At 43.6% G+C, this 115343-nt stretch carries 79 protein-coding genes and 1 riboswitch (1 of these 80 running past the window's edge); of the genes, 59 read left to right on the forward strand and 20 right to left on the reverse strand.

All coding sequences use genetic code 11. The annotated features are described in order from the left end of the window. Nucleotides 1-148: 148 nt before the first annotated feature. Together C6Y02_RS14190 and C6Y02_RS14195 are read right to left on the reverse strand one after the other, a co-directional pair. Nucleotides 149-1576 (reverse strand): alanine/glycine:cation symporter family protein, encoded by a 1428-nt coding sequence (locus tag C6Y02_RS14190; RefSeq protein WP_034664280.1) that lies wholly within the window; start codon nt 1574-1576, stop codon nt 149-151. 33 nt (nt 1577-1609) lie between these two features. Further along, nucleotides 1610-2590, reverse strand: coding sequence for a glutaminase (locus C6Y02_RS14195; protein WP_106031545.1), 981 nt, complete (start codon nt 2588-2590; stop codon nt 1610-1612). Nucleotides 2591-3107: 517 nt separating this feature from the next. Between C6Y02_RS14195 and C6Y02_RS14200 the strand changes: the two genes are divergently transcribed. The 3 genes from C6Y02_RS14200 to C6Y02_RS14210 all read left to right on the forward strand — a co-directional run bounded on the left by C6Y02_RS14200 (nt 3108) and on the right by C6Y02_RS14210 (nt 6617). Beyond that, nucleotides 3108-4394, forward strand: a complete 1287-nt coding sequence (locus C6Y02_RS14200) for an ATP-binding protein (protein WP_095285924.1) — start codon at nt 3108-3110, stop codon at nt 4392-4394. Between the two features lie 4 nt (nt 4395-4398). Beyond that, nucleotides 4399-5340, forward strand: a complete 942-nt coding sequence (locus tag C6Y02_RS14205) for a response regulator (protein ID WP_095285925.1) — start codon at nt 4399-4401, stop codon at nt 5338-5340. Nucleotides 5341-5531: 191 nt separating this feature from the next. Beyond that, nucleotides 5532-6617 carry an SEC-C metal-binding domain-containing protein gene (locus C6Y02_RS14210; protein WP_034664274.1) on the forward strand — a complete coding sequence of 362 codons (1086 nt, stop codon included), beginning with the start codon at nt 5532-5534 and terminating at the stop codon, nt 6615-6617. A gap of 53 nt (nt 6618-6670) precedes the next feature. Here the strand turns inward: C6Y02_RS14210 and C6Y02_RS14215 are convergent, their stop codons facing one another. Then, nucleotides 6671-7711 carry a DUF4352 domain-containing protein gene (locus C6Y02_RS14215; protein WP_034664272.1) on the reverse strand — a complete coding sequence of 347 codons (1041 nt, stop codon included), beginning with the start codon at nt 7709-7711 and terminating at the stop codon, nt 6671-6673. Nucleotides 7712-8165: 454 nt separating this feature from the next. Between C6Y02_RS14215 and C6Y02_RS14220 the strand changes: the two genes are divergently transcribed. Then, nucleotides 8166-9095 (forward strand): aldo/keto reductase, encoded by a 930-nt coding sequence (locus C6Y02_RS14220; RefSeq protein ID WP_060595468.1) that lies wholly within the window; start codon nt 8166-8168, stop codon nt 9093-9095. 32 nt (nt 9096-9127) lie between these two features. Here C6Y02_RS14220 and C6Y02_RS14225 read toward each other — a convergent pair whose 3' ends face one another. Beyond that, nucleotides 9128-10093 (reverse strand): sensor histidine kinase, encoded by a 966-nt coding sequence (locus C6Y02_RS14225; protein ID WP_095285929.1) that lies wholly within the window; start codon nt 10091-10093, stop codon nt 9128-9130. Nucleotides 10094-10104: 11 nt separating this feature from the next. Next, nucleotides 10105-10806: a LytR/AlgR family response regulator transcription factor gene (locus C6Y02_RS14230; RefSeq protein ID WP_106031546.1), complete on the reverse strand. Its 702-nt coding sequence runs from the start codon at nt 10804-10806 to the stop codon at nt 10105-10107. A gap of 161 nt (nt 10807-10967) precedes the next feature. Between C6Y02_RS14230 and C6Y02_RS14235 the strand changes: the two genes are divergently transcribed. The 3 genes from C6Y02_RS14235 to C6Y02_RS14245 all read left to right on the forward strand — a co-directional run bounded on the left by C6Y02_RS14235 (nt 10968) and on the right by C6Y02_RS14245 (nt 13364). Next, nucleotides 10968-11708 (forward strand): ATP-binding cassette domain-containing protein, encoded by a 741-nt coding sequence (locus C6Y02_RS14235; protein ID WP_024427223.1) that lies wholly within the window; start codon nt 10968-10970, stop codon nt 11706-11708. Further along, nucleotides 11708-12883 (forward strand): ABC transporter permease, encoded by a 1176-nt coding sequence (locus C6Y02_RS14240; RefSeq protein WP_106031547.1) that lies wholly within the window; start codon nt 11708-11710, stop codon nt 12881-12883. Before C6Y02_RS14235 ends, C6Y02_RS14240 begins: the two co-directional genes overlap by 1 nt. 145 nt (nt 12884-13028) lie before the next feature. Further along, nucleotides 13029-13364 carry a hypothetical protein gene (locus tag C6Y02_RS14245; protein WP_106031548.1) on the forward strand — a complete coding sequence of 112 codons (336 nt, stop codon included), beginning with the start codon at nt 13029-13031 and terminating at the stop codon, nt 13362-13364. Between the two features lie 100 nt (nt 13365-13464). On the opposite strand, the gene C6Y02_RS14250 is transcribed toward C6Y02_RS14245, so the two are convergent. Then, the gene (locus C6Y02_RS14250; RefSeq protein ID WP_106031549.1) at nt 13465-14523 is read right to left on the reverse strand and encodes a DUF4352 domain-containing protein; all 1059 of its coding nucleotides are present in this window, start codon (nt 14521-14523) and stop codon (nt 13465-13467) included. A gap of 538 nt (nt 14524-15061) precedes the next feature. On the opposite strand from C6Y02_RS14250, the gene C6Y02_RS14255 reads away from it, so the two are divergent. Continuing rightward, on the forward strand, nt 15062-15490 hold the full coding sequence (locus C6Y02_RS14255) for a cell wall hydrolase (RefSeq protein ID WP_034664257.1): 429 nt from the start codon (nt 15062-15064) through the stop codon (nt 15488-15490). A 119-nt stretch (nt 15491-15609) separates the two neighbouring features. After that, nucleotides 15610-16389, forward strand: coding sequence for a glucose 1-dehydrogenase (locus C6Y02_RS14260; RefSeq protein WP_106031550.1), 780 nt, complete (start codon nt 15610-15612; stop codon nt 16387-16389). A gap of 20 nt (nt 16390-16409) precedes the next feature. Here the strand turns inward: C6Y02_RS14260 and C6Y02_RS14265 are convergent, their stop codons facing one another. Next, complete coding sequence (locus C6Y02_RS14265; protein ID WP_106031551.1) at nt 16410-17450, reverse strand: acyltransferase family protein; 1041 nt, start codon at nt 17448-17450, stop codon at nt 16410-16412. A gap of 210 nt (nt 17451-17660) precedes the next feature. After that, complete coding sequence (locus tag C6Y02_RS14270) at nt 17661-18653, reverse strand: LLM class flavin-dependent oxidoreductase (RefSeq protein ID WP_034664251.1); 993 nt, start codon at nt 18651-18653, stop codon at nt 17661-17663. Between the two features lie 435 nt (nt 18654-19088). Between C6Y02_RS14270 and C6Y02_RS14275 the strand changes: the two genes are divergently transcribed. From C6Y02_RS14275 to C6Y02_RS14345, 15 genes are all read left to right on the forward strand, one after another. Next, nucleotides 19089-19691, forward strand: coding sequence for a TerD family protein (locus tag C6Y02_RS14275; protein ID WP_034664249.1), 603 nt, complete (start codon nt 19089-19091; stop codon nt 19689-19691). A 20-nt stretch (nt 19692-19711) separates the two neighbouring features. Next, nucleotides 19712-20293, forward strand: a complete 582-nt coding sequence (locus tag C6Y02_RS14280; RefSeq protein ID WP_034664247.1) for a TerD family protein — start codon at nt 19712-19714, stop codon at nt 20291-20293. Nucleotides 20294-20333: 40 nt separating this feature from the next. Beyond that, entirely contained in the window at nt 20334-20912 is a 579-nt protein-coding gene (locus tag C6Y02_RS14285; protein ID WP_034664245.1) for a TerD family protein, read from the forward strand. Between the two features lie 140 nt (nt 20913-21052). Next, entirely contained in the window at nt 21053-21832 is a 780-nt protein-coding gene (locus C6Y02_RS14290) for a TerC family protein (protein ID WP_034664243.1), read from the forward strand. 94 nt (nt 21833-21926) lie between these two features. Next, nucleotides 21927-23117, forward strand: a complete 1191-nt coding sequence (locus C6Y02_RS14295) for an HpcH/HpaI aldolase/citrate lyase family protein (protein ID WP_106031552.1) — start codon at nt 21927-21929, stop codon at nt 23115-23117. Next, entirely contained in the window at nt 23107-24438 is a 1332-nt protein-coding gene (locus C6Y02_RS14300) for a phosphoribosyltransferase family protein (protein WP_106031553.1), read from the forward strand. The genes C6Y02_RS14295 and C6Y02_RS14300 overlap by 11 nt, the downstream gene beginning before the upstream one ends. Then, the gene (locus C6Y02_RS14305) at nt 24431-25540 is read left to right on the forward strand and encodes a cysteine protease StiP family protein (RefSeq protein ID WP_106031554.1); all 1110 of its coding nucleotides are present in this window, start codon (nt 24431-24433) and stop codon (nt 25538-25540) included. The genes C6Y02_RS14300 and C6Y02_RS14305 overlap by 8 nt, the downstream gene beginning before the upstream one ends. Then, the gene (locus tag C6Y02_RS14310) at nt 25537-26352 is read left to right on the forward strand and encodes an HAD family hydrolase (RefSeq protein WP_106031555.1); all 816 of its coding nucleotides are present in this window, start codon (nt 25537-25539) and stop codon (nt 26350-26352) included. Before C6Y02_RS14305 ends, C6Y02_RS14310 begins: the two co-directional genes overlap by 4 nt. A 70-nt stretch (nt 26353-26422) precedes the next feature. Then, nucleotides 26423-28039 carry a YceG family protein gene (locus tag C6Y02_RS14315; RefSeq protein WP_106031556.1) on the forward strand — a complete coding sequence of 539 codons (1617 nt, stop codon included), beginning with the start codon at nt 26423-26425 and terminating at the stop codon, nt 28037-28039. Nucleotides 28040-28053: 14 nt separating this feature from the next. Then, nucleotides 28054-29148: a toxic anion resistance protein gene (locus C6Y02_RS14320; protein WP_003217200.1), complete on the forward strand. Its 1095-nt coding sequence runs from the start codon at nt 28054-28056 to the stop codon at nt 29146-29148. A gap of 399 nt (nt 29149-29547) precedes the next feature. After that, nucleotides 29548-30816 (forward strand): glycine/proline betaine ABC transporter ATP-binding protein OpuAA, encoded by a 1269-nt coding sequence (opuAA, locus tag C6Y02_RS14325; protein WP_034664221.1) that lies wholly within the window; start codon nt 29548-29550, stop codon nt 30814-30816. 10 nt (nt 30817-30826) lie between these two features. Beyond that, on the forward strand, nt 30827-31672 hold the full coding sequence (gene opuAB, locus C6Y02_RS14330; RefSeq protein WP_034664471.1) for a glycine/proline betaine ABC transporter permease subunit OpuAB: 846 nt from the start codon (nt 30827-30829) through the stop codon (nt 31670-31672). Then, complete coding sequence (locus C6Y02_RS14335; protein WP_034664219.1) at nt 31672-32553, forward strand: glycine betaine ABC transporter substrate-binding protein; 882 nt, start codon at nt 31672-31674, stop codon at nt 32551-32553. The genes opuAB and C6Y02_RS14335 overlap by 1 nt, the downstream gene beginning before the upstream one ends. A 106-nt stretch (nt 32554-32659) precedes the next feature. Then, nucleotides 32660-33415 (forward strand): alpha/beta fold hydrolase, encoded by a 756-nt coding sequence (locus tag C6Y02_RS14340; RefSeq protein WP_223256585.1) that lies wholly within the window; start codon nt 32660-32662, stop codon nt 33413-33415. Between the two features lie 123 nt (nt 33416-33538). Further along, nucleotides 33539-34261: an SDR family oxidoreductase gene (locus C6Y02_RS14345; protein WP_106031557.1), complete on the forward strand. Its 723-nt coding sequence runs from the start codon at nt 33539-33541 to the stop codon at nt 34259-34261. Nucleotides 34262-34309: 48 nt separating this feature from the next. Here the strand turns inward: C6Y02_RS14345 and C6Y02_RS14350 are convergent, their stop codons facing one another. Further along, on the reverse strand, nt 34310-35437 hold the full coding sequence (locus C6Y02_RS14350) for a M20 peptidase aminoacylase family protein (protein ID WP_066031361.1): 1128 nt from the start codon (nt 35435-35437) through the stop codon (nt 34310-34312). Between the two features lie 153 nt (nt 35438-35590). On the opposite strand from C6Y02_RS14350, the gene C6Y02_RS14355 reads away from it, so the two are divergent. The 3 genes from C6Y02_RS14355 (at nt 35591) to C6Y02_RS14365 (ending at nt 39848) form a co-directional block, all read left to right on the forward strand. Continuing rightward, a complete protein-coding gene (locus tag C6Y02_RS14355; protein WP_060595483.1) occupies nt 35591-37021 on the forward strand; it encodes a YfcC family protein in 1431 nt (476 codons plus the stop codon). A 217-nt stretch (nt 37022-37238) separates the two neighbouring features. After that, nucleotides 37239-38186 carry an L-lactate dehydrogenase gene (locus C6Y02_RS14360; RefSeq protein ID WP_106031558.1) on the forward strand — a complete coding sequence of 316 codons (948 nt, stop codon included), beginning with the start codon at nt 37239-37241 and terminating at the stop codon, nt 38184-38186. Nucleotides 38187-38225: 39 nt separating this feature from the next. Further along, complete coding sequence (locus C6Y02_RS14365) at nt 38226-39848, forward strand: L-lactate permease (RefSeq protein ID WP_106031559.1); 1623 nt, start codon at nt 38226-38228, stop codon at nt 39846-39848. Between the two features lie 39 nt (nt 39849-39887). Here the strand turns inward: C6Y02_RS14365 and C6Y02_RS14370 are convergent, their stop codons facing one another. Then, the gene (locus tag C6Y02_RS14370) at nt 39888-40877 is read right to left on the reverse strand and encodes a LacI family DNA-binding transcriptional regulator (RefSeq protein ID WP_060595486.1); all 990 of its coding nucleotides are present in this window, start codon (nt 40875-40877) and stop codon (nt 39888-39890) included. A 109-nt stretch (nt 40878-40986) separates the two neighbouring features. Between C6Y02_RS14370 and C6Y02_RS14375 the strand changes: the two genes are divergently transcribed. The 6 genes from C6Y02_RS14375 (at nt 40987) to C6Y02_RS14405 (ending at nt 47554) form a co-directional block, all read left to right on the forward strand. Then, entirely contained in the window at nt 40987-42312 is a 1326-nt protein-coding gene (locus C6Y02_RS14375; RefSeq protein ID WP_106031560.1) for a DegT/DnrJ/EryC1/StrS family aminotransferase, read from the forward strand. Next, nucleotides 42287-43153: an HAD-IIB family hydrolase gene (locus tag C6Y02_RS14380; RefSeq protein ID WP_106031561.1), complete on the forward strand. Its 867-nt coding sequence runs from the start codon at nt 42287-42289 to the stop codon at nt 43151-43153. The genes C6Y02_RS14375 and C6Y02_RS14380 overlap by 26 nt, the downstream gene beginning before the upstream one ends. Next, nucleotides 43150-44196, forward strand: a complete 1047-nt coding sequence (locus C6Y02_RS14385; protein ID WP_034664201.1) for a Gfo/Idh/MocA family protein — start codon at nt 43150-43152, stop codon at nt 44194-44196. Before C6Y02_RS14380 ends, C6Y02_RS14385 begins: the two co-directional genes overlap by 4 nt. A gap of 54 nt (nt 44197-44250) precedes the next feature. Then, a complete protein-coding gene (locus C6Y02_RS14390) occupies nt 44251-45444 on the forward strand; it encodes an MFS transporter (protein WP_106031562.1) in 1194 nt (397 codons plus the stop codon). A gap of 112 nt (nt 45445-45556) precedes the next feature. Further along, complete coding sequence (locus C6Y02_RS14395) at nt 45557-46186, forward strand: LysE family translocator (RefSeq protein WP_034664197.1); 630 nt, start codon at nt 45557-45559, stop codon at nt 46184-46186. A 609-nt stretch (nt 46187-46795) separates the two neighbouring features. Next, the gene (locus tag C6Y02_RS14405; RefSeq protein ID WP_106031563.1) at nt 46796-47554 is read left to right on the forward strand and encodes a YqcI/YcgG family protein; all 759 of its coding nucleotides are present in this window, start codon (nt 46796-46798) and stop codon (nt 47552-47554) included. Here C6Y02_RS14405 and C6Y02_RS14410 read toward each other — a convergent pair. Further along, nucleotides 47549-48901, reverse strand: coding sequence for an amino acid permease (locus tag C6Y02_RS14410; RefSeq protein WP_106031564.1), 1353 nt, complete (start codon nt 48899-48901; stop codon nt 47549-47551). The two genes, C6Y02_RS14405 and C6Y02_RS14410, sit on opposite strands and share 6 nt — an antisense overlap. 79 nt (nt 48902-48980) lie before the next feature. Between C6Y02_RS14410 and C6Y02_RS14415 the strand changes: the two genes are divergently transcribed. The 6 genes from C6Y02_RS14415 (at nt 48981) to C6Y02_RS14440 (ending at nt 55177) form a co-directional block, all read left to right on the forward strand. Beyond that, nucleotides 48981-49577 (forward strand): DUF1989 domain-containing protein, encoded by a 597-nt coding sequence (locus C6Y02_RS14415; RefSeq protein WP_106031565.1) that lies wholly within the window; start codon nt 48981-48983, stop codon nt 49575-49577. A 198-nt stretch (nt 49578-49775) separates the two neighbouring features. Further along, nucleotides 49776-50597: an ammonia-dependent NAD(+) synthetase gene (gene nadE, locus C6Y02_RS14420; protein WP_034664190.1), complete on the forward strand. Its 822-nt coding sequence runs from the start codon at nt 49776-49778 to the stop codon at nt 50595-50597. Between the two features lie 328 nt (nt 50598-50925). Then, nucleotides 50926-51873, forward strand: coding sequence for a dihydrodipicolinate synthase family protein (locus C6Y02_RS14425; protein ID WP_060595495.1), 948 nt, complete (start codon nt 50926-50928; stop codon nt 51871-51873). Nucleotides 51874-51950: 77 nt separating this feature from the next. After that, nucleotides 51951-52958: a LacI family DNA-binding transcriptional regulator gene (locus C6Y02_RS14430; protein ID WP_066031354.1), complete on the forward strand. Its 1008-nt coding sequence runs from the start codon at nt 51951-51953 to the stop codon at nt 52956-52958. Nucleotides 52959-53078: 120 nt separating this feature from the next. Further along, entirely contained in the window at nt 53079-54455 is a 1377-nt protein-coding gene (locus C6Y02_RS14435; protein WP_066031353.1) for an MFS transporter, read from the forward strand. A 164-nt stretch (nt 54456-54619) separates the two neighbouring features. Then, nucleotides 54620-55177 (forward strand): shikimate kinase, encoded by a 558-nt coding sequence (locus C6Y02_RS14440; protein WP_106031566.1) that lies wholly within the window; start codon nt 54620-54622, stop codon nt 55175-55177. Nucleotides 55178-55214: 37 nt separating this feature from the next. On the opposite strand, the gene C6Y02_RS14445 is transcribed toward C6Y02_RS14440, so the two are convergent. After that, nucleotides 55215-55988, reverse strand: a complete 774-nt coding sequence (locus tag C6Y02_RS14445; RefSeq protein WP_106031567.1) for a class I SAM-dependent methyltransferase — start codon at nt 55986-55988, stop codon at nt 55215-55217. Between the two features lie 116 nt (nt 55989-56104). Between C6Y02_RS14445 and C6Y02_RS14450 the strand changes: the two genes are divergently transcribed. After that, nucleotides 56105-57004, forward strand: coding sequence for a LysR family transcriptional regulator (locus C6Y02_RS14450; protein WP_106031568.1), 900 nt, complete (start codon nt 56105-56107; stop codon nt 57002-57004). A 45-nt stretch (nt 57005-57049) separates the two neighbouring features. Here C6Y02_RS14450 and C6Y02_RS14455 read toward each other — a convergent pair whose 3' ends face one another. Then, nucleotides 57050-57835 carry a carbon-nitrogen family hydrolase gene (locus tag C6Y02_RS14455; protein WP_106031569.1) on the reverse strand — a complete coding sequence of 262 codons (786 nt, stop codon included), beginning with the start codon at nt 57833-57835 and terminating at the stop codon, nt 57050-57052. Between the two features lie 234 nt (nt 57836-58069). On the opposite strand from C6Y02_RS14455, the gene C6Y02_RS14460 reads away from it, so the two are divergent. Then, a complete protein-coding gene (locus C6Y02_RS14460; protein WP_106031570.1) occupies nt 58070-59026 on the forward strand; it encodes an acetylxylan esterase in 957 nt (318 codons plus the stop codon). Nucleotides 59027-59059: 33 nt separating this feature from the next. On the opposite strand, the gene C6Y02_RS14465 is transcribed toward C6Y02_RS14460, so the two are convergent. Next, nucleotides 59060-59374 (reverse strand): hypothetical protein, encoded by a 315-nt coding sequence (locus C6Y02_RS14465; RefSeq protein WP_012008865.1) that lies wholly within the window; start codon nt 59372-59374, stop codon nt 59060-59062. A 90-nt stretch (nt 59375-59464) separates the two neighbouring features. Between C6Y02_RS14465 and C6Y02_RS14470 the strand changes: the two genes are divergently transcribed. The 5 genes from C6Y02_RS14470 (at nt 59465) to C6Y02_RS14490 (ending at nt 65654) form a co-directional block, all read left to right on the forward strand. Continuing rightward, nucleotides 59465-60235 carry a nucleotidyltransferase domain-containing protein gene (locus C6Y02_RS14470; protein ID WP_106031599.1) on the forward strand — a complete coding sequence of 257 codons (771 nt, stop codon included), beginning with the start codon at nt 59465-59467 and terminating at the stop codon, nt 60233-60235. 160 nt (nt 60236-60395) lie between these two features. Further along, nucleotides 60396-61313, forward strand: coding sequence for a proline dehydrogenase family protein (locus C6Y02_RS14475; protein WP_034664177.1), 918 nt, complete (start codon nt 60396-60398; stop codon nt 61311-61313). A gap of 23 nt (nt 61314-61336) precedes the next feature. Then, nucleotides 61337-62884 carry an L-glutamate gamma-semialdehyde dehydrogenase gene (gene pruA, locus C6Y02_RS14480; protein ID WP_060595502.1) on the forward strand — a complete coding sequence of 516 codons (1548 nt, stop codon included), beginning with the start codon at nt 61337-61339 and terminating at the stop codon, nt 62882-62884. A 125-nt stretch (nt 62885-63009) separates the two neighbouring features. Continuing rightward, entirely contained in the window at nt 63010-64242 is a 1233-nt protein-coding gene (locus tag C6Y02_RS14485; protein ID WP_106031571.1) for a PucR family transcriptional regulator, read from the forward strand. Nucleotides 64243-64355: 113 nt separating this feature from the next. Further along, nucleotides 64356-65654, forward strand: coding sequence for an arsenic transporter (locus C6Y02_RS14490; RefSeq protein ID WP_060595504.1), 1299 nt, complete (start codon nt 64356-64358; stop codon nt 65652-65654). A 46-nt stretch (nt 65655-65700) separates the two neighbouring features. On the opposite strand, the gene C6Y02_RS14495 is transcribed toward C6Y02_RS14490, so the two are convergent. Both C6Y02_RS14495 and C6Y02_RS14500 read right to left on the reverse strand, forming a co-directional pair. Beyond that, complete coding sequence (locus C6Y02_RS14495) at nt 65701-66378, reverse strand: amino acid ABC transporter permease (protein ID WP_034664171.1); 678 nt, start codon at nt 66376-66378, stop codon at nt 65701-65703. 12 nt (nt 66379-66390) lie between these two features. Continuing rightward, nucleotides 66391-67263 carry a transporter substrate-binding domain-containing protein gene (locus tag C6Y02_RS14500; RefSeq protein ID WP_106031572.1) on the reverse strand — a complete coding sequence of 291 codons (873 nt, stop codon included), beginning with the start codon at nt 67261-67263 and terminating at the stop codon, nt 66391-66393. A gap of 181 nt (nt 67264-67444) precedes the next feature. On the opposite strand from C6Y02_RS14500, the gene C6Y02_RS14505 reads away from it, so the two are divergent. Beyond that, complete coding sequence (locus tag C6Y02_RS14505; RefSeq protein ID WP_106031600.1) at nt 67445-67774, forward strand: YckD family protein; 330 nt, start codon at nt 67445-67447, stop codon at nt 67772-67774. Between the two features lie 49 nt (nt 67775-67823). Here C6Y02_RS14505 and C6Y02_RS14510 read toward each other — a convergent pair whose 3' ends face one another. Continuing rightward, nucleotides 67824-68588 (reverse strand): MBL fold metallo-hydrolase, encoded by a 765-nt coding sequence (locus C6Y02_RS14510; protein ID WP_106031573.1) that lies wholly within the window; start codon nt 68586-68588, stop codon nt 67824-67826. Between the two features lie 115 nt (nt 68589-68703). Here C6Y02_RS14510 and C6Y02_RS14515 point away from each other — a divergent pair, with 115 nt between their 5' ends. Continuing rightward, nucleotides 68704-69120, forward strand: a complete 417-nt coding sequence (locus tag C6Y02_RS14515) for an Lrp/AsnC family transcriptional regulator (RefSeq protein ID WP_034664465.1) — start codon at nt 68704-68706, stop codon at nt 69118-69120. Nucleotides 69121-69148: 28 nt separating this feature from the next. Then, a complete protein-coding gene (locus C6Y02_RS14520) occupies nt 69149-69955 on the forward strand; it encodes an AAC(3) family N-acetyltransferase (protein WP_066031346.1) in 807 nt (268 codons plus the stop codon). A gap of 1 nt (nt 69956) precedes the next feature. On the opposite strand, the gene C6Y02_RS14525 is transcribed toward C6Y02_RS14520, so the two are convergent. The 3 genes from C6Y02_RS14525 to C6Y02_RS14535 all read right to left on the reverse strand — a co-directional run bounded on the left by C6Y02_RS14525 (nt 69957) and on the right by C6Y02_RS14535 (nt 72716). Beyond that, a complete protein-coding gene (locus tag C6Y02_RS14525; RefSeq protein ID WP_106031574.1) occupies nt 69957-70343 on the reverse strand; it encodes a competence protein ComJ in 387 nt (128 codons plus the stop codon). A gap of 120 nt (nt 70344-70463) precedes the next feature. Beyond that, a complete protein-coding gene (locus C6Y02_RS14530) occupies nt 70464-72161 on the reverse strand; it encodes a methyl-accepting chemotaxis protein (RefSeq protein ID WP_106031575.1) in 1698 nt (565 codons plus the stop codon). A 126-nt stretch (nt 72162-72287) separates the two neighbouring features. Further along, a complete protein-coding gene (locus C6Y02_RS14535) occupies nt 72288-72716 on the reverse strand; it encodes a NucA/NucB deoxyribonuclease domain-containing protein (protein ID WP_034664156.1) in 429 nt (142 codons plus the stop codon). Nucleotides 72717-73083: 367 nt separating this feature from the next. Between C6Y02_RS14535 and C6Y02_RS14545 the strand changes: the two genes are divergently transcribed. From C6Y02_RS14545 to C6Y02_RS14590, 10 genes are all read left to right on the forward strand, one after another. Further along, entirely contained in the window at nt 73084-75153 is a 2070-nt protein-coding gene (locus C6Y02_RS14545) for a hydantoinase/oxoprolinase family protein (RefSeq protein ID WP_106031576.1), read from the forward strand. Further along, entirely contained in the window at nt 75143-77128 is a 1986-nt protein-coding gene (locus tag C6Y02_RS14550; RefSeq protein ID WP_060595511.1) for a hydantoinase B/oxoprolinase family protein, read from the forward strand. Before C6Y02_RS14545 ends, C6Y02_RS14550 begins: the two co-directional genes overlap by 11 nt. Further along, nucleotides 77125-78210 carry an ABC transporter substrate-binding protein gene (locus tag C6Y02_RS14555; RefSeq protein WP_034664150.1) on the forward strand — a complete coding sequence of 362 codons (1086 nt, stop codon included), beginning with the start codon at nt 77125-77127 and terminating at the stop codon, nt 78208-78210. The genes C6Y02_RS14550 and C6Y02_RS14555 overlap by 4 nt, the downstream gene beginning before the upstream one ends. Nucleotides 78211-78218: 8 nt before the next feature. Next, nucleotides 78219-79310, forward strand: a complete 1092-nt coding sequence (locus C6Y02_RS14560) for an ABC transporter ATP-binding protein (protein ID WP_106031577.1) — start codon at nt 78219-78221, stop codon at nt 79308-79310. Further along, nucleotides 79310-80179 carry an ABC transporter permease gene (locus tag C6Y02_RS14565; protein WP_060595513.1) on the forward strand — a complete coding sequence of 290 codons (870 nt, stop codon included), beginning with the start codon at nt 79310-79312 and terminating at the stop codon, nt 80177-80179. Before C6Y02_RS14560 ends, C6Y02_RS14565 begins: the two co-directional genes overlap by 1 nt. Beyond that, nucleotides 80172-80975 (forward strand): ABC transporter permease, encoded by an 804-nt coding sequence (locus C6Y02_RS14570; protein WP_106031578.1) that lies wholly within the window; start codon nt 80172-80174, stop codon nt 80973-80975. The genes C6Y02_RS14565 and C6Y02_RS14570 overlap by 8 nt, the downstream gene beginning before the upstream one ends. Before the next feature lie 369 nt (nt 80976-81344). After that, nucleotides 81345-81437, forward strand: a riboswitch (cyclic di-GMP riboswitch). A 144-nt stretch (nt 81438-81581) separates the two neighbouring features. Next, the gene (locus C6Y02_RS14575; protein WP_189318269.1) at nt 81582-92288 is read left to right on the forward strand and encodes a non-ribosomal peptide synthetase; all 10707 of its coding nucleotides are present in this window, start codon (nt 81582-81584) and stop codon (nt 92286-92288) included. A gap of 20 nt (nt 92289-92308) precedes the next feature. Continuing rightward, nucleotides 92309-103003: a non-ribosomal peptide synthetase gene (locus C6Y02_RS14580; RefSeq protein ID WP_106031580.1), complete on the forward strand. Its 10695-nt coding sequence runs from the start codon at nt 92309-92311 to the stop codon at nt 103001-103003. A 44-nt stretch (nt 103004-103047) separates the two neighbouring features. Next, complete coding sequence (locus tag C6Y02_RS14585) at nt 103048-106881, forward strand: non-ribosomal peptide synthetase (protein WP_106031581.1); 3834 nt, start codon at nt 103048-103050, stop codon at nt 106879-106881. A 63-nt stretch (nt 106882-106944) separates the two neighbouring features. Beyond that, nucleotides 106945-115343, forward strand: partial view of a non-ribosomal peptide synthetase gene (locus tag C6Y02_RS14590; RefSeq protein WP_106031582.1) — the 5' portion only. 1732 nt of this gene lie beyond the right edge of the window; the window shows 8399 of its 10131 coding nt (coding positions 1-8399); it begins with the start codon at nt 106945-106947; the stop codon falls past the right edge of the window.

Raw genomic sequence — 115343 nt, forward strand, 5'->3', positions numbered from 1 at the left:
ACTTCAACCGGATAACTCACTCTTGTCCCCATAGAAAAAACACCTCCATGTTTTATTTCGGATCACAACGATCCATTTTCAAACTTGAAGGTGTTTTTTATTTGTCTCATCTTATGGGGTCAGTCCCGAGGACCAGAGCTTTTTTTATTTATCCGATTTGATTCTTTTTCAACGAAGCAGGTTCGTCGTCCCAGCATTCAATTTTCTCATTGTTTGGAACGGCATTTTTATAGAAGACAGGGTCCTTGCCTTCTTTTTTCTGTCTCGTATAATCCTTCAATGCTGCAAAGGCGACCTTAGACAGCATGGTAATGGCGATGAGGTTGACGATGACCATGAGTCCCATGAAGAGATCGGCTAGACCCCAAACGAGAGGAACAGTTGCAACTGCACCGAAAAGAACCATTCCAATAACGGCAATTCGATAGATGTTAAGCCAAATTTTGTTGGCACCAAGGAATTCAATGTTCGTTTCACCATAGTAATAGTTACCGATCAATGTACTAAAGGCGAATAGGAAAATCATGATAGCAAGGAATCCAGAGGCCCATGGCCCAATGTGCTGACTGAGTGAAGCCTGTGTTAATTCAATTCCTTGCAGGTTCGTTGTTTTGTACGCATCAGAGAATAGGACAAGGAAGGCTGTGCTCGTACAAATAATTAACGTATCTGTTAATACGCCAAATGCCTGGATTAACCCTTGTTTTACAGGGTGACTTGTCACGGCTGTTGCTGCTGCGTTAGGTGCACTACCCATACCAGCCTCATTCGAGAAGAGACCGCGTTTAATCCCTTGTAATAATGCCCCGCCTAGTGTTCCGCCAGCGAACTGTTCAAACCCGAAGGCATGTTTCACAATCGTACTGATGACACCAGGAAGTTCAGTGATATTTGTCACAATAACAAAGAATGCAATTCCGATATAAGCTAGAGCCAGTACAACGACAATGTATTCAGAAGCTTTTGCAATGGCTTGGATTCCCTTGAAAATGATTGCTGCAAAAATAACTGCCATTACAATACCGACTGTTAAACGGTCTAATCCAAAGGAGTTTTCAAAAGCGACGGTGATCGTATTTGATTGAACCGCATTAAAGACGATTCCAAAAGAAATTGTAATTAGGATCGCAAATAAAATTCCCATCCAGCGCTTGTTTAACCCTTTTTCCATGTAATAAGCAGGTCCACCGCGGAATCCTGTTTTATCTTTCACTTTATACACTTGGGCTAATGTACTTTCAACAAAGCTTGAGGCAGAACCGATAATGGCTACGATCCACATCCAAAAAATTGCCCCAGGTCCACCAATTGCAATGGCGATAGCAATCCCTGTGATATTCCCTGTTCCTACACGTGCCGCCATACTGATGGCAAATGCTTGGAACGGTGATATCCCCTCTTTTTCTTTTCTTCCTTCTTTCAGGACACGCACCATTTCTTTAATCATTCTCACTTGCAGGAAGCGAGTTCTATATGTGAAGTAGACCCCTACTCCAAGTAACAGAGCAATCACAATATAAGTCCAAATAAAATCATTTGTATTTGTTAAATAAGATAGCAAAGCTTTTTCGTTCATAACATCACCTCTTCGAATTCATGACTGTTCATTTTAAAAAATACTGAGATCCCACTCTTTGGCGAGCTTTTTCAGCATCATGACACCGGTAATACTATTTCCGCAATCGTCAATGGCGGGACCATAAATACCGATTCCGCAGCCTGTTTGAAATGGGAATTCTCTTCTTGCGCTTGGCGGAACGCAAGCCATAATTCCTCCAGACACACCACTTTTGGCTGGAACGCCTACGAAAGCAGCAAAATTACCAGATGCATTATACATGCCGCATGTCAGCATCAATGCCTTTGTTAGTCTTGCGATATCCTTTGGTATGACTTGGACCTGTTTAAAGGGATGGTAGCCATCACTTGAAATAATCAGTCCAATCAAGGCGATGTCCTCTGTTGTGACCTCGATGGAACATTGCTTTAAATACACTTCTAATGTCTCTTCGACATCTGATTCTAAGTAATTGGTTTCTTTTAAGTAATAAGCAAGAGCACGGTTGCGGTGCGCAGTTGCCCATTCTGATTGAAAAACCTCTTCATTAACAGATGGACGCTTTCCTATTAAGTTTTCGATTAAATCGAAAATATATGCTAGCTTTTCTGTAGAAGTCTTTCCGGGAAGGATGGAGGATACGGTAATAGCTCCAGCATTAATCATTGGATTAAAGGGCTTCCCCGGTTTATGCATCTCAAGGCGGTAGATGGAATTAAATGCATCACCAGTTGGCTCTACATCTACCCGGTCCAAGACGTAAGGAACGCCTCTTCCTAAACAGGCAGCTATAAAGCTGATGACTTTTGAGATACTTTGCAGGGTAAAGGGAACGTCCCAATCACCATATCGTACAGATGATCCATCTGGGCCTATCACGCTGATACCAAGTTGAGAGGAATTCACTTTTCCGAGTGCTGGAATGTAGCCAGCATTCTGCCCGTTTTTGTAATACGGACGTATTTCTTCTGCCCATTGATCAACAGAAGACTGGCATGCGTGTTGTGTATTATTAGAAATTGCTGTTTTCATACGATTCCTCCAATCAAAAATCAAAAAGTACCCTATTGAATTGGCGGATGACAAAAAATGCGATCAAATAGGCACGAAAACATGTTACACATCTTCAAAGAACTTGTCATGCGCTGCTTGTACCACTCCTTTACACCTAAATATATGTTCAATTGAAGGCTTTGGCGGCGAAAAAACAAAAAGGGTTTTTAGTGAAAATTCAGAAAACGCTTACATATAGTTTCACTAAAATTGTTCATTTAATTTATCTTGGAAACTACACAATCTGACGAAAATCTACAGAAAAACTTACAAATAAAAATCGGTTTGTCGATGATTGTCTAAACAATTCCCATTATTGTAGACAATCACCAAAACGCTGAATAGCTGAAAGGTCACCATGCCGTCTCGGAGAATAGTCATAAAAAAGGATTTTGGGGAAAGAAGGAGCCGTGAAAATTATTTTTTTGCACATTGTGAAGAAAAGAGTCTCCTTGTATACTGTGGCTATGCAAAAAGGGGAAGGGATGTCAGTCATTTGAGTTTAAACCAGCTTGTCAAAAAAGACGCATTCATTTTAATTTTTATGGTGGTTATTGTGCCGCTTGCAGGAGAACTGAAGTTTTATCCTGTGAATGAGACGTTCCGGATCAGCTTTGGCGCACCTGCGTTTTTCTTTTGTTTATTACTCTTAAGGAAATCTAGACCGTTTTTGCCTGGGTTTTTAACAGGCGCAGCCATTGTGCTTTTTCGAGTAGGCTTAGATCTGATTCAGCATAATGCTGGACTGGCTGCATCATTTTATCAGCAATTCCCAAGTTTCTTCTTCTATTTTACATATGCTTTCCTGTTTTTTGCCGTCCGTACGGGACGTTTTAAACAGCGCTCTATTTTTATTGGGATCATTGGTCTCATGATCGAATTAGTAGCTGATTTTGTTGAGCTGTTTGTACAATTTTTAGTGTTTGATACGACGATGACATTATCAAAGCTGAGTGATATGTTTCTCATTGCGTTTGCTCACAGCTTTGTGGTGATCAGCTTTTTTAATATGATGAAGCTGTACGAGGCACAATCAAGAGAGAAGCAGATCATGAAACAAAATGAGCATATGATGATGGTCATTTCAAATTTATATGAAGAAACGGTTCATTTAAAGAAAACGTTAAAACATACAGAGCATATTACGCAAGAATCATACAGACTTTATCGTCTGCTGCATGAACACGAAGCAGGCAAGAAAGTGAGTCAGGAGCTGTTGAAGCTCGCAGGAGAAATCCATGAAGTGAAAAAGGACAATCAGCGTATTTATGCTGGTCTTTCGAAGCTGATTTCTAAGGAAAATATGCAAGACTATATGAAGGCTGAAGAGCTGGTTCAGATTGTCATCCGCATTCAAGAGAAATATGCGTTATCTCTAGGGAAAAACATCTCTTTTACATCTGATATAAGGGGCATTCATTTGCATGATTACCATGTGTTCATTTTCTTATCGCTCATTAATAATTTAATGGCAAATGCGGTTGAAGCCATAAAGGATACTGGAATGATCTCACTCGTATTAAAAGGAAGTCATGATAAAATAGAGATTCGGATTGAAGATGATGGCCCGGGGATTCCTGAAAAAATGAGAGAAATTGTATTTGATCCAGGCTATACTTCTAAATTTGATGCATATGGAACACCATCAACTGGGATTGGATTATCCTATGTGAAAGAGTTGGTTAAAGAGCTTGGCGGTCAAATTAAAATCGAACAAAGAGAAACAAAGGGAACAGCTTTTCAGCTAATCCTTCCTATACAAAATTTAATACAGAGAGGGTGAGTGTATGCGGTTTTTCATTGCAGATGATGATCGTGCAATACGCTCGATTTTAGGACAAATCATTGAGGATGAAGATTTAGGAGAGGTCGTGGATGAAGCCGATGACGGAGTTGGATTAGAAGCACATTCATTGAACCTAAAAAAAATAGACATCCTTCTGATTGACCTTTTAATGCCTGCTAGAGACGGCATTCAAACGATTCGTCATATTCACCCTGAATTCAAAGGTAAAATCATGATGATTTCCCAAGTAGAGGCGAAAGAGATGATGGCAGAAGCCTATGAATTAGGGATCGAATATTATATTCATAAACCTGTCAATCGAATTGAGATCGTCAGTGTGATTCGAAAAGTCATGGAGCGTATTAAGCTGGAGAAATCGATATATGATATTCAAGCTTCCCTTCGCCATGTGCTGCCGTTAGAGCCTGTAATTTCTCATGATACGACGGGTGCTGGGGCGAAAAAAAGGACAATGAAAGAGGCAGGGGAATTTCTCTTATCCGAACTGGGAATTGTCGGAGAGAGCGGATCTAAGGATTTACTAGAGATCCTGATCTACTTACATGAAACACAGTCAGCCAATTCTCATGAGGTCAATTTCCCGCCGCTAAAGCAACTCTTTATCAAAACAGCGGAGAGGAAGCTGGATGATGGGGCAACCGATGTCGAAGTGATGAGAGAAGTGAAAGCAGCAGAGCAGCGGATTAGACGCGCTATTCATCATTCCTTGAATCATTTTGCTTCACTAGGATTAACAGATTTCTCGAATCCTAAGTTTGAGCACTATGCGTCGAAGTTTTTTGACTTTACCGATGTCAGCCAAAGAATGAAAGAAATGCAGAAGACCTCTTCATCCGCAGGATCGACAGGCAGAGTCAATACGAAGAAGTTTGTTCAAATCTTTTATTTTGAAGCAAAGCAGTTATTTGAAGGAATGAGCTGAAGAAAAACTGTTGGAATGATTGGAGAAAATAAACAGAAAAAGACTGCTATTCCTATGATCTGTCGTGATCTTCATGTACCTTTGTTATTTAACTGATCATTCTGATTTTTCTTTTTTCTTGAAAATAAAACTCTCCTGTGCAATCGTTTGTTAAAATAGTGAGGTTAGACTAGAATGTCGGAGGTTTTATTTTGGGAAAAATTAAACGAAATGCGCTCTGCCCATGCGGAAGCGGAAAAAAATATAAACATTGCTGTGGTCAAAAGTCAGGCGGAGAACAAACGTCTGAGCTTGTGTTTAAGGAAGCTGTACAAGTTCAAAAGGATTTAATGAACTATGCTTTCTCTAAGCATCAGAGAGCCATTAATCAATTCATTAATGAGTTTTCTTTCCTTGCAGATATGGATAAAGAAACGCAACAAATTTCAGTTTTCCATTTAAGTGTATGGGGCATTTTCTTCCGTCCATTAACGGATCAGAAAGAAACCATCTTCCAAGAATTCCTGACAAAGAAAGCAGAGGATATTACCCGTCCGAAAACAAAACAAGTGGTTCAATCATGGACAGACATGGAACCATCTTTGCTTTTATTAAATGAAAAAACGGACGAGTCTCTTTACTTTGAGAATATGGTGACAGCTGAGAAGGTTGAAGTAGATGTAAAACCTGATCAAACAGTGCTTCCTGAAAAAGGAAGTCTCGTGCTTGGATTCCCTGTTCAATTTGAAGAAAAAGCAGAGTTTTTCATTCAATATACGATGTTTGCAAAAGAGTTTACAGATACGCTTCTTCTTCAAGTTCGTCAGCTTGTTGAAGCATATGAGGCAAATGGAGGAACGCGCAGCACATTTATGAGAGAATCATTCCCTGACGTGCTGAAGTGCATGTTTGCGAAGCAAGAAGTAGAAGAATCAGAAACATCTGCTCAAACAGAAGGCGATACAGGTCTAACAGCAGATCGCATGGACTGGGCAAGTGATGTTCAGCTGGAAACAGCTAAGCTGATTGAAGACGGAATGAAGGAACACGGGGACCAAAGCCTGACTGATGGCGCTTTAACTGTGTGGAAAGCCTATTGTGATCAGAAATCACCTGTAATCCGTAAAGCGGCATCATTTGCTGCGGGAATCGAATATTACATTCATTCACTTGCAAGCGATGCACCGCTTTCTCAAGCGCAAATAGCGAAAAAGTATGGCATTAGTGCGTCTACTGTATCGAGCCGTTTTAAAGATATTGAAAAAGCGGTGAAAGAAGAGCAAGAGGCGACTGTATAGCATAAGAAAAGACGCGGCACCTTCATGGGCCAGCGTCTTTTTTTAGTTCATGATTATCTTGTTTTAATAAAACCGCTCATGTACTGCGATGTATTATAATCGTTGAGGTCAATTTTCCACTGACCATCCCCATTACGTTTCATTTTCACTTCGTATTCAGCTGGGCTGGAGACTGGAGGAAGCTTTTCGAATTCAGATGCGTACATGTTTAAGCTTTTCTTATACAATTCTTCTTTAGAGCGGATCTTGCCGTTGTAAAACTCGTCTCTTTGCTTGTCTAGCTTGTCTTTTAAGTTAGAAGCATCAAGGCCTGTTACTTTAGCGACAACCTTCGCCTCGTCATCAGAGATGGTTTTTACACTTGTTTCTACTTTGGCTTTATCCTTCATGGTGTTTTGAATACGTTTGTACATAGACAGAATATCACGGTCACTTACTTCATTTCCGTAAATGCCGGCACTTCTTTTGAAGTCTTTCACAAACATGTCGTGGTATTTATTGACGACATCTGACTGGTTGTCACCCGTTAAATCTGCAAACTGATCGTTCTTTTTGTCAAAGACAATCATATCGGTATAAGCGGATAGCGCCTTTGCAGGGTTATCCAGCTTTTTCGCTGTATCCAGTATTTTGTTTCCATCTAGGTTGATTTCAATCGAATCACTGTTTTTCTTGATGCTGTCTTGGTACACGAACTGATATTTTTTCCCTTTGTCTACTAGGAAATAAAGAGCACCTGATTGTGATTTGCCTTTGTTCAATGAACCGAGGTCAAGACGGTCTTTACTGCCGTAAAATTTTAAATCAGTTACTTTGGCATCGTCCTGATAAAGGGAGAAGTCAGAGCTATATAATGAAAGAGCCTTGTCACCTTTGTTTGTAATCGTCAGGTTGACTTTTAGTACCAATTCATTGTCTCTTAGCGTAGTTGTTGAGTCTTCTGGTAACGTATATTCGTAGCTGTTGACTTTTACCTCTGCTGTTTTTGTTGATTTTTGATCAGTGTTGCTTGATTTTGCTGAGCTCTGGCAGGCTGCAGAGATGATCATCACGAATGAAATCATGAGGAGTGCACTTATTTTTTTTAGATTCACAGTTGATGCTCCTTTGCTTTTCTTTCGTCATTTCATTCCCGCTATCTGACTATGAAAAAAGAAACAGATAGGATGGTATATTCGGGTGTTACAGGGGAAAATCTCCTTATGACGATTTGCACTTTTCATTCTATCGAAATTCGATCATGATGAGGAATAGGTTTTAGTCCCTATCTTTGAAAAAAATTTACACAAACATCTTTAATAAAAGGAATTTTGTAAGTCTAATATACTAGTTAATAAGAATTAATTTATAGATTTATCATGGGTTTTAAATGTTTTTTAGGTAAAAATTTTGAAGTGGAGGTGTTAATGCTTTCAGAGAGATGACTATATGTCCATTTATTTTCTCACCGTCCACCTCCCAGTTAATTTTCAGAGAGCAGGATACTTGAATGTTGAAAAGGATTCATGGGAAAATAAGGATGATTAAGCGGATAAGGGAGATGAGCTTTTGAAAAAGGTAACGCTTGGACGAACTGATTTACAGGTGAATCCGATAGGGCTTGGTACGAATGCGGTAGGTGGACATAATTTGTTCCCGAACCTGAGTGAAGATGCCGGACGAGAGCTTGTGGAGACGGCTCTTGATCAAGGTGTCAATTTCTTAGATTCTGCTTTTATTTATGGGCTGGGCCGTTCAGAGGAATTGATCGGTGAGATCATTGCCAAAAGAGGCGGCAGAGAAAACCTTGTCCTTGCGACAAAGGGGGCTCATAAAGAAGTAAACGGACAAATTGAACTGGATAACAGCCGGGACTTTTTAAGAGAGCAGGTCGAAAATAGCCTGAAACGACTGCAAACAGATTATATTGATTTATACTATATGCATTTCCCGGACGGCCGGACGCCGCTGGAAGAAGTAGCAGGCACATTAAAGGAATTGAAGGATGAAGGAAAAATCAGGGCAATTGGTGCATCAAACCTTGATTTCGAACAGCTTCAAGCCTTTAATCGAGATGGCTACTTAGACGTGCTTCAGTCGGAGTATTCTCTGCTGAAACGTGAGGCAGAGCAGGATCTTCTCCCATACTGTGTCGAGCATCGTATTTCCTTTATTCCGTATTTCCCGTTGGCGTCAGGCCTGTTGACTGGGAAATTTACGAAGGATGCGACATTTGATGATATTCGAGCAAAAGACCCGCTTTTCCAAGGCGAGGCGTTCCTTCAAAACCTCGAAAAAGTAGACAAGCTGAAGGCAATTGCACAATCAAAGAACGCTGAAACGGCACACGTCGCACTGGCTTGGCTTTTAGCGCAGGACGGCATCGACGCCATCATTCCAGGTGCAAAACGAGCTGAGCAAGTTCTGCAAAACTTAAAAACAAACGATGTTCAATTAACAAAAGAGGAAATCAATCAAATTGATCACATTTTCTCTTAACATAAAAAAGGTGCCTAGCTGCACCTTTTTTTTTATGACATCGTGAGGGGGATTTTGATGACGAGCCGCAAATTTGGAGAACGGTAAGTGAAATCAAGTGTACCGTCTGCCTTTTCAACAAGCTGATGAATGATATACGTCCCCATTCCTTGATGATCGCCGCCTTTTGTCGAGCGGCCATAGGTTTTGAACAAATGGTCTAACACGTGTTTTTCCATTCCTTTTGTGCTGTTCTCACAATGGATTAAAAAGAGCCCGCTCCGAATAGAGGTCGTGATTGAGATGCTTCCCTCGTTCCCGGCTTGCTTCGCTTCAATCGCCGCATCTAGGGCATTATCAAGAAGGTTGCCAGTAAAACTAACCTGATCCGCCTTAGAAAAGGGAAGCGATGAAAATGGTGCTTGAAGGTCTAGTGAAAGGGCAATGTCCTCTTTTTCAGCCCGCTCAAAAAAGGGGTGCAAGGTTGAGGCCAAATAAGCATTTTCTCCTTTAATCCATGGGAAATGTTTCACGTATTGCTGAATCAAATCCTTGATCTCATGTTCGTCGTTCGACGTGGAAAAGGCATTTAAATGTCTAGCTGTTTCATGATGTTTACTGCGCAGCTCAAGCAGCAATTCATTGGTTCTTGATTCTGCGTTGATCAGCTCTTGAAGCCGTCCATTTAACCGTCTCTCCGTCTGCATCATCTTCAATGAAAGGATATCTGCTGTCATGATGATCATCAAAGCCAAAAGAGAGCTCAGCCCATTTCCTTGCGTCAGAAAAAGGGAAAGACCTGCACAGGTGAAGAGCACAAAAGCGCCCAGCATCACATAATCACTCACATGAGGCAAAAACCTTTTGTATATGAAGAATGTATAAAGACAAATCACACAAAAGGTGAGGAGCCACAGCACTCCTGATGATAGCGGCAGAAAAGCTTCAGCAGCTGCAAGAAACGCAAGACCTAGCCATATGAGAATATAAATGCGGAATCCAAGATAGAAAGCGTTCACGTTCGTTCTCCTTAAAAATAGTATTTCTTAAAGTATTCTAATTGCTGCTTGGTCATCATGGCTTTTTTATCCGTACCTTCAAAAGACACGATAAACGAATTTTTGGCATACGCCGAGAAGTTCTTAATGTAATGAATATTGATGATAAACGATCGGTGGGAGCGGATAAAATCTTTTTCAGCCAGATCGCCCTTTAACTCGTTTAATGTCTGATATGTCTGGATATCTCCTGTTGTTGTGACAATGGTGGTTGACCGGCCTGTTCGCTCAACAAAAATGACATCCTTCTTTTGCAGCACATGAATATCTGACTGCTGCTTAATGAGAAGCCGTCCATGAATGCTTTTCTCCTGCTTGGTGGACAGATAGCGATCTAAGGATTTGGCAATTCGATCGGCTTGGTAGGGCTTCATAATATAATCATGAACATTTAAATCAAACGCATGGACCGCATATCCACTATTTCCTGTCACAAATACAACATCGACATTCAGTGCGTGAGAGTGAATGAGATCCGCTAATTCATAACCGGACATTCCGGGCATTTCAATGTCTGCGAACAACAGATCAATGTCTCCCTGTTTGACCTTCTTATATGCATCCTCTGCTGACTGCGTGACAAAGACAATGTCTACAGCCTCCATTCTGCCTACAATGGCATGCAGCTTTTCTAAATCTATTCGGTAATCATCAACGAGACCTACTTTTATCATAAAAATCACCTGTGACTCTTCTTATTATTTGTCTATTTTACCATTTGTTTTTTTAAAATAGATCATTTCAAGACAGAAAAAGGACGTTTCGCGACATTTTTATGTCAGGGAAGCGTTATTTTTTCTATCATAGACTTAGAAAGTTGAAAGGGGCGAACCAAATGATTACTCTCAGCGATTGCAGCTGCTGGTTTAAAGATAAGAAAAAAGTCGTGAAAGCAATGAAACACATGACGTTCTCCGTGAAGGAAGGGGAAGTCGTTGGCATCTTAGGAGAAAATGGTGCAGGAAAAACCACATTATTGCGCGCCGTAGCCACATTATTAGAGCCTACGCACGGAACAGTCACTGTCGCAGGCTTTGATACGGTGAAAGAAGCAACTGAAGTGAAAAAGCGAATTGGTGTTTTGTTTGGCGGTGAGACAGGGCTTTACGATCGTTTGACGGCACGAGAAAATCTTGAATACTTTGGCAAATTATATGGCTTAGATCAGCATGAAATCAAAGCAAGAATAGAGGATCTGGCAAAGCGTTTTGGGATGAGACAATATATGGATCGCAAGGTGAAAGGATTCTCAAGAGGAATGAAACAAAAGGTGGCAATTGCCAGAACCTTGATTCATGATCCTGACATTATCTTATTTGATGAGCCGACAACAGGCTTGGATATCACATCAAGTAATATTTTCAGAGACTTTATTCATCAGCTCAAGCAGCAAAATAAAACCATCCTTTTTTCAAGCCACATCATGGAAGAAGTCAGCCAGCTTTGTGACAGTGTCATGATGATTCATCAAGGAGAGCTTGTGTACAAAGGGACACTTCCAGAATTATATACACAGGAACAAAGTGATGACTTGAACTATATCTTTATGTCGAAGCTCGCTAGGGGGATTTCATAATGTGGAAAACCGTATTTTTAAAAGAAATGACAGATGCACTCAGGGACCGAAAAACCTTACTCTTAACAGTGCTGATTCCTCTTTTGACGATGCTTGGACTGGTGTTCTTTTATGAAAGCATGATTGCAGATCCAGGGGATGAAACCTATACGGTCGCAATCAATGAAAAGCTTCCAACTGAAATGAATCAAATGATCAAAGAGGTCAAAAACCTCACGCTTGAAACATTTGATGACCCGCAGCAAGCTGTCAAAGAAGGGAAGGCGAATGCTTACCTGGAAATGCCGAAAGAGGCTGACGACATGCTTCAGCATCAAAAATCATTTGAGATTAAAATTCATGGGTACACAACAGATGATGATTCTGTCATAACGGTTCAAATGCTGCAATCCTTACTGGAGCTGTATCAAAACCAAGTCGTAGAAAAGCGTTTAGCAGCTGATCAAATTAATACGTCTGTTATTCATCCATTTCAGGTGCAGGCCGTTGATGTAGAAGAAGGCGATGAAGGGGAAAATGGAATGACCGCTATGCTTTTGTCGATTCTCCTTCCGATGATTTTGGTGACCTCCGTTATCTCAGGAGCTTTGCCAGCTGCGCTTGATATTGTAGCGGGTGAAAAAGACCGGAAATCCATTGAAGCGTTGTTCCTGACACCTGCCAGCAGACTTCATATTCTCATAGGAAAATGGCTTGCTGTCTCTATGTTTGGTATTTTAAGTGGAATTGTAGCAATCGGTATGCTGCTTCTATCCACGCTGCTCTTTACAGAAAAGCTAAAACAAGCACTGAACTTTGGTGATCAAATGTGGAGCATTATCGCCGTCATGTTTGCGGCACTTATCATCTTCTCATTCATGGTATCGATGATTGAACTGCTACTCAGTGTCATTTCAGGCTCAGTCAAAGAAGCGCAGTCGTACATGTCCATGATCATTACATTAGGTGTGATCCCAATGTTCTTTACCATGAGAGCAGGTGCTACGCAGCTAGATACGTACTACTTTGCTGTCCCATTCCTTAATATTCATGCATTGTGTAAGCAATTGATGTTTGGCATCATCGATCCGATGTCCATCACTCTGACACTCGGCTCCTCAGCCCTCGCAGTCGTCATCTTGTTTGTCATCGTGAGAAGCTTGTTTATGAAAGAGAAATGGATGCTTGCGAAATAAAGAAAGTAAAACTTGTAGATTATTCTACAAGTTTTTTTATATCCAGAGATTCATATAAAAGAGGTTCACGATCGGGTTAAAGAAATGGCATAATAGAAGAGAACTTACATTATTATCCTAATTTGATTAAAGAGGTGATTGGTGTATGTCTTATCAAACAGATGACGATGATGTGCTAGAGTTATGTAATATATATGCTCAACAAACACACCATTTTGAAGCGTTTATTTTGGGGAACAGGAAAGGGTTATTGGAATTAAGAAAAGCAATAGATGAAGCGTTAGAAACGGGCAGTTCCGTTGCACATTTATATCCATCTGATTTTGAAGGATACGAAACTTATATTGCTTTAGTAGACGATGAGCAAAGGTTTGAGAAATTAACCACTCCTTATGTAGAGGAATACGCACAAGAGGAGGATGCTGTTGATCCGGTTGAGGTGATAAAAGAGTATGAAGCGGCAAAAGAAAATCCTTCGTAATAGACCGTATCTTACTTTCTTGGCTGTATTTCGGAATCAAATATAGGAATCAACCGAAAAAACGATAAATGAAAAACCCCCGTTTTCCGGGGGTTTTTCTTTAGTTCTTGATGAACTTTTCAACTAATGAGCTTGTTTTGTAATCGTTCAAATCAAGTTTCCATTGGTCGATGTCATTTTTCTTCATGTTGACTTCTACTGTTTCTTCAGAAGAGGATGGTCCTAATTTTTTGAACTCTTCTGGGTAGATCGAGAGTAAATATTTTTGTGCTTCATCATAAGACGCTGTACGGTTTTTGCTGTAGAACTCAGTCGCCTTTTCTTTTAAACGATCGACAAGCGGGCTTGCATCAATTGGTGTAAGGGTCACAGTCACAACGGCTTTATCGCCACTGATGGCTTTTGTTTTTGTTGATACTTTTGATTTTTCAGCTAATGTTTCTTTTACAGCTTTTAGAAGCTTATCAAGGTTTTCGTCCTTCGCTGAGCTAGAAGAAATACCTGATGACGTGATGTAGCCTTGTTTGAATGATTTATCAAATTCGTTGATAACGGTTGATTTGTTATCACCTGTTAGTTTTTCGAACTCGTCGTTATTCTTACCAAAAATCATCACATCAATATAAGAAGAAAGAGCTTTTGCAGATGCTTGAAGTGTATCTGCTTTTTTCATTAAGTCTTTCCCTTTAATATCGAACTCTAGTGTTTTGTCATCTTTTTTAGAACCACTGCCTGGCTCATTGTACACAAGCTGATAGTCTTTGTCTTTGTCAACAACAAAGAAAAGACCGCCTTTTGATACTTTGTCTGCATTTAGAGAGCTTGAAGATAATACTTCGTTGTAGTCATCTGGAGAGATCGTAGACACCTGTGCGTCATCTTGGTAAAGCGTGAAGTTGCTTTTATCAACATTTAGAGGCTCTTTGCTGATATTTTTTACAGATACATTCACTTTTAGAACATACTGATCATCCTGTACAGATGTATCGTATTGAGGTGGCAATGTGTATTCAGCACTTTCTACCTTTACCTCTGCTGCATCAAGGGATTTTGTATCTTTTTCCTTTGCAGCTGACTTTTCTTTTCCACCACTACAAGCAGCAGCGACAACAGTGACACACAAGATCAGAAGAAACAGGGATAATTTCTTTTTAAACATGACGTGTTTTCCTCCTCGGGTTTATGATGAATTTCATTGGAAAGCTTTAGTTCATATCGTTCTTTTTGCACAAAAAGAAAAATACTGTATGTTTTTTACTGTAGAATGAAGCGAAAGTACTGTCAATACTTCAGTGCGTTTCAAAGGTCGCACAGCTTCAAGTAGTAAAAATGACACTAAGTTGAGAGGAGAAACTTGTAATTTATGATGTGATATCTCCTGTAAAAACTCAACATTTTATATTTTAAGGTTTTGAGTCGGATTATTGAATAGGTTCAAATGACTGTTTTTGACGAAGGTGTAGCAATTAGAAGGATTTTTATGACTTGTAAATGAGTCTATAGTAATGAATATTTTTTCCTGTTATGTGTATGATCACTTGGTTTGTGTGTTGTTGGCAGAGAGACACATGTCCAGCAAAATGTTGAGGTGTTTAGACAGGCTCTCGACACTGAATGTGTCTTTTCCCGTCAAAATGGCAGTCATCTACACAGAAAGACCACATAAAATAAAAGAGAAACGAAATGGAGGTGGATGTATGGCAGTGGTAAGAGCGACAAGCTCTGATATTGATCTAATGGCCAGACTGCTGAGAGCGGAGGCAGAAGGTGAAGGGAAGCAAGGGATGCTGCTCGTAGGAAATGTGGGCATCAACCGGTTGCGTGCCAACTGCTCTGACTTTAAAGGGCTGCGTACGATTCCACAAATGATTTATCAGGAGCATGCATTTGAAGCGGTCACGCATGGTTACTTTTATCAGCGAGCAAGAGAAACGGAAAAAGCACTAGCGCGGAGGAATATTAACGGAGAACGATTTTGGCCGGCAAAATTCAGCCTTTGGTATTTTAAACCGCCTGGAAATTGTCCACCGACTTGGTACAATCAGCCGTTTGTGGCAAGGTATAAGTCGCATTGCTTTTATCAGCCAACCGGTGAAACATGTGAAAATGTCTATAACACCTTTTAGCTTGATGAACAGCACAATCCTCTTAGTCAACGATTGCAGAGGGTTGTGTTTTTCTTTTTTTCAAAATGGGTAACCATTGTGTATCAACAAGATGAAGCACGTGATTGGGGGAAATGAAGATGTATCAAGATTTAAAAGGAAAAACAGCCATTGTCACAGGTTCTTCAAAAGGAATCGGACAAGCCATCGCATTACGATTTGGACAAGAGCAAATGAATGTGGTTGTGAACTATAAAGGCGATGAAGAGGGTGCTGAAGAAACGGTACAAGCCATTCAGCAGCGCGGAGGTCAAGCGGTGAAAGTACACGCAGATGTCTCCGAAGAGGAAGGAATTCAAGCCATCATGGATACAGCACTGGAGCATTTCGGTACAGTAGATGTGTTCGTTAATAATTCAGGCTTTAATGGCGAAGAAGCGATGCCGCATGAGATGACGCTTGAACAATGGCAAAAAGTCATTGATGTCAATATCACAGGCGCCTTTTTAGGAGCAAAGGCTGCGATCGCCTATATGATGGAGCATGACATCAAAGGGTCCATTTTAAATATATCCAGTGTCCATCAGGAAATACCGCGCCCGTTCAATGTTCACTATTCCACTTCCAAAGGTGGAATGAATATGATGACGAAGACGCTGGCTCTTGATTATGCGGAAGCAGGGATTCGGATCAATGCGATTGCACCAGGTACAATGGGAACCGAATCGAATGATGATTTGCAGGATGAACAGAAAAAACAAAAGCAGCTTGAAAAGATTCCGATGAGAGCCTTTGGCGAACCGAAGGAGATTGGGTCCGCCGCTGCATTCCTCGTATCTAAGGAAGCTTCGTATATCACAGGCACCACCTTATTTGTGGATGGAGGAATGACGCTTTATCCTTCTCAAATCAATGATTAATACAAAAAGCATCCGCCCGATCAGCCGGCGGATGTTTTTTGTTCGTAGCGGTGTGCTGTTTTGGCTGGTTTGCCGAGCAGCATCGGATACTTGCTCAGGAAGGAGATACACGGCACCATAAGCAGCAAAGTCCCGATCGTATAAAAGAGTGTCCAAGAGAGCTGCGCTGTATCCGCAATATTGATGCCAAGTCCATAATAAACAAATGCTTTCATAATATCGATGCCGGCAAACTGCAAGACAAGAATAACAATAGAATTTCGTCCGAGATACGTCAAAATAGGGGACGTTTTGAATTTAAAGCTTAAATAAATCACGGCAGCTGAACCGAGCAGTGCACATGCATAGAAAAGAAAGAGATCGCCATAGTCGTTAACGCGCATATCGACCCGTGAATTCAAGCTTTGCATGTAAGCCGTCAGTACAAGCAGACCTGTACATAGAAGAAGGGTTGGATCTGTTTTTAATTCCACAAACCATTGCTTTGCCAAAAATCCAATTGAATAAAACACAACAGCCGTCAAGGCGACATTGGCATTCCAAGGAAGACTTTGGTCTAAAAGCAATGTAGAGGCATATCCAGCACCTCCGCAAAAAACGGTCAGTAAGATCAGGACAGCAGGTTTCCCTTTTGTCAGACGGTGCATAAAGAAAAATATAATTTCCACTAAAAAGAGCGTCGTTAAAAACCAGATGGCTGGGTTATGCGTGAGTCTAGCTTCATCTGCATTGGATATAAAAATACCTGTAAACGGAACGAAAGGGTCAATATCCGTTTGTCCCTTAAAGGCAAAAAAACGAGTAACGGAGAACCAGAAAACATACGTAATGATGGAGAAATAGAGATAGGGTAAGAGTAAGCTCTTGGCTTTCTTCTGAATAAATGACAGAGCAGGGTGTGAGGATGATCGAAACATCATGCCTGATAGTAAAAAGAAAAGCGGCATATGAAAAGAGTAAATGAATTGCTTTAACGAATCTGGAATGGGCACATGCGCCATGACCACGAGCAAAATGCCAATTCCTTTAGCCGCATCGACCCAATCGAGTCTCTTTTTCATGGTCTGTCATCTCCTTCCTTCAAGCGTCGTAAACGATTCTTTAATGTGTACCTCTACTATATAAAAGGTACACCCCTTATGCGTTTACAGTTCGCTAACGATTAGAAGACACATTTGCGATCAGATGACAGACGGAAGGATTTTGACATCTTGATGTTACATTTCCCATTTTTTATGACAATGTAAAAAAAGAAGCCAAGGGGATTGGCTTCAAAATAATTCTGCGATTCGTTTGAAGGAGCGCTGTTTTTCTATCGGATCAAAAGAATTGTTTAGAATCATGATGTCATCCGTTTGATAGCGATCCATCAAGCTAAGTAATTGCTCTTTCACCGTTGCTTTTGAGCCGACAATCATCCGCTGGCGGTTTTGTAACACTTTTTTCTTTTCCTGCGTGGTGTAGTGATAGGCACTGGCTTCTTCTATAGAAGGTACGCGGCTGTCCAGTCCTTTTTCAACACGCAGCAGCCATAAATCTGTACTGCTGGCGATCCGGTCGGCCTCTTCATCTGTTTCACCACAGATGACAAAAACGGCAAACATAGCGTGCGGCTGCGTGGAAAAGACAGATGGAGAAAAGTGAGACCGATACGTCTCAAATGCTTGTTTGCCGCGTGCAGGGTGGATAAAGTGACCAAAAATATAGTTGATCCCAAGCTCCGCCGCCTGCATGGCACTATTTTCTCCTAGACCAAGCAGCCAAACCGGCGGATGAGCATCGACAAGCGGAGAAGCTTTGACTCCTGCATGCGGGTGCCCAGAAGGCAGGCTGTCTGATAAGTAATATAGAAGATCCTTCAGCTGGCGGTCAAACTGAGACAGGTCTTTATGCACGCCGTCCGTCAAAGCCAGTCTCGTCCTTTCAATCCCGCCCGGAGATTTGCCGACACCGATTTCAATTCGTCCAGGATAAAGAGCCTCAAGCTGCCGCGTGACCTCTGCTACTTTAAAGGGGCTGTACTGCGGGAGTAAAATGCCGCCAGACCCGGTACGTAAGGTCGATGTATGAGCGGCAATATGAGCCATTAATATTTCAGGTGCTGTACTAGCGAGCCCTCTTGTGCTGTGGTGTTCAGCAAACCAATAACGCTCATAACCAAGAGTTTCCGCAAGCTGAGCCAGCTGCGTTGTGTGAATCAATGTCTCTTGGGCTGTCTGACCTTTAGGAATAGCGACTTGATCTAATATGTGAAGTGATGGCATCATCAACATCCTTTCATCGACACGGTCAATGTTCTTCATCTCAAGTATAAAGAAATCCATGAATAGAAGGAAACGAAAGGGTTTATCTCTCGATCGCAAGCTTTTATATTTTCTATATCAACATATAAAACTAAGTGAAATGCCGCCTACACTTCGTTCATTCAGCTAGAGCTGCTTACCGGGAACATTCGACAATGTTTCACATGAAACACTTCATTTACGACATGAACCATTTTCAACATGGATCTTTCGTTAAAAAAATATCATCTGTTTGAAACCTATCTTGAACATAGATCGTATATACTAGTAAATAGAAAAAAGAGTAAGAGGCTCCAATGTCATATCATGAATTTTGTCGAATTTTCATGTATGATAATTTTAATAGGGTCCATCGCTTAATAAATAGATTTTTATTATGCTGGAGGAGTGATTGATTTGGCGATTACATTAGAAAAAGGTCAACGTATTGATTTAACAAAAGGCAAAGCAGGGCTAACGAATATTCTTGTTGGACTTGGCTGGGACCCTGTATCACAAGGCGGCGGATTTTTAGGAAAGCTGTTTGGCGGCGGAGGCGGCGCTGATGTTGATTGTGATGCTTCAGTGCTCATGCTGAAAAATGATAAGTTTACGGAAAATAAAGATTTGATTTATTTTGGCAACTTGAAAAGCAAATGCGGCAGTGTCGAGCATACAGGTGACAACCTAACTGGTGAAGGAGACGGAGATGATGAACAAGTCCTCGTCAACTTGAGCAAGGTGCCAGGCAATGTGAATAAATTGGTGTTTGTTGTGAACATCTATGATGCACTAAGAAGAAATCAACATTTTGGTATGATTCAAAATGCGTACATTCGCATCGTGGATCGTTCAAACAATCAAGAATTAGTGAAATATAATTTAAAAGATGAGTATGCAGGGAAAACATCGTTAATCGTTGGAGAGCTTTATCGTCATGAGAATGATTGGAAGTTTGCGGCTGTTGGAAACGGTACAAATGATGCGAAGCTTGCCGATATTACGAGAAACTATATTTAATCAGAAGGGAGAGATTCCTAGTGGGAATTTCTTTAGCGAAAGGTCAAAAAATTGATTTAACAAAAACGAATCCAGGTTTAACAAAAGTGGTCGTCGGTCTTGGCTGGGACGTCAATAAGTATGACGGCGGACATGACTTTGATCTAGACGCAAGTGTATTTCTTTTAGATGCAGCAGGTAAGGCAAGCTCTCCATCGGATTTTGTCTTTTACAATCAAACAACTGGCGGTGGCGGCAGTGTCGTACATACAGGCGATAACCGCACTGGTGAAGGAGACGGAGATGACGAGCAAGTCAATATCGACTTATCAGCTGTACCAGCGAGTATTGAGAAGATTTCATTTGTCATTACGATTCATGATGCGGAAGCGCGCAGTCAAAATTTCGGACAAGTAACGAACGCATATGTGCGTATTTTAAATGCGGCATCAAATGAAGAACTCATTCGCTACGATTTGGCAGAGGACTTCTCCATCGAGACAGCGATTATTGTAGGTGAATTATACCGTCATGGCGGGGAATGGAAATTCTCAGCTGTCGGATCGGGCTATCAAGGCGGACTTGCCCGCATTGCAACGGACTTCGGTTTAGATATCGGGTAACGGCTAGTTTCATATTTTCAAAGACAGGAGAGGTACGAATATGGCGATTCAGCTTTCAAAAGGACAACGTGTCGATTTAACAAAAACCAACCCAGGGCTGACGAAAGTGATGATCGGTCTTGGCTGGGATACGAATAAATATTCTGGTGGAGCCGAATTTGATTTGGACGCTTCGGCTTTCTTAGTCGATGCAAACAATCGTTGTCAGCAAGACACAGATTTTGTCTTCTATAATAACCTTCAGCACCCAAGCGGCAGTGTCACTCATACAGGTGATAACCGGACGGGCGAAGGAGATGGAGATGATGAGCAAATTCTCGTTGATTTCTCAAAAATTCCTGCTAACATTGATCGTATCGGAATTACAGTTACGATTCATGATGCAGAGACGCGCAGCCAGAATTTTGGACAAGTCTCTAATGCGTTTGTTCGTGTTGTAAATGAAGAGGGCGGGGAAGAATTGATTCGCTTTGATTTAGGGGAAGACTTCTCAATTGAAACAGCTGTTGTGGTATGTGAGTTGTACCGCCACGGAAGCGATTGGAAGTTTAACGCCATCGGAAGCGGATTCTCTGGCGGACTTGCAGCTCTTTGTCAAAATTATGGGTTAGAAGTGTAAACGATAGAAACAAATCGATTCAAGTGGCGCTGCCAATGACTCATATGAGGGCCTTTTCCAAAGTGAGAAAGAAACAGCGGTCAAGAATAACAGCAGGCGAAAGCCTGCTGATGCTTCTACACTTATAGGAGGAAAACCAGTTGGATATTTTGAAACATATGTTGGACACGTATGCCTCGTTTTTTGATTGGCATATGTGGGCAGAGGTATTAACAAACCCTGTCTCTTGGGGGCTCATTGGGACCCTTGTTGTGCTTGAAGGATTGTTATCAGCAGATAACGCGCTTGTATTAGCTGTCATGGTGAAACATTTACCAGAAAAGCAGCGTAAAAAGGCATTAACCTACGGATTAATTGGCGCTTATTTCTTCCGTTTTCTATTCATTGGCGTAGGGATGCTGCTTATTAAGTTCTGGTGGATTAAGGTCCTCGGAGCTGCATATTTAGCATGGCTTGTCATTAAGCACTTCTGGTTAGGTGACGGCGATGACGAAGCGAAGGAATTGAAAAAAGAAGGCTGGATGGTTCGTGTATTTGGCGTGTTCTGGGCAACCGTTATTTCTGTGGAAATTATGGACCTTGCCTTCTCGGTGGACAGTATTCTTGCGGCATTCGCTGTATCTGAGGAAGTATGGATTCTGCTATTAGGCGGAATGCTTGGAATTCTCATGATGCGTACAGTGGCACAGTTATTCCTTGTCCTCATTGACCGTATTCCAGAGCTTGAGAATACAGCGTTTATTCTCATTGGAATTATTGCCATCAAAATGGGCTTAAGTGCTGCTCATATTGAAATTCCGCATGTCGCATTCTTTGCAATTATTATCCTAGCATTTATCGGGACGTTTATTGTTCATAAAATCAATAAGAAGAAACATCAAGATGTGACAAACGAAGCTGCGGCTTCAAAAGAAGAATAGGACGATCAAAAAGGAATGGAGTTGACCAGCGGCTCCATCCTTTTTTGAATCATCAGGTCATTTATTTTCTCTAAACAACAGGAGGTGGCACAGCATGCGGTATTTTCGATTTTTATCAGAGGCGAGGCAGCACGATCTTTTTTTCAAGCGGCCAGGGGCGATGCATTCACTGACACCGAGGCATGTACTTGCGCATGCATTAGGTGCTACTTTGTATATGCCTGCTACAAGACAAGATATAGCAGATATGCTGCTGTCGCAGAAATATGAAGCGCTTTGCTCTGTTGTATTTTGCTTGGAGGATGCCATCGGTGATCAAGAAGTGGACATGGCCGAACAGAATCTAGTGACACAATTGGCCAGTCTCAAAGAGAAAGTAACGCATGCTCCTGAAACGGCTGAACAATTGCCTCTTTTATTTATTCGAATTCGTTCGCCGAAACAGCTGCTTAAAATGGCAGACTTGCTCGGTTCCTCTCTTCAATTACTTACCGGTTTTGTGTTCCCGAAGTGTTCAGTTCATAATGCGAAGGATTTTTTGGACAGTCTGAAACAGGCATCGTCCCAAACGCGGACAACACTTTATGGGATGCCCATTTTGGAAACACCCGATTTATTAGAAAAAGAAATAAGATATACGGTGTTGTCTGAGTTAAAGCAGATCTTGCTGAATGATGAAGAATATATTTTGAATATTCGCATTGGGGCAACGGATCTTTGCGGTTTGTACGGTATTCGCCGTGATCGTGACACGACCATCTATGAGATCAAATTGATTGCAGATTTAATCACAGATATCATCAATTATTTTGGGCGTTCCTTTGTAATTTCTGGGGCTGTGTGGGAGCATTTTGGCCCTGCTCGAAAGGAACAAAAGCCATTCATCCGTGCGCTTTCTCATAGGAGCGGTGAACCGTCTTTATCTGAATTTGATGACGTACAAGGTTTACTCAAGGAGACAAAACTCGATGTCGCTAACGGCATTCATGGAAAGACGGTCATTCATCCAACACATCTTAAGCCGGTGCAAAGCATGTATGTTGTGACGAAGGAAGAGTATATGGATGCATTAAGCATTCTTGAACATGCAGACGGCACAGTTGGCGTAATGAAGAGTACCTTCTCTAATAAAATGAATGAAACGAAGCCGCATTACCGGTGGGCAGAGCACATTTTAATTAAGTCAGATATTTACGGGGTGTTTCATGAAAATAGAAGCTATATCGACATACTCAAAGAAGCAGAAGCCGCATACGCTGAGCATCTTGGAACATATGGAAGTTGAGCTTGATCTCAAAGAAGGTGCGCTTCAGCTGGAAAAAGAGCATCTTTTTGACATGGCAGCAAGAGTGAACAAAAAAAGAGCCTTTTTATTCGTTAGTAAGGTGCTCGGTAAGCACATTCCTGTTCATCCAGTAAAACCGCTTCTTGTCTCGGGTCTTTTAGCCATGGCATATGCCCAAGAGCAAACAGGCAAGACATCTCCGCATCAAGACCTTTTAGTAGAAGCACTCAAGACGGATGACCACACGGCATTAACTAAAGCCTACGAAGCACTCAAAAAAGAGAACCTTTCATCAGGAAAACAGCCGATCGTGATCGGCTTTGCAGAAACAGCAACAGCACTGGGTCATGGTGTGTATGACGTAATAGAAGGAGCATCTTACATCCATACGACACGTGAACAGCTGCTGGATCTTGATCCTTCATTGGTATTTGAAGAAGAGCATTCGCATGCAACGGATCAGCTTTGTTATGCAGACGAAGCATTACTTCGCACAGACCGTCCCATCGTGCTAGTAGATGATGAAGTCACGACAGGCCGTACGAATATCAATATCATTCGGGACCTTCATGCAAAGCATCCGCGGCATTCTTACACGATTCTTTCTATTTTGGACTGGCGGACTGAGGAGCACGAGAAAGCCATGTGTGAGCTTGAAGAGGAGCTTGGTATTCACATCACATCATTGTCTTTATTAAAAGGGCAAATGGTCTTTCGGGGCAAAACGCTGGATAAGCCAGCTTATTCGTATGAGATTGCTGAGCAAAAGGATCTGCCAAGTCTCTCTGTTCACTCTCTTCAATCTTTCTTTAAGCACGAGCCGTATGCACTTTCTCATGCAGCAAATTCGGCAGGTCATTCGCCATATATACATGAAACGGGCCGTTTTGGTTTAAACGCAGCAGATACGGCAGCCATCGACCAAGCAGCTGCAGAGGCTGGGCTGAAACTGAAGAAGGAACGCAAAGGAAAGCAGACACTTTGTTTAGGAACAGGTGAGCTGATGTATGTGCCGATGAGACTGGCTGCACATATGGGAGAAGGCGTTCTCTTTCATTCAACGACGAGAAGCCCAATTCACCCTGTTGAAAAGGATGGATACGCTGTTCAAAATGGGTTTACCTTTGTGAGTCCAGAGGATGCCCGAATTCAGCACTACGTGTACAACATACCAAAAGATCAATACGATGATGTATTTCTCTTTTTTGAGAAAAAGGTCTCTCAGGAGGCATTGCGTCCGCTTGTTCACTTATTTGCCGAGCGGCATGTGAAGCATGTGCATATTGTGACTTTATCAGACGAGGTGAAGGTGAATGGCTAATGTGTATACAAAGATGGGAAGCTATCCAGAGCAGGATGTAACCTTCTTACTCAAAGATTTATCATCCATTGAGATGGAGAAAAGTACAGAAGAGCGGGAGCGTTCGATTCAGAGCGGTGCGCATTATTCAGAAATGCTGCCGATTGAGTATAAACCAACGGAATCTTATATGGATTTATTCTATCAATCTCTGAAAGAAAGTAAGGAAAAGGTAGCAGAAGCAGTAGCTGTGGTAGCAGAACAGATTGTGAAAAAGCGAGGCTTCCAAACGGTTCTTTGCAGTTTGGCTAGGGCGGGAACGCCGATCGGGGTGCTCATCAAACGATATATTCGAAAGACATATGGTCTTGAACTGCCTCATTACAGCATCTCTATTATTCGTGACCGAGGAATAGATGAGAATGCGCTGCATTATATGCTCAAAGAACATCCGGGCTTTGAGATTGCCTTTATTGATGGATGGACCGGAAAAGGTGCGATTTCGAGAGAGCTCCAAAAAGCTGTGATTGATTTTGAAAGAAAGTATGATATTCGTCTTTCTAGTGAACTGGCTGTACTAGCTGATCCAGGCTATTGTACAAATGTCTACGGAACGAGAGAGGACTTTCTCATTCCAAGTGCCTGCTTGAATTCGACGGTATCTGGACTTGTCAGTCGAACGGTACTAAACAACCGCTGGATCAGTGCCGATGATTTCCATGGGGCGAAGTATTATGAAGAGCTGCTTGATGAGGATGTGTCCAATCTGTATGTGGATACAATTGAAGAAGCATTTTCTAGCCTCGAACCAAATGTACGAGAGAAAGCAGAGACCATCCTCACACAGGGAATGCCTGCGGACTGGCGGGGGATGGCGTCCATTGAAGCGATCGGTCAGGAGTTTCACATTGAAAATACCCATTTGATTAAGCCAGGTGTTGGTGAGACGACCCGTGTGCTGCTTAGAAGAATCCCTTGGAAAATCCTGATTCAGCCGGGGTCTCAGGAGAAGCTGAAGCATATTTTGCTTCTGGCAGAGGACAGAGGCGTTCCTGTCATTGAATATGCCAATATGTCCTATACGTGCTGTGGACTTATTCGTCCGATGGAACAGACGTCATGAAGACATGTGCGTTTGCCAGTGATTTAGACCGGACACTGATTTACTCACATCGAGTGCTGGACCAGTATGAGTATGAAGGAGATTATGATTTAGTTGAGGTGCTGGACGAACGACCGCTTTCCTATATGTCGGTTGAAACGAAAACATCCTTGCAGACAATCCATCAATTGGGCTGGTTCATTCCAGTGACGACAAGAACGACTGCTCAGTATGAACGGATCACCTTCTTTCAGCAAAAGCTCCAACCGGAGTATGCCGTCACGACAAATGGGGGCTGTATCCTTCATCACGGCAAGCCGCTTGAGGATTGGCAGGCCATCGTTGATGAGAGGCTCAAAGCGTGTATGTCAGTCAGAGAGATGCTAAGAGCCATCTCCGACCTTCCAGTTGCGGCATGGGTGAAGCGTACCCGGACAGCAGAGGGGAAATTTCTTTATTTGATTATGAAAGATGAGTATTTGTCTCACATTCCACTTGCTGAATTGAAGCTGTGGGGCGAGGAGAGAGGCTGGCAGGTTTCTCTTCAAGGACGGAAGCTTTATTTTATTCCGGAGCCGCTCAATAAGTGGGATGCTGTTGCTTTTTTAAAGGAACGGCTGGAGCTTGAATATGTATATGGTGCAGGCGATTCCCTTTTAGATGCAGGTCTTATTCGTCAGGCGGATATGGGCTTTGCCCCGAGGCATGGGGAAGTGCTTGACTTTGACCCATTACTTGAGCCGACAGCAGCATCTGGCATGGCAGCAGCAGATGAAATCACCGCTTGTGTCATGAAGCAGATGACGACCGTAAAAAAGCCTTCGATTCGATAGCAGAAGTAGAAGGGTGAATGATATGATAGTAGTAGCTTTCGAGAAAATATAGGAGAAAGGAAGGAGCGGCGTGAGTTATAAAGAAATCGATGTCAACCATACACGGGCGGAGCAGGAAGCCTGGAAAAACGTGCTGAAAAAGCCGCTCCCTGAAAGAGACGGTTATGTAAAGGACGAGCATACATTGTCCTTGCCGCGTCTCGCCGCCCGGGTCCTTGGAACTCCGCATGATGCAACCGATTATTTTATTTATTTACATGAATTATATGAAACAGATGGCGTTCATATTTTAAGTGAAACGCTCAATCGTCATATTGAGCCGGAGCATTTTCAAGCGCTTCAACGCATTCATTTGATTAACCAAGAAGAAAAGGGATTGTCCGTGAATCGCTTTGTGGCTTTTTTAGATGGTGAACAGCTGATTGTACGCCATCCAAACCCTGTGATGAACCGGCATATCCGCCTTTCATTGATCAAGGTGTTTGAGCATTTCAAACAGATGCATGAGGGTGGATTTCAGCATCCCGATTTCCGCCGGGTTCTGCTGGATGTAGTGAAGTTTTCAAATAATCATCTAGGTCCATGGCTGAAGGAAGTCAATATAGAAGAAAAAATGCCGGCTGTCATTTGGTATGGAGAGGCGAATAAAAGTCAGCTTTATTTTCTTTACTATGTCATGCTGATTGGCTGTGATGTTGTGCTATTTCATCCAGAGGGCGAGGATTCGTTCCGCGAATTAGATCCAGAAGAAAAGCTGACTTTTATTGATCAGTATCCGGGAAATTCAAAGCTTGAACCGTTCCCTACTGAAAAGCCTGAGAGGAAATCAACGGTGGCGTACCGCTCGACAAGAGAGCTTGAAGAGGTGCTCCACACGGAAGATTCAATGCTGTATAAGCCGTGGCAATTCAGAGATCATACCCCTCATTCCATTACGCTGAAGACAACGTATGATGAGCTGTTTTTAATTGCAAAGGAACGTTCCTTTATTCGCCCTAATTTTCAAGCAGACCGGGACACGATACAGATTCCGAATCTCTTTGCGAAAATGATGGGGATCACACGAGACAAGCGTGAATACTGGGATCGTATCCATACGTTAATGGAAGGGAAAGAGACGAAGACCATTCGCCATTTTCCTTTTACGAAAGAAGTGTCTTCGAATTATCAATTTCATTATCAGCATGCCCTTTCTTCTGCTGGAGAGATTGATCCTGAATTATTAATGAAAAGCAATGTATGGCAGTTTTCTCATCTATATGAGGGCGCGCAGCGTGCGATAGCAGAGGCGATATCTCGAATCTGTCAGAATCCAAAGCTATTAAAAGAAGGCAATGAGACCGAATTAGATGTCCGTATTTATTTATTCAAACAGATACTGCATATCGGCCAGGAGCTCATTGAACTCATTCAAACCTTTGATTATGCACAAACCGTACCGAAAGTGATTTTATACCATACGGAATATAATGGTGAGCTGACTCGTTCTGATGCGGCTGCCCTCATTTTCCTAAACGAAATGGGGGTGGATCTCTTCGTGTATCATCCGGCGGGATACCAGTGTATCGAGCGGTATATAGATGACCAATTATTTGATACCCATTGGCTTGATGAGATGGTCATGAATCAGGAGTTTAAAGAGCCATCCATCGTCAGAAAGTTATTTCAATCCATTAAAAATCGATAAGGAGATCAAAACTTATGACAAATACAAACGGAAATGACATCATTTCAATTGATAAAGAGGAAATCTCCATTGAGAAGGCAGACGATATCCGCGTTCAGCTTCGAAATGAACCAGAAGTGCAAAATATTGCGAGACAGATCGATGCGAAAAATCAGCTGGAGCTGCTTGAATACGGAAAGCAGCCGGCCGTTGAAATCTCTAAGTTCTCTGATCGTATTCTTTCGATGATGCGTTCAACAAGTGTCACTGACTCAGGAACGATGCTGACGCAGCTTGGAAAAATTATGGATCGTTTTGATAAAAATGATTTTGACGAGCCAAAGGGTGGTTTGTTATCAAAAATCTTTAAACGCGGCGGCAGCATGATTGAAAAGATTTTCAGTAAATATCAAACGCTAGGTGCAGAGATTGAAAAAATTAATGTAGAAATCAGTAAATATAAAGACGAAATGACCAAATCGACTGTGACGCTTGAAGAAATGTATGAGCATAACATTCAATACTATATGGAGCTTGAAAAGTATGTTGTTGCAGGTCAAATGAAAATCGAAGAATTAAAGCAATTGGTTCCTTCTTATGAAGAAAAAGCGGCTAGTGGAAACCAGCTGGCACAAATGGAGCTTGATACACTTCGTAACGGCATTCAAGCATTGGAAGAGCGTGTATATGACCTTGATATGGCACGGATGGTGGCTCTTCAAACGGCACCGCAAATTCGTTTGCTGCAGCGTGGGAATACGAAATTAATCGGTAAAATCAACTCAGCGTTCATCATCACCATTCCAATTTTTAAAAATGGGATCATTCAAGCTGTTACAGCGAAAAGACAAAAGCTTGTGGCTGATTCAATGAGTGAGCTGGATAGAAGAACAAATGAAATGCTGAAACGAAATGCTGAAAACATCTCAAGTCAAAGTGTGGAGATTGCCAAATTGTCTGGACGTCCAAGTATCGACATTGAAACGATCGAATCTTCCTTTAATACGATTGTACAAGGGATGAAAGAGACGAAACAGATCGAAGAAGAAAACAAACGATTACGCGAAGATGGAACAAAACGTATGCTTGAATTGCAAGATAATATTAAGCGGGCTGCCCTAGAGTCCTAAAAAATAAGCTGTCTGTAACTAAAGTTGCAGGCAGTTACTCATGAATTTTATTGAAATTTGAAGAAAAAAGGTTTTTATGTGACCATTTTCGGGTAAATCCTGTTCAGGGGAATGGTTCGCCCATGTTTGAAAAAGTCCGCTATGGTGAGGATTCGAGTTATTTTTTAGCACAATTAGGAATTTCCAGTAAAATATTGTCTGATGAGAGGAAATACCCCGTAAAATATGTAGTTTATGAAGCATTCTATAGGATTTACGAGTAATACGGCGTATAAACTCTAATCACCAGACCTCTATATGGAATTCATACATATTGTGCGGAAATAAGCGAATTCTAAAGATTGTTCGCATCATAACGCTTATGTTACGGTTATAAAGATGCTAATTTGGAGGGAAAATATGAATTCTGAAGAGAGAACTATCAAAATCAAGATAAATAATGTATCTAAAATTTTCGGTAAAAATGCTAAAAAAGCATCTCAAATGCTTGGAAAAGGGAAAACAAAAAGAGAGATCCTAAAAGAGACCGGCGCAACAGTTGGTGTCAATCGAGCAAATTTTGATGTGTATGACGGCGAGATATTTGTCATCATGGGGCTATCAGGGAGCGGAAAGTCCACACTTGTGCGGCTGCTAAATAGGTTAATCGAACCAACCTCCGGAGAAATATTTATTGATGGGGATATGATAACAAATATGTCAAAGGATCAATTGCGTGAAGTCAGACGGAAAAAGATCAGCATGGTCTTCCAAAACTTCGCATTGTTCCCCCACCGTACGATTCTTGAGAACACAGAGTACGGTCTTGAATTACAAGGTGTAGACAAAGAAGAACGCCGCTCAAAAGCGCTTGAATCCTTAAAGCTTGTTGGACTTGAAGGCTTTGAAGAACAGTACCCAAACCAATTAAGTGGCGGGATGCAGCAGCGTGTTGGATTGGCACGTGCATTAGCAAATGACCCTGACATTTTATTAATGGATGAAGCTTTCAGCGCACTCGATCCATTAATTCGTAAAGATATGCAGGATGAATTGCTTGAGCTTCATACATCTGTAGGAAAAACGATCATTTTCATTACCCATGATTTAGATGAGGCGCTTCGGATTGGCGACCGCATTGTGCTCATGAAGGACGGAAATATCGTTCAAATCGGAACACCAGAAGAAATCCTGATGAACCCATCGAATGAATATGTTGAACGTTTCGTTGAAGATGTCGACCTTTCTAAAGTATTAACCGCTGGTCATATTATGAAACGTGCAGAAACAATTCAGATCGACAAAGGGGCACGTGTTGCGCTCACGCTCATGAAAAACCTTGGGATTTCGTCTATCTATGCAGTAGATAAGAAAAAGCATTTATTAGGTGTTATTTCTGCACAAGCAGCGAAAAAGGCGGCAGAAATGGGAGCGTCGCTTGAAACAGTTCTCGATAAAGAATTCACGACAGTATTGGAATCTACGTATTTGACAGAAATCTTTGACGCAGTATCTGATGCAGCAAACATTCCGATTGCCGTTGTCGATGAGAAAAACAGAATGAAGGGTATTGTGGTCAGAGGTGCATTAATTGGTGCGTTATCAGGTAATGATGAGTATATCAACATGTCTTCTAACAAACTTGAGGAAATTAAAACACAAGAGCCTTCTGCACAGGAGGTAGAATAAGATGTTTAGTATGAGTGATTTACCTAGAATTCAGTTCGCGGATTACATTGATCGATTTGTTGACTGGTTAACATTAACGTTTGGTGGTTTCTTTGATGGCATCACAAATGGATTAGCAGGCACAGTAAATGGAATTGTGGCAGCACTTGGTGTGATTCCATCTATTATTTTAACCCTTATTTTTGCCGGCATTGCCTGGTGGATCAGTACAAGAGGAGTTGCTCTTTTCACACTTATTGGATTTTTGCTGATCGACTATTTAGGCTACTGGCATCCAATGCTACAAACACTTGCGCTCGTTTTGACAGCTGTGGTCATTTCCATCGTGATCGGGGTTCCGATCGGTATTTGGGCATCACAGAAGGAAACTGTGCGTAAGATTGTAACACCTATTTTAGATTTAATGCAGACAATGCCTGCATTCGTTTATCTTTTACCAGCAATCTTCTTCTTTAACATTGGCGTTGTGCCTGGGGTTGTGGCATCAGTTATTTTCTCCATGCCGCCAACGATTCGTATGACGATTCTCGGTATTAAACAAGTACCAGCTGATTTAATTGAAGCAACAGAAGCATTTGGTTCAACGACATTCCAGCGTTTATTCAAAGTTCAGCTTCCACTTGCAACAAAAACCATCCTAGCTGGTATTAACCAAAGTATCATGCTTGCTCTATCAATGGTCGTCATTGCGGCAATGGTAGGTGCTCCAGGACTTGGTTCGGAAGTATATAGTGCGGTAACGCAGCTGAAAACAGGAATTGGTTTTGAAGCAGGTATTGCCATTGTGATTGTGGCGATTACACTCGACCGTATTACACAAAACATTAAAACGAAAAAAACCAGGGGGAATGCTTAATGTGGAAAAAGTCTCTCTACATTGGGATGACCGCCCTGCTTGTCTTTTTACTAGCCGCTTGTGGCGTGAAGTCAGATTCAAATGCGAGTGCAGCACAGCAGGTGAATAAAACCATTATCGGCATTGATCCGGGTTCAGGGATTATGGCGCTAACGGATCAAGCGAAAAAGGATTACGGCTTAGAGGATTGGACGGTTGTGTCTGCATCAAGTGCAGCTATGACCGCAACGCTCAAGAAATCTTACGACCGTAAAAAGCCAATTATTATCACTGGCTGGAATCCACACTGGATGTTTACTCGCTATGATTTAAAATATTTAGAGGATCCAAAGAAATCTTACGGTGAAGCGGAAGAGATTCATACGATTTCACGTAAAGGTTTTGCAAAAGATCAGCCGGAAGCAGCCAAAATGCTTAGTCAATTTAAATGGTCTCAAGATGACATGGGCGAAGTCATGATGGATATCCAAGATGGTATCAATCCAAAGGATGCCGCCGTTAAATATGTGAAAAAACATAAAGACCAAGTAGCGAAATGGACAAAAGGCGTGAAAAAGTCGAATGGTGACAAAGTCAATCTTGCCTACGTTGCGTGGGATAGTGAGATTGCAAGTACCAATGTCGCTGCAGAAGTACTGCGTGAGCTCGGATTTGAAGTGACCTTGACTCAGGTGGAAGCAGGTCCGATGTGGACAGCAATTGCAACTGGAAGTGCAGATGCATCGTTATCTGCTTGGCTGCCAAATACGCATAAAACGTATGCAGCGAAGTTTAAAGGGAAATATGATGATCTAGGCACAAGTATGAAAGGTCTTCGCATGGGGCTAGTTGTTCCGACATATATGAAGAACGTCAACTCGATTGAGGATTTGAAAAAATAGCCTATAGTGATGAGGTTCCCTTATAATAGAAGGGAGCATATGAAAAAGCAGTCTGCTCAAAAAGCGGCTGCTTTTTTCTTATATAAGGATGGTGGACGAGTTGTCGATGATGGATAAGCCAATCATGATTTTCCTGCATGGCGGAGGAGTCAGCAGCTGGATGTGGCAGGAGCAGATGGAAACATTCAAGGAAGCGTATGAATGCTATACGCCTGATCTGATTGGTCACGGGACAAGAGCAAATGAACAGTCATTTTCCATGCGAGAAAGCGCTCTTGAAGTCATCTCGTGGTTCAAGCAGCATGCGCACGGCCGTAAAGTGATACTCATTGGATTCTCTCTAGGTGCCCAGGTTGCCGTTGAAGTGTTATCGAATGAGCCTGATATCGTAGACATAGCCGTCATCAACAGCGCTCTTGTGATGCCGCTGCCATGGCTTTACTTGATGGTGAGACCTCTTTTACCTCTTACGTATCCATTATTAAAGAAAGATTGGTTTATCCAGCTCCAAGCTGAAAAGATGGGGCTTCCAAACGATGTACTGAATGACTATGCGGCGGATTCGAAGAGTTTGCAGAAGAAAACCCTTCTGACGATGTTTCAAGAAAATCTCCATTACAAGCTCCCAGACACGTTTCAACAAGCGAAGGCACGGATTCTTGTCACAGTGGGAGAAAAGGAAAAAGGTATCATGAAACGGTCAGCAAAGAAAATAACGACATCACATCCGAAGGCAACAGGTGTCGTCGTTCCTGATATTGGACATACATTTACGTTTGAAAAGAAAGAACTGTTTATTGATATGATTCAATCCTTTATAGAAGAGCGTGCGTTACCAGTGGAATTAAAGGAAATCAAGTAGCCGAAAGTGAAGACAGGCATAAAAGAGGCAGTTAGATCTTAGAACCTATATGATATAGGCATAAAACGCTTACAGATGAGCTGCAGTCTGACTGAAAGCTCATGAGCCGTAGAAGGAGGAGCTATGAGTAAAAACTATATCATATTCGGTGCGAGTCAAGGCTTAGGGGATGCTTTTGTAAAAGGTCTTCCTTCAAGTGGAGATACAGTTTGGATTGTGTCGCGAAGTGAACCGAGCAGTTTGAACATAGATGACGGTGTACATAGAATTTGGCTGAAAATTGATTTATCAAGCCAAACCCACATCCCTTTTATGCTCGAAGCATTGGAGAATAAAACCATTGATGTTCTCATCTATAACATTGGTTTATGGGAAAAACGAGGCTTTGAAGATGATTATTCATTCGATCACGATCAGCCAGAGGATATCGCTCATTTAATCAATGTGAATGTCACCTCTACGATTACTTACATCCAAGCACTGCTTCCGCACGTAAGGAAATCGGAGAATGGAAAAATCATCGTGATTGGCTCAACGACGGGACTAGATCATACAAACCTGCCGCAGGTTTCTTTTGTCGCTTCTAAATTTGGCCTGCGCGGAATTGTGAATGCACTGAGAGAACATGTGAGAAAAGATAAAATATCCGTCACCTGTATCAATCCAGGAGAGCTGGCGGCAGAGGTTCCATATGAAGATGGAGCCGAAAAAGCCATCACTCTATATGGTGAAACGAGAATCCCTGTACAGGATATTGTAGAGCTTGCGAGATGTGTGATTCATTTATCAAGGGTATCCTGTGTAAAAGAAATCAACGTCCCAGCCATGACAGATTTGAATGCATAATATAAAGCATACCACCCGTTTAAAGAAAAAACGGGTGGTTTTTTGATTTTATGATGAATGCTGCTGAAGGGTTTGATAGACAGCTTCCGTCAAGATCTCAATGCCGGTAAAGATAGCAGAGCGGTCGAATGTCATATATGGATGATGTAGACCGGGCTCTAGATCACAGCCTAAACCAAGCATCGTGGATTTGATATGCGGAACCTTTGCTGCATAAAAGTGAAAATCCTCTCCGCCTGTCGTGACGATCGGGGGATCGAGCTGCTCTTTGCCTAAAATCTGTTCAATGGCATTAGACATGATCTGGACAGCTTCCTCATTTAAGGTTGCGGCAGGCAGACGGTGATCGGTTGAAAGTGTAATGGAAGCGCCAAAGGCATCCGCTACAGCATGTACGGCTCTTTCAATTTCTTTTTCTAGTTCATCCATCACATCATTTGTTTGTGCCCTGACATCTAATGTAAAAGAAGCTTTGCCAGGGATGATGTTTGAACTGCCCCCGCCAGCATGTAGGTTGGTCATTTTTACAGAATGTGCAACTCTTGGGTCGACATGGATATGCGCGAGTCTCTGCACGAGGGTAGAAGCCACTTCAATGACGTTGACCCCAAGATGCGGGCGTGCACCGTGGGCTTCCTCTCCAATAATTGTGCCGATGTAATGATTACTCGATCCATGCAAAATTGCAGGTGCACAGCGTCCGTTTAATGTTTCTTGAATTGGGCGCACATGCACTCCGTATAAGTAATCAACGTCTGCTAACATACCTTTTTCAATCATTTTCAGCGCGCCGCCGCCTTTTTCCTCAGCAGGCTGAAAAATGAAGCGGATGGTGCCGTTCGGGAGCTCCTTTTCCTTTAATGCCATGAAGGCGCCGAGAGCCATTGTCATGTGTGCATCGTGACCACATGAATGATTGGGTTGAAACTCACCATCTACTTCCTGCCAAAGTGCATCAATATCGGCTCTCACAGCGACCACTGGTGCGCCTTCTCCAATTTCACCAATCACTCCTGTACAGTCGTCAAATGTTCGAGTCTTGCAGCCCATTTTTTTTAATATGCCTTCAAGATAAGCCGTCGTATTCGTTTCTTCCCAGCTTATTTCTGGGTGGGCGTGCAGGTGTTCAAAGATGTCTGTCACGGTCTGTTGCATTTCGTTTGTCAAAGTTGTCATGAGTAGCCTCCTTGCTGACAGAAAATCTGCCAAAACATTCTTTTAGTGAAATAATATTGATCTTAAATATCATCAGTGTTTATAATATAACACATCATTTGATTATTCTGAAAATTAAGTGAAATTCCGATCGGGACAAAGGGGTTTTGACACATGAAAACAGCGGCAGTATCAGCACCAGAGAAACAAAAACGAAAACTTCAAATGCCGGATGCGTATGTTCTCTTATTTATCATTGCGCTCATTTGTACCATTGCAACGTATTTTGTACCAGCGGGTGAGTTTGACCGAAAGACATCAGGGGAAATCACAACAGCTGTTCCTGGTAGCTATCACCGCATTGATCAATCACCCGTAAGTCCCGTTGGCTTTTTTACAGCCATTCAGGAAGGGATGGTAGGGTCCTCTTCTATTATTTTTCTCATTCTATTTACTGGCGGAACCATTGCCATTTTGGAGAAAACAGGTGCCATTAACGGAATGATTCACCATGTCATCAGCAGGTTTCAAACGAAGCAATTATTGTTTATTTGTATTGTTGGAGGATTATTTTCGGTGCTTGGAACGACCGGCATTGTCGTGAATTCTGTTATAGGATTTATTCCAATCGGGATTATTGTGGCAAGGTCCTTGAAATGGGACGCTGTGGCAGGAGCAGCGGTCATTTACATCGGCTGTTATGCTGGATTTAACGCAACCATTTTGTCTCCATCTCCACTAGGTTTATCTCAAACGATTGCAGAGCTGCCGATCTTTTCTGGCATTGGCCTGCGTGTCATTATTTATCTTTGCTTTCTTATATCTAGTATTGTGTACATCTATTTATATACAAGACGCCTGAAGAATAAAGAAAAGGGAAGCCTTCTTGGTGATCAATGGTTTCCTGCGAAGGGGCTTGGCGGATCTGATGCAGAATCTGTGGACAAGCCTGCATTTACCGGCAGACATAAGCTGATTTTAGCGGTGTGCGGATTGTCTCTTGGGGGCTTCTTATATGGCGCGCTTCAGCTTGGCTGGACCGATAAGGAAATGGCAGGTGTGTTCATTTTTATGGCCATTGCTGCTGGATTGCTTGGCGGATTAGCAGCCAATGATATTGCGAAAACATTTATTGTCGGCTGTCAAAGCCTTGTGTACGGCGCACTCATTGTCGGAATGGCACGCTGCATTTCTGTCATTTTAGAAAACGGTAAGCTGCTTGATACAGTGGTCAATGGCTTGGCGAGTATGCTGACAGGATTTAGTCCAATTGCTGGTGCGATTGGGATGTATATTGCGAGTGCACTTCTTCACTTTTTGATTTCATCAGGATCAGGAGAAGCGGTTGTCTTTATTCCAATTCTTGCGCCACTGGCTGATTTAATGGGCATCACAAGACAGGTAGCTGTTGAAGCGGTTATGCTTGGCGAAGGGGTGGTCAACTGTATCAATCCGACGTCAGGTGTGTTGATGGCTGTGCTTGCTGCAAGTGGTATTCCTTATGTGAAGTGGCTGCGTTTTATGGTGCCGCTCGCGCTCATTTGGTTTGTCATTGGTCTTGTCTTTATTTGTATCGGCGTTATGATCAACTGGGGACCTTATTAAACATGTATAAAGCTGCTGACAATTGTTTGGCAGCTTTTTTCTTGTGGAAATATGCATGGAGACAGCGCTTTGAAAGCACAATAAGTGTGTTCACAAATTCGCTACATATTTTTTTTGAGCAACCCCCTTGCAAAAGTTTGTGAAGTGTTGCACAATAAGAATGTGAAATACTTCACATACGAAAAACAACCTAGTTTTACTCAGGAGGATGAGATAAATGACAAACGAAAAAGTAAACAAAGTAGCACTTATTGGAGCAGGTTTTGTAGGCAGCAGTTATGCCTTTACATTAATAAATCAAGCGATCACAGATGAATTGGTTGTCATCGATTTAAATCAAGATAAAGCAATGGGTGACGTCATGGATTTGAACCACGGGAAAGCATTTGCTCCGCATCCTGTGAATACATGGTATGGAGATTATGAGGATTGTAAGGATGCAGACATTGTATGTATCTGTGCTGGTGCGAACCAAAAGCCAGGTGAAACGAGACTTGACCTTGTTGAGAAAAATTTAAATATATTTAAAGGCATTGTAGACAATGTGATGAAAAGTGGATTCGATGGTATTTTCTTAGTCGCCACGAACCCTGTTGATATTTTGACATATGCCACTTGGAAATTCAGTGGCCTGCCAAAAGAGCGAGTGATTGGCAGTGGAACCACACTTGATACTGCAAGATTTAGATACATGCTCAGTGAGTACTTTGAAGCAGCGGCACACAATGTGCATGCGTACATCATTGGAGAGCATGGGGATACAGAGCTTGCTGTGTGGAGTCATGCGAATATCGGAAGTGTACCCATTACAGAATTAATGAAGAGAAATGATCAATACAAACAAGAAGATTTAGATGAGATGATGGAAAATGTCCGCCATGCCGCTTACCAAATCATTGAGAAAAAAGGCGCCACTTACTACGGCGTAGCGATGAGTTTGGCCCGCATTACAAGAGCGATCCTGCACAATGAAAACAGTATTTTGACCGTCAGCACTTACTTAGATGGAGAGTATGGAGCAGAAGATGTCTACATTGGTGTACCTTCCCTTGTGAATCGAAATGGCGCAACAGAAGTGATGGAGCTTGCACTTAATGATACAGAAAAAGAACAATTCGCACACAGTGTGAATGTGTTAAAAGAGATTTTGGCTCCTCATTTTTAATCAAAAGCAACCTATCTGAGCAGAAAAGGATGAATCACTATGTGGCAGCAAATATATAATCCGTTTGGTAATGAGTTCGTGAGTGCATTGGTAGCAATGCTCCCAATTTTGTTTTTCCTACTTGCATTAACTGTATTTAAGTTAAAAGGTGTTTTAGCCGCTTGTTTTACCTTAATCGTCAGCTTTGTAACAGCTGTTTTCTTCTTTCATATGCCAATTGAAAAGGCATTATCTGCTGTTCTGCTCGGTATATCTAATGGGCTGTGGCCGATTGGATATATCGTCATCATGGCGGTATGGCTCTATAAAATTGCTGTGAAATCTGGTAAATTCGATGTCATTCGTTCTAGTATTGCAGGAATCTCTCAAGATCAACGTCTTCAGCTCTTATTAATTGGTTTTAGTTTTAACGCATTTTTAGAGGGAGCCGCTGGGTTTGGTGTACCGATTGCGATCAGTGCCGCTCTCTTAACAGAGCTTGGGTTTAAACCGCTGAAAGCTGCGATGCTCTGCTTAATTGCCAATGCTGCGTCTGGCGCATTTGGTGCTGTGGGTATCCCAGTCATTACAGGGGCGCAAATGGGCAATATGACGCCGCTTGCGTTATCTCAAACCCTTGTGTATACGATTCCGTTTATTTCATTCTGTATTCCGTTCCTGCTCATTCTCATTGTGGACGGATTCAAAGGGATTAAAGAAACGCTCCCTGCCTTGCTTGTTGTAAGTGGAAGTTATGCCATTTTACAAGCTGTCACAATGGTGACAATGGGTCCTGAGCTTGCCAATATTATTTCAGCCATAGCAAGCATGGGCATTTTGGCTTTATTTCTTCGAAAATGGCAGCCGAAACACATTTATCGTGAAGAAGGAGCACCAGCCATTGAACAGAAACAAACGTATCGCGGCATTGAAGTGCTGAAAGCATGGTCTCCGTTCTATATTTTAACCGCCGTTATTACGGTATGGAGTCTGCCAGCATTTAAAGCATTGTTTGCTGCAGGAGGCCCGCTCAACTGGACGACGATTTTAGTGAAGATGCCGTTTTTGCATCAGCAAATTGTGAAATTACCACCAATTGCACAAACAGAAACACCCATTGATGCAATCTTTAAAATTGATGTCATCAGTGCAACGGGTACTGCCATTCTGATTGCGGTGATGCTGACAGGGTTGTTTAGCAGACATATTACATTAACAGAAGGCGCTGCCTGCTTAAAAGCATCAGTGAAAGAGCTTTGGGTACCTGTTCTTACCATTTGTTTTGTCATGGGCTTTGCCAACTTGGCGAACTTCGCTGGACTAAGTTCAGCCATTGGGCTTGCACTTGCCAAAACAGGCGATTTGTTCCCGCTTGTCAGCCCGGTGCTTGGCTGGATCGGGGTGTTTATTACAGGATCTGTCGTGAGTAACAACGCCTTATTCGGCAACCTTCAAGCGGTCACTGCTTCTCAAATCGGCTCACAGGCAGGTTTGTTAATCGGGGCAAATACAACTGGCGGGGTCATGGCAAAATTAATTTCTCCACAATCCATCGCCATAGCTACAGCAGCTGTTGGAGAAACAGGTAAAGAATCTGAGCTCTTCCAAAAGACCGTGAAGTACAGCTTTATCCTGCTCGGCATTGTGTGTATATGGACATTCATTCTTGCTCAATTTGTATAGGTTTAAAAAAAGACTGAGACAGCTCTCAGTCTTTTTTGTTTATGTCGATTCCCTTGTCACAAGCCGGGTAGGCAGATGGATATGTTCACGCTGTAATGGTTTTTGGTCTTGCAGGATCTCGATTATTTGCTGCACAGACCGCTGGCCAAGCTCTACGATCGGGATGTCAATTGTGGTGATTGTTGGAGCTGTCACCTCGCAAATGTCTTGATTGTCATAGCCGATCACCGCTAGATCCTTAGGGATTTGATAACCGTATGAAATGGCCTGTTTAATGAGCCCTGCTGCGACTTGATCATTACCCGTGAAAATGGCATCAGGTGCATTCTTCATGTCATGGATGACATCCATTAAGCGAAAACCGTCTTCAATGGTGAAGGCCTCCCCAAAAAGCCAATCGTCATGCAGCGGCAAGCCGTGTGCAGAAAGTGCATCAAGATAGCCCTGTTTCCTTTGTTTTTGTGCTTCACTGCTTTCAGTATCAAAGCAAAACCCAATCGATCTTCGCCCTGACTGAATCAAGTAGTCAACCGCTTTATAGGCGGCTTCCCGCTCATCGTATCCAATAATCGGGATGTCTGCTGTTTGATGATATTCGTTCGCCATGACAATAGGGCCGTTCGTTAAAAATGGCTCGATCTTTTCCCACGGATTTTCTAATGCCCCTAATATGACCCCATCTACTTCTCTTTTTTTTAATAATTGAAGCCCTTCAAGCTCTAACGATTCCTGATAAAACGTCTGAAGCACGATGGCTTTATAACCTTGATCCAGTACTTCCTTTGATATGCCTTTAATCAATTGTGCAAAAAAAGGATGGTCCACAGCCGGGACAGACACAGCAATGGTTTTTGTCTGATGTGAACGAAGAGTGCGAGCCGCTGAACTTGGTGTATATTCCATTTCTTTCATCACCTGTAAAATAAGCTGACGCTTTTCCTCTGACACATATGGATGATGATTCAGCACTCTGGAAACGGTGGTGGTTGAAACCCCGCAGCGTTTGGCAATTTCATAAATTGTACACATATTAACAAATCCTTTACACAAAGTTATTGTTCTGAAATCGATAACATCATTTACAATGTGAAACAAGTTAAATATTAACAAATGGAATTGATTAATTGGAGGGAATGGAATGCAAATATTGACGAAGATATCAGGTAAAAGCAAGGATTATCTTCCTTTGCTGGATATGATCAATCAAGGTGTTCAAGTAAAGTCTGATTCAGTTGAGAAGCACCTAGCAAATGAAAAGCTGGTGACGTTCCTTGAGCAAGATATAGGGCGCACAGGCTTGGAAAAAATTCTCTTCCATTATAAACAAAATAAGGAAAAAAAGATACCATTTCTGCCAGTTGATAAACTGATTTCAGAGGATGAGATCGATGATATCATGCAGGTGTTGAAAGAAGTATTGAGTTCTGGCCGTTTTACTTCAGGGCCATATATTCCGGCGTTTGAAAAGCAGCTCGCTGAGTACTTAGGGAAGAAATATGTCATTGCCACGTCAAGTGGAACAGATGCCCTAATGATCAGCCTCATATCAGCAGGCGTCCATCCGGGAGACGAGGTCATTTTGCCAGCGAATAGCTTTGCTGCAACAGAAAATGCAGTGCTTGCGATTGGGGCTGTTCCGGTCTATGCCGATATTGATCCAGATACTTACTGCTTGGCACCGAGTGAAATTGAGAAGCATATCACAGATCAAACGGCATGCATTCTTCCGGTTCATTTATATGGAAAGCAAGCGGATATGAAGGCCATTTCGGCGATTGCGAAACAGCATGGGTTGAAAATCATTGAAGATGGCTGTCAGGCGATCGGCAGCAGCAGCCTTGGTGCATATGGAGATGGACTTGTTCTCAGCTTTAATCCATACAAAAACCTTGGCGTCTGCGGTAAGGCAGGGGCTATCGCCACAAATGATGAAGCCTTAGCGGAAAAATGCATGGAGATCAGCTATCACGGCTTTGAAGTAGGAAAGAAAAATGTCAAACGCAGTGACTATGGATTTAATTCTAAAATTGATAATTTGCAGGCAGCGATCGGACTCGAACGCATGAAGTATTTAGGGTTACAAAACTTTAAACGCTTTTACTTAGCAAAGCGATACATTGACCAGCTGCAAACGCTTGAGGAAGAAGGATACTTGAAGCTTCCGAAGCTGACGGATGATCATGTCTGGCATCTGTTCCCGATCAGAGTGCTAAAGGGCGAACGAGATGAGCTTGCAGCGAAATTGCTGGAAATGGGCATAGAAACAGATGTTTATTACCCGATTCTATCGCATCAGCATCAAACAAATCTTGTTTCTCAAAAGTATAAACGTACGACACTTCCACACACGGAAAAAGCAGCACAGCAATTACTTCACTTGCCGCTGTATCCAGGCATGCCGCTGCAAGATCAGGAGAAGGTCATCGAGGGGGTTCATCATGTTATCAAGTCTTCCATTCAATAAAAAGCTGCTGAATCAGCCGGAAAATCCGAAGTGGATCGTCTTCTGTGACTTTGATGAAACCTATTATTCTCACGGAATGACCGATGAGCAGAGAGAGGATGTAAAGCGGCTGGAAGCCTTTGTGGCAGAAAAGAGCGAAGCAGGACAGCTCATGCTTGGCTGGGTCACGGGAAGCAGCCTCGATTCTGTCACAAGTAAAATGGAAAAAGGAGGTTTTCATCAATTCCCGCATTTCATTGCGTCGAACTTAGGAACTGAAATTGTGTATACATCGGAAGCCCGTTTTGGACAGCCAGATGCGGAATGGATGAAGCGGCTGGATGCGCAGGGCTTTTCAGATGAAAAAATTGAAGACATCCTGGAAACCGTACGTGAAAAGGGAATTCATCTCAGACCGCAAACGCAGCTGGGCAGCTCAGGGTATAAGAAGAATTTCTATTATCAGGAGCAGGATGAACGGACAGATCTTCATCATCTATCATTCATCCAAACACTTGCCAAAGAGCGCGGGGTGGCGGTCAACATTAACAAATGCAATCCGCTCGCAGGAGACCCTGCGGATTGCTATGATGTCGATTTTTTACCCGTCGGAACAGGGAAGGATGAAATTGTCCGCTTTATGCTGAACCAATATGATCTATCAAAAGATCAAGGCTTTGCCTTTGGAGATAGTGGGAACGATTTGCGGATGCTTCAATCCGTCACGCATGGTTTCCTCGTCCAAAATGCGACGGCCGAAGCCAAGCGGCACCATCATCAGATTTGTCATCATGGGTATGCAAAAGGAATCTATGAAACACTGAAAACAGTGATGTATAAACATGAGGAGGCACATTCATGAAGAAAATTGGAATTGTTGGAGCAGGGAATATTGCAAAAGCTCATGCAAGAGCATTATCAACAATCAAAGGTGCAGAGTTATCCGGTGTCTATGATTTGCACGAGTCAGTTGCACAGGGATTCATTAAACAGTACGGCGGACGTGTGTATTCAAGTATTGAAACACTAGCAGATGCATCTGATGGGTTGATCATTGCCTCCCCTAATTTTTGTCACAAAGACCATGCCCTTCAGGCACTAAGAGCAGGACAGCCCATTTTATGTGAAAAGCCGATGGCTGTGTCGCTGAAGGAAGCGAAGGAAATGGTGGAGACAGCCAAACAGTTCCAGGTTCAAGCCAGTATGGGCTTTAACTATCGTTACTTATCCTTTGTGAATATTTTGAAGAACTTGATTGCCAATGGTGAATTAGGCCGCATTTTGACCGTCAGGACTCATTTTAAGAAAAACAGTGCCCTCAGAAGAAAGACATTTTCATGGAGAGACGGCGGTGAGAGTCTGCGCACGAGCGGTGCATTAGGGGATCTTGGTATTCATTTAATTGATATGCTGTGGTACTTATTTGGCAGTGACATGAAGAAAGAATCACTTAATACCAAGATGCTGACACATGTAAAGGAAAAAGAAGAGAAAAAGGTGCAGGTGGATGATCATACCGAAATTTTCGGTCAGATGGAGAATCAAGTGTTCTTTCACTTGGTCACATCCAAAAGCACGCAGCCTGAGGAATGCGGATTTAGTGTAGAAGTCGTTGGTCATGACAAGGTATTCAAATACCATACGAACATGAAAAACGAATATGAGATCAGTGATGGATTGTGTGTGGAGCGTCATCAAATGCCGCAAACCCTGCTGACAGATCCGCCAAATGAATTTTACGGATGGTCTGATACGTTCCGTGATCAGCTGATGCACTGGGTGAATACAGATTCATATCCATCTCATATGAAAGTGGCTGATTTTGTAGATGGGTATCGCGCACAGGCTGCGCTCAATACATGCTTCGAGAGGGAAGAGGCTGTCAAGTCTGCCCGGACATATTAAAGAGGTGGAGCGGAGGATGTCATGACTCCGCTCCTTTTTAGAGGAAGTGAAAAGATGAAAAAAGTATTTTATTTTGGCTGTGTCTTTTATTTTTTTATTGGGACCATTCATGTGTTTTTTGGCAGCTTAACTCCTTATTTACTGTCAAGTTACGATAAGGGTCCCGGGGAATTATCTTCTTTAATCTTTTTTCAGTTTATTGGTTTTTTGACAGGTGTTCTGTTATCCCCCATTCTTGTGAGGAAAAAAGGCTATGGCGCTGTTCTGACCATGGGTCTTTTGCTGATGATCGGGTCACTTCTCCTTGGGCTTTTGATGCCGGGCTGGACAACACTTGTGCTGGCAGGTTTTTTTCTTGGGAGCGGTGCAGGCAGTCTTGAGACCACAGCCGGAGCGTATGTGATTTCGATGGCAAACAGTGCGAAGCGAATCAGCATCATGGAGGTCTTTTTTGGGTTAGGAGCGCTGTTATTTCCACTTGTGATTCTGCTCACTGTCACTGAACAGACGTGGCACTATGTGTTTTTATTTCAAGTCGGTGCACTGACTTTCTTTCTTATGCTCTGGCTTGCCTTTATGAACAAATTGCCTCGTGGACAGATGGCTTCTTCTTCCAATTCCAATGGGATGAGAAAACCGTCCTTACTTGTTGATCGAAACAATCGAATGATTGTGGTGCTCATGATCTGTTTTGCTTTTTTCTACGCAGGGATTGAAACGAACTTTGCGAACTTTTTGCCGTCGATCATGCTGGATAAAGGGGGAGACAACTGGAGTCTTTTTGCGGTTTCTACCTTTTGGACAGCGATCGTCATTGGCAGAACTGTCATTGCGAGAAAAGCTGATCAGCTGCATCCGCTGCGTTTTTTAAAGCTAAGCGCAGCACTCATGATTCTGCTGCTCGTTGTATTTGCCCTGACAACCCACATCGCCGCGCAGCTGCTTCTCATCTTTTTCATCGGCCTGTGCGCAGCTGGCATGTTCCCAATCGCACTGACTGCATCTGCATTAATGATTGAAAATGCCATCGACGAGGCAACGAGTTACTTTATTGCAGCCGCAAGTTTAGGCGGAGCCTGCTTGTCCTTCTTGATTGGCTTTAGTCTTGAATGGGCAGGAGCAGCAAGTGCCGTCTTTGTTTTCGCCTTCTTAGCTGTTCTTCTGTTTGCAGCTGCGATTCAAATGAATCGTGCTAAGAAAAAGGATACGGTCCTGTCGCAGCAATCGGCGCTGAAAGCCGATCGGTAAGCAATATCCAATGTCTCCTTGAGTCCACCTGAAAAGATGACAAAGGACTTGTACTAAAACACAGAACGTTTGAATAATATGTACAAGTCAGCATCAAAAGGAGGACGTCTATGTGGCGGTGTTTTTTGGTTATATCTTTTTAGGGTTGTCACTTTCAGCGCCTGTTGGGCCAGTCAATGCAGCCCAAATCGACAGAGGGATTAAAAGTGGATTTTGGCACGCGTGGATTTTTGGTGTGGGGGCGATGGCCGCGGATATTGTCTATATGCTCCTCATCTATTTTGGTGTCGCCCAGCTTTTGACTGCACCTCTAGTGAAAACCTTTTTGTGGCTGTTCGGCTTTTTCGTTCTGACCTATACGGGCATTGAAAGTCTGCGTAAAATCAATTTGCAGGAGAGCCCGAAAAAGGATGGTGGAAACACTTCGGTTGGTCAGTCGTTCATGACGGGGTTTTTCATTTCTCTTTCCAATCCGCTTAGTATTTTATTTTGGCTTGGCATCTACGGCAGTATTTTGGCTAATACGATTGAAAAGTATGGGGCATCTCAAATGCTGATGTACAGCATGGCTATTTTTATCGGCATGCTGATCTGGGATTTCAGTATGGCGCTGCTTGCTAGTTCGTTTAGGCGCTATTTAAGTGAACGTGTCTTACATGGCTTATCCGTTCTTGCAGGTTTATCTTTACTTGGTTTCGGCGCCTATTTTGGGTATCAAGGGATCATGGCGTTGATTGGGTAGAAAAGCAGACTGATACATTCAGTCTGTTTTTTTGTAAGGATTGACAGACATAACACATTCTTGAATAATGGTGGGATATTGCCATCCGTATTTTTCTTCCAGTATTCAACTATGTGTGCATGCTGATCTTATCAGTTATCACAGCAACATTCGTTTATACCCTCTTATTTACCACGCCTGAAGCAGGCTTGTTTTACACCGGCATCCTAAAAGGTTTTGAAGCCGTGACTTACTTGTTTATTTTCTTGCGGCGTGGGTGGTTTGTTCGGCGTTAGCGTTATGGATTGATTATGGACTGGTCGTGTTCATTAGCTACAAAGTCTATCTGTTTAGCTTTTGCTCAGCCCTCATTTATTGGGTGCTTGATTCTGTCTTTTTGATGAAGAACAGATCATAGGAATGATACAAAAGCGCTCTATTAAAAGAAGCAGCTTGACGGCTGCATACACTTGTCTGTTCATGCATCATGGAGTGAAAGACACACATACATGCTCAATTTGAACGAGAACGTCCACCTCTTGAATGCGCAAGGAAAGTCGTTGAAGGACAGTCACCACAGCCTTTTTTTCTCATAGGCTATGGAGAAGACGCTAAAACGAGGTGGAAGAAATGGCAAAGTTGTATGCAAAAAGTTGCCTTGATCAAAATCTACGATCACTAGAAGAATGGAAGCAGGATGCTTTTACTCAATTTGGAGAGATGGTAGGAGATGAGGCAGATACATTCCCTTGTGTACCGGGAAGACAGGGGTTTTTTCTCGATCATTTACGCTATGGGTTTGTTGGTGATCCGAGGGAAGAGGAAGCGGTTGATGAATTAGCCCAGCTGCTGAGAGAATATCAAAGCTGTGCGAAAGAAACGGGTCAATATGCTTCATTTATTTGTTTTTTTGAAACACCGCAGGATTTAAAAGAAAGTTCACTTGAACAGTTTGAGCAGCAGTTTTGGTCACTGCTTCAACGACTGCACCAGAAAGATGAAGTGCCATGGCCTGAGGATATTCCACTAGATACTCATCATCATGAGTGGGAGTATTGCTTTCACGGGGAAGCGTATTTTATTTTGTGCTCCACACCGGCTCATAAGCTCAGAAAAAGCCGCCACTTCCCTTATCTCTTGATGGCATTTCAGCCTAGATGGGTGTTTGAGAAATTGAATGGATCGACCAAATTTGGTCAAAAAATGAGCCAGCTCGTTCGCAAGCGGCTCAAAGCGTATGATGAGGTCAGCGTTCACCCATCATTAAAATGGTACGGTGATCCGACCAATCATGAATGGAAGCAATACTTTCTCCCAGATGAAGAGGCGGAGAAACCAGCCTCCGCCAAATGTCCTTTTACTGCATTAAAAAACATGATGAAATTATGATGCGGTCTGATCCTGCTGCTTCCACTTTTTTCTCATAAATAGCACCATGATGGCAATCACTGCAATGATCCCAAGGCTGATAAAAAAGCCAGGTCGTCCGCTTGCCTCTGTTAAAGTGCCTGAAATGGCGGCTCCAATCAAGAGAAGCGCAAGAATCATTTCGCACGTTTGGCGAGTGGATGGCTTTGATAGCTTTTTACTTGAGAACAGAATGAATACCCATGTGTACAGAAGGGTAAGGCCGGCTGCTGTTGTGAGATGCTCGTAGATGTGTTTGGACAAAAAGAGTGCAAGCAAAATCGAGACAATTAATCCAGCAGCAGTTAAAATAATCGAAGGCCATCCGACATGAGATGGGTCTTTTTGTTTAAAACAAGCAGGTGCATCTTGATGCTCCGACATCGTGCCAAGCAGCGTCGTGACTGCATAGAGTGAGGCAACCAATGTCGAAAAGCCGGCAATAATGAAAATGCCATTAAAGATATGAAGAAAGATTGATAAATGAAATGGATCTAATGATGTAATAAATGGACTGCTGTTCTCGTTAAAGGCTGTTACTGGGACAAGCAAGAGAGCAAGTCCGATCGAGACGATATAGATGACCGCTAGAATGATCAGCATGACGCGTCCAGCCTTTGCCGCATCTTTCGGATCTTTTAAATGAACCGCCATCAGACCCATGACTTCAATTCCCCCAAATGCATAAAACGCGTAAATCAATCCATTCCAAAGACCAAGTGCACCGAGCGGCATCCATTCGTGATCTTTGTTTGGCAGATGCAGGGTCGGTTTATGATCTGTCAGAATGCCGAATAACACAAGCACCGCAAGGATCATAAACAGAAAAATCGCCGCTGTCTTCAGTACCGCAAGGACATTTTCTGTCTTTTGAAAAGAAGAAAGCCCTATGATAATCACGAGCAGGGCAAGAGCGGAGTAAATCGCAGAAAACACCCAGAGCGGAACAGATGGAAACCAGTGGCGGGTAAAAAGAGAAATCGCTGTTAACTGACTTCCCGTAATCAACATTTCTGCAAACCAATACACCCAGCCATTGCTAAACCCTGCCCAGCGTCCATATGCTTTACGAGCATAGGAACAAAATGACCCTTTATCAGGGTTATCGGCTGTCATCGCAGCCAAATGCTTAAAGACGAGATAGGTTCCGACCGCAGCAAGCAAAAAAGAAATGCAGACGGAAAAACCGGACTTTGTAATGGCAATGCTGGAACCAAGGAAGAAACCAGTGCCAATTGTACAGCCGACTCCGATGAGAGAAAGCTGCCACCAAGATAAAGTTTGTTCTTCTTTCAATGCATGTGCAACACCTTTCGATTTCAATGACATTAGCTTGTGACCGCCGTCTTTTTTTATACATGATCAAGGGGACGTTTTGGGCATACTGACATGGAAAGGAGTGCATGTGATGAACGGAGAATATGTCATTTTACCAAAGGATGGACACGGCTTTCGCTTAGGAAAAGGCCAATGTATGCGGGTCGTTGATATTGAAGGTCAGCAAGTAGCAGATGTCATGGCCTATCATGAAAAGGATTTTTATGAAAAATTTGACCAAGGCGCGACAATGGACAGCCTATTTTCGTCAAAAGTGAAAAAAGGGGATAAGCTCTATTCTAATTTATATAAACCGATGTTTACGGTCATTGAAGACACAGTCGAATGCCATGATTTATACATGCCCGCCTGCCGGCAAGAAATGTATCAGCTTTTATACGGACGGACGCATTTAGAGGTCATGCATACATGCTACGATAATTTGCGGACTGCCTTTGAGCCATTTGGGATTCCTAAGGAGGATATGTACTATCCTTTTAATGCCTTTATGAATACAGTCATTGATGAAAAAGGAAAACTGTCTGTGGAGCTCCCAAAATCTCTTCCCGGTGATTACATTCGTCTGCGAGCCGAAATGGATCTCATTGTGGCCGTATCCGCATGTCCTTCTGATATTGGGAAGTGTAATGGCGCAGCCTGTACATCTATACGGGTAGAAATTGATTGAAAAAGAAAAGGGCCAGTCCTTATAGACATGGTCTTTTTCTTTTGTGAATGTTTGATCATTAATGAAATAGGGGAACGTCTAACAAAATGTTCTTCTTGAAAACATGGTATAATGAAGACTCATAAAACGTTGTCAAACCAATGAATTCAGAGTAAAACCTGTTCTCTTCATGTAGAGGATGCTTAGGAGGAAAAGTGTATGAGTTTGCAGAAAAAGATCAGCCAAGAGTTGCATGTGCAGCCCTCAATTGACCCAAAGCAGGAGATCGAAAAGCGGGTTGGATTTCTAAAGGAATACTTGAAAAAAACTGGCGCAAAAGGATTCGTCCTCGGCATTAGCGGCGGACAGGATTCAACGCTCGCTGGCCGTCTTGCACAGCTGGCTGCATCTGAGCTGCGTCAAGAAGGAAAAGAAGAGGCAGTCTTTATTGCGGTGCGCCTCCCGCACGGTGTGCAGCAGGATGAAGATGATGCACAGCTCGCTTTATCATTTATTCAGCCGGACAAGTCGTGGAAATATGATATTGCGCCTGCCGTGACGGCATTCAGTGAACAATATCAAAAGGACACAGGCGGCCCGTTGTCTGACTTTAATAAAGGAAATGTCAAAGCACGCATGAGAATGATCGCGCAGTATGCTGTCGGAGGAGAAGAAGGATTACTTGTCATCGGTACAGATCATGCAGCTGAAGCAGTAACCGGCTTCTTCACGAAGTATGGTGATGGCGGTGCAGATGTTCTTCCGCTCACAGGTCTGACGAAACGCCAAGGCCGGATGCTGCTAGAAGCGCTGCAAGCACCTGAGCGCCTATACTTAAAGAAACCGACAGCGGATCTGCTTGATGACAAACCTCAGCAAACGGATGAAACAGAACTTGGCATTACGTACAATGAAATTGATGATTACTTAGAAGGTAAGCCAGTGTCAGATCAAGCAGCAGAAGCGATTGAAAAGCGCTATGTTCAATCAGAGCATAAACGCCAAGTACCAGCTTCCATGTTTGATGACTGGTGGAAATAAGGAATGCCTGAGACCTCTCCTGTGATGGAGAGGTTTTTTATAGTAAAAATACTGTTTGGAAAATATAAAATTATTTATAATGGTCTCTTATTGAATATGTATTTAGGATGATAATCAGCAACTTTAACCAGCAGATATTGCTTAATCATTTAAGAAATAAAACAAACCTATATTATTTACTAGAAAAATGAAATTGATTGTATTGTTATTTGAATAATAAAAATTTTCTAAAAATTAAGTTGACAATCTCCGTTATGTCATTTTATGATTGTTTACGTAAACGCTTACCGTAAACGTTTACTATAATCGAATGGGGAGGAATTTGTTGATGAAAAATAAAGAAAAATGGAGCGGTGTATTCCCGGCTGTCTTAATTCCTTTTAAAGATGACTATTCAATTGATGAACCTGCTTTTCGTAAGCTTGTCCGTTGGGTGGCGGAGCACAAAGGGATTAACGGTATCGTTGTCAATGGACATACTGGCGAGATTATGACTTTACTGCCACATGAACGAGCTGAGGCTGTGCGCATTGCAGCCGACGAATTAAAAGGGGAAGTACCTGTCATTTCTGGGGTTTCTGCTGAAGGGACAATTGAAGCGATCCAACATGCAAAAGCCGTTGAAGAAGCTGGCGGAGAAGGTATACTTCTCATGCCGCCACATTCATGGCTAAGATTCGGTATGCAGCCTGAGTCACCTGTCCAATTCTTTAAAGAAGTTGCAGAAGCGATTGACATTTCAATCATCGTACATCAATATCCAACTTGGACAAAAACCTCATATACAACCAATCAATTACTAGAAATGTCAGAAATTGAGAATGTTGTCTCGTTTAAAATTGGTCAAAGAGACATGGCACAATACGAGGTCGATGTGCGGGCATTGAAAAAACATGCACCAGATGTATCGTTACTCACATGTCACGATGAATATTTATTGCCAACATTAATTCAAGGGATTGATGGAGCACTTGTAGGTTTCGGCTGTTTTGTGCCAGATTTGATCGCTGAACTTGTGAAATGTGTGGAAGAAAAAGATCTTGTAGCGGCCAATAAAGTTTACGATAGAATCTTCGAATTAAAGCATGCTGTGTATAAAATGGATGAACCTTCATCTACCTCTCATCTGCGAATGAAGGAAGCGATGTACCAGCGAGGTCTAATCAGTAGTTCGCTTGCTAGGAAGCCGGTCTTACCTTTAACTCATAAGGAGAAAGAAGAGATTCGCCAGGGCCTTCAAAGTGTTGGTTTGCTTAAGGAAAACGTCAGTAGATAACAGACCATTAATTTCATGATGAAGGTGAGTCAGGTTATAATAGAGGACAAAACAACAGACTCCCGGAGGTATGAAATGTGTCAGTAAGTATTAAAGATGTAGCATTGAAAGCTGGAGTGTCTATAGCATCTGTTTCCCGAGTATTAAGTGGTAAACCAGGAGTAGGTGCTCAAACGGCTGAAAGAATCAAACAAGTAATTGATGAATTAGGCTATCGTCCTAATTTAGGAGCTAGAGGGCTCGTCAAAAGGAAGACTGGGAATATAGCTGTAGTGGTTCCGCGTGGTTCATATATTTTGAATAATCCATTTTTTTCAACGATTCTAGATGGAATAGCGAAGGAATTAGATGAGACGGAATTCAATATGTTGATGTCGTTTACATCTGTACAACAGCAGCGATTACTTGAAACGCAGGCAGTAGATGGAGCCATTCTATTTTCACCAAGAAATGAAGAACTAAGCATGGATTGGTTAAAAAGTTTAGCCATTCCCATTATAGTTGTCGGAAGTTATCTAGATGATTCTCCATTTCCATGTGTCAGGCCAGATGATGAAGAAGGTGTGTGTCAATCAATAACGGCCTTATTTGATAAAGGTCATCGAACCATTGGGCTGGTCAATGGTCCAATGAGTTCGATGCATAGTGTGAGGTATTACAAGGGATATGAGCGCACACTTAAAAGTTTAGGGTTAACAATAAACAAAGAACTTGTGTTTGAGTTAGATGAATTTGATGGGGGAAAAGTAGTAGAAGTGGTTTCTCAATTTCTCCAAGGAAACCAGCACATGACTGGAGTTGTTTGCTCTTCAGATTTTTTGGCGATGGGGGTCATGAAAGCGGCAAATAACGCAAATGTGTCAATACCTCATGATTTGTCTGTCGTTGGTGCCGATGATGTGCCCATTGCAAGTTTTCTAACCCCTTCTTTATCTTCAGTTCATGTTGATTTAGTTGGAATGGGAAGAAAAGCTGTTTCTTTACTAACACAGTTATTGGAAGGGGAACAGTTAGATGCGATGGAACATATCTTCCCTATGTACTATATAGACCGGGGCACCACGGGAACGCCAAAAAAGAAATGATAGATGCTGAAAACTCGTATGAACGCTTTAGAATGTCTATTGGTTTAAAATGTAAGCGATTTCTTTAGCGCTCTTCGGCATGTACTTTTGCATCATTTCCTCTAATAAGGAGGAGATACCATGACGTTAGAACTCAGCGGAAATCCAAATTCTCATGATGGGCAAGTTGTTGATAGAGCTTCACAACTATTGACTAGAATGGAAAGTGTACCTTTTTCTAGATGGCATTTAAAACCTCGTATCATTATGGGATCTGCTACTTTTTTTGATGCTTTTGATGCTCTATCTTTAGCGTTTGTTCTCCCAGTTCTCATCGGAATGTGGAGTTTATCACCTGCTCAAATTGGTCTTCTTATTGGGTCTGGTTATATAGGACAAGCGATTGGTGCTATTTTCTTTGGCTGGTTAGCAGAAAGGCGCGGCCGTGTATTTAGTGCAAAGTGGACTGTACTCCTCATGTCCGTCATGAGTATTGCATGCGTGTTTTCAGGTAATTTTATGGCCCTGTTTATTTTTCGTTTTATACAAGGGATTGGGGTAGGAGGAGAGGTGCCGGTAGCAGCCTCATATATCAATGAGCTGTCCCGGGCTCAAGGGAGAGGCAGATTTTTTATGCTTTATGAGATGATTTTTCCTTTAGGATTAATGATCTCAGCTCAAATAGGCGCATTTGTTGTACCTAGCTTTGGGTGGAAGTGGATGTTTTTGATTGGGGGCATTGGAGGTTTAATCGTCTTTGTATTCTTTTTCATGTTGCGCGAATCTCCAAGGTGGCTTATTTCGAAAGGCAGGTTAGATGAAGCCGAAAGAATTATTGAAGAAATTGAAGCTAGTACTGACAAACGAATGCCTGTAGCAAAGCAAGTATCTAGCAGTACTGAAAAAGGCGACTGGAAAGAGCTTTTTTCAACTTTTTATCGTAAAAGAACATTGATCGTATGGGGACTATGGTTTTCTGCCTACTTTGTTTCGAATGGTTTAAATAACTGGTTACCGAGTCTTTATAATACTGTTTACAATTTGCCAGTTGGAGATTCATTAAGGGCAGCATCTCTAACAAATATTTTACAGACCATAGGGGTATTCGCTTGTGCATTTTTAATTGATAAAGTAGGACGAAAGCGCTGGGCAACCATTGCATTTATTGTAACAGGTGCTTTATTAACTGCTTTATGGATCAGCGGAGCTAATTCTCCAGAAAGTGTTATATATTTAGGGTCCGCTGCTTACGGAATGATGGGGACAATTACAGTTCTTCTCTATCTATATACACCTGAAATTTATCCAACACGTATGAGGGTGATTGGAACGGCATTTGCTACAGCTTGGCTTAGGCTGGCCTCAGCGATCGCTCCTATTATGATAGGCTTTATTTTAGAGGTAAGCGGTGTTTCAACTATTTTTATTCTTTTCGCAAGTGTGACTGTAGTGGGAGCAATTCTTGCTTTTAAAATGATCGAAACGCGCGAGAAAGTATTAGAGGATATTGCACCGTGAGTTACGCACGCAGTGAAGAACTTATTCCAAAGAGGGTAGGTTCTTTTTTCTATGCAGATGATCTACGTATAATTTTTCAAATTGCCTATCTTTTCGCGCGCCATTTATCATATAATAGATACATTATGTAGCATTCCTTGTCGTAAGGAGGACGTGTCACGAATATGAAAAACAATAGAGAAATCCCTGTGAGACAGCGAAATATTGTCCTCATTGGCTTTATGGGTGTTGGGAAAACAACCATTGGGCAGCTGGTTGCCAAAAAGCTATATAGAGATTTTATTGATGTGGATCAGGAGATTGAGAAAAAGTATAACATGACGATTCCTGAGATCTTTCAGCAAAAAGGAGAAGCATTCTTCAGGCAGGCTGAAAAAGATTATATCGTCGATTTATGTGAGCATACACAGCTAAAGATCGTTTCTCTTGGAGGCGGTGCATTCAAACAGGAAGAAATCAAACGCGCCTGCTTGAAGCATTGTACGGTTCTTTTCCTTGATTTATCTTGGGAGAATTGGAAACAGCGGCTTGATATTTTGATTGAAAACCGCCCTGTTCTTCACAACCGGACGATTGACGAGATGAAAGAGCTGTTTGAAGAGCGCCGGGAAATATATGCCCTTCATAACTCAAGAGTCGAAACAGATCATCTAGAAGCTGAGGAAGTCGCCAATTATATTGTGGACACACTCAAGCTTGGCTGGGATTTATACTCGAAATAAAAAAGTCTACCAACGAGGGTAGACTTTTTCTATAAGTTCAATTCTTCATTCCTTGAATGAGTGCAGCTTTTAAACAGAAGGAAATAGGCTGCTGCTGTGCATCGAATTGAAGTTGAAACAGCTGCTTTGTATCAGGGTCTGCGAATTGAAGATGGGAAACGATCTCTTTTTGAACATTCTCTGGTGTGCGTCCACGCATCATCCAGTCCTGATAATCAATTTGCAGATCCCAGTAACGCTTCTCTTTTTGAGTCAGTTGGTTGGCAGCGAAGAGCTCTTTCCATTCTGATAACGAGCTTTCTCGCACATGAGAAGGATATCTGAGTCTATTTAAGTGATTAATGAATGAATCCTGTGCAGTGTTTTCGGGTGCGTAATGATCGACGAGCAGGAATGTGCCGCCTTTTTTTAAGACACGGCTGATTTCAGACATGGCTGCCGGCAGGTTTGTAAAGTGGTGAGCGGCAAATCGGCACGTCACGATGTCAAATGATTCATCAGCGAAGGGCAGTGCTTCTGCGGCTGCCCGCTCAAAAGTAATATGTTTCAGTTGGCGTTCTTCCGCAAGTGCTGCTGCAACCTCGATCATTTTTTGCGTGACATCAATGCCGATTCCTTTAGAAATGATATCTGAAAAGGAAAAAACGGTATGTCCTGCCCCACAGCCGATATCAAGTAAATGCTCGTGACCCTTCGTATTGGCTGTTGCTTTCATCCATTCCAGCTCTTCTCCGGCTGCAAATATAGGTGAATCTCGATAGTTCTCGGCATTTTGTGAGAATTGGTTTTCGGCTTTAGCATATGGATTCATTTCTTCTCCCCCTTTGTTGTCTCTTTATCGTAAAATTCATTTTGTTATTTGTCTAAGACATAAAAGATATGACATGAATAGTTAAAACCTATGAGGTGATGAAAGTGGATATACGAATGATGGAATATGTCATGGAAGTGTACCGGCAGAAAAGTTTTACAAAAGCAGCGGATCAACTTCACATTGCACAGCCTTCTTTAAGCCAACAAATGAAGAAGCTGGAAGAGGAATTAGACACACCCCTCTTTATTCGAAAGTATGGACAAGTCACGCCCACACCTCAAGGGAGTCGATTCATTAAAAGGGCTGAGAACATTTTGAAGGAAAGAGATGATTTGCTGCGTGAAATGGGAGAAGCAGCTTATGAAGTGGGGAAAGAGCTGAACATTGGAGCGCCAGCAGTCACAGGGGGCTATGTCTTGCCCGGTTTATTAAAAACCTTTTGTCAAACGTATCCTCATGTTCACGTTCAACTAATAGAAGAATCACCTCGTGAGCTAGAAAAACTTCTATTGGCTGGAAAGCTGGATTTGGCTATTTTATCTATGCCTGTCGAGCATGAATCATTGAAAACGAAACACATGCTGACAGAGCCGCTTCTTCTCGCAGTTCCGCAAACTGCCCAGCCCTGGTCAACAGATGAATTGAACGAAATCATCAATCAAGCAGATCAGAAAGGGTCTGTTCCGTTTCGCCTTCTGGAAGACGCCGCATTTATTATGCTGAAAGAGGGATATGGCTTTCGGCAAGTGGTCATGGAACTATGTCTTCATCATGGTTTTCAGCCGAAGCTTACCTTTGAAACAAGTCATATTCAAACAGCGCAGGCATTGGTCAAAAATGGACTAGGTGTGACAGTTGTGCCGAAAATGGTGGCACAAGAGGAAAGGAACGAAGTCGCTTATTTGAAAATTGATTCATGCCCAACCCGCACTCTTGTGTTTGCATATGTGGAAGAAAGGTATTTAACGAAAGCCGCTCAAGCCCTAATGGACCTTTACCAGAATCAAGCTTAAACAAACGTTTAATTAAATGCAAAAATCAAGGGAGCACCCTGCTTTCTAATAGATATCCAGACGCTGATCCGTCATCACAGGAATTTGCTGTCTCACTTCATCCACTAGCTGAAGATCAATTTCCGCATAATAAATGTCTTCCTCATGGCTTGTTTCAAGCAGAATACGGCCAAGTGGATCAATCACCATGGAGTGGCCAGGGAATTCAGTGTCTCTGCTTGTGCCTGTTCTGTTAACAGCAATCATAAATGACTGGTTCTCAATCGCTCTTGCGATGAGCAGGCTGCGCCAATGGTCCACTCTTGCTGACGGCCATTGGGCGGTATTGATGAGCACTTTCGCCCCTTTGTTTACAAGTGTTCTGGAAAGCTGCGGAAAGCGAAGGTCGTAGCAGATCATCGCCCCAATCTTCACATCCTCATCATAGTCAAATAAACCAAGCTGGTCACCAGCGGTTAAATAGTTGTGCTCATCCATTAAGCGAAATAAATGAATTTTGTCATAATCAACTAAAAGCTCACCTTGGCGGTTAAAGACATACATCGTGTTGGTGATCCTCTCATCTTCTGTGCGCTTGTTCAATACACTTCCAGCAATGAGAACGACTTGGTTCTTACGGGCAAAGGAAGAGAAAAGCTGTTTTGTGCGTTCACCGTTTACATCTGCAAGCTGGTCGGCTTGTTCAAGAGCGTAACCAGTATTCCACATTTCGGGTAAAATGATCAGATCAGGCTGCTGGCGGATCGCTTCTTGTAAAAACGCTTCTGCTTTTTGAAAGTTCACATCAGGTTCTCCAATTTGAACGTCCATTTGGACAAGGGCGATTTTCATACAGGTTCCTCCTTTATTCGATGGTGTAAATGTGAAAATCCATGAATGTCTATCGATTTGTTTTGCCTGAGAACATCTAGTCTTCAAGCCAGTTTCTTTATCATAAAGGTTTCAATCTTCTTTGCCAATAGAAATGTCAGAAGGTTTTGTCTTTTGTAGTGAAAATGACTTTCTAAGTCAAGAAAACAGTGATATGATACTCATAACTAATAAAACAAAGGGGAATAGTATGGTATGCAATTGTTCGATTTACCACTAGAAGAGCTAAAAGTATATAAACCGAAGAAAACAGCACGACCTGATTTCTCAGACTTTTGGAAGGCGTCGCTCGAAGAACTGCGCCAAGTGGAGGCAGAGTCAGCACTTGAACCTTATGATTATCCAGTGAAAGGCGTCAAGGTGTACCGCCTGACGTATCAAAGCTTTGGTCATTCTCGAATTGAAGGCTGGTATGCGGTACCAGATCAAACAGGTCCGCATCCAGCGCTCGTTCGTTTTCATGGCTATAATGCCAGCTATGACGGCGGCATTCACGACATCGTCAACTGGGCACTGCATGGCTATGCGACATTTGGTATGCTCGTCCGCGGTCAAGGCGGCAGTGAAGATAAGACAGTGACACCAGGCGGGCAGGCTTTGGGATGGATGACAAAAGGCATTTTATCGAAGGAGAACTACTATTATCGAGGTGTTTATTTAGATGCGGTTCGTGCACTCGACGTTATTCAGTCCTTTCCGGAAGTGGATGAACACCGTATCGGCGTGGTGGGTGGAAGCCAGGGAGGTGCACTGGCGGTTGCAGCTGCGGCACTTTCAGACATTCCAAAGGTCGTCGTGGCAGATTATCCTTACTTATCAAATTTCGAGCGTGCAGTGGATGTGGCATTGGAGCAGCCTTATTTAGAAATCAATTCATACTTTCGAAGAAACAGTGATCCAGAAGCGGAAGAAAAGGTATTTGAGACATTGAGCTACTTTGATTTGATCAATTTAGCCGAATGGGTGAAACAGCCCACATTGATGGCCATCGGTCTGATCGACCAAATCACCCCGCCATCTACTGTGTTTGCGGTATACAACCATTTAGAAACAGATAAAGATTTAAAGGTGTATCGCTACTTTGGACACGAGTACATCCCGGCTTTTCAAACAGAGAAGCTTGCCTTCTTACAAAAGCATTTAAGGATCTAAAAGAACAGAGGCCGCTCTAGGAGGGCCTCTTTTTTAATAGCTCGTATTCTGTCTCGTTTTTTCATCAGGCACTAACGCAGTGATAATCAGGGCAAGGGCAGTGATGATATGAAGAATGAATCCGAGAATCGGAATCCAAGCAAGGCAGGATGTGACAATTCCGATGATGCTTCCAATCATTGGTCCCTGGTCTCGCTTCGATAAGACGAGTGTGATAATATGCAGAATAAGCATGACCATGAGCGGTGAATAGCCATTGCTGATAACGAATAGACCTCCGATCACAGGGATGGCAAGGCAGGCTTCAAAAATCCCGGTGATCCATTTCATAATGCGAGATATAGACATCAGATCCAACTCCTTTTTTATATGTCTTATTCGTATTTTCCCAAAACGTGAAGAAGTCATGCAGAATTCTATAGAAAGAGTTGATGGATGTTGAGAGAGAGAATCAAGGAAGAGCTGAAAATCATCGAAGAAACGTATGACGTAAAGATTTGCCTCGCCGTTGAATCAGGTAGCAGGGCATGGGGATTTCCCTCGACTGATAGTGATTATGATGTTCGTTTTTTATATGTTCCCCGGAAAGAATGGTATTGGGCGATGCAAGAGCATCGTGATGTCATTGAACGACCGATTGATGACGTGCTTGATATCAGCGGCTGGGAGCTTAGAAAGGCACTTCGCTTATTCAATAAATCAAACCCATCCATCATGGAATGGCTATCTTCTGACATCATCTATGCTGAATCTTTCTCTTTGGCAAAGCAGCTAAGAGAATTAAAGGATCGAGCGTTTTATCCTGCAGCATTGATGTATCATTACCTCAATATGGCGAAGCGGAATGAAAGCCGGCATTTACGAGGGGAGCAGGTGCGAATCAAGAAGTATTTCTATGTGCTTCGTCCGCTATTTGCCTGTCAGTGGATTGAACGCTACCGGACGGTTCCGCCGATGGACTTTCATGAACTGCTCGAGGAGCTAGTGGAGGAAGGCCCGCTTTTAACAGAAATTCACGAGCTGCTCAAACGTAAAATGGACGGAGAGGAAATGGATGTAGAGAACCGTCTCGCCTATGTCCATCCATTCATCGACAAAGAGCTGGCGCGTTTTGATGAATTGGTGAAAAGCTACAATCAGCCGAAAGACAATCTCACGCAAGAATTAAATGAGCTGCTGCAGTCTACCCTTGATGAGGTGTGGGCGTAGGAGGGAAGAGCCAGCCGGATAGCGGCAGGCTCTTTTTTAACTCTTATTGTGATAAAACCACAAAAAAAGTCAGAATTTTTGTCATCTTCAAATATTGTAGCGGACAGCTTATGAGCCTTACAATAAAGACATAGCTTACAAAGAGTGGGAGGTGCCCTTTATGGAGTCGGTCACAAGAAATTTCTTCTTGTTTTTGTCAAAGAGCAGTCTCTTGAACCATATTGCTCGTAATTGGGGAAGTGCTGTTGCATCTAAGAAAATCATCGGTGGGAAGGATTTTGAGAGCGCTATCTCTGTCATCAAACGATTAAATGATCAAGGGATGGCTGTAACAGTTGATCACCTTGGTGAGTTTGTCACAAAGGCAGAGATTGCAAATGAGCGGACGAATGAGTGTATTCAAACCATTCAGCGGATTGCTGAGGCGGGACTCAATTCCCACGTGTCACTCAAAATGACATCACTCGGCCTGGATATTGACGATGACCTTGTGTATCGCAATATGAAAAGCATTTTAGATACGGCAGAGAAACACCGTATCATGGTGACAATCGATATGGAGGATGAACAGCGCTGTCAAAAAACGCTGGACATTTTTAAAGAGATGAAATCTCAATATGAGTATGTCAGTACGGTCCTGCAGGCGTATTTGTACAGAACAGAAAAGGATCTTGATGACCTAAATGAGCTTCAGCCATTTTTAAGACTTGTAAAGGGTGCCTATAAGGAATCCGCTGAAGTGGCGTATCCAAACAAAAAAGACGTCGATCAGAATTATCAAAAGCTGATCGAAAAGCAATTACTCACAGGGAACTATACAGCCATTGCGACACATGACGATCAAATGATCGAGTTTACGAAAAATATTGTGAAAAAACACAATATACCGACAAGTCAGTTCGAATTTCAAATGCTGTATGGCATGAGGTCAGAAACGCAGCAGGCACTTGTGAAAGAGGGCTATCAAATGAGGGTCTATACCCCGTATGGACGAGAGTGGTATGGCTACTACATGAGACGTCTTGCAGAACGGCCGGCAAACATTGCCTTTGCTTTAAAAGGGATGACGAGAAAATAATTTGAAACGGGAGCGTGACAAAGATGACAACACCTTACAAACATGAACCATTCACGGATTTTAGCCAGGAAGAAAACCGCAAAGCGTTTGAACAAGCATTAGCAAAGGTAACAGAATCACTTGGTCAAACCTATCCGCTCGTGATTAATGGAGAAAGAATCGAAACGAAAGACCAGATTATCTCGATCAATCCAGCGAAAAAGGATGAAGTCGTTGGAACCGTATCAAAGGCCGGGAAAGAAGAGGCAGAGCAAGCGGTTCAAGCTGCGGCGAAAGCATTTGAAACTTGGCGCTATACGTCTCCAGAAGAAAGAGCCAGCGTCATATTCCGTGCTGCGGCAAGCATTCGCCGTAAAAAGCATGAGTATTCAGCCCTTCTTGTAAAAGAAGCAGGTAAGCCTTGGAACGAAGCGGATGCAGATACAGCAGAAGCAATCGACTTCCTTGAATACTATGCCCGTCAAATGCTGGAGCTGGCGAAAGGCAAACCAGTGAACAGCCGCGAAGGGGAACGCAATCAATATGTTTACACACCAACTGGCGTGACGCTCGTCATTCCGCCGTGGAACTTCTTGTTTGCCATTATGGCAGGAACAACAGTAGCACCAATCGTTACAGGGAACACAGTTGTCTTAAAACCAGCGAGTGCAACTCCTGTGATTGCGGCACGTTTTGTGGAAGAGCTTGAGCAAGCAGGTCTTCCAAAGGGTGTGGTGAACTTTGTACCAGGAAGCGGAGCAGAGGTCGGAGATTACTTAGTCGATCATCCGAAAACAAGCCTGATTACATTCACTGGCTCAAGAGAAGTAGGGACACGTATCTTTGAACGCGCGGCAAAAGTACAGCCAGGTCAGCAGCATTTAAAGCGCGTCATTGCTGAAATGGGCGGTAAAGATACAGTGGTTGTAGATGAGGATGCAGACGTCGAATTAGCGGCTAATGCCATTTTCACATCAGCCTTCGGTTTTTCAGGTCAGAAATGTTCGGCTGGATCTCGGGCTGTCGTCCACGAGAAGCTGTATGACCAAGTGGTCGAGCGAGTGAAGGAAATCACAGAAACAAAAACAACAGCGAATCCTCTTTCTGCGGATGTCTACATGGGACCTGTCATTGATCAAGCGTCCTTTGACAAGATCACGGATTATATCGAGGTGGGCAAGGAGGAAGGCCGCTTAGTGACTGGTGGAACGAGTGATGATTCGGAAGGATACTTCATTCACCCAACCATTTTTGCAGATCTTGAGCCAACATCTCGCTTGATGCAAGAAGAAATCTTCGGACCAGTCTTGGCCTTCTCGAAAGTGTCTAGCTTTGATGAGGCACTTGAAGTAGCCAACAACACGGAATATGGTTTGACAGGTGCTGTCATTACCAATAATCGTGATCACATCAACCGTGCGAAGCAGGAGTTCCATGTAGGGAATCTCTACTTTAACCGTAACTGCACAGGAGCCATCGTGGGATACCACCCATTTGGCGGATTCAAAATGTCAGGAACCGATTCAAAAGCAGGCGGTCCAGATTACCTAGCTCTACACATGCAGGCGAAAACGATTAGTGAAATGTTTTAAGATGGAAAAGCATGAACCTGTGCACACGGGTTCATGCTTTTTTTGCTTGTCTACGACTTGTTTCTATACAAATCTGTCCGGAAAGAAGTATGATAAATGTATTACTTAATCAGGGAGCAATCGGGATGGAAGAGATATTAGAAAAGCTTCATACATTTTTTGATGTCGATAAGTTAATTGCATTTATTAGCGGGTATTTAAAAAAACCAGTCATTTTAGAAAGCACAGAGTGCCAGCTCCTTGCTTATAATTCTTACAGCATACAGCAGTTTGACCCAGTCAATCAGCAAACGATTTTCTCAAAGGAATGTCCAGGGTCTGTAGTCGATTGGTTAAAGAAAACAGGGGTCATCGAGCGGCTTCACAAGGAGTCAAAGCCTTTTTATGTGAGCGGTCATGACGAGCTCGGGTTTAATCGGCGGGTGGCTGTGAGCGCCAAGCATAAACAAGAAGTTGTGGGCTTTATTTGGGTGCAGGACATTGAGGATTCCCTCTCTCAGGAGGAGCTGCAATTTTTGCACGAAGCTTCCTTTCAAGTGGGAAAAGTGATTTATAAGAATAAGAAACAGCTGGAGAAAAAGGAAGGCAAGATTGAAGAATTTTTCAAAAAGGTCATGGATGATCATTTTTATACAGAAGAAGAACTGAAGTGGGAGGCTGAGAATTTAAGTATCCCATTGCCGGCAGTATTTACTGTCATGGTCGTACATGCTGCCGATAACAAAAGTGAGACGGCAGAAGACGTGAAGGATGTCATTCGAACGTATTTGCAGCTAGAAGATAAGGTGAATCACGTATACTCCGTTCAAGCCGACATTGTCGTGATATTGGGCAGCTTGTCAGACCGGCACTCACCGAAAGCAACTGCTGCCGACGTCATCGCTCATCTGCAATCGAAAACGCATGCCCATCCTTCGCCGCTGTATATCGGGATGGGAAGAGAGTATCGAGATGTCATGAAAATGAGTACAAGTCGATTTGAAGCGATAGAGGTCGTGAAGGCTGTGAAAATTGTTGGGGGACAAGAGCTGATTCCATATGATTACGAGAATCTGGGGGTTTTCCGGTTCTTAGACTCGATTTACAGCCATCAAAAAAAGAAAAATGATTTCAATCCAGATTTGTTACGTTTGAAGGAAAAAGACCGTGACAGCCAAACTTCTTTTTTAAAAACGCTTGAAGTCTACTTATTGAATAACTGCAAGCTAAAGCCTGCTGCAGAGCAGTTGTTTATTCATCAAAATACATTAAACTATCGAATGAAACAAATCTTTGATATGACCTCAATCGATTTAAGTCACTTCAGCCAGCGATGTGAGTTATTTATTGAATTGATGCTGATGAAAAAAGATCAATAGTCATCGAATCCGCAGGTGCCCGGGATCACCTGCGGGTTTTCATGTGAAAATGGCATACAACTGCTGCGTTACGTTGTATGATAGATAAGGATTTTATGAAAGGGGGGCCACCTTTGGGAGCAGTCACCTTGGCCATTTTGATTTTTATCCTGACCCTCGTCCTTGTCATTTGGCAGCCAGGACGTTTAACCATTGGATGGTCAGCATGTGGAGGCGCCATTCTTGCACTTGTCTTTGGTGTCGTTCATCTGGGCGATGTGTGGGAAGTGACGCATATAGTATGGAACGCGACATTTGCGTTTATTGGCATCATTATTATTTCGTTAATTTTAGATGAAATTGGGTTTTTCGAATGGGCTGCACTGCATATGGCAAAAGCCGCAAAAGGGAACGGTGTCCGCATGTTTATTTATTTAACATTGCTCGGCGCTGTCGTGGCTGCTTTTTTTGCGAACGATGGAGCGGCACTGATTCTGACCCCGATCGTCTTGTCTGTGGTGAGAGCGTTAAAGCTGGATGAACGGATGATCCTGCCTTTTGTGATGGCGAGCGGCTTTATTGCAGATACAACCTCCTTGCCATTTGTGATTAGTAACTTGGTTAATATCGTATCAGCCGACTATTTTCATATTGGATTTCTAGAATATACAGCAAACATGTTCGTGCCAAACCTTGTGTCGCTTGGAGCGAGCATGCTAGTGCTTTATGTGTTTTACCGGAAGCTCATCCCAAAAACATACGATCTGTCACAAGCGAAAGAGCCGGCATCAGCTATCCGAGATATCCGCATGTTCCGCTTGTCTTGGTATGTGCTTGGCTGTCTGCTTGTCGGTTATTTTGCAGGGGAACTCATTGGGGTTCCGGTCTCCATCATTGTGGGCGGTATTGCTCTTGTCTTCTTGTGGCTGGCGAGAAGAAGTCCGCAAGTGGCGACAAAACGCGTCATAAAAGAAGCACCGTGGTCCATAGTCTTTTTCTCAATTGGCATGTATGTCGTCGTATATGGACTAAAGAATGTCGGTCTCACAGAAATATTGGCGGCATGGATCGAACAAGGCGCATCGCATGGCTTGCTTGCGGGAACGATGTTTATGGGCGTGCTTGCCGCAGTGCTGTCCTCTGTCATGAACAATCTGCCCACTGTGTTAATCGATGCGATTGCGATCGGTCATACAGATACAGCAGGCGTCATGAGAGACGGACTGATTTATGCCAATGTCATCGGCTCCAACCTTGGTCCGAAAATGACCCCTATCGGCTCATTGGCGACATTGCTGTGGCTTCATGTTCTCAAGAAAAAGGGCGTCCATATTTCTTGGGGTGCATACATGAAAGCCGGAATCATCCTGACCATCCCAACCTTGATCCTTACTTTACTAGGGTTATATGTGTGGTTATGGCTGATACATTAAAGCTAAATACAAAAGAGAGCAGATCCATGAGATCTGCTCTCCTTTATTACAGATATTTCGCATAGCGCTTTTCTAAAAAGTCTTGAAGCAATGAGACTACGCTGCAAATGCCCCAGTATATGAGTGCGACCAAAATATACATGGTCATATAATCGAATTCGCGTCCACCTACAATTTTTGCTTGCTGGAAGAGCTCGGGTACAGTAATCATCGCAGCCAGTGAGGAGGCTTTGATTAAATCGAGCATGACATTGGTTAAAGGCGGCAGTGCGATGCGGACAGATTGAGGTAAAATGACACCGCGCATCGTTTGCCAATAGCTGAGACCTAGTGACTTGGCAGCTTCCACCTGTCCACTCGGAACAGAGGAGAGGGCCGCCCGGTTGATTTCTGCAATATAGGCAGCGCTATTGAAGCTGAACCCAATAATGGCAGCGGTGACCGCTGTAAACTCAATCCCGATATAAGGGAATCCAAAATAAAGAATAAACAAAATCACCAGAATGGGCACGCCTCGCATGAATGAGATATACAACCGTGCAGGCAGGCGAAGCATCCACGTGTTCGCCATTCTGGCAAGCGCAATAAAAAAGCCAAGAATTGTACCAAAAAACATGCTCACAAAGGAAATGAGCAGCGTCAGCCAGATGCCTTTCATGACAAATGGAAATGACGCCTTTGCCAGTGCAGGATTAAATATATATTCTAAATGAATATCTCCCACGATTGCGGCTCCTTATTTAGAAATGTCGACATCTTCGACATCAGCATCTATTTTCTTTGAGACGTCTGCATGATTAAAGAATTTTTCGGAAATCTTTTTCATGGTTCCGTCTTTTTTCATGTCTTTTAAGACACGATTTAATTCTTTTTGAAGCTCTGTGTTGTCTTTCTTCATCACAAAACCTTGTTCGTTTGGCATGTATTTTAAGTCAGGGTGAATCGTAATATTTAGTTTCGGGAATGCAGCAAGAGCTAGTGTCTGCAAGTAATAATCATTTAGAATGACATCTGTACGACCATTAGCGACATCCTTTAAGTATTGCTCGTTTGTCGCATTATCATAAATGACTTCCTTCGCACCGTACTTGCGAGCGACATCCATGTAAATCGTTGTGGCAGCTCCAGCTGCTTTCTTTCCTTTTAAATCTTTTAACGTCTTAATGCCAGACAAATCATCTTTTCGTACGATCGCCGTGCCATAGGAATATTTATAAGGAGTTGAAAAGGCAAACTTATCTTTTCTGTCATCTGTGATGTCAATGTCGTTTGCAGCGGCATCCACTTGACCAGAATTAATGGCGCTCAGCATGCCATCATAGCCCATTTCTTTAAATTCTACTTTCACATCAAGGCGTTTAAACGCTTCTTTGACCACTTCCACTTCATAACCAGTCAATTGATCCTTGCCATTAGATGTATCATGATATGACGTTGGATAAAGGGTGCCTGAAGTAGCAACCACGATTTTCCCTTTCTTTTGAATCTCATCCCACTTTGAATCTCCAGACTGAGAAGAGCTTGATTGACTGCAAGCAGACATGACAAGTATGAAAGCAGACACAACAAGCATCAACCATATCGATTTTCTATGATAAAAACGACTCATTTAAGAATCCTCCTCTATTTTTTATACAAAACAAAACATAGCACGCTTTTTCTGTTAGGACAACGTTTTCAGAAGAAAAGCGAAAAAGTAAGAATATTATGTGCAATTTGCGTGGTGAAATAATGTATAAAAAAGGAAAGTGCGTACAAAATAATTGCGAATAAAGGAGGGAATAACAATGATGAAAAAAGTAAGTGGCTTAATCATATTATCGATGATGCTGTTGTCTGGTTTTTATATGGAAACAGCTTATGGTGAAACACCCCAAATGGAAAAGCGTCCAGTAACGCATCAAGTAAAATTAACGACAGAACAACAAAAACAAATTGAAATGCTTGAGCAGCAAATTCTTTCTAAACGAAAAGAAGTGATTGAGAAATACGTTCAATATGGTGTGTTAACAAAGGAACAAGGTACACATATTACCAAACGAATGGATGAGCATTACAATCATTTGGAAAATAACGGATTTGTTCCATTGCTGAAAAAACCACAGCACCATCGACCATAATGATGAAACCGGCAGCGAGGTGCCGGTTTTTTATTATTTATGAATCTTTTCAGAAGGTGAGACTTTCACCATCTTTAGGGATAAAAATGGCTTGATCTGCATGATGCTCCTGAATGTAAGCTTGTAAAGAAGCTCTTGTTAGCAAGCAATGGTTCACTGCCTCAAGGTGACAAGCGACAATTTGTGCTTTTGGCTGAGAACGGTGAACGTCTAAAATATCTTCCTTCGTCATGGTAATCGGATCGCCTTCTAAAAATTGAGCAGCTCCGCTATTAACCACAATGACATCTGGCTTGCATGTATTGACAACCTCCTTCGGCTCATCACACCAAATGGTATCACCTGCAATGTAAAGGGTAGGTTCATCAGGGTGAGAGAAAACAAAACCGCTGACCTGTCCCATCCGCTTCGCAGTTTCTCCTGTCCCATGCTGTCCACCTGTCCGCTTAATATGAACACCGCAAATGTCTATTTCATCTTCAATGCATGTGACATGCTGGAAACCGGCTTCTTCAACTTCTTTTTTGTCATTCTCCGATTGCGTATAAATGGGCTGGTCTTGAGCTAATTTTTGTTTTGCCTCGTCATCAAAGTGATCCACGTGCAAATGAGTGAGTAAGACAGCATCTGGGTGTAACATGTTGTCTAAGTCAATGTTTACAGGCAGATCAACAATAGGATTGTTCAAATGTTGATTGGCTGTATGAGGAAACGGTGGATATGTTCCTTTTGCTGCTAAAAAGGGATCAATGAAGAAAGTTGCCTGACCATATTGAAGGTATAAAGTAGCATTCCGAATGAGCGTGATTTTCATGAAAAGGCCTCCTTTTTTTCTGATTAAGTTTACAGTATATTAAAAGAGTTCCATATGACAGAGGGTAATGAAAGTCTTTCAGCAGAAGGACTTGATTTTTGAAAGAGGTGAGTCAATGTTAGACCAAACCGATATGGATATATTAAAAGAGCTCTCTAAAAACAGTCGATTGACCATGAAAGCGCTAGGTGAAAAAGTTCATTTAACCGGTCAAGCTGTTGCAAATCGTGTGTTAAAGCTTGAAGAAGAGGGTGTGATTGAAGCATATACCATTTCGATTGACTGGCGGACTCAAAAGACCATCCAAACATTTATGCAGCTCTATACCCGCAGTCATCATCACGAACCACTTCTGTCGTTTCTCGACCAACAGGAAGAGATCAAGAACTTGTTTAAAATAAGTGGTGAGGGCTGTTATATGGCTGAAGGCCATTTTTCCAGTCATGATGAACTGGATCTGTTTTTAACGGAGCTGACAAATTACGCAAATTATAAACTGTCTATTGCGGTTAAACGTCTCATTCATCAGTAATAGAAGAGACGCAGGAGGAAAAGGAACGATGAAAAAATTAATCAAAAATCAAGCTGAACCGATGACAAAGGAAAGAATCAAAGCAGACTTGGTTCAACTTGGTGTGAAAAAAGGCATGATTTTATGTGTTCACTCATCTTTATCATCTATCGGCTGGATAAACGGAGGCGCTGTTGCCCTCATACAAGCATTGATGGAAACCTTATCAGAAGAGGGGACACTGATCATGCCGGCACAAACGTTAGAGCTTTCTGATCCCGCTGATTGGATCAATCCGCCTGTTCCTTTTTCGTGGTGGAAATCGATCAAAGAGACGATGCCTGCATTTGATCCAGCATACACGACGCCAACAGCAATGGGAAAGGTAGCGGAAACGTTTTGGAAATACCCAGGCGTGGCGAGAAGCAATCATCCTCATTTTTCATTCACAGCCTGGGGCAAAAGGAAACATGAGCTTCTGAAACACCACGCACTTTCTTTTGGATTAGGAGAACATTCGCCTCTAGCCCGCATGTATGATCTTCAGGCTCAGGTGCTGCTGATTGGTACGTCATTTGAGAGCCTGACAGCTTTCCATCTTGCTGAATATCGCATCCCTCAGCAAGACCTCATGACAAGAGGAGCCCCCATCTTAGAAAATGGATGGAGGGTATGGAAAGAGTACCAAGATATTATCACAAGAGAAGAACTATTTGAGCAGATCGGTCGTGATTTTCTACAATCAGGAGGCACTCATGATCACGGTCAAATCGGACTTGCCAGTTCATATTTATTGCCGGTGAGAGAATCAGTAGACTTTGCGGAAAAGTGGCTTGATTTGTACGATCAGTCGTGATCTACACAGTTTGGAAATTTATATGATAAAGGTCTTGATCAGGCTGCTGTGAGGTATAGCAGGTGAGCTGATAGTCTCCCTTTGGAATAGGGAAAGATAGCACCTGAGCCATGACGCTTGTGATATAAACTTGATCGCTTGCATGCGTAAAAGGCACTGTAACTATTCTGTCAGCCGAGGCTGGGGGCATATCGCTATTTAAAGTTACGGTAACAGATGCTTTTCCGTTGTTGACCCCTTCAAAGGACACACCCTGATCTCCCATGGCGAATCCTTGAAGAATGTCATCATCTGACCAATCAATCACAGGTGGTGTTTTGCTTCCGGTGTATACGGTGATTTGGTGATAAGAGATAGATAGGGAATAGGCTTGGTTTAACTTATTCATTTAAAAAACTCCTTTATACATAGATTTTCGTTGGAATGTGAATGGTTGAAAGAATGATTCTTGAAGAGAATGTTAGGCAGCAAGACGATTGTCGCCGTCTTGCGCTTCTATTTGAGGAATCTAGATGTGAAATTGCGAAACCATTGCTTTTAAATCTCCTGCTAAATGGGCAAGAGCTTCTGATGATGCTGTTACTTCTTCCATTGAGGCAAATTGTTCTTCTGTTAAACCGGCTACTTGCTGTGAATGTTCACTCGTTAGTTTAACGCCTTCTGTGATAGTGGCAAAGGATTGTTTCGCATCGTTTGTATAAGCTGCGATTTTTTGTGATGCACTAGATAAATGCTTGATGCCATCTGCCATTTCTCTCATTGACTGTTGAATATCAATAAATGATTCTTCTGTATGAGAAATAAGTACAGTCCCTTGAGCCGCTTCCTCTTTTACTCGTTTGATGGCATTCGTCGAATGAGTCATCTCTTTTTGGATTTCAGAAATGAGATGGGAAATCATGTTTGATGATGCTTGAGATTCTTCAGCGAGCTTTCTCACTTCGTCTGCGACAACCGCAAAACCTTTTCCATGCTCGCCTGCTCGTGCTGCTTCAATTGCTGCGTTAAGAGCAAGCAGGTTTGTCTGATTAGCGATGTCTGTAATAACATTGGAAATATGATCAATTTCAGCTGAACGTGTTTCTAATGCTTGAACGGCTGTCCCATTTTCCTCGATTGATTTTGCAATAGATGTCATTTGTGAGTTTACTTCCCCAATATTCTGTACACCTTTTAGGGCCATTTCTTGTGCAAATTGACTTCTTGAAGCCATTTGTTCCGCATTTTCCGTGATGTTTGCCAGCTCGTTAGATACTTGAATCATCGTGTGCTCACTTGTTGTCATTTGAGCTGATTGTTCTTCTGATGATTGAGCTACTTCTTGAATACTGTGGGTGATTTTTTCTGATGCTGCACTTGTTTCTTCTGCGCTAACTGAAAGCTGCTCAGATGAGGTGGCCACTAATTCAGATGTGTTCATGACATTAAGAATGGTTTGATTTAATTTTTCTCGCATCTTATTGAAATGACCAGCCAGGTCAGACAGTTCATCGCCTGCCGTATCCGACACATTGATGGTTAAATTTCCTTCGCCTGCACTTTTAATGGCAGAAGCTATGCACTTGAGGCGTGACTGAAACCGCTTTGTGAAAATAGAAATAATGATAACTGCAACAATTAAACTTAACAACAGAACAATGACAAATTGAATATAGAATGACTGAAGCATTTGTGAAATCATGCTTTGATTGGCGCCCGTATAAAAAATACCAATCGTTTTGCCTGCTTCATTTTTGATCGGCATATAAGCCGTTTGATAGTCTTTCCCGGCAACATTTGCTGTGCCGTAATAGTTTTCTCCTTTATCTAATACAGTGGCCTTCACTTCAGGTGAGACTTCTGTACCGACAGCTCGTTTTCCGTTTAACATGACATTCGTCGCGACACGGGTATTCCCTTGGAAAATTGTGATGGTATCATCGGTATATTCAGCTAATTGGTCAACCAATGTATCATGATCATTGATTTGGGTATCCCCTTTATAAAGCTTGCCATCTTTTATCTGCCACGAGCCTGCCACTTTTTCATCTAGGTAGGCATAGCCTAGCTTTAAATCACTTTTTGCTTTTTCAGTGGCCATGTGCTTGATGTTTTCTGTCATTTCACGATTCACCACATAACCAACAACTGCTGAAAAGATGATGAGGACACTTAAAAAGATCAGCAAAATTTTTGCACCAAGCCTCAGTTTTCCCTTTTTCTTCATGCTTTTTGACTCCTTTAGGTATAAGGTAGGTTAAACCTCCTTAAGGATTATCGGCATGAAAAAAATGTTTGAAATACCTGTATGCAGTTACGAGAAAATTTTTTTAGATAGAAAAAGGAAATGGCGTTAATCGATGATAAATTGTATTCTTGTGCCGTCAGGATCATCCGATAATTGATGACCGACCCATGAGCCTGCTCCCCTATTATCTGAAGGACTGATATATTTGACAGAAGCTCCTGTTCCTCCTTCCTTACACATCGCCATCGGCCATTCGTCCCGATCATACCCGCGCTTTGTTGGGATGCCATGAAGTGATTGGTCTCTCTGTTCATCGCTATGTTTACGGTCAATCGTACATACGGATGAATGGCCTTCATCAATTGCCTCTTCTATGTGCTTCGCGGTTTCTGGGTAACGATCTGATGGGAAGTGAATGGTTTTGTCATAAGATGAATTCGTCGTCTCTTGTTTACTTTGCTCCAGCTGAATATAGCCTGTTGCTACACCAACGACGATTAGTAAAAGCAAGAGAATGATTTTAAGAAGTTTCATAGATGCTAGCTCTCTTTCTTGTTTGCGTATTTTGTAAACAGAAGTATAGCAGAATTACTTACCAATTTCTCCTGGTTTTGAAAAAACGCCTTTTAAAGTTCGAAAAACGGTTTTTATCCGTTTTCTTGCTTTTTATATTTGTAAAAATTCATAAAAATTTTAATTTTGCTGGTCAAAAAAAGATTATGCTTTATCAAAATGGCTTTATCACTGCTTTTTGGGCTAATTTCAAGAATTTAACACACAGAAATTTTAAAAAAATAAAATTGACTAGACCGATATGCTTTAATAATATGGAGTCAAATATCAAAAAATGTCGTAATTTATCAAAATATGATTCTATTTACATTGCAGGAGGGGAGTACAAATGGCGGATGTCTCTTATCGGCTTGGTATAGACATAGGAGGAACATTTACTGATTTATCGCTGATGAATGAAGCAACAGGGGCGCTGACTGAACTCAAAACACCCACAGTGACTGACGACCCAGCCCAGGGAATTATCAATGGGCTAAAACTTCTAAAAGACAGGGGTGTTGATTTATCTAAAATCCAATATCTCGTACACGGAATGACAATCGGTCTTAATACATTATTGCAGCGGAAAGGAGCAGATTTAGCCCTTTTTGTGACGGAAGGCTTTCAAGACATATTGTCACTACAACGTTTACGGTTACCCATTCCTTATGACTTCAATTCTCGTTTGCCGGAACCATTGATACCACGAAAGCATGTATACCCAATCTCTGAAAGGTTGATACACGATGGTACGATCAAAAAACCTCTCCATCTGCAGCAATTAGATCATGCTGTCCAGCAGGTCATGTCTAAAAGGCTAGCAGGTATTGTCATTTCTTTTTTACATAGTTATCAAAATCCAGTTCATGAATTACAGGCAAAAGCCTATATCAAACACCATTATCCGCAATTAGAAGTTCTTACTTCATCTGAATTATGGCCTCAAATGAGAGAATACGAGCGTACTGTGATGTCTGTTGTCAATTTGTACATTCAACCAAAGGTAAAACAGTATTTACAAACATTGAAAAGCCGTTTGAAGGAAGAAGGTGTACCAATTTCTCCATACATTACACAATCAAATGGTGGTTTAATGGATGCAGAAAGTGCAGCAACCTCACCTGTTAAAACACTTTTTTCTGGTCCAGCAGCTGGTGTCATTGGTGCGGCAAGAATCGCAGCCTCTGCAAACGAATCCAACCTGATCACTTTTGATGTAGGGGGGACGAGTGCAGATATCTCCATTATTCAAAAGGGGCAGCCTACAATGGCTCAGTCTAATCAGCTTTCAGGTTTTCCTATCATTCTTCCATCTGTTGCGATGTATTCAATAGGGGCAGGCGGAGGTTCTGTCGCGTGGATTGATCAGGGCGGGCTTCTCAAAGCAGGACCAGAATCAGTTGGCTCACAGCCGGGACCAGCTTCGTATGGTAAGGGAAAGAAAGCCGCCTTAACTGATGCGTTCCTCATATGCGGTTATCTCAATCAAGAGCGTTTTGCCGGAGGACATTTACAACTACAGCTGTCCGCGGCGGAAAAGGCCTTTCAGCCAATTGCTGACCAGCTCAACAAAACGGTAGAAGAAGCGGCTGACCAGCTGATTCAAGTAGCTGTCGCCAATATGTACACAGAATTAAGCAATGTCATGGAGCAGCAGGGGTTTGACCCAAGAGATTTTAGTTTACTAGCGTTTGGCGGAGCAGGACCGGTTGTGGCGAATTTCCTTGCGCGAGAAATCCATGCGAAAAACGTGGTCGTTCCTCCAGGTCCAGGAACATTATGTGCATTAGGTGCTCTGACCGCTGATTTTATTCATGATGCGGTGCTGTCGAAGAAAATATGCTTACAAGACTACTCGATAGATCAACTAAAACAAGATTATGAGATGCTTTCGCGAAAAGCGGCTGATTGGTTCAGTCGGCAGAACATTCAGCATATTAAACAGACATCCATTCTATTATTGGCAGATGCACGTTATCAAGGACAAGCCTTTGAGATTGAATTACCATTATCAGCTGAATGGCTGAAGCAAGAACAAGATATCCACCAACTCATTGAAGCCTTTCACAAACTGCATCAGCGTCAATATGGTCATAGAGATGATCAGGCGAACATCGAGTTTACTCATTTACGAGTTCGAGTCATAGGCGAGACGCCGCCGCTGCCTTTCACACCTGTTCATGAAAGCAGCGGACAATCTTTGAAGCCATATGAATACAGGCGAATCTTTATAGAAGAAAAAGAACATGAAGCAGCTATTTATTACAGAGATACTTTGTCAGTAGGTTCTGTCATCAATGGACCTGCCATTATTGAGCAGGATGATACGACAACATTGATTCTGCCAAATTGGACAGGCAGCATTGATCAATCAGGGAACTTGGTGATTTCAAGGGAGGCGGCTTTACATGAGAACTGATCCAGCAAAGCTTGAGATGATGCGCAGTTATTTTAATGCAATTGCGTCTGGCATGGGACATGTCATTGAGCGGACGTCTTTTACGACTTTCGTCAAAGAATCAGCTGACTTTGCGACAGCGTTAGCCACGCCTTCTGGAGATTTCTTTGTTTATCCGAAGACAGTGGGTGTAACGATCTTTTTAGGGCTGAGTCTTAAAAAAGCGATTGAAGAGAGCGGGGCGATGCAGCCGGGAGATATTATCATCACAAATGACCCTTATACGACAGATGGTTTAGCGACTCACCTGCCGGATGTCCATATCATTAAGCCAATTTTCGTAGATGGTGAAATTGTCAGCTATGCTTGGTCTTTTGTTCATGTGAGTGATGTGGGCGGACTTGTGCCCTCGAGTATTTCACCGACAGCAACAGATGTCCATCAAGAAGGATTAAGAATCCCGCCAGTGAAAATTTATGAAGGCGGGAAAGAGAATCAGGTCGTTCGTACCTTTTTAAGAGCCAACAGCCGAGCCAGTCATTTAAATGATGGGGATATCAATGCGATGATTGCTGCAGTAAATACAGCAGAAATTCGGTTAAAAGAAATGATCGGCAAATTTGGAAAAAATGAAGTGAAACAAGGAATGATGGACCTGCTGAAGCAAGCTGAGATTCGTGCAGGAAAGGTCATTGAAGCCATTCCGGATGGAACGAGTGAATTCGCTGATTATTTAGATGATGATATGATCTCGGATGTGCCGATCCGATTGAAAATCAAGTTAACGGTCAAAGGAAAGCGGCTGACGCTGGATTTCTCTGAGTGTGACCCGCAAGTGAAAACAGCTTTTAACCTTGTCACTAATGGTCAGAAGCATTCCTTCCTATATCAAGGGTTGATTAATTACATTATTAGTAAAGATCCCTTTATACCGATTAATGGCGGAATAACATATCCAATTGAAGTGATTTCACCTAAAGGGACGCTGGTGCATCCAGAATACCCGGCCTCTGTTGGTATTCGGCATTCGATTACGATGAGGCTGTATAATGTCGTGCTAGGCGCCATTGGTAAGCTGTTACCTGAAGCAGTGCCGGCAGCAGGTGCAGGTCAATCTGCTATTGTTGTTCTCTCTGTTCCTGATGATCAAACAGGTGGCAGGAAAATGTCTGTTGTCGAACCATTAGGCGGAGGCGGCGGTGCTCAAAATGGAACGGATGGAGTAGATGGCATTGATCATTCATCTGGCTTTTTGAAAAATACACCCATTGAGAGTTTAGAACAGCATATTGATATTCATGTTCACCGATATGAGCTTTTGCCGAACACAGGCGGGGCAGGAGAAAACAGAGGTGGACATGCGATTGGTTTGGAATTTGAAATGATCAAGCCTGAATCTATGGTGACCGCACGAGGAATGGAACGAATGAAGTTTCAGCCTTGGGGGTTAATGGGCGGCCGAGCAGGAGCTGTTGGTGAGGTCAAGCTGATCACAGCAAAAGGTGAAAAACAAGACCAGCCAAAAATAGATGTTCTGCGTCTTGAAAAAGGCGATATTGTGCAATTAATATCACCAAGTGGAGGCGGCTGGGGAAATCCATTTGCTAGAAATAAAGAAAAAGTCCTTCAGGAAGTGGAAGCAGGTCTATTAAGTGAAGAAAGAGCGCTGCAGCAATATGGCGTTAAAGTGTATCTAGACCAAAATGAATGGAAGATTGATGAAAAGCAAACGAATAAGCTTCGTGAAAAGGTTGATCATCCTGCTGATATCATGTGGGATTTCGGAGAACACAGAGAAGCTTATGAGAAAGTATGGACGGATGAAGCCAGCAGCGAGCTTGCCGTGCAGCTGCGTTCTTACCCAGCTAATGAACGTACGCATTATAAACATGCAGTTCATCAACATTTCAGTCATAGAAATGAGCCGTTAACAAAGAAAGATATTATTCAAGCACTTCGTCATATGGATGGACAAAAAGGGGGAAATCAATCATGAAAAGAAGATTAATCACTATTTTTGCAGGTGTACTATCAATGATTCTACTGCTGACAGCTTGCGGTGGAAATGGACAGGATCAAGGTAAACAGCAGCAGACTGTGATCGTTGGCGTATACGGAGGCGATTGGGAAAAGAATATCAAACCAATCCTCGAAAAGTTTGAAAAAGATACGGGAATTAAAGTCCAAACCGTCTCTGGAGCGGATTCTGAATGGTTTACGAAATTAAAAGCGTCCAATGGAAAAAATCCACCGTATGACCTGCTTATTTTACAGCCTGATACGATTCAAAGAGGCATTGCAGCAAATGTCCTTGCGCCGATTGACGAAGAGCAAGCACCGAATGTCAAAAAACTTTACCGTTCTGTCCAAAAGAAGCTCACTATTGATGGGAAACAATATGCAGCAGGTTTTAGCATGGGGCAGCTAGGAATTGCTTATCGAAAAGATCTTGTGAAGCAGGAACCAAACAGCTGGACAGACCTATGGAGCAGTCAGCTAAAAGGGAAGGTGGCGATATCATCTCCGACTTATTCAGCTGGTTTGCAATTTTTCTCTGCGCTTGTCCATGCTCAAGGTGGGACAGAATCAAATCCTAAGGATATTGATAAAGCCTTTAAAAGCCTTTCACAATTAAAAGGACATGTAGCTGCTTTTCCAGATAATCCAGGGTCTATTCAAACCTTGTTAGAACGTGGTGACGTGGCAGCAGTTCCATATTGGGATGGACGAGTATTTGCACTTGAAGAAGAAGGAATGGATATTGGTTTCTCATATCCGAAAGAAGGCGCTGTTGCAGCTGTTGCGAGCTGGGCTTTAACGAAGGGAAGTCAGCATGAAGAAGCGGCTTACAAACTATTAAACTATTTAAGTGGAAAAGAAGCTCAGGAGGCTTTCTCGGAAAAATCTTATTATGGCATGTCGAATTCTGATGTGAAATACGGTGACAAGATTAAGGGGAAGGTCAAGGTTGGAGAGAATTATTATAGCAAGCTGACTTGGGTAGATTACGAAACAGCAACTTCAGAGCTTGGCAATTGGACAAATCGATGGAACGAAGTATTAGGCGGAGGAAAATAGGTGATCGCATGAGTGGAATCCATTTAGAACATATCAGCCAGCATTTCGGTGAGCAGATTGCTCTTAACGATGTCAGTCTTACGGTGAATGAGGGAGAGTTTTTCTCCCTTCTTGGCCCTAGCGGCTGCGGAAAATCAACGTTATTAAACATCATTGGCGGTTTTTTAGAGCCAACAAAAGGTGTCGTCTATATTGGTGATCAGGATGTGACGACTTTACCGCCTTATCAAAGAAAAACGGGTATGGTCTTTCAAAGCTATGCACTCTTTCCGCATCTGACCGTATTTGATAATGTGGCGTACGGGTTAAAGGTTCAAAAGAAAAAGAAGGCAGAAATCAAAGAGAAAGTAATGGAATGTTTGTCTCTTGTGCAATTAGAGGCGTTTGCGAAACGTATGCCGCATCAATTAAGTGGTGGACAGCAGCAACGGGTAGCGATTGCAAGGGCGCTTGCGATTCAGCCGTCTGTTCTTCTTCTTGATGAACCGCTCAGTAACCTAGATGCAAAACTTAGAAAAAATATGCAGACAGAGCTTCGAAATATTCAAAAGAATGTCGGAATTACAACCATCCTCGTGACCCATGACCAAGAGGAAGCATTAAGCCTTTCTGATCGGATTGGGATTTTAGGTGAGGGAAGAATCCAGCAGATTGGGACGCCTTTAGAGGTGTATCGCCAGCCAAACAATCGATTTGTTGCTGAATTTATCGGACAGGTGAACCTATTTGAAGCAGTATATGATGAAGCTAAAGCTGCATTTATCGTTCCTCATTTAACCCAGTCAAACGGGCAGCATGTTGAGTTAAAGGCTGCGGCACACCAAGAGAAGAAGGGGAATCATTTACTCATGCTCCGTCCAGAAAGAATCAGCATATCTTCTGAGGGGGAAGACGTTCAGCCCAACCATGTATCAGGCGTGCTGGCAAATGTCAGTTATATTGGTCACTCATTACGTTTGGTGGTGGGGCTCGATAGCGGTGAAATGATTGTCCATGCTTCTGATGCAGCATTTCCTGAACTGCCGAAAGCTGGAGAAGCAATTCATATCAATTGGCAGCCTGAAGATATCGTTTTCCTAGATTCGAAGGTGCATACGTGATGCGTATCAAGAAAAAGAATCAGCGATTTCATTGGTTCATGCTGCTGCCTGCGTGTTTGTTTCTTGTTGTATTTCTTCTAGCGCCGCTTGTGATGATGTTCGTCCTCAGTTTTCGCGATGTGGATTCAATGATGAATACATTACAAACATATAGCTTTTCTCAATATATTCATGTGTTCACGACAGATGCGTATGTGAAGGCGATTGGAAGTACAGTGTGGGTAGCCTTGCAGACAACGGTGATTTGTTTATTGATGGCATACCCCGCAGCATACGTGCTCGTCAAGGCACCTCATCCGCGTCTGCGGGCATTTTTCTATATCTTACTTGTTTCGCCGCTTTTGACAAGTGTTGTGATTCGGACGTTTGCATGGATTGTCCTTCTTTCGCAAAATGGTCTGATCAATGGCATGTTATTAGATTTACATGTGATTGAGAAGCCGCTCTCTATGCTGTGGAATATGAATGCGGTGATTATTGCTTATGTTCAGGTCATGCTGCCTTTTGCAGTGCTGCCTATCGCGACGAGCTTAACCGATATGGATCGTCATTTACGACCGGCTTCTATGAGTCTAGGAGCTGGACGTATTCGAACCTTCTTTCATGTGACCTTTCCACTGACCATTCCAGGTATGGTGACTGGAGCTATTATTGTCTTTTCACTGGCGGCTGGGAGCTATATCACCCCGCTGTTAGTCGGCGGAAGGATGCAGCCTCTGCTGCCGCTGTCTATTTATCAGCAGGTCATGCAGGTGTATAACTTGCCTCTTGCTGCAGCGATGTCCTTTACGTTATTGGTTTGTGTGCTTGTGGTGGTCAGTTTATTAAGCTATCTATTGAAGCGTTGGGAGGCGAGGATGCATGCGTAAAAAATCATTAGGTGACCGCTTGCTTTCAATCCTGATTTGGACTGCTGGGTCATTGGTTTATCTCTTTTTAACCATACCTGTTCTTGTCATCGTCTTATCTGCTTTTAGTCCAAATGCCTTTCCTGAATTTCCACCGACTTCGTTCTCCGTTCGTTGGTTTCAAGAGGTCGTGTCGAATCCAGAATGGATGGAGTCTCTGCGTATCAGTGTGATATTGCTATTCATCGTAACGCCGCTCACGGTTCTTTTAGGCACGATGGCTTCGTATGCTTTAGCAAGGCTTTCCTTTAAGGGAAAGGAGGCCATCCAAGCCTTCATTTTGTCACCACTTATGATTCCTCAGGTAGTGTTGGGGATTGCCATGCTTTATTTGTTTACGGCTATGGGGTTTACGGGATCTTTGTGGGCGCTTGTCATAGGTCACGTCATTATTGGCTTTCCCTATGTGGTTCGAACAGTAGGCGTCAGTGTCTCGAATTTGGACCCGCGGCTTGAGCTAGCTTCAATGAATCTTGGCGCAGGACCCATTCGCACATTCTTTCGAGTGACGCTGCCTTTGATTAAGCCAGGAATTATTGCAGGCGGGGTGTTTTCAGCTGTGACGTCATTTGGGGAAATATCGATCAGTTTGTTCGTTTCCTCTCCCCAAACCATTACGATTCCCATCAGGACGTTTAATTACATTGAGCAAACCTTTGATCCGAGTGTCAATGCGATATCTGTCATATTTATTATCATTTCTATCATTGCGTTGCTCATCATTGAGAAAACGATTGGCCTGTCTAAGGTGATGTAAATATAATGAAGAAACAAGGGAGCTGTCATTTGAAATGGCAGCTCTTTTTGTGTTGTTTTTACGGTAAATATTTTCAATTTTTCAGGGAATATAGTTCTTAAGATTTAAGAAATTTTGGAGAATGAAAGGAGACCTCTATCCTGCATTTTCGGTCATATTTGCAAATTTTAAGGGGAAACATGAAATTTTTGCGGTATTTAGTCGATTATTTTCGGTTGAACGCAACTATTATTAGTTATTTTCGGTAAATATCGTAAATTATCAGGTGATTCATTCGGTATAACGCATGAATCTTTACACCCATTTTTCGGTGAAAAAAACAATAATTTCATATAAAGTGGACGTAAATAGAAAATATTTAAAAAGAAAAGAAGAAAAAGGCAAATCTATGGAAACGTAGAGACGCAAAGCCATGTCCTAAGGTAAATGTTGCTTTTTTACTATGGTCGGCAGGTTACCGAATCAAAATGGGAGTCCCTCCGTTTTATTCGGGGTGGGCTTCTTTCCGTATTGCGTCTATTTAATCAAATAGACTTGGTTCTTTTGATATAGAGGGTTCAGGGTGTCACATTGGTGGAGAAAACATAGAAGAGGCGGAGGATAAGAATGAATACAGTTTATTACCCCTTAACACATGCGCAAAAGCGAGTATTCTACACGGAAAGATTTTATCCAGGTACAAGTATTTCTAATTTGGGTGGATTCGCCAGATTGAGATCGGTATCAGGTTTAGATCCATCTTTAGTCGTTGACGTGCTTCAAGCGTACATTCGCCAAACTGACTCCCTTCGTTTGAGGCTGGTGTATCGACATGAGCAGGAGGAGCCTGTTCAATATATGAAGCCTTATGAAGAACAGCCGATTCGCATGGAGAAGGGCTGGAGTGAAGAAGAAGTGAGGGCTTGGGCGAATGAGCAAATCCGTGAGCCAATGCCGTTAATTGACAGCCCCTTGATTGAATTTACGGTCTTTCAAATCAGTGATCAAGAGTGCTGGCTGTTCTGTAAAGCACATCATATTGTGGCGGATGGTATCTCGATTATCTTGATGGGAAATCGCATTATCGACTTATACCAGGACATGCTGCACGGGGTAGACATCTCACCGGTTGAGGACATTTCCTTCGTTGATCACATCATGAGTGAGCAAAGCTATGAAACTTCTAAACGATTTCAAAAAGACCAAGCCTTTTGGAATGAGCAATTTGCCAATATTCCAGATTTCGCTTCTTTAAAACCGCATAAGGGATACGAGATGAGTTTACATGCGCAGCGATTTTCGGGGGATATTCCAGATTCTTTGAAGGAGAAACTTCGTGCTTTTTGTGAAGAGCAGAAAGTCAGTATGCTCTCGATGTTTATGTCCACTGTTTATGTATATTTACATCGTTTTAGCGGCTTGGAGGATGTTGTTCTTGGAACCTTTATGGGCAACCGAACGAATGCCAAAGAAAAAAAGATGATTGGCATGTTTGTTTCCACGATTCCAATGCGTGCATCTGTTCATGGGTCGCAAACATTTCTTGATTTCGTAAAACAGGTCATGGCGGATCAAATGAAGATCTTGCGTCACCAAAAGTACCCTTACAATCTCCTCATGAATGATTTGCGAGAAAGAGAAGGGTTTACAGGGCGCCTTTTTGATATTTCTTTAGAATACCAGGTCATGCAGTGGCAGAAAAAAGAGAATCTATCTTTTATTACTGAACCGATTTTTAGCGGGAGCGGAATGAATGATATTTCAATCCATGTAAAGGACCGCTGGGATACAGATACATTGACCATTGATTTGGACTACCGTACAGATGTATTCACCGAAGAAGAAATCAGTAAAATGTTTGATCGATTTTTGATCATACTAGAGGCGGCGGTCTCTCAGCCTGACCAGCTGATCGGGACACTTCCTTTACTTCCATCAGATGAACAAAAGGAACTGCTGCAACTATCTGAGAGAATTCCGTTTGAAAAACCAGCTGAAAAACCGGTTCACCACATGTTTGATGAGACAGCAAATAAGTATGCAGAGCGGACAGCCGTTGTAGCGGAAAATGGAGCATTTACTTATGGAGAGCTGTATCAAAAGGCAGAAAAGCTGGCGCGGTTTTTACAAATGAAAGGTGTCTCGCGTGATGTGCCTGTTGCTGTCCTAATGGATCGGAAGGCAGATGCTATGGTGGCGATCTTCGGCATATTAAAGGCTGGCGGGGCGTATGTACCGATTGATCCGGCATTACCCGAGGAGCGCATTCAATATATTGTGGAGGATTCTGGTGCTTCCATTGTGTTAACAGAGGAATCGTTCGTTTCAACATACCGTGCCCTCTCGGAAAAAATGGTCGTTCAGCAGCAAATCGAATTAGATGATGGTCTGCAGCCTGAGCTTGTAAATCAGTCGGCACCTGAGGATTTGGCTTACATGATTTATACATCAGGTACGACTGGAAAGCCGAAAGGCGTCATGATTGAGCATCTTCAGCTGCATCATTTGGTCCATGCCTTGCATCATGAGATTTATCAAGGGGCGAGTGAGCTTCAAATGGCGCTTCTTGCACCATTCCATTTTGATGCATCGGTGAAACAAATCTTTGCTGCTCTTTTATTTGGGCATACGCTTCATATCATCCCGCGAGAAACGACGAGAAATGGTGTTCAATTAGCGGCTTATTATAAAAAACATCAAATTGAAGCAGCAGACGGAACACCGGCGCATGTGCAGCTTTTACTTGCAGCGGATTTGGGCGGGCTGTCATTGACACACATGTTGATTGGGGGAGAAGCATTGCCTGCGAAAGCAGCACACTCTCTTATCGAAGCGGTTCGTATGAGTGAGCCTGATTTTACTTTGTGGAATGTGTATGGTCCGACTGAGACGTGTGTCGATGCGGCGGTTCATCGTCTGGAACTAAGTGAGCTGCGCGAATCATCTGAACAGCAGCGTTATGTGTCGATCGGAAAACCACTCGGTCATCACCGTCTTTATATTTTAAATGACCATGATCAATTACAGGTGCAGGGGGCTGTTGGAGAGCTATGCATTGCAGGGATAGGTGTTGGACGAGGCTATGTGAATCAGCCTGAATTAACGGAGAAGGTATTCACGACAGATCCGTTTTCTCCACACGAGCGTATGTATCGAACGGGGGATCTAGTCAGATGGCTTCCGGATGGCACGATTGATTATCTTGGCAGAATGGATGATCAAGTAAAAATAAGGGGTTACCGCATAGAAACAGGCGAAATTGAAGCAGTGATGGAGCAGGTAGATGGAGTCGATCAAGCTGTCGTACTTGTGGTTGATGAAGCGGATGGGGAAAAGGCGTTAAGTGCTTACTATCAAGCTCGTCAAGAAGGTGTGTCAGTTGACATGCTGCAAGCCGCTATCAAACATCAGCTTCCAGCTTACATGATGCCGCTCTATTTCAAAGAGCTCGATGCATTTCCACTCACAGTCAGCGGCAAAGTCGATCGTCGTGCACTTGCTGCTTTAAAAGGCGACAAAGCAGTTCATGCTGTATATGCTGCACCTAGAAACGATCTCGAAACGAAGCTTGTGCGTTTGTGGGAAGAAATTCTTGGTCAAGAGAAGATTGGTGTATATGATTCTTTCTTCGAGCGAGGTGGTCATTCACTTAAAGCGATGACAGTACTCACACATGTTCAGCGAGACTTTCAGGTGGAAGTGCCGCTCTCCATTTTATTTGAACAGCAGACCATTGCTGCTTTGGCTGCCTACATTGAGCAAGCGGAAACATCTTCTGAAACGGTGATACCAAAAGCGCCGGCAGCAGACCATTATCCATTGTCACCTCCACAGCAGCGCGTTTATATGGTGAGTCAATTGGAGCAAAGCACCGCATACCATATGCCGGCTGTTGTGAGGTTAAAAGGAACATTGCAGCGAGAGAAGCTGACTGAAGCCTTTGAAAGACTCATCACACGTCATGATATGCTGCGTACTTCTTTTCATACGTTGAAAGGTGTTCCATGTCAGCAGGTAGCTCCATCAGTGCCATTTCAAATAGAGCAGCTGACAGGCGGCACGATGGAAGAAAATATGCAGCAATTTGTCAGACCTTTTGACCTTGAGTGTGCACCACTTCTTCGTATTGGCTTGAAGTCATTACATGATCAGGAGCACCTGCTCTTTTTCGATATGCATCATCTCATCTCAGATGGTCTTTCGATTGATTTAATGCTGCGTGAGCTGTCAGATGCTTACGAGGGATCGGTCAAAGCACCATTGAAGCTTCAATATCAAGATTATGCTGTTTGGCAAGAACAACAAGATTTTCAAAAAGAAGAGGCATTCTGGCTGCAGGAATTTTCGGGTGATCTTCCTGCTTTACAGCTGTTGACCGATTATCAACGCCCAGCGGTCCAGTCTTTCACAGGGGATCGTGTGATCAAAGAAATAGATGAAACGTTAAAGGAACAATTGCAGGAGCTTGCGGCAAATCACCACACGACACTGTATACGGTTCTGCTTTCTGCTTACTATACATTGCTTGCGAAGTACACGGGTCAAAAGGAATTCGTGGTTGGAACACCTGCGGCAGGGCGTGTGCATGCAGACCTGGATGACATGATCGGCATGTTTGTCCAGACACTTGCTTTGCGGTCAGAGGTTGATCCGAATGGAACCATGTCGCAGTTGATCGAGCAAGTTAAGGAAAAGACGATGCATGCATTTGAGCATCAGCAATATCCATTTGAACGGCTGCTTGAAAAGCTGAATATACCAAGAGATTTTAGCCGTCATCCTTTATTCGATACCGTTTTTACACTCATGCCAGATCATGGAGCAGCCCAGCATATTGGAGAGATGCAAGTTGAAATTGAAGAAACTAATTTCCATATTGCAAAGTTTGATTTAACGCTGCAAGCGATGGAGTCAGATCAAGGTTTATCCTTTGTCCTCGATTACAGTACGGCGCTATTTAAACGAAGTACAGCCGAGCAAATGCTACATCATTATATGTATTTGCTGGAGCAGATGGTCCAATCGCCGGAGGAAGCGATTCGATCCTATCGATTACTGTCTCAACAGGAAGCGGAAGCTCAACTGAATCTGTGGAATCCGTTACCGACGCCTTATCCGGCAGAAGAAACCATTGTGACGCAGTTTGAAGCACAGGTGCAGGAGCATGGTCATAAGTCTGCACTCCAATGTGAAGGTGAGATTCTTTCTTACCAAGAACTGAATGACCGAGTGAACCAGCTGGCTCATTATTTACGTGAACATGGGTTTGAAAGAGGGATGAAAGCGGCCTTATTCTTTGAACGATCCAATGAAATGGTACTCTCTGTTCTAGCTGTACTTAAGGCGGGCGGCGTCTATGTACCAATTGATCCTGATTTCCCTGATGAGCGCGTGAAGCACTTTTTGACAGATAGCGGTGCACAATTTTTACTGACACACCAGGTGCTGCGCCAACGTTCGATACTCGCTTCTTTTGAGGGAACCGTCGTCGAAACAGAAGATCAAGCGATTGTTCAGCAGTCAGACAGCAATATAGACATACCTATTTTACCTGAGGACTTGGCGAATTTGACCTATACATCTGGTACAACTGGCAAGCCGAAAGGAAATATGGTGACACACCGGAATATTTTGAGAACGGTGAAGCAATCAAATTATCTTACCATTCATCATGAAGACACGGTGATGAGTCTATCAAACTATGTATTTGATGCTTTTATGTTTGATGTGTTTGGTGCTTTATTAAACGGAGCGAAACTGATTGTTCTGCCAAAGGACCATATCTTAAATATGAATGAGCTTTCTGGAGCGATTGAGAAGGAAAAAGTCAGTATTTTAATGATCACGACAGCTCTTTTTCACTTACTCATCGATATGAAAAAAGACAGCCTGAAGAACGTCAGAAAAGTTCTGTTTGGCGGAGAGCGAGCTTCCGTGCCTCATGTCATGACTGCACTTGAAACGGTGGGGGAAGGCAAGCTTGTTCATATGTACGGTCCTTCTGAAAGCACGATTTTCACTACGTATTATTCAGTGAATCACATTGAGAAGCAGGCGTTATCCATTCCAATTGGAAAGCCAGTGAGTCAAACGGCTGTTTACATTGTAGATGAATTTGGACATGTGCAGCCGCCGGGTGTTGCGGGAGAGCTATGTGTCGCTGGTGATGGACTGGTGAAAGGATATTATGGGCAGCCAGAACTCACAAGCGAAAAATTTGTGGAAAATCCTTTCCGCCCTGGTGAGGTCATGTATAAAACGGGTGATCTTGCACGCTGGCTGTCAAATGGAGAGATTGAATTCATTGGACGGATTGATCATCAAGTGAAGATTCGAGGTCAGCGTATTGAACTTGGAGAAATTGAGCATCAGCTACTGCGACATCCGCAATTGAAGGAAGCCGTCGTCATTGCAGCTCCAAATGATACATTATGTGCGTATTTCACAGCAGAAGGGTCTGTCTCATTAACTGATTTGCGCGAGCAAGCAGGACGTGAACTGCCTGTGTATATGATGCCGTCGTTCTTCATGCAATTAGACGAGCTTCCGCTGACGAATAACGGCAAGGTAGATAGGCGCGCCTTACCGGTGCCTGACCTAAGTGAGCAGGGGGTAAATGAGTACATCCCTCCTCAAACCGAAACAGAGCATCACGTAGCGCGCATTTGGGAGGAAGTTCTTGAAGTGCCGAGAATCGGCAGGGACGATCATTTCTTTGAATGCGGTGGCCATTCGCTGCGCGGCATGAAAATGCTGAACAGGCTGTATGAAGAGATGCACGTGGAGCTCACTTTGAAGTCTTTATTTGAATCCCCAACATTAGAGGCGTTTGCCTTGGCGGTTGATCAAGCGGATCAAACGGAAATTAAGCGAGTGGAGATCGCCGAAGAGGCAGCCTATTATCCAGTGACATCTGCTCAGAAAAGACTGTTTGTATTGGAGAAAATGACCGATGCGGAGCAAAGCTATCATATGCCGGCTGCTTTAAAGCTGGAAGGGACCTTTGATGAAAAACGATTTGAAAAGGCGATTGAACAGCTTGTCCATCGTCATGAAGCATTCCGAACGAGCTTTGATTTCGTTCAGAATGAACCTGTTCAGCGGATTGAAACAAATATCTCTGCAGACATTGAAAAAATCGAAGGGAACGGACGAGACATACAGGAATTGATGAATGACTTTATCCGTCCATTTGATGTAGGAAAGGCGCCTTTACTCAGAGTAGGTCTAGTTTTTGTTTCCGTAAATGTCCATTATTTACTGATTGATATGCATCATATCATTTCAGATGGCGCATCTGTTGGCATTTTAATTGAGGAGCTTTCAGCCTTGTATCGAGGAGACAAACTACAGGAATTACCTGTTCAATATAAGGATTATGCGGTTTGGTCAAAAAGTGAGACGTTTGCTGCACAAAAAAGAGCTGAAGAGGCGTTTTGGCTGGAGCAATTACAAGGAGAGCTACCTGTACTGGCACTGCCGGAAGACCTGCCAAGACCAAAAGTGCAAACATTCGCAGGAGAGCGTGTCTCCTTTACAATCGATGGGCCGCTTAAAGCGAAATTGGATGAGCTGGTCAGAGCGCTAAACAGTACGACGTATACAGTCCTGCTCACTTGTTACAGTACCCTTTTAAGCAAACTTTCGAGACAAGAAGATATCATCATCGGTTCTCCGATTGTAGGCAGAACTCATCCTGATATTCAATCTGTCATCGGTATGTTTGTGAATACGCTGGCACTTAGAACCAAGCCAGCAGGACATCAGACAGCTGCAGAATTTGCGTCAAATGTACACCAGCTTGTGTTAGAGGTAAATGAGCATCAGCTGTACCCATTTGAAGAATTGGTAGACCAAGTGCAAACGGTTCGAGACACTAGCCGTCATCCCATCTTTGATGTGGTGTTCTCAATGGAAAATGCGGATATCCGTGACTTAACGATGGATGGACTTCACATTGTTCCACAGCCATTCGAAGAGAACATCGCCAAATTTGATTTGACCTTAACTGGAAACGAATCGGCTGATCATATTGAGCTTGTGTTTGATTTTAATTCTTCTATCTTTCAACAGTCTTCGATTGAAAAGTGGAAGGAGTTTTTCCTTCATTTATTGGAACAAATGGTATCAGCGCCAGATCAATCGCTAGATCAAATGCAGCTATTATCACCGAAGCAGCAGCAAAAACTGCTCAGTGAATGGTCAGGTCCTGTCCTAGACGTTCCGTCAGATCAAACCATTCATAAACTGATCGAGGCTAAAGCATTTGAAGCACCGCACCAAAAAGCGGCAACCTTCTGCGGAACAAGCTGGACGTATGAAGAACTGAACAGTCGGGCGAATACAGTCGCTTCAAGGCTCATCTCAAACGGCATAAAACGAGGAGACCGCATCGGCATTCTCACCCGTCCGTCCCTTGATATGACGGCAGCTGTCCTTGGCGTCTTGAAGGCAGGTGCGGCATTCGTTCCAATCGATGCGGATTATCCGGATCAGCGCATTACCTACATGCTGGAAGACTGCGGGGCAGAGGTTCTTTTGATGCAAAAAGGATTGACTGCACCATCTTCATTCACAGGTCATGTCCTATTGATAGAGGATGCCGTAAAAGGTGAAGCGCAAGAAATTCAGATTCATATGAAACCGACTGATCTCGCCTATATGATTTACACGTCTGGAACAACAGGACAGCCGAAGGGTGTCATGGTCGAGCACCAGTCCCTTGTAAACCTAGCGTTTTGGCACAATGATGCCTTCCAAGTGACCAATGCAGATCGAACCGCCAAATATGCCGGCTTTGGCTTTGATGCCTCCATTTGGGAAATGTTCCCGTCATGGATCGCCGGCGCAGAGCTGCACATCATCGATGAAGCGATTCGTCTCGATATGATCAAGCTCAATGCGTATTTCAATCAAGAAGGTATCACCATTGCGTTCCTGCCGACCCAGTTATGCGAGCAGTTTATGTCAATGGACAATCATTCTCTGCGTTACTTACTAACAGGCGGAGATAAGCTGAAACAGATAAAGCCTGTTCCATATAAACTCGTGAATAACTACGGTCCGACGGAAAATACAGTCGTGGCGACAAGCGGGATTATCAATCCAGATCAAGGAACGCTTCCAATCGGAACAGCGATTGCCAATACACGTTTTTACATTATGGGTTCGTTATATGACCTCTCGCCGCCAGGCGTACCGGGTGAGCTTGTGATCGCAGGAAAAGGACTGGCTAGGGGGTACTGGAATCTTCCGGAGGAAACAGATAAACGATTTGTCCCAGATCCATTTTATCCAGGTGAGCGCATGTATCGCACAGGCGACTTAGTGAAATGGACAGAGGATGGCGAGCTGATCTATCTCGGCAGAAAAGACCATCAGGTCAATATCCGAGGCTTCCGGATTGAGCTATCAGAAATTGAAGCTCAGCTTCTTGAGCTGGATTCAGTCAAAGAAGCAGTCGTGACAACGGTGAAAGATGCAAGCGATCAAGACGCCCTTGCCGCATATGTCATCACGGAGAATGAAACAGAAGACTTAAAAGAAAGCTTAAAACGCACGTTGCCAGACTATATGGTGCCTTCATGGATCATCAAGCTAGACCAACTGCCGATGACGGCAAATGGCAAAGTCGATCTGAAAGCATTGCCAGCGCCTGATATGGAAGCAAACCAAACGGCTTACGAAGCGCCAAGAGACGAAGTCGAAACGCTTCTATGCGGCATTTGGGAAGACGTACTTGGCGTGAGCCAAGTCGGCATTCACGATCACTTCTTCTTCCTTGGCGGAGATTCGATTAAAGGCATTCAAATGGCAAGCAGACTCACACAAGCGGGCTGGAAGCTCGATATGAAACTACTATTCCAGTACCCAACGATTGCAGAGCTGCGCCCATATATCGAAGAAGCTGATCAACTGACAGCCGACCAGTCACCTGTCGAAGGGGAAGTCATTTTCACACCGATTCAGCGCTGGTTCTTTGAGCGAAACTTTACGAGTCAGCACCATTGGAACCAATCGGTTATGCTCCAAGCGCCAAATGGTTTGGATGAAACCATCGCTCAGCAAGTGTTGGAGCAGCTTATGATCCATCACGATGCCTTGCGAATGGTGTATCCGCTTGAAGAAGGACGCGTGATCCAGCGTCATCGAAAAATCGAAGAAAACTTGGTGGCTGTTGATGTAATGGAAGTACGAGGGGAACTGTCGGAGCAAATCCTGCAGGTAGAAAAGCTGGCAAATGAAGTGCAGGCGAGTATATCGCTAGCGGAAGGACCTTTAGTAAAGCCAGCTATTTTCCGAACGGATCAAGGGGATCATTTACTGCTCGCTGTACATCATCTTGTCATCGATGGTGTGTCATGGCGTATTTTCCTTGAAGATTTTATAGCTCTTTATGAACAGTCGAAGCGCGGGGAAATCCTGACACTTCCTGAAAAAACACACTCTTTCCAAGAATATGCCCAGAAGCTGACGGAATACGCGATGTCAGATGAGTTGCTGTCGGAAAGAGCCTATTGGAAAAAGGTACTTGCGCATTCCGTTACACCGATTCAAAAGGATTATGTGACAGAAGATCAGCGGATGCTTCATACACAGACCATTCGTTTTACATTGTCTGAGGAGGAAACACGCAGTCTGCTGACAGATGTACATGAAGCATATCAAACAGACATCAATGATATTTTGCTGACAGCACTTGGATTGTCCATGAAAGAGTGGACAGGTGAAGACAGACACTTTATTCATCTTGAAGGACACGGGAGAGAGAACATCCTCCCTGCAATCAATGTATCACGGACGATTGGCTGGTTTACAAGTATGTATCCTGTGTTACTGGATATGTCGCATGCAGACGATCTTTCTTATCAGATCAAGCATTTAAAAGAGGAACTCAGGCACATTCCGAACAAGGGAATCGGCTATGGCATATTAAAATATTTAACCCCTGACAAGATGAAGGACGATATCTCATTTGATCTCGCGCCAGATATCAGCTTTAACTATCTTGGTCAGTTTGATGAACAGATCAGCGGTGAGTTAAGCCGCTCAACGTGGCATCCAGGACAATCGCTGAGTCCTGAATCAGAGAAACCTCATGCACTTGATATTGTGGGATTCGTCGAACAAGCCATGTTCCATGTGACGATTTCTTATCATCAACTTGAATTTGAAGAACGTACGATGGAACAATTCAAGGATCTTCTTGAAAAGAATGTGAGGGCGCTGATTTCACATTGCGTATCACAGGAGGAAACCCAGATGACACCTAGTGATGTAGGGGATGAAGATCTCACGATGGATGAACTTGAAAAGCTAATGGATATATTTTAAGCAAACGAAGAGGTGGACATATGAGCAAGCAGAAGATTCAGAAGGTATATCCTTTAACACCCATGCAGGAGGGCATGCTGTATCATGCCATGCTAGACCCTAATTCCTCCTCTTATTTCACACAGCTTGAGCTTGGAATAAGCGGAGAGTTTGATCTCGCTCTTTTTGAAAAAAGTCTCAATGAGCTCATACGAACATATGACATTCTCCGTACAGCCTTTGTCTATCAACAATTGCAAAAGCCTCGTCAGGTTGTACTGGCTGAACGTCATCTAGATGTGTATCGAGAGAATCTATCTCATCTGAATCATCAAGAGCAGCAAAAGGTATTGGGTCAATATAAAAAGCAAGTGAGAAAGCAAGGATTTCACTTAACAAATGATCTGTTATTGAAGGTCGCTGTTTTTCAACTAAATGAAACAAACTGGCATCTGATTTGGAGCAACCATCACATCATCATGGATGGTTGGTCCATGGGTGTTTTAATGAAAAAACTGTTTCATTACTATGAATCTTTTCGGAACGATCGAACGCCGGATCGCTCACAGGGAAAGCCTTATGCAGATTATATCCAGTGGCTTGGAAAGCAAAATAAACAAGAAGCGGAAAGTTATTGGCAGGAGCGTCTAGATGGAGCGGTTCAGCATCAAGGGCTGCTGCAGCAAAATGAAGCGAACGGACAATACGACCATCAGGAATGGACGTTTACATGGGATGCTCAAACGGTACAAGCCATTCAAAATGTAGCAAGAAAATGCCAAGTGACAGCCCCGAACCTGTTTCAGGCTGTCTGGTCTGTTCTATTAGGCACCTATCATGCAGCTGATGATGTCACATTCGGCACCGTTGTATCGGGCAGACCTCCAAGTGTATCTGGAATTGAGCGCATGGCAGGGCTGTTTATCAATACGATACCCGTTCGAGTGACATTGGATCAGGGGCAGACGTTCAAACAGTTGTTTCAAAAGGTTCAGCAGCATGCACTGGAAGCGGAAAACTATGATTTTATGCCGCTTTATGACATTCAGCAAAAGACAGCTGCTGGAGGGCAGCTCTTTGATCATTTGGTTGGGTTTGAGAACTATCCTTTAGATCAGGAGCTGTCTGGTGATACCATGTCTGCACGGCTTGGTTTTTCCATTGATGTAAAGGACGGATTTGAACAAACGAATTTCGACCTGAATGTCCTTGTTTATCCAGGTGAAACGTGGACATTGAAAATCAAATACAACGCCATAGCTTTTGAAGAAAAGATCATTGAAAACATATCAAAACATCTGACCAATCTCATGAAGCAAATCATCCAGAACCCTGATGTACGCCTTCATGAAGTGACATGTATCACAGAAGAGGAGAAGCAGCAGATTGAAGCTTGGAATCAGACAGAGCGAGATTATCCGAAGCATCTGTCTATTCCTGAGCTGCTTAATGAACGTATGAAGGCGCAGCCTGACCATCTGGCATTAGTTGAAGGCGATCGAACATTCACGTACGAGGAGCTTGGACAAGAAATCCGTCGTTTAGCCGGCAGTCTTGTTGAAAACGGCGTACAGCCCGGAGATGCTGTCGCGGTGTATATGAACCGATCAGCAGATGCGGTGATCGCCATTTTAGCAGTTCTGCACGCAGGGGCAGCTTATGTGCCGATTGATCCTTCCCAGCCTGAGGAGAGAATCCGATGGATGCTTGAAGACAGCGGCGCATCCATTTTGCTGCATGCTGACAATCAGCCGCCAGTTGATGAACATATCAAGGCTGTACATGTGACCAGCATGCCTCATCGCTCACACGTGGATTTCTCAGTCCGGACGTCTCCATCTCAATTGGCGTATATCATGTATACATCAGGATCAACTGGACAGCCCAAAGGGGTTCAAATTGAGCATCAGCATATTGTGAGATTGGCTTGCTCTCAGGAGAAATTAGGCTTGACCAAGTCGGATCGTATGGCGCATACAGGGGCCGTCAGCTTTGATGCTATTACCTTTGAGATATTTACCACGCTGCTAAATGGGGCGACGCTTTATCCTGTTGACCGTGATACTTTATTGGATATCCATCGATTCGAACAATTTATCCAAACACATCAGTTGACGGCGCTCTTTTTAACAACTGGATTATTTAATCAGCTCGCTCAGCAGCGGCCGCAAATGTTCGAAGGATTAACCACATTAATTACAGGCGGTGACGTCATCAATGTGAAGAGTGCGGAGCTTGTGAAACAGCATCATCCAGCACTTGTTTTACTGAATGCCTATGGTCCAACTGAAAATACAACCATCTCGACCATTTACGAAGTAACAGGAGATGAAACGGGTCCGATCCCAATTGGTCAGCCGATCAACCATTCGTCGGCTTATATTTTAGATGATGATCAAAGATTGCAGCCAATTGGAGCGCCAGGAGAGCTGTATGTTGGCGGAGATGGTGTCGCAAGAGGGTATCTCCATCGTCCGGATTTGACCAATCAAGTGTTCATGGCAGATCCTTTTAAACCGTCAGGCCGTTTGTATCGAACAGGGGATTTGGCTAGATATGGCGCGGATGGCCAGATCGAATTCCTCGGCCGGACAGATGATCAGGTGAAAATTCGAGGCTTCCGTATTGAGCTTGGTGAAATTGAAACAGTGCTTCAGCAAAAAGCGGGCATAGATGATGCGGTTGTGCTTGTCCATTCGTTTTCCTCAGATGAAAAGGAAATCACGGCTTACTTCACAGGGACAATGACAGAAGAAGAGGTGCGGGATTTATTCAATCAAGAGCTGCCAGCTTATATGGTGCCGCACCATGTGATGAAGCTGGATGCTTTTACGCTCACATCGAACGGGAAGGTAGATCGAAAAGCTTTACCAAAGCCGGACGAAGCGCATCAGGAGAAAAAGGAAATCATTTCGCCTGAGACGGAGACAGAAAAGGCACTCGCTCAAATTTGGGAGGAGCTCCTTGGGAAAACGGTAGGAGTAGATGAACATTTCTTCATGGCTGGCGGGCACTCTCTCAAAGCAATGATGATGTCCGCGAAAATTCAAGAGGTGCTTCAAAAGGAAGTACCGATTCAAGTGATTTTTGAGAAGCCGACGATTCGTTCATTAGCGGCATATATCGATCAGGATGGTCAAGAAGAAAAAGGACATCCCATCTTACCAGCAGAGCAGGCGGACGAATATCCGGTATCACCAGCTCAGCGCCGTTTATACATTTTGCAGACACTCGAACCTGACAGCACGAATTATCATATTCCGATCGTCTTAACGCTTGAAGGGACACTCGAATATCAGCGGCTCAGATCAGCATTTGATCAGTTGATCCAAACGCATGAAATCTTAAGAACGAGTTTTCATATAAATGGAGAAGACATCGTCCAAAGGGTGAATGAATGGACTGCATTTGACCTTCCCGTTCATGACATCAAAGAAGAAGAGGCAGAGGCATTCCTTTCTGAACGTCAAACACCATTTGATTTAACAGCTGCGCCTCTATTGCGAGCTCAGTTGTTGAAGGTCAGTGAGAACCGTCATCTTCTCGTCTTGGAAGCACATCATCTCATTACAGATGGCAGCTCCATGAAGACGTTCATTCAAGATTTGGCGAAGGCCTATGATGGAGAAGCTCTTGCAGAAAGAGCCATTCATTATAAAGATTACGCTGTCTGGCAGTTAAGTGAAGAAGAGACGGAGAAACAGAAGGAGCATGAAGCATATTGGTTGAAGCAATTCGAAGGGGACTTGCCGGTATTAGAGCTGCCAACTGATTATCCGCGTCCAGCGGAACGTGATTTTTCCGGGGAACGATTCATGTTTGGCTGTGATCAAGCGACGACTCAGCGGATTCATGAACTGCTTCAGAAAACAGATACGACCATGTACATGTTCTTGTTATCTGCTTTTCAAGTGCTGCTTGCCACTTATAGCGGCCAGGAAGATATCATCGTTGGTTCCCCTGTTGCAGGACGGACACACCCTGATATACAGGACATGCCGGGGATGTTTATCAACACTGTTGCGATGCGCGGAAAACCAGAACAAACGAAGACATTTTTACAGCTGCTTGAAGAAATAAAAGAAACGAGTGTTGACGCTTTTGCTCATCAAAGCTATCCACTGGAAGAGTTAATTGCACGCCTTCCGCTAGATCGTGATACAACCCGAAGCCCGCTCTTTAGCGTGTCATTTAACATGCAGAACATGGAGGTTCCGGCGCTAAAGCTCGGCGATCTGCACATTTCGCCTTATGCCATTCAGCATCACTCTGTCAAATTTGACTTGTCTCTAGAAGCATTTGAACGAGAGGGAGCATTAAAGCTGAGCTTTGACTATGCAGCGGCATTATTTAAAGAAGAGACGGTCCGCAGGTTCGGAACTCATCTTCTAGCGATTATTCGTGAAGCGGTCCAACACCCGGATGAACAGATCGGCTTGCTCCGTATCCTTGATCAGCATGAGCAAATAGAGCGATTGGAGAAAAAAGACGAAGTGCAATCGAATCGTCATGAGCCCTTCCATGTCCAATTTTCGCGTCAGGTAAAGGAAACACCAGATGCCATTGCGGTGATGGATGATCAACGGAAGCTCACTTACCGCGAGCTGGAAGACATGGCAAATGCGCTTGGCAGTGAACTGAAGGTACGAGGCGTCGAGAAAGAAAAGACTGTAGCACTGATTCTTGACCGCTCTGTCTATGTCATCGTCTCAATGCTTGGTGTGATGAAAGCAGGTGGTGCATTTGTACCAATTGATCCGGCCTTCCCTGCGGAACGTATCCGTTACACATTAGAAGATTCAGGTGCACAAGTGATCGTGACAAATGAGTCTCTTGCAGGTTCCTATCAAGATCACAAGTCGATTCAGGTGGTGCAGGTTGAAAAAGCAGTGCAGCAAAGCCGCTCGCTAGATCTGCCGGAAGGCTCAGCCGATCAGCTCGCTTATGTAATATACACATCTGGTACAACAGGGAAGCCGAAGGGTGTACAGCTCACGCATCGTAATCTATCACACTATGTCAACTGGCTGACAAATGAGGTGACATTGCAAGAATGCGATCGGACGGCACTGCTTTCTTCTTATGCATACGATCTCGGTTACACAAGCATTTTCCCTGTTTTAAAAGCAGGGGGGACACTCTATGTGTCTCGTGAAGATGTGTATACAGACCCGGTGCGTCTCATGCGTTTGATTGATGAACAAGAGCTGACGTATATCAAAATGACACCATCCTTATTTCATATGATGGCAGATTCGAAGGATCATGCATTTAATGCTTTACGCCTTGTGATACTTGGAGGGGAACCGATTGTCTCTGAGGATGTTGAAACGTTTATGGAGCAGCACCCATGTGTGGCAGTGATGAACCACTATGGCCCGACAGAGACAACTATTGGGACTGTGACCAAGCTGATCACACCGCAAGAGCTAGGCGCTTTGATGGATCGCTCTGTGATCGGGCAGCCAATTGCTCACACAAGAGCGCTCGCACTCAATCGTCAGCAGCGCCTTGTCCCTTATGGCGCACCTGGAGAGCTTTATATATCGGGGGAAGGTGTATCGAGAGGGTATTTGAATCAGCCTGAATTAACAGCAGAGCGTTTTCTTGAAAATCCATATTATCCTCAGGAGCGAATGTATCGCACAGGGGATTTGGTCAGACAGCATGCAAATGGAGACATTGAGTTTCTCGGAAGAATAGATGATCAAGTGAAAATCCGCGGTTATCGTATTGAGAAACAGGAAATTGAGCATGCCGCGCGTGCACGATTATCCATTCAAGAGGTGTATGTCAAAGTAATTCACATGTCCCGTTTACCGGAGCTTGCACTCTATTACACAGCGCCTGAGCCAATTGGAACACTGACGTTTAGAGAAAAGCTTGCGGAGACACTGCCGGATTATATGATTCCAACGTACTTTGTCAAAGTCGACCACATTCCGCTCACACAAAACGGAAAGGTAGATGCGAAGTCTATGCCGCTTCCGCACGAGGTGCATATGAACCGCGCGGTGCATGCAGCACCAGAAACGGCACTTGAGCAGTCGCTGTGTGACATTTGGTCAGAAGTACTTGGGGTTGAACAAATAGGTGTTCATGATCACTTCTTTGAATTGGGAGGTCATTCTCTCAAAGGCATGGTGCTCATTTCGAAGGTACAAGCCAAGCTGAACAAGCATGTGCCGCTCAAAGTCCTTTTTGAAAAGCCAACGATACGGGCGATGGCAGCCTATTTGGAAGAAGTGGATTCTTCGGACATCACATCCATTCATCCGGCGGAGAAGCAAGATTTCTATCCTGTCTCTTCCGCTCAAAAGCGGATGTATGTGTTACAGCAGCTGCATCCAGAAGCAGTTACTTACCATATGCCAGCTGTTTTGATGATGGAAGGCAGCCTTGATGTGAAGCTGCTAGAAGAAGCGCTGCAAGCCTTGATCGAACGACATGAATCATTGCGGACAGCCTTTGTAGAAATTGACGGCGTACCAGTTCAAAAAGTCTATCGCCGAATGCCGTTTACGTTAGAGGTTGTTGAAGTAGAGAGAGGTCATGAACAACCTGTCATAGACGCATTCATCACCCCATTCTCATTACATCAAGCACCATTAATGAGGGCAAAGGTGGCGAAGCTTTCTAATGAAGAATATGTGTTCATGATGGATATGCACCATATCATCGCAGATGGTGTCACACGCAGTTTGCTCATTCAAGAATTGGCAGAGTTGTATGAGAAAAAGACATTACCGCCAGTTCAGCTGCACTACAAGGATTATGCGGTATGGCAGCAGGAAGAAAAGCAGCAAGCGCTGCTCGAGAAACAGCGTCAATATTGGCTAGAGCAATACGCTCAGCCGCCTGAAGATTTGGCGCTGCCACTTGATTTTCCGCGCCCTCATGTTCAGTCATTTGAAGGAGACCGAGTCGATAGATGGTTATCTGCTGAAAAGGTGCAGTCCATTAAAACGCTCATGGCTGAAAAAGGTGTAAGCTTGAACATGGTCATGCAAACGGCATTTGCCATTTTCCTTTCCAAATTAACTGGGCAGACAGATATCGTTATAGGCGCTGTGACAGCAGGACGTACGCATGCTTCAATGGAACGGGTTCCGGGCATGTTTGTGAATACACTGGCTCTTCGACATGAAGTGCAGCTGGAGGAAACGACAGCACAATTGCTTGAAAAAATGAAAGATCGCAGCCTATCAGCCTATGAACATCAAGATTTCCCGTTTGAGGAATTGGTGGCACAGTTAGATCTTCCGACAGACACGAGCCGCAATCCATTGTTTAGTGTCATGCTGACAACGGATGACCGAGACCTGACGTTACCGGATCTGGATGGACTCAAGCTTTCGCAAAAACAGCAAGAGACAGTTCAAGCAAAATTTGATGTAACGCTCGGTGTATTTGAAGAAAAAGACCAAGTGGGCCTGCGTTTTGAGTATGCAGCGGCACTGTTTAAAAAGAAGACCATTCAGCGTTGGAGTCAATATTTTGAACAAATCATAGACGAAATGCTGGCTAAGCTCAATCAGCCAATTTCAGCGCTATCGATCTTAACTGAAGAGGAAAAACGAGAACTGATCAATGAATGGTCAGGTCCTGTCCTAGACGTTCCGTCAGATCAAACGATCCATGAACTAATTGGAGCTAATGCGCACAAAGCGCCTCACCAAAAGGCGGCGACATTCTGCGGAACGAGCTGGACATATGAGGAACTGAACAATCGGGCGAATGTAGTTGCTCAGAAATTGATCTCTCTTGGCACAAAACCCGGAGATCGCGTCGGCATTCTCACCCGTCCATCGCTTGACATGACGGCAGCCGTCCTTGGCGTCCTGAAGGCAGGTGCGGCATTCGTTCCAATTGATGCGGATTATCCGGCTCAGCGTATTGCGTACATGCTAGAGGACTGCGAGGCAGAGGTGCTTCTGATGCAAAAAGGACTGACTGCACCAACTTCTTTCACAGGTCATGTTCTGCAAATAGAAGATGCCGTAGAAGGAGAAGCACAAGAAATTCAGGTACATGTGAAACCAACAGATCTCGCCTATATGATTTACACATCGGGAACGACTGGACAGCCGAAGGGTGTCATGGTCGAGCACCAGTCCCTTGTCAATCTTGCTTTCTGGCACAATGATGCCTTCCAAGTGACAAATGCGGATCGAACCGCCAAATATGCCGGCTTTGGCTTTGACGCCTCCATTTGGGAAATGTTCCCGTCATGGATCGCCGGCGCAGAGCTGCACATCATCGATGAAGCGATTCGTCTCGATATGATCAAGCTCAATACGTATTTCAATGAAAAAGGGATCACCATTGCGTTCCTGCCGACCCAGTTATGCGAGCAGTTTATGTCAATGGACAATCATTCACTGCGCTACCTACTGACTGGCGGAGACAAGCTGAAACAGGTAAAGCCTGTTCCATATAAACTCGTCAATAACTATGGCCCAACAGAAAACACAGTCGTAGCGACCAGCGGGATCATCAACCCAGATCAAGGCACACTTCCGATCGGAACAGCGATTGCCAATACTCGTTTCTACATCATGGGTTCGTTATACGACCTCTCGCCGCCAGGCGTACCGGGTGAGCTCGTGATCGCAGGAAAAGGACTGGCAAGAGGGTACTGGAATCTTCCAGAGGAAACAGAGAAACGATTTGTCCCAGATCCATTTTATCCAGGCGAGCGCATGTACCGTACAGGCGACTTGGTGAAATGGACAGAGGATGGTGAGCTGATTTACCTCGGCAGAAAAGACCATCAGGTCAACATCCGAGGCTTCCGTATTGAACTGTCAGAAGTTGAGGCGCAGCTCCTTGCGCTGGCGGAAGTCAAAGAAGCAGTCGTGACAACGGTCAAAGATGCCAGCGAACAAGATTCGCTTGTGGCATATGTCATCACCGATGAAGAAACGACCGACCTGAAAGAAAGTCTAAAACGAACGTTGCCAGACTATATGGTGCCATCATCCATCATCAAGCTTAACCAACTGCCGATGACGGCAAATGGCAAAGTCGATCTAAAAGCATTGCCAGCGCCTGATATGGAAGCAAACCAAACGGCATACGAAGCGCCAAGAGACGAAGTTGAAACACTGCTTTGCGATATTTGGGCAGATGTCCTTGGCGTGAGCCAAGTCGGCATTCACGACCACTTCTTCTTCCTTGGTGGAGACTCAATTAAAGGCATCCAAATGGCAAGCAGACTCACGCAAGCGGGCTGGAAGCTCGATATGAAGCTATTATTCCAGTACCCAACGATTGCGGAGCTGCGCCCATATATCGAAGAAGCCGATCAATTGACAGCTGACCAATCATCGGTTGAAGGGGAAGTCATTTTGACTCCAATTCAACGCTGGTTCTTTGAGCGAGCATTCAGTGACCAGCACCATTGGAATCTCTCGATGATGCTTCATGCGCCAAACGGATTTGACCTTTCGATTACAGAACAAGTGATGCAGAAATTACTTTCACATCATGATGCACTGCGTATGGTATACAGGCAGGAGCATGATGACATTCTGCAATACAATCAGCGGGAGCTCAGGGAATCGATTGCGATTATTTCTCATGATGTCTCTAAAGAGCACGACGTGAAAAAGGCCATTTCCACATATGCCAACGAGTATCAGCGTCAGCTGAACCTCGAAACAGGTCCACTCATGAAAGTGATTTGTTTCCGTGCAAAAGATGGCGATCACTTACTCATCGTGACACACCATCTTGTCATTGACGGTGTCTCATGCCGAATTTTACTAGAGGATTTTATGTCTCTTTATCAGCAGGCAGCTCAAGGACAAACGCTCGTCCTTCCGCCAAAAACCCATTCCTTTAAAGAATGGGCAGAGGCAATCGAACGATACGCACAGTCCAAGCCGTTAAAAAGCCAAAGTGAGTACTGGACAGAGATTGACACTCTGCCATTGACCACTTTACCTGTTGATCATGAAGTAACGAAAAGAAAAGTTGCTCAAACAAAAGCAGTACAGATGCAGCTTTCAGAGTCCGAAACCGAGCATCTCTTAACCGATATTCATCTACCGTACACAACGGAAATGAACGATATTCTTCTATGTGCTCTCGGGCTTGCCGTTCAGGAGTGGACAGGGAAGTCCCATGTACATGTGCAGCTTGAAGGTCATGGAAGAGAGGATATTTTATCAGGGCTGGATGTCTCCCGCACGGTTGGCTGGTTTACGAGTATGTATCCAGTTGTTCTTGAAGCAAAGCCGGATCAGACCATAGCTGATGCTATTAAAGGAACGAAAGAGATGCTGCGGCGTGTGCCAAATAAAGGAATTGGCTACGGGATTTTGAAATACATGACAGCCACTGAGCCGTCAGGACAGCACGTACATCCTGAAATCAGCTTGAACTATCTTGGGCAGATCGATCAGGAAGTGACGACAGAACTCTTTGGACCGTCCACCTATGATATGGGACGACAAGCAAGCCCTGATTCAGAAGCTGTCTATAAGCTGAACCTCAGTGGTCTTGTTCAACACAATCGATTCATGTTGTCGTGTTCCTATTGTACAGATGAATATGAAGAACAAACGATACAGCAGTTCATGGCATTGTTGAAAGAAAAAATCCAATCCATCATTACCCATTGTTTAGCGCAGCACGAAAGAGAATTTACGCCAAGTGACTTCTCTGCGGCTGATCTTGAAATGGATGAAATGGACGACATTTTTGACATGCTTGAGGAAAAATTGACCTAACAACACGAGATCAGTCATACAAACGGGAAGGGAGGATGAAATAGATGAGTTCATTTAAAAGGGATCAAGTTCAAGACATGTATTATCTGTCACCGATGCAAGAAGGAATGCTGTTTCATACCCTCCATCATCAAGAAAAGGGCTTTTATGTAGAGCAAATGGATATGAACGTAAAGGGCACACTGCGTCATGACTTACTTGAGAAAAGCATGAATGTCATCGTGGAACGGTACGATATTTTTCGTACCGTATTTCTCCACGAAAAAGTGAAGCGCCCTGTCCAAGTTGTGCTGAAGAAACGCCCTTTTACGCTTGATGTGGTGGACATGCAGGATCTTTCTGAAGACGAACAGCTTGTACGTATTGAGACATTTAAACAACAGGATCAGCTGAGAGGATTTGATCTCTCGAAGGATTCTCTCATGCGGGCATCCGTTTTCCAAACGGGTCCTGCCAGCTATCGCTGGATATGGAGCTATCACCATATCCTCCTTGATGGCTGGTGCTTTGGGCTTGTGGTGCAGGAGTTATTTGCAATTTATCATGCACTTTTGCATGACGTCCCTTACAAGCTGGAACCGGTTAAACCATACAAAGAATATATTCAATGGCTGGAAAAACAAGATAAACAAGCATCACTTCAATATTGGCAGCAATCATTAGCCGGGTTTGATGGACAATCAACCTTTAAAGAACAGAGAAAACAAACGAATGAACATGAATTAGGCGAAATGGAATGGTCGATGAGCAAAGAAGAAACGGCTGCTTTATCAGAGTTAGCGTTGCAGCAAAATGCCACGTTAAGCAGCGTGCTTCAATCGGTGTGGTCAATTCTGTTGAGCAGATATCAGCGTTCAAATGATGTGTTGTTTGGCACGGTTGTGTCGGGACGTCCGGCAGATTTGGCTGGTGTTGACAGAATGGTTGGCTTGTTCATCAATGTCATCCCAAGAAGAATTCAGCTGACAGATGACATGACATTCCGTTCTCTTCTATCAGAGACTCAGCAGCAGTCTCTTGCAGCCGAGCCGCACCAATATATTCCGATTTATGATATTCAGGCAAAGACAGGTCAGCAGCCACTCATTGATCATATTGTCGTGTTTGAAAACGTCCCAGCCGCAAAGAAGGACGAGCAAGAGGCGCGATTAGGGTTTACTGTGGAAAACATGAATGTGTATGAAAAATCGAACTATGATCTCAATTTGCTGGCATCACCAGGAGAACAATTGCAATTGAAGCTGGCCTTTAACCAAAAAGCATTTGATCCTCAATTTGTCCACCGGTTAAAGGAGCAGCTGAGTCTATTGATGAGCGAGGCGATCAAGCATCCTGATCAATCGGTTCATACACTTACACTCGTCACGAAACAGGAAAAGCAGCTGATTCTTGAGGAATGGAATGCGCCTGAGCTTGAGCATGACCAGCTGTATTTGTCGAAATGGTTTGAGCATAATGTCCGCAAACAGCCGAATGCAGTGGCATTATCAGCAGGTGAGCACACGATGACATATGCGGAGCTGAATGAACAAGCCAATCGATTGGCAAGGCATTTGCAAAAAAATGGGGTCACGCATCAAACGGTCATCGCCATTTTAGCCGACCGCACGCCTAAACTTATTGTCAGCCTGCTGGCTGTCTTAAAAGCAGGCGCAATCTATGTGCCAATTGATCCCGATTATCCAGAAAGCCGCATTCAATACATGCTTAAAGACAGCGGGGCAACGCATCTTCTGACTCACTCATCCTTTATCGGTCAGGCGAAGGCACTTGCGTTTGATGGTACGTATCTGTTTGCGGATGATCAGGAAATTTCACTGATGAGCTCAGAGAATCTTCTGCTAGAAGCAGGCTTACACGATACGGCTTACATCATGTATACATCTGGTACAACAGGTCAGCCAAAAGGCATCATGACGACCCATTCCAATATTGCCCGGGTGGTCAAAAATACGAACTACTTAACCATTTCAGAAACAGATACACTGCTGTCACTATCCAACAGCGTATTTGATGGCTTTACATTTGATGTATATGGCGCACTTTTAAACGGAGCAAAGCTTGTCTTGCCGAAAAAAGAGACCATTTTAAACATGGGCGAGCTGACGGGGTTGATTAAAAGGGAAAACATTTCTGTCATGTTTGTTCCGACGGCATTATTTAATCTCCTCGTTGATGAAGAAACCGACTGGATGCGCAGTGTGCGCAAGGTGCTGTTCGGAGGAGAGCGGGCATCGGTACAGCATGTGAGGAAAGCCTTTGATGTCATGGGGAAAGACAGACTGATCAATGTCTACGGTCCAACCGAATCAACGGTCTTCGCCACCTATTATCCAGTAGATGAGGCTCTGCCGGTAGAGACGCGTTCGATTCCAATCGGAAAGCCGCTCAACCAGACGGGTGCTTATATATTGAGCCCGCACGGACAGCTTCAGCCGATTGGAATGGTCGGAGAACTATGCCTGAGCGGAAAAGGGCTTGCGAAGGGGTATTTGAATCGTCCTGATCTGACAAAACAAGCCTTTATCGCCCATCCATTTGCTGCGGGAGAAAGGCTGTATCGTACGGGAGACTTGGCCTATTTTCGAGCAGACGGTTTGATTGAGTATGCAGGCAGAGTGGATGACCAGGTGAAAATTCGCGGTCATCGAATTGAGCTGACAGAAATTGAAGCCCACCTTCTCATGCATCCAGGCGTAAAGCAAGCTGCCCTTATAGCTGATCAGCATAACACGCAGCATACAAGGCTGCTCGCCTATATGACGTGTGAGGAGGAGTGGAAGGACAAACTCGATGTGATCAAGTCAGGGCTGAAGGAAAAACTTCCGGCTTACATGCAGCCTCATGAGCTGATCAGACTTGAGAAAATGCCGCTTACGCCAAATGGAAAGGTTGATAAACGTCAGCTGCCAAAGCCAGAGGCGCCTCAAGGAAACCGCCATGTGAAGCTTCCAGTAAATGAGGTAGAACAAAAGTTGCTTGTGATGTGGAGGGAAGTGCTTGAAAGAGATGATATCAGCACAGATGACCATTTCTTTGAGCTTGGCGGGCATTCATTAAAAGCGATGTCGCTTTTATCCAAGGTGTCGAAGGAATTCGATGTTCAGGTGCCCATTCATTTGCTGTTTGAGACGCCTACCATTGAAGCAATCAGCCGTTATATTCAACAGCAGGATCAGGAAGCCGCAGGCTATCTTGTATTCAATGAATCTCAAACGCCAACAGTCTTTGCTCTCCCGCCATTACCAGGCTATGGCTTTATTTATCAGGAAGCCGCAAAAACGCTTGATGGTGTTCGTTTGATCGCCTTTGACTTTATTGAAGCCGATCATCGAATTTCGCAATATGTTCAGCATATCCAGCACCTTCAGCCTGAAGGACCGCTGACTTTGATGGGATACTCTGGCGGGTGCTACCTAGCCTTTGAGCTTGTTCAATCGCTCGAACAAGCAGGGCGGACCGTCGAAAAGGTCATCATGATCGATTCCTATAAGAAAATAGGAGAAAGTGATTTAGAAGGACGATCCATTGATGACGATATAGCAGCGATCGTCCATCAGTCGCAGCAAAGTGAACTTGCCCAAGCGGAGCTCATCCAAGACGCGCTGGCTCAAAAAACGAGAGCCTACTATGAAACTTTTGTTAAGGGGGTGAACCAAGGAGAGATACAAGCAGACATTGACTTCATCCAATCCGAAGAGCAAATTGCGATACCAGACTGGATGGAAAATTGGGAAGCTGCAACGACCGGCGCTTATCGACAATATCAAGGCTATGGTCAGCACGCTGACATGTTCAAAAACAAAGAATGTGCCGCTCAAAATGCACAGCTGATCCAAAAGATAGTCCATCATAAAAATAGAGAAGCAGTCTTGTAAACTTTAGATTAGGCAGGGGTGCACACTGGCAGCCCTGCCTGACAAAAAAGGAAAGGAACTCATATGAAACCATCAACCATCAATCAATCGAATGTACATGAATCAATGGATACGATTTTACTAGATGTACAGAAAACCATTTTACAAACCAACGAAATCGAACGCTTCGCTGTTTTTTCTCGTGAAAAAACCATTCGACCTCGGCCATATCACCTCTCTCATTTATTTCTCGACCATCACATGGAGCAGGAGGCCGCAGTTGAATGGATACAGACGCAAATGGCTTCGCCTATTTTAGCGGACATGCCCCCAGCCATTTCCTATGGGGGGGATATAGATGTTAGTGCAGGAGCTCAAACCTTGCAGGACGCTCTAACTGAGGCAGCCAAAACGACAAACGGGCTGACTTATATCATCAATAGTGAAAATGAACTCACGCAATCCTACGCACAGTTAAAGGAGGATGCCGAACGGGTTCTGACGGGTTTAAGGGCACTAGGGCTTGAGCCAGGTGATCCTGTCTTCTTTCAATTTTCATCGAATCATGCGATGGTCACGGCCTTTTGGGCATGTGTGTTAGGCGGATTTGTCCCAACACTTGTATCGGCAGCCCCGACCTATCGGGAAATGAATGCCTCAGTGAAGAAGCTTCATCACGCTTGGAACCTGCTGGAACACCCGCTCATTCTCACGGATGACTCGCTGATTGATGAGGTGCAAGGCTTAGCTTTACTGTGGCATACAGATCAATTACGTGTGGCAGCCGTTGAACCGATGCTCACTTTAGAAAGAGATCTAGAAGCACATCCAGTCACGCCTGATGATTCAGTCTTTTTTATCTTAACGTCTGGAAGTACGGGGATGCCTAAATGCGTAGAGCATTCTCATAGAAGTGTGCTGGCGAATGTCAAAGGGACAGTGGCAGCCAATCAGTTTACACAAGAGGATGTCTCGTTAGACTGGATGCCATTAGATCATATTGGCGGCATTGTGATGTTCCACCTTGTCAATGTGTACACAGGCTGTGAACAGATTCGGGCAAGGACAGATGACTTCATCGCTCAGCCGCTGCGCTGGCTTGACTGGATGGAACGCTATCGTGCAACGAAGACGTGGGCACCTAACTTCGCATTTGCGATGATCAATGATTATGAGAAAGACATTTCTTCAGGATCTTGGGATCTTTCTGCCATGACGTGTATGATCAATGGGGCAGAAGCGGTCGTACCGAAGACGATTCACCGGTTTTTACACCTGCTCGCTCCGCACGGCTTAAAGGGAGACGTCATCAGACCGGCTTTCGGCATGTCTGAAATCTCATCAGCCGTTGTCTTCTCTTTTGCGATTGAGCGGGGAGATGAAAACAGCGGGGTTCTGACCTTTGAGGAAACGTCGCTGACAGAGCAGCTAAGACCAGCGGAGGCACGTGAGACAGGAACCGTCAGCTTTACAGAGCTGGGGAAACCGATTCCGGGTATCACGATTCGTATCGTCAACCATCAGCATGAGCTTCTTCCCGAAGATCATATTGGCAGCGTGCAAATCAAAGGGCCGACGACAATGAAGGGCTATTACAAGAATGACGAAGCGAATCAAGAGGTTTTTCAAACAGAGGGCTGGTTTCACACGGGTGATTTAGGTTTTCTGCACGAAGGAAGGCTGACATTAACCGGTAGAGAAAAAGACATGATCATCATCAACGGGAAAAATTATCACAACTATGAGATTGAAGCCATGGCAGAGGAAGTACCAGGCGTAGAAACGAGCTTTGTGGCTGCTTGCTCCGTTCGGATGGAGGCATCTGCATCCGATGAACTGATTCTCTTTTTTACACCGAAGCTGTATGAGCCTGCTTATATCATGAGGGCTAGCCAGCATATTAAAACCCATATTGCGACAAAAATGGGTCTGTCTGCATCAAAGGTTATCCCTGTCCAGAAGCATGCCTTTCCGAAAACAAGCTCTGGAAAAATAGAAAGGGCACAGCTCAAGACAAGGTGGCAGGAAGGTGAATTCGACGAAATCATCAAGGAACTGGACATCAGACTTGAAAATGAACACACCTTGCCTGATTGGAGTTATCAAAAGAAGTGGACACCTGCTCCGCTTCATGAAACTGAAAAGCAAACAGCAGGGGACATGGTGATCTTTGCAGATGCATTAGGGCTGGCAGATCAATTGAGATCCCTCTCAAACAATGAACAAACCTATATTACGGTTGAACCGGGTCAAGCATTCACACAACTCACACATACTCACTTCATCATCCACCCGAATCGGCCGTCAGACTACGAACAACTCTTTGAGACGCTCCGTTCGTATGGCGTTTCGGTGAAACAAATCATTCACCTTTGGAACTACACAAACAAGGAAGACACACTTCAAGCGGCAATGGCGAAGGAAGCGCAGAAAACTGGCAGCATGAGTGCATTATATGTAACAAAAGCGATTGCCACCTATGAGGAACCTGTAGAGATCACCTTTGTCTCAGCTCATGCGATGAATTTGCCAGAAGATCAAACGCATCATGTGGAAAAAGCAACGACAACAGGATTGATGACAGCTGTACAGCATGAATGGCCGTTTATCAAGGTGCGATGTCTTGATTTTTCTCTAACAGAACCGGCTGACCGTTCTCATGCATCAGCGATCATGACAGAGCTTACACATGACACAAGCCATCATATCGCTGCTTACCGCGAAGGTGTTCGTTATATTCCTCTTTTATCACCGCTGCATCTGGAAAAAGATCAAAAGAGGAAGAAACCGCCATTTGAATCATCTGGGCTTTACGTGATGACAGGAGGGCTTGGCGGCATTGGGCGGATGCTGAGTGAACACCTTCTGACGTCCTATCAAGCGCATCTTGTGCTGCTTGGAAGAAAAGCACGAAAGGCTTTATCTGCGGAGCAGCAAGACGTTTTGACCTCACTTGAGAAACAAGCGAAAGACCATGGCGGCACAGTTTTTTATGAAGAAGTGGACATGACGGACGCAAAAGACATTGAAGCGCTCATCTCAAGACAAGAGGCGGCTCAAGGAAAAAGGCTGCATGGCGTGATTCATTTCGCTGGCATCATTCAAGAGGAGCTGCTTGCTGACATGACGTCTGCGTCCTTACATGCGATGTACGAAGCGAAGGTATATGGCACGATTGCGCTTCATGAAGCGGCTTCTAAACGGCAGAACGTCTTATTTTTATCTAGCTCGTCAGCACGAACGTTAAAGGGCGGGATGACCGTCGGCGCTTATTGCGCTGCCAATGAGTTCGTTGAACAATTTGCTCATTATCAAAGGCTGACATCTACAGTGAAGCCGTATTGCTTTAGCTTTAGCATGTGGGATGAGGTCGGCATGAGCGAGGGTTCGATGATCAAAGGCATGTTAAAAGAAAGAGGCTATCTCCCGATTCCGAAGCGGGCGGGCTTCCAGACAATGCTGTCATGTTTGATGACAGATGCGCCACTCATTTATATGGGATTAGATCGGTCAAAGCAGGACATTCAAGAAATGAGCCAAGCGGAGAGGCAAACAGAGCAAGCCATGTATGTCTTTTTTAAAACCGACAAAACAAAGGCTATTGAAGAACGGCTGTATCAGTCCATTTATACGTGTTTGCAGTCTCATCTATCTGGTGAATATTCCGTACATCTATTTCCTGAGGAATACTGGAAAGAATCAGAGGATGGCATGCCGGATGAAGCGTATTTCAAAGCATTCATTGAGGAAAGTGGACAGGAGGCAGAGGACAGAGCGCCTCAAACGGAGACGGAGAAACTTTTGGCAAACATTTGGTCCGAGCTGCTTGATGTCTCAAATGTCAGCTGCGGTGATCATTTCTTTCTACTCGGGGGTCATTCGCTCAAGGCAACGCAAATGCTGTCTGCGGTGAGACAAAGAATGGGATTTGACGTGCCGCTCGCTGTTCTTTTTGAGCATACGAGACTTGGGGAATTAGCGGAATGGATCGATTCGCATGCAAAAGTGGATGAAGCGGTTCCGATGCGGAAAATGGAAAAGGGTCAGGAGATTCCGATGTCTTATGCCCAGCAAAGGCAGTGGTTTCTCTATCAATTACAGCCCGATCTGCCATTTTATAATAATACAATTTCCTTTCGGATGAATGGACCTTTAGATGTGAAGGTGCTTCAGAGGAGTCTGCAGCAAATGGTGCAAAGGCATGAATCGCTCAGAACTTCCTTTACCATGAGCGGCGATGAACCAGTGCAGATCATACATGAGCATATGACTCTTCCAGAGCTTGAAGTGGTGGATCTATCAGATCTGACAGCACAGAAAGAAAAAGAACAAAAAGCGGCTGAATGGGCAAAAAGAGAGGCGGGCACACCTTTCCGCTTAGAACATGATCCGCTCTTTCGAGTGAAACTGATTCGGCTGTCGGAAACAGATCATTTACTGCTGATGTCCATTCACCACATTGTGTCAGATGGCTGGTCGGTTGGGATTGCCGCAAGAGAGCTGTCTGAGTGGTATACAGCGATGATTGACAAGAGAGAGCCTGATCTTTCGCCGCTGCCAATTCAATATGCGGATTACGCACTATGGCAGAAGGAGTATTTGACTGGAGAGACGCTGCAGAAGCAGATTTCCTATTGGAAGGAGCAATTTGCGGTCCCTGTAGAAGATTTGGTTTTGCCGTATGACTACCCGCGGCCAGCCGTTCAATCCTACAAGGGAAAAACGAAAAAATACCACTTGTCGAAGTCGCTGTCTGAGCAGCTGGCTGCCCTTTCTAAAAAGACAGACAGCACCCTTTATATGACGTTACTGACTGCCTTTTCTACCTTGCTGCATCGATTGTCTTCACAGGATGAGTTTGTGATTGGATCAGTCATTGCTGGGAGAAATCGGACGGAGATGGAGCATCTCATCGGATTTTTCGTAAATACGCTGGCACTTCGGATCGATCATAGCGGGAATCCTGCTTTCACTGAACTATTAGAGCGGGTGAAAGAAACAACAATGGGCGCCTATGCGCATCAGGATGTGCCGTTTGAGATGGTCGTAGATGAGCTGAATATTGTACGTGAGGCTGGCAAGCAGCCGCTGTTTCAGGTCATGTTCGTTCTGCAAAACCTACCGCTTGAAGCTTCTCCGATGGGGGAGGCGACATCCGTTTTAGCCATTGAAGATAACGATACCGCCAAATTTGATCTATCCCTGTTTGTTTTTGAAGGGGCGGAGGGTCTTCAATTAAAACTGGAGTATGATGTGGACTTATTTTCTGACGACACGATGGATCGGTTCCTTCGGTACTACGAGCATCTGCTTGCGTGTATTTGTGAAAATCCAGCACAGCCGATCAGACAAATGAATTACCTGCCAGAGAAAGAAAAGCATCAGCTGCTCTATGAATGGAGCGGTAAAACCAATCAGCCTGCAGGCCCGCTTCTCATCACGGAACGGTTTGAAGCGCAGGTGAGAAAGTCACCCGATGCCATTGCTCTCGAATTCGGGGAAGAGCAGTGGACGTATCGTGTGTTACAAGAGAAAGTCGACCGGCTTGCTGCTTCTCTGCAGCAGCGAGGTGTGACGCCGCATGAACCAGTAGGGCTGCTCATCGACAGGTCGCCTCAAATGATTCTTGGGGTGCTGGCGATTGTGAAAGCAGGAGGCGCCTACGTGCCAATTGATCCTGAATATCCAGATACACGGATTGATTATATGCTGAGGGATACAGGTATTAAGCTGTTACTGACAAAAAATGAATGGCTGAAAAAGGTGTCAATCAGTCAAACCGAACTCATTTGTCTTGATGAGGGATATGAAGAGTTTTTATCAGAAGCAGAACTCATACCTGCTGCCCTAAAACCTGATGGACTCGCTTATATCAATTACACGTCAGGATCAACTGGACAGCCGAAAGGGGTTTTGATCCCGCATCAAGCAGTCATCCGGCTTGTTTGTGAAACAGATTATGTCACCCTTGATGAACATACGCGCATTTTACAAATCGCCAGCTTCTCCTTTGATGCCTTTACGTATGAAATATGGGGAGCCCTGCTAAATGGGGGAAGGCTGATCCTGGCCGATCGAAATACGATTTTATCAATGGATACGCTGGCTGACACGCTGACATCATACAAGATCACAACAGGATTTCTGACGGTGCCGCTGTTCAACCGGTTAACAGAGGAACATCCTGAAGCCTTATCTGGATTCGATGCATTATTGGTTGGTGGTGATGCGCTCTCAGCTGCTCATATCCGCAAGGCACTGCCGTATTTACCTGAAGGGCTTTTAAACGGCTATGGACCAACTGAGAATACGACGTTCTCCTGTGTGCATCACATTCGCTCATTAGACGAAGGGCAGGCGACAGTTCCTATCGGTCAGCCAATTGCTTATTCACAAGCCTATGTATTAGACGACCAGCTGCAGCCGGTTCCGCAGGGTGTTATTGGAGAGATCTACGTTGGCGGAACAGGGCTGGCACTCGGTTACCTTGGAGATGAAGAAAAAACATCGCAATCATTTATCCCGCATCCTTTCCAAAAAGGAGCGCGTTTATATAAAACAGGCGATATGGGCCGCTGGCTCCCAAATGGCATCATCGACTGCCTTGGAAGAATGGATCATCAAGTGAAAATACGCGGACACCGCGTCGAATGCGGAGAAATTGAAGCCGCTATGCTGAGTGTTGAAGACATCATAGAATGTGCGGTCATTCCGCTTCAGCACGAGAGTGGTCATAAGCAGCTCATCGGTTATTTTGTCCAAAAAGGTGCATGGACCCAGCAAGACATTCGCGGCGCCTTGAAAGACATGCTGCCAGATTATATGGTACCAAGTCTATTCATAGAGCTAGAGGAACTGCCGCTCACGCCAAACGGCAAGGTAGACCAAAAGCGTCTCCCGCCGCCAGAGTGGAGACAGGAAGAAGTGGACAAACCAGCAGATAAGGCACTCAGTGAGGAAGAACGAGTGCTGGAAAAAGTGTGGACTCAGCTTCTTGGCACTCCTTCAATTAGTGTACATGATAACTACTTTGAACTAGGCGGAGATTCCATTATTGTCATACAAATGGTGGCACGCCTAGCACAGGAAGGCTACATCATTCAGCCAAGAGATGTATTTGAAAAACAGACCATTTCACAGCTGGCACGCGCTATGAAAAGAGCGGATGTGTCTGTGTCCTATGATCAATCGCCTGTTACAGGAGAAGCTCGTCTGCTTCCAATCCAATCTTGGTTCCTTGAGCAATCGATGACAAACCAAGATTATTGGAATCTATCAGCGCATATTGAATTCAAGCTATCCGTACAAGCCGAACAGTTGTCACAGGTTCTCTCAAAGCTTGTCGACCATCACGATATGCTGAGAGCCATTTATACAAAAGCAGCAGACGGCACATGGATTCAAACCATTCGTGCGCCTGGCATCATCCCTTGTGTCACATTCTTTGATTTGACGGATGTTTCTCACGAGGAAGCGCTGGAGCAAATTCGTTTGGAGACAAGCGCTTGTCAAGGAACATTGTCATTAGAGCGGGGAGAAGTGATCAAAGCCATTCTTTTTCAGACAAGTGATCGTACGTCTGAACTCTTTATCGCAGCCCACCATCTTGTGATGGATGGAATATCGTGGCGCATCATACAGGAGGATTTATTAAATGGATTGAAGCAGCTTGCGGCACGGCAGGAGATCGCGCTTGCAAAGAAAACCGCTTCCTATCAGCAGTGGGCAGATGCACTCTATGAATATGCACAAACCGATCAATTACAAGAGCAGGTTCCTTTTTGGCAAAAGATCATGGATCAAGAGGAAGAAGGTTCTCCTTTTCAAACACCTGCGCTTTTCAATATAGAAGAACATGCAGAGATCCTGACTGTTCAATTGACGAAGGATCAAACAGACATTTTACTAAGGCACGCATCACAAGCGTACCGAACTGAGGTCAACGATTTACTTTTATCAGGACTTGCGCAAGCCGTTGGAAAGCCAATATTGATCACGTTAGAAGGACACGGACGCGAGGATTTATTTGAACAGATGGATTTGTCACGGACAGTCGGCTGGTTTACAAGCTCTTATCCTATTTTTATTCCTTTTATTCAAACCGATGTGGAGAGACAAATCAAAGATGTCAAAGAAACCTTAAGAGCTGTGCCGCAAAAGGGGATCGGCTATGGCTTGCTTCAATACATGACAGCATCTCGCTTACTCAAAACGGCAGCGCCGCAGATGAGCTTTAATTACCTTGGACAGTTAGATCAAATAGATGGTGAAGCAAATCTGTATTTAGCAGATGAACGAAATGGACATGTACATGATCCAAAAGCAGAAAGACAGCATTTAATCGATGTGTACGGATACGTTGTCAGTGGTCAGCTTCAGATGAATTTTATGATCAATCGTGAACTGCTTCAGGAGGAAGAGGTGCGCCAGTTACCTGAACGGTTCAAAGAAAAAATGGAGGACATTCTGACGCATTGTATAGA

Origin of the sequence: Bacillus sp. NMCC4, assembly GCF_002998555.1 — a bacterium.
In the GTDB taxonomy this organism is placed as follows: Bacteria; Bacillota; Bacilli; order Bacillales; family Bacillaceae; genus Bacillus.

Bases quoted from the DNA above. Each gene is read 5' to 3' on its own strand.
- C6Y02_RS14465 (WP_012008865.1), bottom strand. From the start codon at position 59,374: ATGTCTATATCTCGCATTATGAAATGGATCACCGGGATTTTTGAAGCC.
- C6Y02_RS14585 (WP_106031581.1), top strand. From the start codon at position 103,048: ATGAGTTCATTTAAAAGGGATCAAGTTCAAGACATGTATTATCTGTCA.
- C6Y02_RS14510 (WP_106031573.1), bottom strand. From the start codon at position 68,588: ATGAAAATCACGCTCATTCGGAATGCTACTTTATACCTTCAATATGGT.
- C6Y02_RS14365 (WP_106031559.1), top strand. From the start codon at position 38,226: ATGTGGCAGCAAATATATAATCCGTTTGGTAATGAGTTCGTGAGTGCA.
- C6Y02_RS14250 (WP_106031549.1), bottom strand. From the start codon at position 14,523: ATGTTTAAAAAGAAATTATCCCTGTTTCTTCTGATCTTGTGTGTCACT.
- C6Y02_RS14520 (WP_066031346.1), top strand. From the start codon at position 69,149: ATGAAAAAATTAATCAAAAATCAAGCTGAACCGATGACAAAGGAAAGA.
- C6Y02_RS14425 (WP_060595495.1), top strand. From the start codon at position 50,926: ATGAAAAATAAAGAAAAATGGAGCGGTGTATTCCCGGCTGTCTTAATT.
- C6Y02_RS14530 (WP_106031575.1), bottom strand. From the start codon at position 72,161: ATGAAGAAAAAGGGAAAACTGAGGCTTGGTGCAAAAATTTTGCTGATC.
- C6Y02_RS14455 (WP_106031569.1), bottom strand. From the start codon at position 57,835: ATGAAAATCGCCCTTGTCCAAATGGACGTTCAAATTGGAGAACCTGAT.
- C6Y02_RS14360 (WP_106031558.1), top strand. From the start codon at position 37,239: ATGACAAACGAAAAAGTAAACAAAGTAGCACTTATTGGAGCAGGTTTT.
- C6Y02_RS14375 (WP_106031560.1), top strand. From the start codon at position 40,987: ATGCAAATATTGACGAAGATATCAGGTAAAAGCAAGGATTATCTTCCT.
- C6Y02_RS14450 (WP_106031568.1), top strand. From the start codon at position 56,105: ATGATGGAATATGTCATGGAAGTGTACCGGCAGAAAAGTTTTACAAAA.
- C6Y02_RS14265 (WP_106031551.1), bottom strand. From the start codon at position 17,450: ATGAAAAAGAGACTCGATTGGGTCGATGCGGCTAAAGGAATTGGCATT.
- nadE (WP_034664190.1), top strand. From the start codon at position 49,776: ATGAGTTTGCAGAAAAAGATCAGCCAAGAGTTGCATGTGCAGCCCTCA.
- C6Y02_RS14300 (WP_106031553.1), top strand. From the start codon at position 23,107: ATGGAAGTTGAGCTTGATCTCAAAGAAGGTGCGCTTCAGCTGGAAAAA.
- C6Y02_RS14560 (WP_106031577.1), top strand. From the start codon at position 78,219: ATGAGTGGAATCCATTTAGAACATATCAGCCAGCATTTCGGTGAGCAG.
- C6Y02_RS14565 (WP_060595513.1), top strand. From the start codon at position 79,310: ATGCGTATCAAGAAAAAGAATCAGCGATTTCATTGGTTCATGCTGCTG.
- C6Y02_RS14335 (WP_034664219.1), top strand. From the start codon at position 31,672: ATGTGGAAAAAGTCTCTCTACATTGGGATGACCGCCCTGCTTGTCTTT.
- C6Y02_RS14545 (WP_106031576.1), top strand. From the start codon at position 73,084: ATGGCGGATGTCTCTTATCGGCTTGGTATAGACATAGGAGGAACATTT.
- C6Y02_RS14190 (WP_034664280.1), bottom strand. From the start codon at position 1,576: ATGAACGAAAAAGCTTTGCTATCTTATTTAACAAATACAAATGATTTT.
- C6Y02_RS14295 (WP_106031552.1), top strand. From the start codon at position 21,927: ATGCGGTATTTTCGATTTTTATCAGAGGCGAGGCAGCACGATCTTTTT.
- C6Y02_RS14260 (WP_106031550.1), top strand. From the start codon at position 15,610: ATGTATCAAGATTTAAAAGGAAAAACAGCCATTGTCACAGGTTCTTCA.
- C6Y02_RS14550 (WP_060595511.1), top strand. From the start codon at position 75,143: ATGAGAACTGATCCAGCAAAGCTTGAGATGATGCGCAGTTATTTTAAT.
- C6Y02_RS14245 (WP_106031548.1), top strand. From the start codon at position 13,029: ATGTCTTATCAAACAGATGACGATGATGTGCTAGAGTTATGTAATATA.
- C6Y02_RS14580 (WP_106031580.1), top strand. From the start codon at position 92,309: ATGAGCAAGCAGAAGATTCAGAAGGTATATCCTTTAACACCCATGCAG.
- C6Y02_RS14385 (WP_034664201.1), top strand. From the start codon at position 43,150: ATGAAGAAAATTGGAATTGTTGGAGCAGGGAATATTGCAAAAGCTCAT.
- C6Y02_RS14405 (WP_106031563.1), top strand. From the start codon at position 46,796: ATGGCAAAGTTGTATGCAAAAAGTTGCCTTGATCAAAATCTACGATCA.
- pruA (WP_060595502.1), top strand. From the start codon at position 61,337: ATGACAACACCTTACAAACATGAACCATTCACGGATTTTAGCCAGGAA.
- C6Y02_RS14575 (WP_189318269.1), top strand. From the start codon at position 81,582: ATGAATACAGTTTATTACCCCTTAACACATGCGCAAAAGCGAGTATTC.
- C6Y02_RS14535 (WP_034664156.1), bottom strand. From the start codon at position 72,716: ATGAAACTTCTTAAAATCATTCTCTTGCTTTTACTAATCGTCGTTGGT.
- C6Y02_RS14390 (WP_106031562.1), top strand. From the start codon at position 44,251: ATGAAAAAAGTATTTTATTTTGGCTGTGTCTTTTATTTTTTTATTGGG.
- C6Y02_RS14460 (WP_106031570.1), top strand. From the start codon at position 58,070: ATGCAATTGTTCGATTTACCACTAGAAGAGCTAAAAGTATATAAACCG.
- C6Y02_RS14500 (WP_106031572.1), bottom strand. From the start codon at position 67,263: ATGAGTCGTTTTTATCATAGAAAATCGATATGGTTGATGCTTGTTGTG.
- C6Y02_RS14305 (WP_106031554.1), top strand. From the start codon at position 24,431: ATGGCTAATGTGTATACAAAGATGGGAAGCTATCCAGAGCAGGATGTA.
- C6Y02_RS14475 (WP_034664177.1), top strand. From the start codon at position 60,396: ATGGAGTCGGTCACAAGAAATTTCTTCTTGTTTTTGTCAAAGAGCAGT.
- C6Y02_RS14205 (WP_095285925.1), top strand. From the start codon at position 4,399: ATGCGGTTTTTCATTGCAGATGATGATCGTGCAATACGCTCGATTTTA.
- C6Y02_RS14380 (WP_106031561.1), top strand. From the start codon at position 42,287: ATGTTATCAAGTCTTCCATTCAATAAAAAGCTGCTGAATCAGCCGGAA.
- C6Y02_RS14350 (WP_066031361.1), bottom strand. From the start codon at position 35,437: ATGACAACTTTGACAAACGAAATGCAACAGACCGTGACAGACATCTTT.
- C6Y02_RS14310 (WP_106031555.1), top strand. From the start codon at position 25,537: ATGAAGACATGTGCGTTTGCCAGTGATTTAGACCGGACACTGATTTAC.
- C6Y02_RS14370 (WP_060595486.1), bottom strand. From the start codon at position 40,877: ATGTGTACAATTTATGAAATTGCCAAACGCTGCGGGGTTTCAACCACC.
- C6Y02_RS14235 (WP_024427223.1), top strand. From the start codon at position 10,968: ATGATTACTCTCAGCGATTGCAGCTGCTGGTTTAAAGATAAGAAAAAA.
- C6Y02_RS14355 (WP_060595483.1), top strand. From the start codon at position 35,591: ATGAAAACAGCGGCAGTATCAGCACCAGAGAAACAAAAACGAAAACTT.
- C6Y02_RS14270 (WP_034664251.1), bottom strand. From the start codon at position 18,653: ATGCCATCACTTCACATATTAGATCAAGTCGCTATTCCTAAAGGTCAG.
- opuAA (WP_034664221.1), top strand. From the start codon at position 29,548: ATGAATTCTGAAGAGAGAACTATCAAAATCAAGATAAATAATGTATCT.
- C6Y02_RS14570 (WP_106031578.1), top strand. From the start codon at position 80,172: ATGCGTAAAAAATCATTAGGTGACCGCTTGCTTTCAATCCTGATTTGG.
- C6Y02_RS14230 (WP_106031546.1), bottom strand. From the start codon at position 10,806: ATGATAAAAGTAGGTCTCGTTGATGATTACCGAATAGATTTAGAAAAG.
- C6Y02_RS14345 (WP_106031557.1), top strand. From the start codon at position 33,539: ATGAGTAAAAACTATATCATATTCGGTGCGAGTCAAGGCTTAGGGGAT.
- opuAB (WP_034664471.1), top strand. From the start codon at position 30,827: ATGAGTGATTTACCTAGAATTCAGTTCGCGGATTACATTGATCGATTT.
- C6Y02_RS14410 (WP_106031564.1), bottom strand. From the start codon at position 48,901: ATGTCATTGAAATCGAAAGGTGTTGCACATGCATTGAAAGAAGAACAA.
- C6Y02_RS14485 (WP_106031571.1), top strand. From the start codon at position 63,010: ATGGAAGAGATATTAGAAAAGCTTCATACATTTTTTGATGTCGATAAG.
- C6Y02_RS14555 (WP_034664150.1), top strand. From the start codon at position 77,125: ATGAAAAGAAGATTAATCACTATTTTTGCAGGTGTACTATCAATGATT.
- C6Y02_RS14440 (WP_106031566.1), top strand. From the start codon at position 54,620: ATGAAAAACAATAGAGAAATCCCTGTGAGACAGCGAAATATTGTCCTC.
- C6Y02_RS14505 (WP_106031600.1), top strand. From the start codon at position 67,445: ATGAAAAAAGTAAGTGGCTTAATCATATTATCGATGATGCTGTTGTCT.
- C6Y02_RS14320 (WP_003217200.1), top strand. From the start codon at position 28,054: ATGACAAATACAAACGGAAATGACATCATTTCAATTGATAAAGAGGAA.
- C6Y02_RS14195 (WP_106031545.1), bottom strand. From the start codon at position 2,590: ATGAAAACAGCAATTTCTAATAATACACAACACGCATGCCAGTCTTCT.
- C6Y02_RS14435 (WP_066031353.1), top strand. From the start codon at position 53,079: ATGACGTTAGAACTCAGCGGAAATCCAAATTCTCATGATGGGCAAGTT.
- C6Y02_RS14525 (WP_106031574.1), bottom strand. From the start codon at position 70,343: ATGAATAAGTTAAACCAAGCCTATTCCCTATCTATCTCTTATCACCAA.
- C6Y02_RS14445 (WP_106031567.1), bottom strand. From the start codon at position 55,988: ATGAATCCATATGCTAAAGCCGAAAACCAATTCTCACAAAATGCCGAG.
- C6Y02_RS14255 (WP_034664257.1), top strand. From the start codon at position 15,062: ATGGCAGTGGTAAGAGCGACAAGCTCTGATATTGATCTAATGGCCAGA.
- C6Y02_RS14240 (WP_106031547.1), top strand. From the start codon at position 11,708: ATGTGGAAAACCGTATTTTTAAAAGAAATGACAGATGCACTCAGGGAC.
- C6Y02_RS14415 (WP_106031565.1), top strand. From the start codon at position 48,981: ATGAACGGAGAATATGTCATTTTACCAAAGGATGGACACGGCTTTCGC.
- C6Y02_RS14285 (WP_034664245.1), top strand. From the start codon at position 20,334: ATGGCGATTCAGCTTTCAAAAGGACAACGTGTCGATTTAACAAAAACC.
- C6Y02_RS14515 (WP_034664465.1), top strand. From the start codon at position 68,704: ATGTTAGACCAAACCGATATGGATATATTAAAAGAGCTCTCTAAAAAC.
- C6Y02_RS14340 (WP_223256585.1), top strand. From the start codon at position 32,660: ATGATGGATAAGCCAATCATGATTTTCCTGCATGGCGGAGGAGTCAGC.